A 115,343-nucleotide genomic window follows, 5' to 3' on the forward strand; every position below is an offset into this window, starting at 1 on the left:
GTTCAAACTGGATGGTGTTGAAATCAGTCTGGCGGATGGTATTGCCAACGGTACGATCAGTATCAGTAATTTGAGTGGCGATAACGATGATTTCATCAATGAAGCTGGTCACCTCCAATCCCGCGATGTAGACACTCGCGACTACACCACAATCGATATAGATATGCCGTTTACCACGCTTGAAGTCCTTTCTTCTGGTCATTCAGGTGGCATTAGCTACGAAATCTATGTTGATACCACGCCAGTCGTACCTGCTGATGGAAACGACACGATCTATGGCCAAGCTGGCGATGACATTATCGATGGCGGTTCAGGTAATGATGATCTGAACGGTGGTGCTGATAATGACACCATCGAGGGTGGCTATGGGAATGATGTTGTTCATGGCGATGAAGGTGATGATTTACTCTTTGGTAATGAGGGTAATGACAAACTCTATGGTGATGAAGGACAGGATGTGATCCACGGCGGCGCGGGAAGCGACGTGATTAACGCAGGTGAAGGTAACGATAGAGCGTTTGGTGGTGATGGTGATGATCGCATTATCGGTCGTTGGGGTGATGACACCCTGAAAGGCGATGGCGGGAATGATCTTATTCGTGGCGAATGGGGTCAAGACCGTCTCTTTGGCGGCACGGGTAACGATGAACTTTACGGTGGTGGCGATTATGATGTCATCAAAGGTGAAGAGGGTGATGACCTCATTGTTGGTGGTGAAGGCAATGACTATCTGTGGGGTGGCGAAGGGAGCGATGTTTTTTATTTTGATACCTCAGCAAATGGTGGTAGCGACAATATCTTTGATTTTGAAAAAGGTGTCGATGTTATTGAAATCCACGGCTCGTATTCAACGGGTATGAATGATGTGACGTATTGGGCGCATGATGCCAATACCACGGCGTTCCATTTCGGTAACTCAAACTCTTCAATTGTCCTTCACGATTTCTCAATCGATCAGGTCAGTGCGGACATCTTCGATTTCACATAAATAATGATCTTTTGTTAACATCCCTCTTTGGCACCAAGTGATTGGTGCCTTTTTTTGTGCTGCGCGAATACAGCTCAATGGCTTTTTCCAAGCTCAAGGTTTTGTGGGCAGCTAAATTGCCTTGGTTGATGCGTGATCGGATCGATAAACGCCACTGACTTTGCCAGTAGTTGCAAGGGGGCGTCGAAGTTATCCGCAGAGAGTGACTGTAACATCGGGTAGTATTTGTCGTTCAATATTGGCCAACCCAATGATTGCATGTGAACACGCAGCTGGTGGGTTTTCCCTGTCACAGGGTGCAACTCAAACAATGCTTTTGATTCAGATTGTTGGATGCATCGGATCACTGAATGGCTGTTTGCATCTCCTTCCGTCACCACCATTCGAAAGCGCGGTTCAGACTGAACGATACGATTTTTAACCTCCCATTCTTGGCCGACAATGTTTTCTCCCTTGTTCAGTTGAGCAACGGCTTGGTAGGTTTTGTGTATCTGCCGGGTTTCGAACAGGTGATGATAGTGCTGGCGGCTTTCGGGGTTTATGGAAAACATCACCAAGCCTGCGGTTACCCTGTCTAAACGGTGCAGTGCCTGCAAGTCTGACAAACCTGTCCGCTTTCGTAGTCGGTTCTGAAGACACTCATTCACAAACATGCCACCGGGGGTGACCGCGAGAAAATGCGGTTTATATGCCACAACAATGTGCTCGTCTTGGAACACGATGTCTTCTTTGAAGGGAATATGGGGTTCGCTTTCCACTTCGCGGTAATAGTAGATACGTTGCTGGGGCTTAAACGGTGACTGTTCGGTGACGAGCGTACCATTGTGATAATGCACTTTTCCGTCACTCACGCGCTGATGCCAAACCTGTGCGTCAATGAAAGGAAATTTGATGATGAGATATTCCAATACCGTCTCGACCCCTGGATTGGTTTGCGGCAAGCTCAATGTGGAAGGTTGCTCTGAAATGCTCATGATGGGTCGTCTACTGGGGATGGCCAGTGATTATAGTGGATGTAGGCACTCAGAGTAAGAGGAAGCATACCTTACGAATCAACCTTTGCTTATCTTCGCTTTTGAGGCAATAAGCCTTGATTAATCTGGTTGATTATTAACCTGATTTCTGTCGGAGGTGACGACATGACGAAACAAAGTTTGGGATTTAATCATGCATGCTAAAACAATAAAACTTGGGCTTTTCGCGGCGGCCGCGATGAACATTGGCGGTGTGCTGATTTTTTCTCGCGCGTTCACCAATACCGCCATCAACGATGCTGACCCCGTTGTGATGTCGAATTTTGGCTTGTTGATGATCGCGGTATGGGGACTTGCTTACCTTGGTACGGCATTCATTCATTCAAACATCAAATGGCTGGCGGGAGCCTTTGCGATAGAAAAGTTGGTGTATGTCGTTGCTTGGATCAATTGGGTGTCAGGCAACAGTTTAAGCACTGTGTATGATGCGGATTTGTTCGCGGGGGCTTTCTATACAATCTATGGGCTTAACGATTTTGTCTTTATGATTTTCTTTTCCTGGGTGTTTACGTCGCAACGCAATGCGCACCAATAGTTGTCACAAGAGCCTCAACACTGCGCCGATTTAACGCGGTGTTTTACAATGGGTTGATACCCAAAAATACAGATACTTCTGTCAGCATTTATTATGCTAATCGATATGTAAAACAATCCACTGAACCAATTCTTACACCCATAGAACCAAACTCCTTTCTTGGAAGAAAGGTGGCATTGCGTTTGGGCTTTTTGACTGCACACTGAACCTTATCCTCATACGGGGTTGCCCTCTCTTTTTACTACTGTTATGGGAAGGCAAACGAGTGTAATAACAATCACATGGAGTGATGATGACAGAATCAGTTCCTACGTTGGTGACATACGCGGTTTTAGGGTGGATGGCGCTTAACGTTATTTTTTACGTGTCGGAAAAATGGATGGTATTTTCCGACATCATTTGGATTCTACTCGCAGGCATTGCTTATGGGTGGGTGTCGACCAATCCAGAATCAGGTTTGCCAGAATTGGTGATGGATCCCGATGTTGTTTTGTATGTCTTTGTGCCGCTTTTGATCTTCGCATCGACCAAGAAAATGTGTTTGTTCCATTTCAGGCCCATCATCGTGCCTGCTGTCATTGCAGGAACGCTTGGCATTGTGGTGAGTATGTTGACCATAGGGTTGGCTATCCACTGGTTGTTGGATGTTGCGTTACTGCCCGCAATGCTGTTTGGCGTGATCATTTCAGCGACCGATCCGCTCGCGGTCAGTGCTCTGTTTAAAGGCAACGAAAGCATCACTGAAAACCAAAAACTGTTAATAGAAGGTGAGTCGATCCTCAATGACGGTTTCGTTGTCACCGTGGCAGGCATACTCGCATTGCTGATTTTCAGCATGACCAGTTTCAGTGTGGTTGATACCAGTGTGAGCTTTGTAACACACATTACGGGTGCGCTGATCAGTGGGGCAGTACTCGGTCGATTAGCCCGTTTTATTCTTCGATTAATGCACACGTCGCACTACATACTCACCACCAATATCACGCTCGCCCTTGCTTACGGCAGTTTCGTGGTGGCAGAAACCCTGCATTTTTCTGGCATTTTGGCGGTGTTCGCCGCAGCGCTCGCGTATGGGTATAAACCAGACAAAGACAGAGCCAACCGCCTCGCGGAAGAAAGAGTATGGGAATACCTCGATTATGCGGCAAACGCTTTGCTGTTCTTCTTGCTCGGTACCAGCTTCTTTGCGTTGACTGCAAATACAGACTTACCCGTTAGCCATACGTTGTTAGCGATAGGGTTGTTGTTCGCAGGGCGTTTTGTGGCGCTTTCTGTGTTGAAACCAGTGATGCGCGTGGAGGGCATGCGCCTTTCGATGAATGAGTTTTGGCTACTGAATTTCTCTGGGGCACGCGGTGCGGTGTCGGTAGCGCTTATTTTGCTGCTGCCTGCGGATTTTCAGTATCAATCGCTGTTCTTGTCGTTGGCGTTCGTCATGATTTTGTTCTCTCTGCTTGTGTATCCACTGGTCACGGTTCGGATTTTGTCAAAAATGACACGCTGATTCATCGATCGATAATCCCAAACAACGATAAAGGCAAACGCATTTCTGTGTTTGCCTTTTTTGTTTCTGGCGAATTCTCAAGCTATGTCCATTCAAAGCTATGTCTATTCAAACCTATAGTCATTCAAAGCGATGCCCATCCAAAAGATAATGTTTAGTGGCCTAAATGATGCGCGATTGTAAAATTCCTAGCCTTTTACCCTAAAGTTATAACTCACTGAAAAATCGTAATTTAAATTCATTTGTTCATATTTACAAACAGTTATGACACTAACTTGATTTTGACAAAGGGTGTCTTATTTGTAAGTCTGTTTTTAATTGAACGATCAATCAAAAAAAATTCGACTACATTTACTATCGATGGTTCGTCGATCTTAGAATGGAAATATGATCGCTTAAGGACGAAGACCAAGGAGGGTTTGAATGCCAAAAGTAGGAATGCCGGCAATACGTCGTCCCCAGTTAGTGGAAGCCACCATGGCTGTTATTGATGATGTGGGACTTGCAGGCGCAAGTGTCTCGCTGATCAGCAAAAAAGCCGGTGTGTCGGCGGGAATCATCAATCACTACTTTGGCGGTAAGCATGGCTTGATGGAAGAAACCATGCGCTCCGTACTTCGCCAACTCTCTAGTGGCGTGCAACAACGATTGAGGTTGGTTGACAGAAGCGATCCTAAAGGGCGGATCCTTGCGATTGTCGAAGGGAACTTCGATGGCAATCAAGTGAATAGCAAAGTCACCAAAACATGGCTCGCGTTCTGGGCCCATGCCATGCATGAACCTGCGTTATTTCGTCTTCAACGTGTCAATGCTCAACGTCTTCTCTCACACCTGACTCTCGAACTCAAAATGCTGATGCCAGCCGAACGCGCTGCGTTTGTCGCGCAAGGTATCGCCGCAATGATCGATGGCATCTGGCTTCGCGGCGCGCTAAATCCTGATGGAATTGCCCCTAAATCTGCCGTCGCTGCCATCGAAGATTATCTCGAACTTCAGTTACAACACGCGTCTAACGCGTCACCTTCTTATCCAGACCAACAAGGTAAAAATTAAATGGATACTCAACAACTTTATATCCACGGCGGTTACGTAGACGCGACCTCTGGTGAAACGTTCCAAACACTCAACCCTGCAACCAATGCGTCATTAGCAGATGTGCAACAAGCCAGCCAAGCGGATGTGGACAAAGCGGTTCAATCAGCATGGGAAGGCTTTCAAGTGTGGTCAGCAATGAGCGCGCCTGAACGTCGCACCATTTTGAATCGTGCCGTAGCCATCCTTCGCGAACGTAATGACGAACTGGCAGCCTTGGAAGTATTGGACACGGGTAAGCCGATTCAAGAAGCCTTGTATGTTGACGTGGTGACAGGCGCGGATGTGATTGAGTATTACGCCGGTCTGGCGGTATCTATACAAGGTGAACAGCAAAGCTTGGGCGAAAACCAATTCTTCTACACGCGAAAAGAACCGTTGGGCGTGTGTGCAGGTATCGGCGCGTGGAACTATCCAATTCAAATTGCGATGTGGAAAGCGGGTCCAGCACTTGCCGCGGGGAATGCCATGGTATTCAAACCGTCGGAAGAAACGCCTTTAACGGCGTTGAAATTGGCGGAAATCTTTACCGAAGCGGGCATGCCCGATGGCGTGTTTAATGTGGTGCAAGGTGACTACCGTGTGGGTCAAATGCTGTCACGTCACAAAGACATCGTGAAAGTCTCGTTCACGGGCGAATGCGGCACGGGTAAAAAAGTCATGGCCGATGCAGCAGGCACGCTCAAGCCTGTCACCATGGAGCTAGGCGGTAAATCACCCCTGATCGTGTTTAGTGATGCCGAACTGGATAACGCCGTCTCCGGTGCCATGTTGGCGAATTTTTATACCCAAGGGGAAGTGTGCACCAATGGTACACGCGTCTTTGTGCAGGACGACATTTACGATGCATTTGTAGAGCAGCTTAAAACGCGTACGGAAAAACTGATCGTCGGTGACCCTAGCCACCCGGATACACAAATCGGCGCATTGATTTCAAAAGACCATCTTCAAAAAGTGCTTGGCTTCATTGAGCAAGGCAAACAATCCAATGCCCGTCTGTTAACTGGCGGCTACCAAATCACGGAAGGGGATTTGGCGAACGGCAACTTTGTCGCGCCGACCATTTTTGCTGAGTGCGACGACGGCATGCCGCACGTTGAAAGTGAAATCTTTGGCCCCGTAATGTCTGTTTTACGATTCAGCGATGAACAGGACGTGATTGCGCGTGCCAATGACACCCACTATGGCCTCGCAGCAGGTGTGTTCACGACGAATTTCTCTCGCGCCCACCGAGTGATTGCCAAGCTTCAAGCCGGCATTTGCTGGATCAATAACTGGGGTGCGTCGCCAGCAGAAATGCCTGTTGGTGGCTATAAGCAGTCAGGGATTGGCCGTGAAAATGGCGTCCAAACACTGAGCAGTTATACCCAAACCAAGAGCGTGTATGTCGAGCTTGGGGATGTGGACAGCCCTTACGCGTAGACCCGAGTCAGTAAAGGAATTGAACGATTCATGAGTAACACTGAATTTGATTACATTGTTGTTGGCGCAGGCTCTGCGGGCTGCGTGCTGGCGGATCGGCTGACGGCGTCTGGCTACCACAAGGTTTTATTGTTGGAAGCGGGTGGCACGGATAGAAGCATTTTTATTCAAATGCCGACGGCACTGTCGTATCCCATGAACACGGAGAAGTACGCTTGGCAATTTGAGTCGCAGGCCGAAGAAGGGTTGGATGGGCGAAAGCTCCATTGTCCACGCGGTAAAGTACTGGGTGGCAGCTCTTCCATCAATGGCATGGTGTATGTGCGAGGCCACGCCCACGACTTTGATCAGTGGGAAGCAGATGGCGCAAAAGGGTGGAACTACTCATCTTGTCTGCCATATTTCAAGCGTGCGGAACATTGGTCGGGTGGCGCAAATGAATATCGTGGCGGGGACGGGCCTGTTGGAACCTGTAACGGTAATGACATGGCATTGAACCCGCTATACCGCGCTTTCATCGATGCAGGAGAACAGGCTGGTTACCCTGTCACGGATGATTACAACGGTTATCAGCAAGAAGGCTTTGGCCCGATGCACATGACGGTCGATAACGGTGTGCGTGCTTCAACGTCGAACGCCTATCTTCGCCCTGCTTTGAAGCGTTCTAACCTGACCCTGATTAAAGGCGTGACGGTCAACAAAATTATTCTGGCGGGAAAAACCGCCGTCGGTGTGAGCTACAGCAAAGGTGGCCAGACGGTTGAGGTGCATGCCAACAAAGAGATCATCAGTGCTGCGGGTTCGATCGGTTCGCCGCAATTGCTGCAATTGTCAGGCATCGGCCCAAAAGCGGTGCTTGAAAAAGCAGGGGTCGAGGTAAGCCTCGATTTACCCGGTGTCGGCGAAAACCTGCAAGACCACCTTGAAGTGTATTTCCAATATCACTGCAAGCAGCCGATCACGCTTAACGGCAAATTGGGGCTCATCAGCAAAGGTTTGATCGGCACACGTTGGATCTTGTTCAAAGACGGTTTAGGTGCAACCAATCATTTTGAATCGTGCGCATTTATCCGCAGCCGCGCGGGCATAAAATGGCCGAACATCCAATACCATTTCTTACCAGCAGCCATTCGATATGACGGTAAATCTGCCGTTGAAGGGCATGGCTTCCAAGTGCACGTTGGACCTAACAAACCTGAAAGCCGCGGGCATGTGCGTATTACGAGCGCCAATCCTGCTGACAAGCCAGAGATCGTTTTCAACTACATCAGCACAGAACAAGACAAACAAGATTGGCGCGATTGCATTCGTCTTACCCGTGAAATTCTCTCACAGCAAGCGTTCGATGCCTTCGGTGACGGCGAGATCCAGCCGGGAATGAATGTAAATACGAATGAAGAGATAGATACCTGGGTGAAAGCAAACGTGGAAAGTGCTTATCACCCATCCTGCACCTGCAAGATGGGCGCAGACAGCGATCCGTTTGCGGTGCTGGACGAGAAACTCCGCGTGCGCGGTATTGAAAACCTCCGTGTGGTGGACTCTTCCATCTTCCCTACTATCACGAATGGCAACCTTAATGGCCCAACCATTATGGTGGCGGAGCGTGCATCAGACATCATCTTAAATGATGACACTTTGTCGCCTGCTGATGTGTCGGTATGGCAAGACCCGAACTGGCAAACCAAGCAGCGCCTCTTTCCGCTGGATGAGCATGAAGAGAAATAACCCTGATCTGCTCAATCATTGGCTAATTGAATTTAACAAACCGCAATTAGGAAAATATAAGAATAAGAGAACACCTGTAAACGTCAGTAAAAAAGGAGTGGATGCCGCAATGATGTTGCATCCTCACACTCAAAAAAGGAAAAGGAACGTAATGATGGATAACAAACAGACCAAACGACTAACAGGGCTGAGCCTCGCACTTGCAGCAACCATGGCTGCTGCACCTGCAATGGCGAACCAATGCGATGTTGTGCGTTTTTCTGATGTAGGTTGGACTGACATTACTGCGACCACAGCGGCGACAACGCTTGTACTGCAAGGTATGGGATACAAGACCGACATTCAGTTGCTCTCAGTACCTGTTACCTATACCTCGCTGGCAAACGGTGACATCGATGTTTTCCTGGGCAATTGGATGCCAACCATGGAAGGCGATATCGCTAAATACCGCGATGCGGGCACGGTTGAAACCGTAAACATGAACCTTGAAGGCGCAAAATACACCCTTGCTGTTCCTAAGTATGCGTTCGAAGGTGGCGTGCAAAGCTTTGAAGATATCGCAAAACACGAAGACAAATTCAAAGGCCGTATTTATGGCATTGAGCCGGGTAACGACGGTAACCGTCTTATCCAAGACATGATCGATGCAGATGCGTTTGGTTTGGAAGGGTTCAATCTGGTCGAGTCGAGCGAAGCGGGCATGTTATCGCAAGTAAAACGTGCTGTACGTCGTGACCAATGGATTGTGTTCCTTGGTTGGGCGCCGCACCCAATGAACAGTAACTTTGAGTTGGAATATCTGGCCGGTGGTGATGACTACTTTGGCCCGAACTACGGCGGTGCCAATGTCTTTACCAATGTGCGTAAAAACTATCTCAGTGAGTGCCCGAACGTAGGCAAACTGCTCACCAACCAAAAGTTCTCGCTAGCGATGGAAAACGACATCATGAACGGCATTTTGAACGATGGGGATAAGCCTGAAATCGCGGCACAAGAGTGGTTACAAGCGAACCCAGACGTGTTGAATGCATGGTTAGATGGCGTTAAAACTGCTGACGGCAAAGATGCGTTGGCAGCGGTAAAAGCGCATTTAGATATCCAGTAATCATCGTTGTGTCTCCCGTCCGCAGTGATTGACGGGAACAAAGGGTAGGTGGCGCATGTGCATTTTCTCTGCGTCGCCGCCCACACCATGATGGATTTTGGAGTACACATGAACTGGATTACAGACAATAAAATTCCACTCGGCAGCTACATGGAAACCGGTGTGGATTGGCTAACGTACAATGCTTCTGGCTTTTTCGACGCGCTCTCCGTGTCGCTAGAATGGTTGATTCTCTCCCTTGTTGACGTCATGCAATGGTTTCCGCCTTATGTGCCCATTGCACTGACCGCCGCCATTGCGTGGTTGCTTCACCGCAGCGTGCCATTGGTCGCTTTCGTTGTGGTCGCACTCTTATTGATTTTGAATCTCGGTTATTGGCAAGAAATGATAGAAACCTTCGTGCTGGTACTCACCGCCACGTCACTTTCTGTCGCTGTGGGTGTGCCCCTTGGCATATTGGCTGCACACCGTCCTTGGCTGTATACCTTCATGCGGCCCGTGTTGGATTTGATGCAAACCATCCCAACGTTCGTTTATCTGATCCCGACCTTGGTGTTATTCGGTCTTGGCGTTGTACCGGGTTTGATTTCGACGATCATTTTTGCTATTGCCGCGCCGATTCGCCTGACATATCTAGGCATTCGCAGTGTGCCTGAAGAATTGATTGAAGCGGGGAAAGCGTTCGGCGCAACCCCGTCAAAATTGCTCTACAAAGTGGAACTTCCTGCTGCAATGCCAAGCATCATGGCGGGGATCACCCAGTGCATCATGTTGTCACTGTCTATGGTGGTTATCGCCGCACTTGTGGGTGCGGATGGTTTAGGTAAGCCCGTGATTCGCGCGCTTAACACGGTGAACATTTCACAAGGTTTTGAAGCGGGTCTGGCGATTGTATTGGTGGCGATTATCCTCGACCGTTTGTGCAAAGCACCTGCATCTCAAAACAAGGAAGGCTAAGCATGAATGCACTTACGATTAAAAACCTCGATGTGGTTTTTGGGCAGTCTTTGGACAAGAGCCTCGCCTTGTTGGATGAAGGAAAAACGCGTCAGGAGATTCAAGAAGCCACCGGTGATGTTGTGGGCGTACACAACGCCTCGCTCACCGTTGAGAAAGGCGAGATCTGTGTCTTGATGGGCTTGTCCGGTTCGGGAAAATCGAGTTTGCTGCGTGCTGTGAATGGCCTGAACCCTGTAACGCGTGGCTCGCTTGAAGTGAACTTGGGCGAAGAACAAGTAAACCTTGCTGGCATTGATGAGAAATCGCTGCGTGATCTGCGTTCACACCGGATCTCCATGGTGTTTCAAAAGTTCGCCTTAATGCCGTGGTTAAGCGTGGTAGATAACGTCGCTTTTGGTCTTGAAATGCAAGGCATGGGAAAAGCAGAACGACGTAAGCATGCAGAAGAAAAACTGGAACTGGTAGGCTTGAGTGAGTGGAAAGACAAATTCCCGCACGAGCTTTCTGGTGGCATGCAGCAGCGTGTTGGTTTAGCGCGTGCCTTTACCATGGACAGCGATATTTTGCTGATGGATGAACCGTTTTCGGCGCTGGATCCGCTGATTCGTAATCAGCTTCAAGATGAGCTGATTGAGCTTCAACGCAAGCTCAACAAAACCATTGTGTTCGTAAGCCACGATTTAGACGAAGCACTGAAAATCGGCACTAATATCGCCATCATGGAATCGGGCAAGATCATTCAACATGGCAAGCCAGAAGACATCGTGCTTCGTCCTGAGAATCAGTATGTAGAAGACTTTGTCGCGCACACCAATCCGCTTAACGTGCTGCGTGGTCGCTCCCTAATGACATCGCTTAGCGACCTTACACGTGTTGGCGACACCTTAGTGTTAAAACGCCATGAACAGACGGTGTTGAAAACCAATGAGCAAGGGCTGGTGGTTCGAGCTCAACGCCAAGAGCAAGATTTACCCTTGGTGAAGTGGAGCAAAGGCGACAGCATCGAGGCATTGGCTGTGGATTCTGTGGTGCTTGCATCGGCAGATATATCTATGCGTCATGCGCTCGAAATTCGCTATCAAACCGGTCAGCCAGTGTTGCTGAGTGAAAACGAGAAAGTGATTGGCGTGCTGTGTGATAACGACTTTTATCATGCACTGCTCGGCAAGCATTTCTCACAAGCGGCTTAGCCGCCAGCAGCCTGACTAATCTGCGAAATAGTCATGAAATGAGGTACAGACACATTGGATGTCTCTACCTCATTTTTTTGCTTTGCAGCCTGTTGAAAGTGGAACTGGCTCGCCTTATCTAGCATCTTTTGGTGTCACGAATCACCTTTGCATATGGGAAGTAACGCGTCCTTATATTAGGATTTGTTAACGTAAATCACCCCGTTAACGTTTATCTTTTGAGGTAGCCCGGATGACCGCCGTTTTCATTGTGTCACTCATGCTTAGCGTGTTCTTTATCTTCGCGAGTTCAATCAAAATTCTTGGTTGGCAGAAGACGATTTTTGATACGCAATTGGTGTTTTTTGAAAAATATGGATTGAGCCGTCAGATCATGTTTTTGGTAGGGTGCATTGAATTGTTTGGTGCGGTGACGATTTTATCGTCGGGAATGATAGGGGTTATTGGTGCGGCCAGTTTACTTGTCACTTCAGCGGGCGCAATTTGCTTCCACGTGCGTTTCGATACGTGGAAAGACGGTATTCCCGCCATCGTGACGTTGTTGTTATCAAGCTTTGTGCTGTATGCAAAATTGAATGTGCTGTGACTTGTGCGTAGTGTGGTCAGAGACGGATCTTTTCTCACACTCACCATTTAGGGATAACACGCAGCAATGGATATAAATGACCTGCCATTTGGCACTACGGATTGGAAAGCAATTACGCCCACTGAACATCAAGGTGAAACGGGCATGGCTTACTGGCGCACGCAGCACTTTGGTAATATGCGCGTTCGCATGGTGGAGTACTCTGCAGGTTACTTGGCTGACCATTGGTGTTCGAAAGGGCACATTCTATTTTGCTTAGAAGGCGAATTAGACACGGAGCTAGATGATGGACGTACTTACACCCTAACAAAAGGCATGAGCTATCAAGTGGCAGATAATGCCGAGGCGCATCGTTCTTCGACCAAGCTTGGCGCGACACTCTTCGTGGTTGATTGAATGTTCATGGCGTCACTGAGAGCGTGACTACCGATATCGCCTCTTTGAAGCAGAGAAACAAAGGGAAGCAGAGACAAAAAAGGCACCTTCTCGGTGCCTTTTTCAGCCGTTACTTACCGCAACATTTCTTGTATTTCTTTTCGCTTCCGCACGAACATGGGTCGTTACGGTTTGGCGTTTTATCAAACACTGTGGTTTGAGGTTTTGCCAATAGCGTTTCCAACTCAGTGATTTCTTCTGGCTGGTCTGCATCGACGGTGATGGACACGAATAGCTCGCTTTCAAGCGCGATGGCTTCAAGCTCTGCTTTGCGTTCTTCCGTTTGCACCGTTAGCGTTAATGGTAGGTCTTCTGAACCCGGTTTTGCAGCACGCTTAGTGTTATAACCAAAACTTTGATACTTTGGTTTTTTCTCGATTCTGCCTTTATAGAAAAACTTAGACATGGGATTTTTCCGGGTTAGTTAAATGCGGAGTGAGGTTATACAGCAAAATGCCCATCGAAGAAACGGAATCTAATACCTAGATGGGCAATACCTGTATTTAATTTGGTTTAATTGCCTGCTTAAGCGCTTGAAAACGGGCGCTATCGCGATTGTCTTCAGCACATACGCTCAGTAAATCATCAATAAAGAAGTCTAGTGCGCGTTGTTCGATTTGCTTGATTTGGCTCTGCTGTTTGTCATCTAGCATGTGGTACATACTCGCCGCGCCGAAGTCACCAAAGAGGATGTTGGCCTCTTCGTCAAACAAGGTGTTATGGGCGTACAAATCGCCGTGACACACTTGATTGGCGTGCAGGTGCTCAAACACATCACGCATCTGCGTCACGACGGCATCTATCTGCGCAATGGACAGGGTAAATCCTGCAGGAAAAGTGTCGCGTGTGCAGGTGTCAAAATTCGGTGGTAAACCAAGATTTTTATAATGCGACGGGATCAGGTTCATGATCAGGGCAAGGAAACCAGGTTCGTTGACCTGCGCCAGTGATTGAACCAGGTTCGGGTGATTGCCGACTTTCAAACAGGCGTTGAGTTCATCCTGCGGGTAACCATCACTGGTCACTTCGCCTTTGAAAACTTTCACGGCAATGTCGTCTTGGAAGTCTTGCTGGGCCTCGTTCCATACCGCTTTTGAAATAACCCCAGATGCACCTTGCCCCAATACGTTTTGTAGCGTAAAGCGAGAAGAAGCGACATGGGGTACTGAATCAACACTGATGTCAGAACGGCAGAATGGGTTGCCTGCAAATGCGAACCACGCCAGTTTTGGTAAATCCAACAATTGGTCTGGGCACTCGGTGAGTTGGTTTGCTGAGATGCGGAGAAGCTCAAGGTTCTCCAAATGGCGCATCGTCTGCGGCAATGAGGTTAAGCGGTTTCCTGCCAACGCGAGCTTTTGCATGCGCGGACGCAGGCCCAGTGAATCCGGTAAGGTTTCAATACGGTTATCCGTTAGGATCAGCCAACGCAGTTTTGGCGGTAAAGCATTCTCAGGAATATGCACAATCTGGTTGGTCTTAAAGCCAATCATTTCGAGTTCAGGGCAGCGGCCTAGAGCTTCGGGCATGGTGTCAAATTGGTTGTTTGAGGCAAAGAAGATTTTCAGTTTATGCAGCTGTGCAATGTCATCGGGAAGCGAGGACAACTGGTTATTGGACAGATCCAGTATTTCCAAACTGTCGGCAAGAGACAAGATCTCGAGGGGAAACTCGGTAAGGTTTTCTGACAGTGTAAGGCGCGTCACGCCTACGAGTTCGCCGGCACGTAGCTGAGAAAGAGAATGCAAAATGAAAATCCATAGTAGCGGTAAAACAATCGGCGCTTAGTCTACAAGAAAGTGATTCAAATCGTTAGAGGTTCTGTGTGGGCTCTCGCAAGGTTCGTATCCGCCCGTTTTTTGCTATGTGCTGAATCGCTCTTTCAAAAGCCTGTAGAAACCACAGAGAACCTGAGATATGGACGATACAATGAATCGCTCTCACAATTAAAGCGTGGCCTGTTTTCATCAGGCCACGCTTTAACCGAAACGCATTGATAGAAGGTTAAACCTCATAATGCTTTGTTCTGTATTGCAATGAGTAGGATTGATTAAGGCGTAATGTCCACTTCAATCGTGCCCAGATATGTTGCGGTCAGCTGTACTTTGTCGCCAGCTTGCAAGTAGCGGTTATCCGCAAAGCTCTCTGCGATATATTCCTCGAGAATATAGTCAATGGGCCCTGACTCTACGAAAGAGAAGGTGGCTAACCACTTCAATGATTTCACTATTCGATAGCCCCAGCCTGGAGTGTTGTAGATCACGCCAGCGGGTGTGCCCGTCACGATATTTTGATCGCTGGTGATCGCAGTGCCTTCAAACAACACCACGTCTTGATCCTCATAGCGCCATAGCGGTAATGCTCCAGAAGACAATATCATCGTGATGAGGTCTTTAGGTGAGCGAAGCATTTCTTTGGCTTCGGCTTGCTGTCGTTGTTGACCATTTACGTAGGTGGACAAAGAAATGTCGTTTAAAAATGTTTGCCAGTTTTTGGGAACCACAATGTAGGGACCTGTAGGAAAGCGTTTTTCACCACTTTTGGCATCACTAAACCCATGCCCTGATGTCACGTTATCAACGTCGATCTTGCGCAGCAGCTCGGCGCGATCTGTGAAATCACCACAGACAAATAAACCGACATAGCCTCCGACCTGTTCTGGTCTCTCAAGGTTGTCCACCCATCGCATACAAAGCTCAACTTCATAATCGAGTAACACATCCGATTGATAGCGGATTTGAGAGTAGCTAGGCGTTGCTTGCGCGAATTTAGGGAATAGGAAAACCTCGTCAATGTCTGCTTCTTCACCATGTTCGGCATAGTTAGTGCCCGCAGCAATGTGTGCGTTACCGTCGCCACCGGCTGCGAGCAACGTTTGATAGTCAATGACCGTAGAAGGGATAGCCTTAAAGCTGCTTTCTATTTCTTCGTAACCGTATTGTTTCAAGAAATTGAGAGGGTCGTCGGGAAAATAGTCAAAGTGCTCACTAATGTTCTTCGCTGTGACCTTATTTTGCATAACTTGTTGTACTAGATACGTGTTTTTCTCCCCCGAAGGTGCCATCACTTGCGCTAACGTCAGCGCAGTGTTGGGAGAGGCAATGTCGTTGGCACTGGCGATGTTTATACAAGCTAATGCGAACAAGCTGGTGATACAAAACGGTGTGAATGGGATTTTCATGGCGTTCTCCTTTGTGTGATGTTGTTAGGTTAAGCGCTTGAACGTCACAAGTGTGTCACTAGAGGTTGCAGTAATAACAACCACCCTAAGCCCATGTTTTGATTGTTTGATAGAGGATAATTATGCGAATTCTTGTTGCCGAAGATAACCATGCCGCGGCACAGAACTTAGCGGATTATTTGACCTTGGTGGGTCATGATGTTGATTTTGCTTACCATGGTGCGAGTGCATTGCAATTACTCAATGCTCACCGATTCGATTTGATTATTCTCGATATCATGATGCCTGTAATGGATGGGCTAAAAGCGTGTGATGAGATACGCGCTGGTGAACATGCAGAAACGCCCATTATCTTCGTCACTGCGCGTGACACGTTGGACGACAAATTGGCGGGATTTAAAGCCGGGGCTGACGATTATCTTGTGAAGCCCTATGCGGTTGAGGAGCTACACGCGCGGATACAAGCCTTAGAGGCAAGAAATCAGCGCAGGATGAGCCCAGCACTGAATTTCGGTGCTTTAACGTTTGATTTTGCGACTGATTTGGTCTGTGTAGAAGGCAAACCTTTGTTGCTTGACCCGACGCAAAAGCGCATCGTGCGTTTGCTGTTGAGCCGAGCGCCAGCCCTTGTGGCTAGCCAAGATATTGCCTACGACATATGGGGAGAAGAGGAGGTAGACAGCAGTGCACTGCGAACACAAATTTACCGTCTGAGAAAAGCCCTGCCGGAAGGGATGTTGATCACTGAGCGCGGTAAAGGATATCGACTCAATGCTGGTTAAAGCCCGTCATACCTTTAAACGCTGGTACACTAGCCATATTCGCCATCAAGTGTTTGTGATTATTAGCGTGTTAATGTTGTTGGTCGTGCTAGCGATAGGCATCATTTCTTGGGCTGCCACGGAAATTGCTGCGGATAGCTTTATCAACCAACGTGCCACGTTGATGCAAAGGCAGTGGATGCAATCCTCCATTCAGCTCGGGGCTGCCGCTAATATTACTTCGCCATACCTTGCGCTTTACTCGGGTGATGACAACACCATCCCAGACTTCCTCAAAGGTATCGACACCTTAGGTGTGAAAGAATTTGAACTCAGCAATGCGCATGTGGTGACGTTTCTTTCTCCCTTTAAAAGTGACTGGCTGCATTTTGTATATTTTCCTGATAAAGACCCTGAAATGGTGAATTACGGCCAAGGCGTTATGGCGTATGTCGCGTACATGATGTTATTGGTTTTCGCCTTGGGGCTGGTGGCAGCGCATCTGATTTCTCGTCACTTTAGTTTACCTATCCTGGGACTGGTTCAACAGGTTCATCAGTTGCCTGAGGATGGGGCAAGTATAAAGAGGCGGGCACGAAATGATGAAATTGGCGCCCTTCAAAATGCCTATCAGAATGCTTACTTGCGGATCCAATCTTTTCTTGAGCGAGAAAAACAATTCACGCGGTTTGCCAGCCATGAATTGCGCACGCCCGTTCACGTGACGAAAGGCGCTGTAGAGTTGCTCAAGATGATAGAAGGGGACGAAAAAAAGAGAAACATCCTCAGTCGTATTGAGTTGGCCAATCAGGACATGGAAAAGCTGATCAATACGTTTTTGCTTATCGGCCGAGAGGAGATGGGCCAGCAAAATAGGGTGTCACTTGGAAATATCATCAACGAAAGTCTTTCGCGACATCACTATTTGTTGTCGGATAGACATATCGATGTGATGCGAACCATCGAATCCGATGTGATCGTTGCTGAAGATTTTGCGAAGGTTGTGTTGGCGAACCTTGTTCGCAATGCGTTTAGTTATTCACTCAGCTCGGTGAGGGTTGCGTTAGAGGGACGGCGGTTAGTTATTCAAAATGATATTAGCGAGGCTGCTCAACATGGTTTTGGTCATGGCGAGGAAATCGTAAAGGTGGTTTGTCGAAGCGCAAATTGGCGTTACCATTTTCGGATTGCTTCCTCAAAGGCGACGGTGGTGATCTACTTTTGATGCCGCACTGACATCCCTTTCTCATTGGGTAATTTACGGTGATTTATTGGTGACATGGTTGTGACATAAGGAAGGATAGAGTGAACAGCATCATAAACAAACAAGGATGCTGCTATGAAAACTGTCCCAAGCTTTTCACCAACCACAACCAACAAACGTCCTCTGAAAGGCAATGCCTCATCTCCCGTGCTCACCACGTACGGTCAAACTGCAAAAATGTTCTCGATAATTTGCTTATTGACCAGCCCCTTCGTGACAGCAGAAGACTCTGTACCCCAAGGTTTTTATGGGTCTGTGAGCTTGTTTACGGGGTTCAGTGGAACCACATCGCCGCTGAGCACGGATTCAGATGCTGTTATCAGTGAGTATTCGACATCTGAAAACAACAGTGAAGTGGTGGTCATTCCCTTTTGGGATGTGAAATATCGTCTAAATAGTACCAGCGAGTTGTATATTGAAACCGACATCGTTGGTATGGCGAGCGATTTCTACCTCAACGCAGGATACCGCCATTACTTGAAAGATGATTCCTATCTCGCTTTGGGTATTGTGCCGGGCTTATTGGAAAAAGAGGTCTGGAAAAACCCCTATCTGCTTAATACTCAGCGTGAAACGACAAAAGCCGCTGTTCGTGGCGTGATAGCCAATTATAACAAGCTATTGGGCTCTGATTGGTCTGTTGAACTCGCACGGGGTGAGTTCAACGTTGATGAAGACACTACCGTTGCTGAACTCCAGCGTGATGCGACGCTCAGCTATGCAGAGCTGAGCTATGACATGCAGCTTAATCAACAGTGGGGCGTTGAATGGGTTGGCCATTATTTGGATATTCAGTCAGACGTTAGTGCCCCTGATAGTCAACGTTATGGCATGGATGTTGAGACACAATATCGTACAGGTCGACATGTGGTGATGGCGGGGGTAAGTAGCGGTCAGCAGAACTTTGATAAAGAATTAGCGTTGTTTGGCCGTACCCGTAAGGATGACAGATTCGGATTGTCCGCAACCTATGTTTACGCCTCTCCATTCAATATCGACAGTACATTAATGATTGTTCGAGGCGGTTGGGATCATGTTAATTCGAATATTGATGTTTACGACAGTGACAATTACTTGGTGACGATAGGCATGCAATATCAGTTTTGAATATGTTGGTAATAACTCAATATTTACGGTTTAACGAAAAAAGCCCGGTGACTTCGCCGGGCAGTCCCTAGCACTCTATCTTCATATTCCAATTTGCATCGTTACTTGCATTTCCTTTGTCTATTTTTATTGTCTTAATGCCTTGGAATTCATAGGTTGATTTTACAATCTTGCGAAGGCTCTCGCACCTTTACATCCTCCTGCTATTTCTTACTTTTTGAGATTAGATCTTATATCGATGGTCTTTTAAGCTTGTTTCGGTTTTTCGAAAAAATACCAAGTAGAAGAAGGAAAGCAATGTGTACTTAGAGAAGGATTTCTCGCTACAAAACGGTGAATTTACCGTCAGAAAAGATTCCTACTCGATTCGTAAAATCTCTGCGATTAAAGTCGAGAAAACCTCATGGGTGGGTAACGTGCTGCAGGTGGCATTCTGGGTGTTTATTTTCTCGTTCGCCGTTTGGCTTGCCTGGAGCCAATTTGATAACCCGGGGACGTTTTACCTTGCCATTGTTCTGTCGGTAATGGGTCTTATGCTTGGCGTAAAATACACCAACAAATATGCACTTAAAATTGAATTTCAACACGGTGATGGAACGGGTCGCCAGTGGCTTACCGTGGCGCGATGCCGGACGGGGAAAAGCCTTGCGGTGTTTGACCACCAAGTCACGAAATTGTCTAAGGTGATATGACATTTTGTTGTTCTTGGTATCAGGCAAACTTGAATGAGAAAGGCCGCCTGTTGAGTTGTTGATAATTGACTTAAATAAGCCCGCCTAGGCAGGCTATGTTGTGTGAGTTTTGTCGCTAGTGTTCGGGCTGCGCGATGTGCTCAACAATATCAATGCGCATGCCTGCTGGGTCTTCAACCATGAAGTGTATTTGGCCCCATTCTTCTTCTTTTATCGGCATCACAATGTTTAAGTTCATGGCGTTGGCTTCAGCAAAAGCGTTTGCCGCGTCTTGCACTTCCAATGAAACAACAATGCCTTCTGCTGCCATCTTGGTGTGGAGAACATCCGGCTGAGTAGGATGGTTGGGTATAAGAAAGCCGAGTTGGACGCCCGAGGAGGGAGACATTAAATGAAGGTAGAACGAAGGGTCATAAAACACCGCTTCAAACCCAAATGCGGAAACATAAAATTGCTTAATAGCCGCTAAATTTGGTGCGACTACTACGGGGAACATCGATTGGAACTCAATCATCTTCTTTGTCCTTTTTGATTAACAATCACTGAGTGTTGATCAAAAAGGCTTGTCGTTATTGTACAAAACGGACAAATCAAACAGCGCGTTCGGCTTTGCGCCTGACATTCGCTTAAATTCACGGATGAAATGCGATTGGTCGTAGTAATTGTCTGTCCAGAATGCTTTTCGCGGCTGTGTTTTGAGTCGGTCTAATGCATGTTGAAAGCGCATGACTCTTGTGAAATCTCTTGGGGAAAGACCAAAGTGAAGCTGAGTCAATCGGCGAAGCTGACGCGCAGAGAGGCCAAATTCTGAGCATGTTTTCTCTGATAGATCGATATTGGAAGAAACGTGTTGGTGTGAATAGCGCACAAAGCGCATAAGACGGCGATCAACGTTTGGTTGCCTCGACGCGTTTAGCAAAGCGGTTGAAATGTGTTGGCATCGTTGTTCAAAGGGCAGGTTAAGTCGCGTTAAGTCTTGAAGAGCATCGATTACGCGCGTTGGTATAACGTCGGCATTTCGCGTGTCGTTGGAAAGTAAATCCCATTCTTCAAGTGGTGTTGAAACAATGGCCTTGTGTCCTAGGAGCCTAAATCGAATGCCAAAGTAAGCCTCTGGGCCTGTCAGCTCAAAAACGACAGCTGATGAGTAGGGTGTCACGATGAATATGTCGTCCGCGTTCCTCAGATTAATAATCACATCAACGCAATTATCAGGCATGCTTCGATAACAATAGCGCCCAAGCGGCACGTTCAACTGCCAGTAATGTTGTACCCAACGGCTTAGTGGTGCAGATGGTGCAAAGGTAAAATACCCCTGATCTTGCAATACGTTGCCTTGAATTGGGTGATAGTTAATCTCTGGTAACATCGTGTGTTATTGCTGCCTCAATACGTTTACTCAGTTCACAGTATAGAAGGTTATGCTCAGCGAAAACGCAGGAGAGTGTCAGCGTTTAATCCCCTTTATCTTCCGACGAGATTCCGCGTCATTTTGTCTGCAATGCGCGTGAACGTGTCCCATTCTTCTGCAGAAACGTCTTCCGACAGTGCCTCAAACACCTTGATGTCTATGCCTGAAATCTGTTCAAGGATCTTTTCTCCGCCTTCTGTTAATCGCAAGCGTTGGCTGCGTTTGTCTTCGGGATTGGGTTCTTTTTGAATCAAATTTTGCTCGATCAGTGCATTCAATAAACGCGTGACTTGCGCTTTATCTCGGTTCAGCAGATGGGCGATATCGATGGCCGTGGTGTTTTTTTTCATACGAATGATTTTCAACACGCGCACATTCATTGGCGCAATGCCCAGTTCTAATTCTTCAATATTTTCAAGCATCTTACGTTTAAGTGCGTGCGCCAGTTGAAACAGACTGTCGAGCGATTTTTGATCTGACACGAGCATAGCCCTCAAATAAAAAAGGTTGATAATATCAACCAAGATCCAGTATGGTTGATATTATCAACTTAATCGAGCGCCACTTCAAGTCAGGAGCAAACCATGAACGCACAAGATGTGATGTCACCCCCAGTACAAACGCCAGATGAAAACAAAGCGAAGACGCCTTTGTATCAAAAAATCCTGGTTGTACTTTGTATGATGACCTTCATGGGCGGCACGCTGACGGGCGTGATGACCTACATGAATCTCGGCTATACAGGCACTTTTTTCACTGACTGGGGCAGCTCGTTTCTTTTGGCTGCAACCACAGTTATGCCGGTGGGTTTTTTATTGATGGCGTTACTGACAAAACTTTCTCATGCGTTGCTTCCCAATACACATGATGTAAAGCGTAACTTGCTGGAGGGTGTGAGCATGGCGCTGATCATGGAATCCGGCATGGCATTCACCACCGCGATCAACAACGTTGGCTTTGAACAACAGAGCGTATTTTATCAGGCTTGGCTAGACGCCGTTATGGCGGCATTGCCCGTCGCGATCACCTTGATGCTCATTATTTCGACGACGGTGAAACCCAAGATTGAACGTTTTCTAAAAAGTTAAATTTGCAAAGGACATAACCAAGCTGCTTAAAAATCCATGCCGGTTTAAGAATCAAAGAGAGATAGACGATGACTTCTACAAGAAAAAACAAACGCTACCGCATTACCATTGAAGCGCTGGATAGCGATAGAGAGGGTGGTCAAACAATGGAGTTTGAGCACACTGATAGAGAAGACATGTTCAACGTCGTTGAGAAACTAAAGGAAGGAAGTGGTTTGGACGCTTCGGTTGCGACCAAAATGGGCGTGGCACTGCGTTTGATAGGTCCAACCATGATGGAGCACCATAAGCATCCACTGTTCGCTGATTTCATGCCGCACTTCAAAGCCTTCATGCTGAACTTGAAAAGCACGGTCAAAGGCAATCAATAAGCCTTACGGATGTCATCTGAAAGAAGGGTTTTAAATCCTACTAATGCGCGATATTGGCGGAAGGAAAGGGACGATATGATGTTGCGGTTCGTTGAGTTCAAGCTGATGACTAAGGCTTAGACACGCGATCTTAGCGAACGAATGGAACTCCGTTCATAAGTAGATCCCTTATTCGACACGATTCGTGCAGATGATGTGAGGTTATTCTGATCTTAGTGTTAAAGCGCCAAGGAAACTTGGCGCTATTTTTTCGTTTCTAACGTTCGATGATTAGTGCTTTTTAGGGCCATTACGGACAAGGTCTTTGCCGTTATCGAACACGTCTTGCGTTACCCAACGCGCCAAAAGCAGTTGGTGGTCGTCACCTAAAACGGCAACAAAAGGGCGGCCATCTGAGTTATTGGTGGCTAGCGCGACGCCTGCGACGTCTTTTAGTCCCAAACCACCATTTTCGACAGCGATAAGGAAGGTCTCAAGATCTTGTAGGTTGTCGATGATATCGGTTTCATTGTACATGTGTTCAACACTCTTTCTGTGTTTCGAAGTTCTGTAATCTGATTATTTCACGGCATGCGAAGTGAGGCAATCCGGCGTTTCTCTTCAACACCGATTCTTTCATCACGCCTTCTTTTTTAGCTTATTCCTTACTCAGTCGCGCGGTTATAGCTGTATTTTTTCTAGGGTGACATCCTACTCATTACTCTATTTATACCGAATCTTGTACGTGCCTATAAGGATGAGAGGAATTCGTCCTTATGCGCAATATTCGCTCCCTGATCTGAACGATAGCATGAGAAATCGCTGCATAACTGATCCTCAAACATCGGTGGTGATAGCGATGAGCAGTGAATCTTAACAATAAATACAGGGAGTATTAGCACGATGAAGACTCATGCAAATTGTTTATTGCCGCTCGGTTTGGCGGTGATGTGTGCAAACGCGACGGCGGCAGTCACTTTGTACGAAGACGACACACACTCTGTCAGCACGGACTTGTTAGTGAATGTGTTTTATACCCACTCTAGTGTTGACCGTTTGGCGGATTTTAACGATGCAAACAGTGGCACAGTGAGCCGAGACCAATCGCGTGTTCGTGTTGGCTTTCTGCCTAATTACATTGGGTTTAATTACAACACCGAAACCGATGATGGCTTGAAAATCGGCGCGCGTTCATCGTTCTGGGTGACATTGAATGACACAGACACTCAACGTGGCGCAGAAGGTTTGGGCACACGCTCGGGTATCGACGTACGTCAGTTTTACGCGACGGTCGATGCAGACTGGGGGCAGGTCTTGCTCGGCAAAGATTTTGGTTTGTTTTCGCGCAGTAATATTCTGACGGACGAACTGTTATTGGGACACGGTCAGACGAGTGATTTCTATGGATTGATTGATGGCGGTAACGTGTCGTTCGGGAACATTGGGTCGGGTTACACCTATCCGTTCCCGAAAGCACAAATTACGTATCGTAGCCCAGACATGTCGGGTGTTCAGATCGCTATTGGTGTCATGGACCCGAACAAGAAAAGTGCAACCAGCTCAGAAGATAATCCGCGCTTTGAAAGTGAAATCACATACAACAATACGTTCGATGCCGTGGATTTTAAGGCCTATATCAATGGTGTGACACAAAGCTCTGAAGACAGTGCTGGCAAAACCGATTCAAACGGTGTCGGCGGTGGTATTCGCGTGGGTTATGCCGGCGCAGCGTTTAACGCTTCTGGCTTTAACACGGAAGGTTTAGGAGATGTTGCGGGTTTAGATACATTGATTTCAAATGAGCAAACCGAGTCGGAAGGGTACTTACTGCAAGGGTCTTACTCTTTTGATGCGGAACGTTTTGTACTGTCATACGGCAAGACAGAAGTTGAAACCCAAGGAAAGACCTCATTGGAGTACGAGAACTATGCCGTTGCTTGGTTTCATACAGTGAATGCGAATCTGAGCTTGGTGGGTGAATACAACCGTACCGAAGTAAACGAAGGTCGAACGGAAGAAAATAATACGTTTGCTATTGGTGCCGTGGTCACTTTTTAATTCATCGCCCTCAGCGGTGTATTGTTGCTACCGCCCAATGGCGATTGAGTCCTTTTTCCCTGCCCATCAATTTGAGACACAAATCGTGCAGATGATGTGAGGTTATTCCGTGTTATGTGTCGCAAGCGCTAGGCGAGGTTTAGCGCTTGTTTTTTATTCTTTGGGGGGAATAAGCGATGGCGTATGGGTCTCGTTGATACATTTACCCACCATATTCTTTTAACCCTACATGCTCTTTCAACCCAACATACTTCTTCAACACAACATACTCTTCCTACTCAAGATACCCCTTCGTACTATTTCTCACAAAGCTCTCTCTGATTTCGCACATCTTTCTATCGTCGGAATATTTTGGCGTGCCGTCGGTTCTGTTTCTATCTAACGCGTAGAAAACGAAAGGAAGCAAAGGATGATGAGAGTAGGTTGGAGTCCCTTGTCTGGGCTGACGCTGTTGGCGCTTTCAATGAACGTATCAGCGCAAGAAAAGTATCAGGATTTTGGGTTTGTTGGTGGTGGCGTGACCGTGGGTGAGTCGGTGTTTTCCAGTGATGGCACCAAGGCCGGTGTGGAGCCAAACCTGTTTTACAACGGTGAATACGGTTTTATTGACGGTAGCTTGGTGAACTACTCGGTGCTGCCGTGGCTGGGTATTTCCGGTCAGTGGCGATTTGCAGAAGTATCGAATGATTTCGATGATATCCCGAATGGGATTAATGATCGTGAGGGCAATGGGGAGCTAGGTATTACGCTGGGCACCGTTGGCGCGCGTTTGACCTATTTGCATGACGTGACGGGCGAGCATGATGGCTATGAAGTACAGCTTCACTTGGGGCGAGCATTTGATACGCCGTTTGAACAGTTCACACTGTCGCCGTACGTGGAAGTCGATTACCGCGATGAGAAGTTGTCGAATCATCTTTATGGTATTTCGGTAGGGGAAAGCAGCGCTTCTGGCCTTGATGCCTTTAATGCCGACAGCACGTGGGTATATAAGTCCGGGTTGATTGGTATTTATGATTTCTCTGATGCCTTTATTGGCTTAAGTAAACTTGAATTTGAACATCATGACAGTGATAGCGCCCTGATTCAGCGAGATGTGGGGTGGCAATTCAGCATTGGCGCTGCCTATAAGTTCTAGGCATCTTAGCGACTGCGAGGATGACGCTTACTTTCTACTTAAGACGAGAGGGTGAGTGCGCTTGCGTGTATTGCTGCGATCCTATGGCAATGAGCATCATGAGGTGTACGATGATGCTCATTCCATACTGATTGCAGTCATTCTGGAATGAAAATCTCAAGAAGTGATAGAAATAAAACATAAACAGTCCTAAATATACCTTTTGATATAATATTGTCATGACTGTGTAAAATATTCCCGCCAACGTTAGATCTTTATTCCATATTAATTAACTGTTTTTTATTAATGTGCGCTAATTTAATAATATATTTTCGTTGAATTAACATCTCATTGTCAGAATGTTTTTAAGCTAATTGTCACCCTTGGTTTTGATTGTTTATTGATGGCAACTAGTATTTCTTTGCCTGTCATTGGCGACTTACGTAATTAAGTTTTCACTTTAATATGTAATTAGGAAGTTCTAATGAAGAATAATAGATTATCAATAACATTTGCAACACTTGTAATATCATTATGCTCATTTACAGCACACGCAGTGGGCCTATCCCCGGGAACCGTACTTAACAAAACACACAAAGCTAAGACGCATAACATTGTTAAAAACTTCATCGAGACTCGAAAGGGTTATGGCTACGTCACCTTTAGTGGCGGAAAAGTGATCGGTAATACTGAAAACAAATTTTCAGTGACCGTTGGCCCTCACAATACACAGTTAGGGTCAGTGCTAGGCGCTGTGGATCTAAATTTTAACCCTGAAGAAATTCACTGTGTTAGAGGGCTCCACCTCTCTTTAAGTGTAGGTTCTGATGTTCCGTTTTCGTTAAGTCCTACATGTGGAGCGCTGCTACGTGCTGATGTGAAACGAACCCTCAGTCATACCGTTGCTGAAGCTGAAGTGCCTATTCCCGAAGTTCCCATCGACCCTGCCGGCGTTTTTCGACTCGGTGTTAAAGTTGGTGCTGCACTGAAGGTTGGGGCCGATTTTGCAGCGGGTTTAGAAGTGGGCGGTTATGACAAACCGAATACACCGATTTATGTTGCAGGCAAACGACAGCCTGATTTTATTTATGCCAGTGTTCGTCCTTTTATTTCCGGTGATGCGACCGCAAAAGGTTACGCCAGTATTAACCTTATATTTAAAACCATTGAGAAAGGCGTAAAAGGTTCACTTACTTTAATTAGTGCCGGCACTAAAGCCATTGCTGAAGCAGGCATTGCCTATAAGCCTGATAATGGTTGCGGAGAATGCGGTAGCGGTAAGGATTACCAGTATTACACTAAGTTGAAATGGAATGCGAATGCACAAGGTGGTAATGGTAGCATTGGATTGTATTGTGACGTGAAAGCGTTTGGTTTTGCGAGAATATTCTATGCGAAAACCGATCTTATTAGTTGGTCTCCGATTTATGAATTTGACCATACCGTTTATGAAAAATCAGTGTACTTCTAAATAATACCAGCCCAAACAACGCCAGGTTAATGAACATTGACATGCTTATGTTGTTTGGGCTTCGGCATCTATATGTCAACTTGGAGAGATGTGTAAATAATGAAAAAGACGATTGGACTTTTAATGCTGCCGTTGTCCGCGGTGTTGCTTTTAGAGTTTTATGTTTTTGATAGTCACGATGCCGTACGCGGGACACCTTTACCGAAAAAAGTGATTGTTGTGTCTGCTGACAATCAAGATGAAGAGAAAGGAGAGGTATTGTCTCCATCCAGTCAGAGAGATTTTTCTGTCACAGAGGAAGGTAAACAGACTCTTGCTTATCAGGCGGTGATCGTGTCCACGCTGACTAGCGATAGCAAAGCGCTTGCGCACTTTACGAACTCGTTGAAATTTGTTCTTCATCACGATAAAACCCGCGTTCAAAGGGAAGAAGCGCCGCGAAAAGGGGCTGTTTATGATGCGAGTTTTGAATCTGAAAACCCAGAAACAGCGATGCCTGCGGTGATGGGATTTACTTATAGATACCGAGACGGGGCGTTTCATGACGTGTCATTGCTCGGATTGCAACCAGAGCATCCACTCAACATTGTCCCAGTGCTATTGCAGCAACTTTCTTACTACCCAGAAACTCACACGATAGCTTTTCCGGACGGCGAACGTACGTATGACTATGCCACAAAAGGCAGCAAGGTCTCGCGTACGTTAATCAGTGATCAGTCAGCATCTGCAAGTTACGATACCTTGTCTCAAAGTGACAGTTGGTTACTCACTATTGATGAATCGGGTTTCCCCATGCAATTGGAGAACCGTGTGTCGAAAACGTTAATGATGGAAAATCAGCCACTCAAGCTTGATCAGAGCATTACGGTAACGCCTATTGCCGCTGAAAATGATGTTTTGTTGTTGGCGAACTTTAGCGTGAATGCAAACACAGGTTATGCCGTCTTTTTCAACCGTCAAGAGAGCGAGGTTGTTGTTCAAACGCCGGAAGCATTTATGTCAACGCTGGTGGTGTTTGATCGTAATCCAAACTTGGACACCGCTGAAATATTGGGCGTGTATGCCGCAGAGCAAGGGCTAGGCTTCGTACGTGAATTGATGTTTTCGGAAAACGTGACCGACAGTATGCGCTCAAACATCATTTTTTCGTTGGAACGATCTGGGTTAGCGGAAGGTGAGTTTATTCTATCCGCATTGATTGAAGACGAAAGCATCGAAGAAACAGACCGTATTCGCGCAATGATGTCGATGGTAAAGATGGGTGATGTGAATAGCACCGTCGCCCTGACAGCACTCGAGTCGATGCTAACGGATGATAACCAGGTATTGGCACAAACGGCGATGTTGAATATTGGTATTCTCGGTAAGCAGAATGAACGCTTAACTCCCCAAGTGACGGCTTTTTTGTCGGAGGCGTTAGTGTCGAAAAAAGACGGGTATCTCTCGTTGTTGGCCGCCAACAATCTAGGAAGCAATGCCTTAGATGCGGAAGTCGCTCCGTATCTCACCAGTTCTTTTTCAGACGAACGTCAACTGGCCGCTAAGCTCTTGAGCAAGAATCCTGATATGCGTTCGCAGCTGATGACCCAAATGCTTAATGACTCTCACCCAAGCGTGGTGCGTACGATTGCTACTGGGCTTGATAATCAAGAGGCGTCTGTTGCCTTAACGGAAAGCTATCAGGCGAAACTGCGTCATCGCATTGAAGATGCGGATGTCTTAGCACCGACGCGCGATCTCTTGTTCGAATTTCTTGTCGGCCATACCGACGAATCAGCCATGAATATGTCGCTAGCTCGTCGTGTCATAGAAATGGAAGGGGTCAGTGAATCGACGCTGGAATTGGCGAATCAATACCTTGCTGGAAAGCCTTAATTCATCAGGAGGTGCGCAATTCTGCACCTCGTTCATGCTCTCAATGTATTCGACGTATTGAATGATTAGAGTGTTTGCCCTTCAGTTGTTTGGTTGAGGGGCATTCGGATACTGCATTTCCCGTATCTTATCCGCGGCTGAATACATCCAAGAACCACTTAGAAAACTCCCGAGCTGGCGGTTTGAGTGGCACATCTTTTCGAGACACCAAGTAATAGCTCGAAGCGGAAGGCAGTGATTTGTCCGAAAGTGCCACCAAATCCCCACGTGCGATAGCGCGTTGGCTAAGCACACTTCGCGCTAAAATCACGCCCTGACCTCCCACGGCAGTATTCTCTGCAAATTGATATTCATTGAAGCGCAATTGCCGACAGCTATCGCTGACGTTACCTTCATACTCACCAAGCCATTGTTGCCAACCTGGTGTTACGTTCACCAATTGCGGACTGAGATCGACAATCATGGATGAGGCTTCGATCAAAGCGGCGAGATCCCTCGTGCCTACTTGCTCCATGAGTGCTGGGCTTGCACAAGGGAATACGGTTTCATCGGCTATCTTGTCGAATCTCAGGCCTTCTTGCGTTGGGTTGTAGGTGTAGCGAACAGCAAGATCAAGGGAATGTGTTCGGAAGTCCGCACGCGTGTTATCTGTTTCGATATTCACGTTGAAAGTGGGATAGGCAGCGTAAAAATCGGGTAAGTGTTCGATTAATCGCAAGTATGCAAACGAGGAAAGGGCGCTAATCGTAATGTCACTGCTGGCTGCACTCGAGCGCAATTGATGGGTGACAGAGAGCAATTGGTCGAAGGCACTTGTACTTGAATCCGCGAGCTGTCGTCCAACATCCGTTAAGGCGAGCTTTCCCTGATGGCGATAAAACAATGGCGCTCTAAACCAAGCTTCAAGCTGCTTAATGCGCTGGCTAACGGCGGATGGCGTGATGCTAAGCATTTGTGCTGCCGCGGCAACTGTGCCTGTTTTGATCACCGCATCGAAAGAAACGAGGGCGTTCATCGGTGGAATGTCTTGATACATGTTTGCTCGTTTATCCTTCCCTAGATACGTTCACTCTATCGTTAAACCACTGCTTTTACACGCCGTTAAGCCCAGCTTAATACTGCTTAGTTTTGATAAATATCGTAACAATCTAATGCTCGTTAGGGTGACTGCATGTACTTAACGGGTGAGGGAATACGTCATGATGAACAAATCAATGACTGAGACAGGGGTGATGAAAGGGGCGACGAACGGAGCGAGGAAAGGAACGAAGAAAGGGGCAAAGTGGGGAAAAGCTGAAATGGTGTTCGCCATGTTGTTATCTGGCACCCTCGGGGTTTTCGTCAGTGAATCGGGGCAATCCGCGTTGAATGTCGTGTTTTATCGATGTCTTTTTGGCGTGTTGTTTCTTGGCACTTATGCAGGGCTTCGTGGGTATTTGCGGTTTGAATCATTGAGCAGAAAAGATTGGTTTCTAACGCTCGCCGGAGGGATAGCGTTGGTCGCTAACTGGTGTCTGCTCTTTGCCTCTTTCAGTTACGCACCTATGGGCGTTTCCACCGTGGCTTACCATGTTCAGCCGATATTCGTCATGGTACTCGCCGTGGTCTTTTTGCGCGAAACGTTCGCCATCCAAAATTGGCTGTGGATTGCGTTGGCGTTTGCTGGTGTGGTCATGATAGTCGGGCTAGACGTGAGCCAAGCCAATGAGGGTTTTATGTTTGGTGTGCTGTTGTCGATTTCCGCAGCGTGCTTATATGCAATAACAACCTTAATTACTCGCCAACTTAAACATATTAAGCCGCACTTGATTGCGACTATACAACTGAGTATTGGCGCGTTGATCTTGTTTGTTATCGCGCCGCTCGATGATGTCCCCGTCGCGGGAGAACATTGGTACTGGTTACTCGCGCTAGGGCTTTTACATACCTGCATCATGTACATCTTTATGTATAGCGCCTTTCAAAAGCTCGAAACCTCCATGTTGGCGGTATTGGCGTATATCTACCCCGTTGTCGCTGTGTTGGTTGATTACTGGGTGTATGGCAATGCGATTACGGGCTGGATGGCGATGGGTATCTTAGCGATTTTATTTGCGGGTTTTGCTATGAACCATGGGCTCACATTGCAACAAATCGGTGGGGCTTTGGTTGGTAAGAAAAAACAAACTTGCTAACAAGGCGTGATGCAAGAAGAGTGAGTTTGCGATACCGCAAACTCACGTGTCGTCTTATTTAGCTGCAATCAAATACTTCAACGCACCACGAATGGCAGCGACTTGTGCGTCGTTACATTCTTCATCAGTGACTTTCGGGCTGTCTGGATACACTTCGGTGGTGGTGCCGAATTTGCACGCGGTGAAACCGTTACACAGGCCAAGCGACGCCAATGGATAGTTAATCACGCCATCTTGCTGAACTGGAGACCCAATGATGTTGCCGTCTGCATCAGCAGGGGCAATGTGCGTTACCGTGCGCACTTCATCGATAATGGCTTTCTGGAAATCGGAATTTGGGTTTTCCGTGTCGCCCACGGTGTAAAAGCCATCAGGCACGATATCTTCTTCGTAGTCTTTACCATCACGGGCTGCGAGAGCAGGGCGGAATTCAGATTCGTCCGTGTCAGTGGTTTCGTGAAGATCGATATGGGCGAAAACTTCAACACCTAAACCTTTCACGAAGGCCATCACATTGGCGGCTTCTTCTGATGGGCTGTTGTCTACAAATGAACGGTTAGGATCGACAGCAATCGGGTTCCATCGGTTGATGGTTTCGTAACCCCAAGGGCTGACACACGGCGCGACGATAAAGTTGAAGTGCTCAACAAATGCGTCGGCTTCACTGTCTAAAAACTTCAATGCGCCATGAACACCACTGGTCTCGTAACCATGCACGCCACCTGTGATCAATATGGTGGGTTTGCTTGCATCAAAGTTGCGGCTTTGAATGCCAAATTGCGGGTAACGCGCTGGGTCGATGGACAACGCACCGTATTGCGTTACATCAAAGCGGTCGCGAAGTGCGTCGATTTTGCTGAGAACATCGTCTTTATAGCTGCGTTTGATGCTGGTTGTTGCTAGCCACTGTGCTTTTTCTTCGTTGCCCCAAGGTTGACCTGGTGTGCCAATTGGGAAGCTGTTTGATGTGCTCATGAAATGTCCTTCATATGTTGCTGTTATGCCAGCGAGGTTACCACCCGTGTTGAGGGTAGCAACCAGAATTCAATGTGGGCTTGCTCAAGTGGTGAGACTTTACTCAGCTTCTTCTATCAAAAAGGCTTCAAGTCGGTCAGATAGCCAGGCTGTTAACGCGCCGCGACGGGCATCGCTGGCGGTGATTTCGCCATAAGGCTGCCACTGCATTGCACTGGCATGGCGAAGCACTTGAACGGTGCCGCTTCGCAGGTATTTGCGCAGTAGCATTGAGGGCACGTTTGACCAGCCAGAACCGTCCAATACCGCATCACGCAAATGCTCATAAAAGGGCAGTGCAATGTAATGGGGTGAAATGGGGTCAAGGGCTTTCAAACCTTCATCATCGACGTAGGCCAGCGTTACCTCGGTGTGTAATTCCAAATCGGCACGAGACACGCGTTTAAGGGCGGCGAGAGGGTGATCTTTATGCACTACCGACATCATTCGCACTTGGCCGAGCTTCTTGGAAGATATGCGACCAAAGGCGCGGGTTTCGGGCAACAAGCCGAACGCAACATCGACCATGTTCTCATCCACCATTTCATAAAGCTCAGGCGGCGGAGCGACATACAAGGACACGCTCGAATCCGGGAAGCGCTGACGAATTTCGCGCATCGTCGCGCGCCAGAATGCTTCAGGCAGGGCGTCGTCGCGGCCGATACGTAAGGCAGATTCGATGCCGTTTTCGAATTGTCGGCATTTGGCTTCAATGTCGAAGGACGCTTGCAGCAATCGCTCGCAGTCATCGTGGATCATCCTTCCCGCATCGGTCAGCATGACGCTGTTTCCTGAGCGAGAAAGTAACTCAACCCCAAGATTATCTTCCAGAGCGCCAATGGCAGCACTAACAGTGGTTCGACTTTTTTCGAGCGCTCTCGCAGCACCTGCAATGGACCCTGTTTCGACGGCACTCAAAAACATGGCTATCTGACTGCTTCTCATAAGAATTCCCCATTTTCACTCCCTGTGAGCGCTAAATGATTCTAGCTCTAAATGTTTTAGATGGAAGCATTAGCGACAAAAAAGTTGTCGCTCAGCAACTCTGTGAATTAAAAAGTTGGCGTTATGGTGTCATTCAAGCGCTCGAAGATAGCGCTACAGTCAAAAAATTTGTCACCTTGTGGGGATTTATGTCGAATGAATATGCGAAAGAACGTAACTTACTGAAATTTTCTACCTTTGCTTGTTTTTGCTTTGCAGCACTTGGAATCGGCCTCGGTATTTGGGCTGGATCTATGGTTATCGTCTTCGACGGTGCTTACTCGCTAGTCAGTTTATTACTTTCTTTGATGGCGTTAGCAGCAACCATTTACATCAGCAAACCAGCATCGAAAAACAAAACGTCAGGTAAAGCGGTCTCTGCGCAAAAAGCGGCGGTAATCGAATCACTGGTTGTATTAATTAAAGGCCTCGCTGTCGCGATTGTGTGTGTGGTGTCTTTCGCTTCTGCATTGGATGCTCTGTTTACTGGCGGGCGAGATGTGAATGCAGGGTTTGCACTCGTGTTTGGTGTGGTAAACGTTGCGGGTTGTTTGGCCACGTACCTTGCTATTAAGAAACACTCAAGCAAGGGGGCTTCAACCATTCTTAAAGCGGAATCTAGCCAATGGTTGATGGACACTGTTATCAGTGCCGCGGTTCTGGTTGGCTTCTTGGTGGCTTGGGGCTTGATGATGACAGGCTACGGTGAATACGCCGTGTATGCAGACCCAATGATGGTGATTTTGGCCTCGGTTTACTTTGCTACTGTGCCTGTGAAAATGATTAAAGATTCAGTGAAACGTTTGATGGCGTTAGCTCAGCAGCGCGAAAGCGCACACCGTCACGGTGTATTGGCTTGACTCACTGATATCCTTACTTCGCATTAAAAGCAAAAACGTGCGAAGTAAGCGATGCAAAACAACGAAAACGGCAGCGAAAGCGGCCGTTTTTTCGTTTGAGTAAGGTGACGAACAAACCCAAACGCGAGGTGGTCTTAAATCTCTTTTATTGATGGTGTTTCATCGCCAGCGATGATGATATGTTTCAAGACGACAACGTGACAGGATACGAGGAAAAACATGGACAGTTTGAAGCTTAAAATCCCCCCTTTGGTGTTGGTGGTGATCACCTTAGTGGTCATGAAAGCCATTTCGGTGGGGTTACCCACAAACGCAACACTCGCGAATCTGCCTTTGCTTTTTCCGATATTATTGGTGGGGTTTGGAGGTGCTGTGATGGTGGCTGGGGTGTATGAGTTTCGCCGCAAGCAAACAACGGTAAACCCAATGTTGAAAACAGCGTCTTCCGCGTTGGTCTCTGATGGTGTGTACCGCTTTACGCGCAACCCTATGTACCTCGGGATGCTTTGCATCTTAGTGGCCGCGGCACTGCTTTGGAACAGCGCGTATGCGCTTCTTGGTTGCGTCTCCTTTGTGCTTTACATGAACGCTTTTCAAATTTCACCAGAAGAAGATTACCTCACTGAGCTGTTCCCCGACAGTTACCCCGAATACAAAACGCGAGTTCGCCGCTGGTTGTAACACCTATTTGTGTTAGGCATCGTCAGTTTCACCTTGAAGGATTGTGGGTGTATGGACGATGTTGATGAGCGTTGCAAAAGTGTGTCGAAAACGAGCTAGTCATCTAGTCATTCATCGCGAATTTTGCCATTTTGGTGCCTAAAATATCGACTGAACTCACTTCGTTTACAAAGCAAACCTGACAGCGTTTCAAAGAAGTAGAATTGGAATCATAAGAAATGTCTATTTTCGCATGCAGTTCTGTATGCATTGTTAATAATTTGTGCCTATAATTAATACCGCTGGAGCGACGAGTAACACCTGTGAGGTAAGGAACGCGTCTTAGTCGGGTAGTAGAGACAAAGTCAACGCCTCCACCCACTGAATAAGAAGGGAAAGATGATGCGGGTACCTTTTTTTATTAAAATTTTAGTTCCAATTTTGCTGCTGATGGGCTTTATGGCAAGCCCTGTACTCTCTGCATTTTGACGATGAACATGTAACAAATTTAACGTAATGAAAAAGAAAACAGCCACTCTCAAGTGGCTGTTTTTTTTGTGTGTTTGTAATTCGCTTAATATCCGTATTACTGGTGTTAATTACGCTCTTCTCATTAGGCTTCTCGGGTTTCCAATGCATTGGGCTTACCCAGTGGCCAAAACGCGACAGCCAGTTTGAATGCCGCAGGCACAAAGTAGAATGAGAGCAAGGTGGTTAACAAGGTACCGCCTGCAATCGCAATCGCGAACGGTGGCCAAAATCCACCGCCAGCCAGAATCAATGGCAAGAAACCGCCAATGGTTGTGATCGTGGTTGATGTAATATGCCGTCCACAGCTACTGACCGCCTCAACAATGGCTTTGCGGTCACCTTGCAATGCCTCTGGGCTTGATTTTAACTCAGCCAGAATGACGATAGAGGCATTGATTGCCAGCCCCACCAAACCCAGCAAACCTATGATCACGGTAAACCCGAATGGATAGCCGAAGAGCCATACCGAGAGCAAACCTAAACCTGCTGCTTGCATCCCTACCATGAAGATAATGCCACTCAAGCGGAACGAGTTGAAAGAGACAACCACGACAGCGACGAGCAGGGTGATCACTATCGTTAAATTTGCCAAAAGCTGATTCACAGAATCATTTCGCTCGGCGGATTCGCCCCCGAACTCCATGCGATAGCCTGGAGGCAATTGAAGGTTGGCGGCTTCGAGTTTTTCGGTGAAATGGTTCAATGCAGTTTGTGGCAGCACGCCTGCGGTAATGTAACCTTCAATCACATTCACACGCTCACCGTTACGACGCGGAATGGCGCCACGGCTTGGCTTTACGTCTAAATCGGCAATGGCAGAAATGGGTAAATCAACTTGCCCATCATTGCCAGCAATTGGCAAGCGTAAACGGTTGAGCTGATCCAAGCTGGTTCGCGCTTCGTCGTTAACGCGCACACGCACTGGGATGGATTCTGTTTCTTCAATCAAGCTGCCTTGCACGCTACCAGACATAGAAGCGCTCAATAACGTAGCGATTTCACGGAGTGTCAGCCCGGTTAACTGGCTGGCTTCTTCGTTCACATTGACCGAGACTTTCGGCAGACCCGGTTGCAAGGTTTCTCGGGTGTTAATGACATCCGGTGTTTCTGCCATCAATAGGCGAATGTCTTCACCAATCGCGCGGAGCATGTCGAGATTCGGCCCGAACACACGTACTTCCAACGGGGCGTTGAACGGAGGGCCTTGTTCAAGTTTTCTCACCAATATTTGTGCATGAGGAAAGGCTTCAGACAGTTCCTTTTGCAGTTGGGGAATCCTTACATTGGCGGCTGCAACGTCTCTGGTTTTTACCATCGCTTGTGCAAAGTTTGGCGCACCTTGTTGACGAGCTTGCTGATTGTAATAAAAGGACGGAAAGTTACCGCCGACTACCCAACCTACACGTTCAATGTCGTCGTTCTGCAAGATGATGGCTTCGATCTCTCGTGTGGTGTTGAGTGACGCGTTAATGCTGGCTTGTGGAGCAAGAAACACCTGAATTTCAAACATGTCTCTGTCTGATGGTGGGAAGAATTGTTCTGTTAACTGACCTGCCGCCCAAAAGCCCGAAAAAGGCACGGCAAACACCAGTGGAATAGTGAGTAACGGATAGCGAATGGCACCATAAACCGTGGTTCGGAAGGCCTTGCTTAATGCGGGCAAACTGATACCAGCATGATACCAACGCGTGCTCGATTCTCCAGAGGGTAACCAGCGCGCGGCAAATCCCGAAACCAATAACATGGACACCATGTAAGAGCCGATCAAAGAAAAACTCACGGTAATAGCAATGGCGCCAACAAATTCCCCTGAAGGCCCTGGCATCAAAAAGATAGGGGCGAATGCAAGGATGGTTGTGAGTGTTGAACCGAGCAGTGGTAGCCACAAATGACGGATTGAACGCATGGCGGCATCGATGCGTTTCACCCCTTGTTGCCGGTAATGCTGAATGGTGTCGACCATCACAATGGCGTTATCCACCATGATACCGAGTGATACGATCAAACCCGTTACGGACATTTGGTGAATCGGTAGGCCGGTAAAACTCATCATGCCGAGGGTGAAGGCGGCGGCAATTGGCAATGATAAGGCAACAAGCACGGCAGAGCGCATACCTAGCGTGACGAACAACACGGCCAATACCAAGCCGAAGCCCATGGCAAGGCTATCCATCAGATCGGACAATCGTGTGTCTGTGTAGCGGTTTTGTGTGAAAATCGGTGTTAAGACGATGTTGTCGGGCAGTTCAGCACGAAAAGCGTCAAGCATCCTGTCTGCGGAGGCCGTCCAGCGATCAACACGAATATCGCTCTGCATACGCGCCGACACGAGCACAGACGGTTTACCATCGATTAAGGCTATCTGATCAGGTGGTGAAGCCGCCGTGCGAGTCACGGTCGCAATGTCTTCCAATCGTACCAAAAATCCGCTGTTATCAATGGCGACAGGCACTTGTTTGATACGATCAACGGAGTCGAGTGCGCCAGCCACTTCTAACTGAAAACGATTATCTTTGCTGTACAATTCGCCTGCTGAATTTTTCGCATCTGCGCCTGATATTGCGGTGGAGAGGGAAAGCGCGGATTTTCCTAAAGCACTGGATGCTGCCACGTCTAACGTCACCAGAATCTCTTCGTCTGGCACACCGTGTGTATCAACAAATTCTGTGCTGCCAAGATTTCGCCAGCGTTTCGCTAATTCTTTGGCATAGCGACCGAGAATGAGTGGATCGACTTGAGAGTCACCTTGCCATTGAAGGGCGGTGATATACGTAAATGCGTTGGAGTGGTCGTTATCAAACTTGGGGTCAAAGGCACCGTCTGGCAGCAGAGGTGCGGCATCACCAAGTTTATCTCTGACTTTTGACCACACGGTTTCTGTGTCGGTGAGTTCGTCGTTGAGCTCTATTGTGACGACAGAAATATTGGGTTTAGACGTGGACTCAATCTGTTTGATTTCATCCAATGTACGCAATGAAATCTCTATCTGTTCGCTGACAAGCGCTTCCACACGCTCAGCACTCGCACCGGGGTAGGCGGTGGTAATGGTTGCCCAGCGGTTGATCAACGCCGGATCCTCTGCGCGAGGAAGGGTAGAAAGCGCAGAGAAACCAGACACTAGCAGTAACACGATGAACAAAACCAACAGGCGCGTATTTGAGAGCAATTTTTCCATGTGCTGTTACTCCGCTGCCAGTTTCACGCGTTGCCCTGACACAATGCGATGAATACCGTCAGAGACGACTTTTTCACCGTCTTTCACGGCACCGGACACATACGCTTTATCACTGTCAGCGTGAAGAACTTGCACTGAACGGCGTGCGATTTGATAAACGCCGTTATCGTTTTCTACTGCTGCGTAAACATTCCATGTGCCACGAAGTCCATCTGTCAGCCCCGTTAACGGTACCCAAAACCCTTCGCCGGGGTTCTGGGTTTCAAATTGAAGATAAGCGAGCTGGCCACTTAATACGTCAGTGTCTTCAGGCAGCAGATAACGCAGCATGACAGTGCGTGAGCGCATGTCGATCGCAGCACCAGGGTTGAGCAGAGTGACATCGTAAAGCGATTCGCCAATGCGAACTTGCGGTTGTTCGCGTTGACTGAGTTCGAACAATTGCTTAACAGGCACACCGATGTGCGCTTCTTTTTGTGTGTCTGCAAGTAACGTGAGAGTCGGTGCGCCGACATTTACTACGTCGCCATGAGAGACAAAACGTTCGCTGATCAGGCCGCTATAAGGCGCGTAGATGGTCGATTTTTCTTTGCGAAGTTTGGTTGAGGAGAGTGACGCTTTAAGTTGACGCACGTTTGCGCGCAATGCATCGCGTTGGCTGATCAATGAGTCTATGTCGGAATCGGCACTGAATCCTTTTTTCTTGAGCTGCCGTTGGCGCTGAAGATTTGTTTGTGTGAGATCCAATTGCGCATCGAGTTGTTCTAATTGTGCTGTGAGCTGCTGTGCTTCCGTGTCGAGCAGTTGTGTATCTAGACTGAGTAATGCAGCGCCTTTTTTTACGCGATCACCGACATTAACGAGAAGTTCATTTACCTTGCCGCCCAGTTCAAAACCCAGATTAGCAGTTTGTCCGGCTTGAACCGTACCCACATATTCACGATCAACCGCGTAGGTCGGTGCCATACTCACCGTCATGACATTGACCGTTGGTGCGGCATCAGGCAAAGCTTCACTCTTGTTCTCTGCTTGTGAGTTACAGGCAGACAAGAACAAGGTCGACAGTAGCATGATGAACTGAGGGTGACGTCTTTCCATGGCGAAATTCTCATTGTCCGATTAATATTTGGACTAGACTGTCCAGTCCAATATGTATAAAAAGTAGTGTAATCAAACTAGACTGTCCAGTTTGATTCGTACTATATTTGTTACAAGGTTTTCGTGGAGATAGCGCATGAGCGTGCAGGGTACTGATCGAAAAGAGCAAAAGCGTCAGCAAATATTAAGAGCGGCTTCTGAACTTTTCTGCCAACAAGGGTATGGCATATCAATGGATGCAATTGCTCAACATGCAAATGTGTCTAAGCAGACTGTTTATGCGCATTTCAGCAATAAAGATCAACTCTTTGAAACCTGCATCATCGAGAAGTGTAAAAACTCGGGATTGGACTGGGACTTGGAACAAGATGATCGTCCACCGCACGTGGTGTTACGTGAATACGGTTGGCTGTTTCAATCCATGTTGCTGGGACGAGAAGCCCGAAGTACGTTTCAAAACACGGTACGACAATCAGATTCGCATCCTGAGCTTGCCAAGATTTTTCTCGAACAAGGCCCGAAGCGAAACGTGTCTCAACTTGGCCGTTACTTGCAAAAGTTGGTTACGCAAGGGGACATGCCGTTTTGCGACGATGTTGAATCCGCCGCAATGCAAATGTTGCTGATGCTGCATGGCCGTCCAGTGTACTGGGGTTTCTTTGGGTTTGATGCGAATGAAGATGAAGTAACACGTCGCACTTATATTGATCGCAGCATTGACGTGTTTCTGAGAGGTTATGGTTACACTGAAGCAAAATTTAACGGCGCTTGATTTCGCGCCGTTCCAATCCTTTTCTTGATAATACCTTGAAGACCATTAATGATTGAGCACCACTAATTGCTGACCACGAGAGATTTGTATTCATCGAACGCAAATTGGTCTGTCATGCCACTCACATAATCCTGCAGTAAACGACAGCGTAAATAGAATTCCCAAAGGGCTCTGTTTTCGATGCTGGTGTTTATCGCAATGCCGCTTTTGTTGTCCTTGTCGCTGTTACGTTCGTTTAATGCCACTTCATACGCGCTAACGTGTTTGCGCGACAGCTTGTTAAATAAGCGCTTCTCAACGGGGTAGCTTCTGCTTCCACCGCCATTAACGATATCGCTGAATGCGTCTTGAGAAAGCTCAAGCAAAGGACGGTATTCTGTGAGTAAGCCGCCAATGATCTTATACCCTTGAAGCTCTAATGTTTCGACTTCCGGATCGTTAAAAACATGCTTGAGGGCGACTTGTTTGAAGGTCTTGGCCAGTGCGTGAAATTGGCTGTTGTCTTCTATCAGCGCGCGGTTGAAATCACCGTGGTAAACCTGCTCTAGGTTGTCGATAAATTGCTTAGAGGCATGGGCAACCAAAGGGTGGACCATTTCGACACGCAGGCGAATAAAGAACTTGTGGGTTTTGCTTATCTCATCGTGAGATGCGTCTTGAAACACATCTTGAAGCAGCACATCGAACGTTTTGTCTTTTTTGATGGGACGGTTCGCAGGTTCGAGTTCCTCAAAGGTTTTTGATAAATACTTGGTGAGGGTTTCGAGTGAGAGAATGCGTTTCTCAACCGCGTCTTCAAGATCGGCCAGACAGTAAGATATGTCGTCGGCCGCTTCCATGATGTAGCTGAGCGGATGGCGACAATACGGTGCCATGTCCAACGCTGCCATCATGGCCTCAACATACGGTTTTTCTGTGACGTAATAACCGACTTTTTTGGTGAGGTAGTTTTTATCTTTCGGTACTTGCTCGGCCGATTCAGTTGCGGGGCGAGTGTATTTCAATACTGACGCGGCTTGGCTGTAGGTGAGGTTAAAACGGTGAAGCGATTGCACGAGGCGAATGGCTTGCGCATTGCCATCAAAATGACAGAGTTCATGGTGAATGGGGGCAAGTTCATCCTCGGTGCATATTTGAGCCAGCGCTTTCATGGGGGCAAGCGTCGTCAGGTTCTGGGTAAACCAGCGATTGATAGCATCTTCTCCGCTATGACCAAATGGCGGGTTGCCCATGTCATGCATCAAGCAAGATATTTCCACCAAGGATTCCACGGCGCGTTCAAGGCCATCTAAACCGTATGCGGATTTTTGCTGTTCAGTCAGGCGATCAAAGATGGTTTGAACAATGAAACGGCCCACTTGTTGTACTTCTAACGAATGCGTGAGGCGGCTTCGAACCGCGGAGTTTCGCTCAAGGGGGAACACCTGGGTTTTCTGCTGCAAGCGGCGAATTGGCGCAGAGTTGATGATTCGACCGCGATCGCTCTCCAACGCGCGCTGCAAATCTCGTCCATAGGGAAGAGGGCGCTCTAGGCTGATTTTCTTTTTGAAATCGATGATATGGGGATCTTGAGGGCGACGATCTGCCTGTGTCATGCATGCTTCCTTGAATGAAAACCGTGTTTTAACGTATACCCAAATAACCTGAAGATGCAGGATTCAGCGAGCTTTACTGACGTTATGATCAAGGCGTCAGTAAACTCGCCTGATGGCCTCTGAAATCAAGCATATTCAGGTTGTTTGAGTATATATTCATTACCTTAGCGCTGCGTTGAAAAATTGTACACTGGTTCGGCGTAGATATGCGGTTTTAGCGCGTTGTGGCGGCATGAATGAGAAAGGAAACGGGAACAAGCGAGGGGATAAAGTAAAGGCATGGAGTAACAGAAAAAAAAGAGCAAAGCGCAATGCGTTAGGCAATCATTGAATGATGCGCTTTGCTGTGGAGAAAACCCCACAATAAGGCGGTGATTAACGTTGAATGAAGGGGACGTCGACCCTTGATAGCGCTAGCCGATGATACCCATGGCGATAGCGACACTGCCTGCGGCACCGATGCCTGCACCAATCGTGAATATGGTGAGTCCTAATAGACTTTGTTGCTTTCGTTTTGAGTGAGTCATAGTGTCGTCCTCATTCTTGGCTGCGATGCCAATTCCTTGTCTCTATCAAATACAAAAAGCAAGTACAGTGCCAACTTGGTAAAACATTGAAAATATGTGAATTCAGTGTGCTGGTCGCTATCTCTTAACGAGATAGACCGTGTAACCTTGGTGAAAATTACCAAGAGTTGGTGAAAATATTATGCGCACTAGGGAGCAAAACATGTCTGTTGTATCGGGTGTTCACCATGTAGCGCTGATTGTGAGTAATTATGAGGCATCAAAACACTTCTATACCGAAGTGATGGGCTTTTCGGTGCTGGCGGAACATTACCGCGAAGAACGTGACTCATGGAAACTGGACGTCGCATTGCCGGATGGTAAGCAGCTAGAGGTATTTTCGTTCCCTAATAGCCCTGAACGACCGTCTTACCCAGAAGCGAGAGGCTTAAGGCACCTTGCTTTTGTGACCAAGGACATTGATGCATCCGTGCAATCACTAGAGAGGCATGGGGTGAGTGTTGAAGATATCCGAATTGATCCTTACACCGGCGCGCGGTTTACCTTTTTTAACGATCCTGATGGATTACCGCTTGAGCTTTATGAGCTTGCTCCCCTGTAAACACCTTAAAGGCGCTGGGCTTACACGCGTCTGAATACGGTGTTTGTTTTCAAACGACCGTTTAATTTCTGTCTGTCTCACTTTTGTTTCACTATGGTGTTATGCGTCTGAATTAATATAGTGATTCAAAGTTAAGATAGGTGTAAAAATGACTGACATTCGTCGTTGGAAACGTTTCATTTTAAATCCAAGAGTGAAAGGCCAGCTTTACTGGGCGCATAAGTACTTGCCGCGCGTAAGTATTGTGATCACTGATATTTCTGAGAAAGGGCTTGGTTTTATCTCTGAATGGAAACTGGAAGAGGGAACGTGTGAGCTTAAAATTACGTCACTCCCGACGCTGCAAGTGACGATAAAACACAAAGCGACCATCAAACGCGGTGGACGTACTTGGTATCGCTATGGCTTATCACTGCGCAGAAAACTGCATTCTATCCAAATGTGGCAACTGAAAGACGCGAAGAAAGCCGCCTAAACCAGGACAATGCTTCTTCGCTAACGCACGGCTTTTTTCGAAACCGCGAATTGTTAGAACCGCTGTGAGCAATAGAATGTCGGTTTCCGTTTTTGCTTTTCTTTCCGATATCCGGTCTATTCCCGAAATCAATTCTCCTACCGACAGTTCATCCCTGATGGCTCACCCTTGTTTACCGACAGAACCTACTGTTCACCGATAGAGCCTACCACCGACTCGAACACTCTCTGGCACCTTCGTAATTTCAGTGTTTCTCATGTAGATATCGCCGCCCACTTTTAAATCGGGAGGGAGTTGCGTCACCTTTGTATTGGTGAGAAACAAATTGCCTTTAACGTTGAGGCGTCTTGGCAATGCGCGGATGGGTGTATCCACCAAGCTAAGATCGCCTTTCACAGTTAAACCTGCGGGCAGTGCCGTGAGTTTTGACCCTGTGAGGTTGATGTATCCACCAACGTCGATCTTTGGCAGGGTGGTGAGTTTGGAGTGTGCGGCGTTCAAATGACCCGTGATGGTGAGCGTGTTGGGTAAACGAATGATCTCACTGCCCTCAATGTCTAGAAAACCCTTCACTATATAGTTTTCTGGTAACTCTGTGAGGGTCGTGTTTCCCAGTTTGAGATTGCCATAGGAATCAACATAACCGTGAAGCTTTAGGGTGTCGACAAAGGCGGGTTTGGTTTTGCTCATGGCGTTCGTCGACATGAAAATACTCAATAGAAGTAGAAAAAAGCCCCAAGTACGCAAATCAGAAACCACTTATATAATTAATTATTAGATTTATAATTTAGCAGAAAACGGCACGCTTTTTTATGTTAATTACCATTACAAACTCTGCGTGCTTTATCTGCACATTCTCATTGGGAGAATGTGCAGGTAAACGTTTGCGTGAAATTAACATCTATTAACAACTAAAAATATTCTATTCATCTATATGGGAATAATGTTCTTAAAATGTTGCCGTTTGGTGTGTGGTGAATGTTTGATGAAAGAAAGATTGCCGTTCATTGTTGCTGTTAATTTTCGTTATCCCTTTTACTTATAGGCTTCAAGGTGATGTTGGGAGTAATGTCGGGATGAGTTTCTAGCACGTTTTAACGGTGAGATTCGTGATTTTAATCTCAAATTGAGAGCCTTGAGATATGTAATTTCACATTACATTCACTGAATAAATGGGAGCGAAAGAAAATTTAAGCTGAAACAATACTGACTGTTGCTTTCATTATGCGAGGCACTACAATACCCCCGCTTGAGACTTAAGCACATATTAAATTTATTTTGTTCGCCTTTATATTTTTGCGGACTTTTTTGGCCAGGAAACTTCCTGGTACTTTAATAAGTGAACGTGATGAAACCGAAAATAAGCAAGCCATTGGCGTCGTTGCTCAATCCATACAAACTGGATGCAGTGACGCGATCATTACGTGCGATGCGTGATGGTATGCTTTGGCTCGTGCCGTGTTTAATTGTGTCGAGTATTCTTGGCTTTATCGCCAGCATGCTTGAATTTCTAGGCGCTGATATGCCTGGATTTATCAATGAACTGAACCTGTTACGACTTTCTTTAACTGCGCTGTACCCGTATTTGTTTTCAGCATCCATAAGCATGATGCTCGCGATCCAGTGGCGTCTTCCAAGACCGCCTGTCGCCGTACTTTGCATTTCTTATGTGGCGGTGGCTGAAAAAGTACTGGAGTGCGAACCCCAAACGTCATCCATATTGCTGACCTTTGTTGGCTTAACCTTGCCGCTTTATGCTGTTCCGCTCATTTCAAAACTTAAGAAAATGTCGTGGGCGCGATTGGTAGAAGATGAAGTGGCAGGGAAGTTGGTGAAGGATGCCATGAACCTCATCATTCCGGGTGTGATTGTCACTGGAGTGGTCGTTCTGGTCACCAAAGCTCTTGCGTTGGCGAATTTGCATTTGGACGTTGAACTGCTTATGCAGAACTTTGATCCGAGTGCTGAGCCTTACAGCGTTGGCGCAATCTTTGCGAGTTTGAATTCGCTGCTCTGGTTCTTAGGTATTCATGGATACTATGCACTGACGCCTTTAGTGCAACCGCTTATTGATACCTTAGACGTTAACCGTGCCTTGTATCTGTCTAATGGCATCCCTGAAAACATCATGAACTTGTCGACGTTGTCGTCTTTTGTGTTTATTGGTGGGTCAGGCGCAACCTTGGGCTTGGCGATTGCGATTTTGGCTTTCTCACGCGATAAAGTGTTTCGTGTCATTGCACTTGCCAGTATCCCGCTTGGCTTGTTTAACATTAACGAAATCCTGATGTTTGGTTTGCCGATCATATTTAACCTTCGTTTGTTGCTCCCGTTTGTTATAGCGCCAATGGCAAATATGCTCGTGGCACTCGCAGTGCTGAAGGTTGGTTTGGTTGCAGTTCCTGTGGTGATGGCGCCTATTACGAGTCCGCTCATTTTGAACGCCTTCATTTCGACGGGGGGTGACTACGGTGCTGTGATCTTGCAGGTCGCGCTGGTGGGCTTGAGCACATTGGTGTATTGGCCGTTTGTGCGAATGTTGGATTCTCACGCCAAAACCCGTGATCTTTACATTCCTTCACTGGATACGACGTTTACTCGTCGCGAAGAAGAAGCGTATGTGTTGGCTGTCGATCCTGTCACAGAATCCCTCAGTAAAGTGCGCGAATTTGAGGGTGTGCAGAAGCAGCTCGAAGATTTTGCCACACGTGAATTCTACTTGGAGTATCAACCTCAAGTGAGCAGCACTACAGGCCAAGTTGTGGGTGCGGAAGCGCTTATCCGTTTGCGTGATAGCATGGGGAATGTCACGTCGCCAGTGACCTTTTTGTCGGTGTTTGAGAAAGCGAACTTGATGACAGACATCGATCTCTGGGTACTGAAACAGGCACTTTGCCAAAGCAAGAAATGGCGCGAAGAAGGGTTTGAAATGCCTATCTGCGTGAACATTTCAAGCCACACTTTGACTAACCGTGCCGCGATGGATGAGATTGTTACCCTTATATCTGCAACGCCAAGATGTATTCATTTTGAAATCACAGAAGACACATTCATTGAAAAAGAGTGGATGGTGGAGAAGTCCATTGAACGCCTTCATTCGGCGGGTTCTATGGTCAACATTGATGACTTTGGAACTGGGTACAGCTCGCTCAGCTACCTAAACCGTTTCGATGTCGATGTGATTAAAATTGATCGCAGTTTTGTGTTGGCATTAGATACTGAACGCGGTAAGCAAGTGTTCTACAGCTTAACAGGCATTGCCAATCAATTAGGTTTGATGGTGGTGGTTGAAGGTGTTGAAACACAAGAACAATATGACATTGTGGCGAAAGAAGAAGGCACCATTATTCAAGGTTGGTACTTCAGTCGCTCTGTCTCTGCCAGCGAATTCAAAAACTATAGCCTTCAGCGGGTTGCCCTTGGGAATTGTGCTGGGAATATGCCAGTAACAGCGGCGTAAATTCCGTTCAACGTCAAGCTGCGTTACTCTGTGATCCGATAAAATACACATGTCCTCCTCGAGAAAGAGGGGGACTTTTTCTGCAAGCTTGTTCCTTCATGGTCCTGTATCAAAGGCCTTTTCAAGGGCTTCTAGCAATCGCTTTCCTTGCTTTCCCGTCATCTCTATATATTTCTCTCGCACAGGTTTTGCGCGTTGCTTGAACGCACGTTTTTGTTGGCTGTTCAGCGTTAACATCACCATGTCTGGCTTTTCTCGTTTAATGGTGTTGAGTTGCGAATGATTGAGTGCTTCTTGGCGTTCATGGATGATGTCTGTCATTTCGGTGATGGTGCTTCGTAACGCTTTTTTGTGGCCCGCGGGTAGGCGTAAATACCACGCTTGATTCGCGATGATCGACGTGATGAATTTCTGCTGACCTGACCAAATCATGTAATCCGTCACTTCGTAAAATCGCATTTCTTCAATGGCAAAGATGGGGTTGCTTTGCCCATCTACACGATAAGACTGAAGCGCGCTGTAGATCTCTGAATAGGGGAGTGACACAGGGTCGGCGCCATACAATTGAAAGGTATCGATGTTTAGAGGGGCACTCATGACACGCATTTTGAACGCCTTAAAATCGCGAGGATGCCGGATCAGTTCATTGGTCGTCCAGACCATGTCACCTTCACTGTATAACGTTAATAGTCGCAAATTTTGGTCTATCAGCGCATTCCCTAACACGCCATAAAGCGTCGAGTTTGAGCTGAGAACGCGTTTGTTTCGTTGACCGTCATGAGACAACAAATACGGCAAAGTGAGCACCTGCATTTCTGGAATTCGCTTCCCCAAAATACCGGTAGAGGCATGGGCGAGTTGTACCGTGCCTTGTGCGGTTAAGTTGGTCAGATCTTCTGATTCCCCCAATGTGCCATAAGAATAGATATCAACGTCAATCGCACCTTGAGTTTTCTCTTCGATACGTTTTTTAAACGCTTTGGCGTAGATGTGCTGAAGCGATCCTTCGATCTCCTCCAACCCAAAACGCCACGTAGTGGGCTCTTTTTCGGCATCATGCTTGGGAAGCGTTGATGCAAAAAGCACGGTTGTCGATGTGAAATATGAGGCGATCACCAATAAAAGCGTAGTCAGCGTGGACAAACTGAACCTTCCCCTGCGTGATCTCTGCTTTTTTTCCATCAAGTACTCACTCATCAGTCACGGAAAAATTCCTCGCTTTTAAATAGATAATCTATGAAGTGGGGTTTGATCAGTGCTGCGTTTGAGAATGGGAAAAGAAAAAGGTGATGTTGTCTCAGATTTCACAATGAGGCTTTCAAGTCGCTGAGCCCCATTTTGCGAGGCTCCAGTAATTGTCGATAAATATCATTGAGTTAAATTGGTACAAACGGTGGAACTTACTGATGATGAGTAAGGGATATTTCAAGATGTAAATAAAGTGGAAATCCCTCAACCCTACATTGATAAGGAAATTCATCATGCACAAACCGTTACTCTACTCCGCGGTCACGTTAGGTATTGCTGCTGCATTCCCTGCGTGGGCTGTGGATTGTAACTCCCTTACTTCATGGGAAAGCGGCGCAATCTATACCAGCGGCACAGAAGTCGCGCATCAAGGCGACGCGTACAAGGCAAACTGGTGGACGACAGGTAACAACCCCGCTGATCATTCAGGCCCTTGGCAAGAGTGGGAAGCGCTTGGCCAATGTGATTCAACGGGCGGAAATCAACCGCCTTCTGTGACTGTTAACTCCCCGTTGAACAATGCCCAATTTACCGAAGGTGACGTCATCACTGTGTCGGCCGCTGCGTCTGACAGCGACGGGTCTGTGTCTGATGTTGAGTTCCTTCTTAATGATGTCAGCTTAGGCGTGGTATCAAAAGCCCCTTACCAACTGACATGGACGGCAGAGCAAGGCAATTTCATTGTCACAGCTGTGGTGACGGATAACGAAGGCGCAAGCCGTTCGGATGAAGTCAGTGTGTCTGTGGCATCACAATCCGTGGGTGTGCCGCCGTCTGTTGATTTGACCGCCCCAACCTCGGGTTCTCAAATCAAAGCGGGTGATCAAGTCCTCGTTACTGCGGATGCAACCGATACCGATGGCTCCGTTGCACGTGTTGATTTCTATGTCGACAACGCCGTTATCAGCACAGATACCACAGCGCCGTATGAAGCACGATGGGATGCTGTTGAAGGCGCGCATACCTTCAAAGCCAAAGCAACGGATCAAGACAACATCTCTTCATGGTCTGGTGAGGTTACTGTCGCTGTTTCTGGCAATGCCGTGGGTGGTGGTTGTGCGGGCGTGCCAACCTACAAAGCCGGCACCGCGTATTCAGCGGGCGATATCGTTCAGAACGCGAATTTCAAATATCAGTGCGATGTGGCGGGTTGGTGCTCGTCGGATGCTGCATGGGCGTATGAGCCGAATGTGGGCGCGCACTGGCAAGATGCTTGGACCGAATTGGGCATTTGCGCCATCGTACCAACGGTGACGTTTACATCACCTGCGGACAACGCAACTGTGCTTGCTGGCGAAACGGTGAATGTCGCGGTTGATGCAACAGATGCTGATGGCAGTGTTGATGGTGTCGAATTCTTTGCCGCTGGCCAGAGCTTGGGTGTTGATACCGTCGCGCCATACAGCGTGGATTGGCTCGCGTCAGGCAAGGGCAATGTCAGCTTAACGGCGATTGCCACTGATAATGAAGGCAACATCGGCGAAGCGGGCGTGTTGGTGAGCGTGAGTGACCAACCTCTGGTCGCGAGCTTAACGTCGCCTTCTGCGGGCACAACGGTGGGCTTAGGCAAGGCCGTCACGCTTGCTGCAGAAGCCAGTTCGTTGAATGGTGCAGTATCAAAAGTCGACTTTATGGTGAACGGTTCGGTTGTCGCGACCGACACAACGTCGCCATATGATGCCGTTTGGACGCCAGGCGCAATTGGCAGCTATTCTGTGTCAGCGCTGGCGACAGACAGCAATGGTCTTACTGCCACCACGGACGGTGTGACCGTCAAAGTGTTTGAGCAATCAGCCGTGAAACACAAGCTGATCGGTTACTGGCATAACTTTGTTAATGGTGCGGGTTGTCCGATGAACCTTAGCGAAATGTCAGATGCGTGGGATATCGTTGATATTGCGTTTGCAGAAAATGACCGCAATAGCGATGGTACGGTGCACTTCAATCTCTATAGCGGTGACATGTACAGTGATTGTCCTGCGTTAGATCCACAGCGCTTTAAGCAAGACATGGCGGCGCTACAAGCGCGAGGTAAAGTGTTTGTGCTGTCGTTGGGAGGCGCTGAAGGCACGATTACGTTGAACAATGACGTGGATGAAGCGAACTTTGTATCGAGTCTTACTGACATCGTAAAAGAGTGGGGCTTTGACGGCTTAGACATTGATTTAGAGAGCGGATCTAACCTGCTTCACGGTTCGCAAATCCAAGCGCGTTTACCGGGTGCGTTAAAACAGATTGAAGCGAACATGGGCGGTGATATGTACCTGACCATGGCACCAGAACACCCGTATGTGCAAGGTGGTATGGTTGCGTACAGCGGTATCTGGGGGGCATACATTCCCCTGATCAATGAACTTCGTGACACGTTAGATCTGCTTCATGTTCAGCTTTACAACAATGGCGGTATGCCTAACCCGTATCTGCCTGGTGCAGCGTCGGAAGGGTCAGTGGACATGATGGTCGCGCAATCCAAAATGTTGATTGAAGGCTTTGAACTGGCGAACGGTCAAATGTTTGAACCATTACGTGACGATCAAGTTGCGATTGGTTTGCCCTCTGGCCCAAGCTCTGCAAACTCTGGTCAAGCACCCACGCAGAACATTCTGGATGCTTTAGATTGCTTAACCAAAGGCACATCGTGTGGCACGGTTGTTCCTGCGTTCAATTACCCGAACTATGGTGGTGTGATGACCTGGTCTATCAACTGGGATCAGCATGACGGCTATAACTTCTCCGGCCCTGTTGGCGACAAACTGGATGCGATGAATGCAGCACAGTAAGTCGAACCAAATCTCGCAATGATGCGTGAATGAACCGAAACGGGAGCTCTGCTCCCGTTTTCGTTTTTATGTCTCATTGTAGAGGGGATGTTCCATCGCTTAATCAATATGTTGACTATGATTTCAACAACAATTGATCAGGAGCAGCGTATGCATTCATGGAAAGAACAACATCTCACAAATTTTGATGTTGAAGTGATTTCTAAGCGTTCAATTGGGAATCCTGGTACAGATTACCAAGCGTCAGGGCATGGTGATGCGTGGCACTATTGCTTAACGGTTGAACTTGAAGGGTTTAATGATATCCGGAAGTTGCGTCTGGATGACATTTGGAAAGACATGATTGAACATAAGAAAACACAATTTTCTGGCGTGGTGTTGGCGCTTGAAACCCTTGTTAAATTTGGCGACGAAGTAACACTCGAAACACCCTATGATGTGGTTATCAACGTAGAGTATTAATGCGCGTTAGCCCTGCCGATTTTTCTAACGTACTCTCCCCATTCTTTCACGCACAAACGGTGCGTATTTGTAAAACATCATCCTGCAAACCCTTAATAGTCACAAATACCTGCCTAGAAAATTGTAAAAAAGTGCCCGAGAAAATCTATTTAACGCTACGCTCGTTTTTGCAACAGGTTTCGCATGTCATTTATGTTGTTATGTCTTGTTTAGCTTATTAGCAAGTTCGAACGTTCGGTGTCGCCATTGGTTGCGTTTGTCACTGGACGGTAGACGGAAAACATAAAAATAGGACGGCGATTCATGGAATTTCGTTGTCATTCCATCAGTAATTTAGGTTAGGGAAAACAACGTAATGCTCAAGTTGACTCTGCTTGGAACCGGAGCCGCTGGCGGCGTTCCGCTCTATGGCTGCGAGTGCTCTGCATGTGATCGTGCAAGGCGACAACCCGCGTTTGAAAGAAAACCCAGTAGTGCGATGATCGAATGGGGAAGGGGAAGCAGTAAAGAAAGGCTGCTTATTGATGCTGGGCTTATGGATTTGCACGCTCGATTTCCTGCGGGTACCTATAATGGTTTTTTGTTAACCCATTTTCACGTGGATCATGTTCAGGGTTTCTTCCACTTAAGGTGGGGGAATCCACCGCTTATTCCTGTGTGGTGCCCCGACGATCCTTCAGGTTGCGCAGACCTACTCAAACACCCAGGCTGTTTGCAGTACAAGCCTATCCTTCGTCACGGGGAATTGTTCACGGTGAATGGCCTACGCATCGTGCCTTTACGTATGCACCATTCTCGTATTACGTTCGGTTTTATTTTCGAGTTTGCGAACAAGCGATACGCATACCTAACGGATACTAACGGTTTGCCAGCGAGCAGCATGGACATTTTGCTGAGTCAGGAGCAACTTCACGCTGTGGTGTTGGATTGTAGCTATGTAACCGCTGAGGACGATGCAAATCACGGCGGGTTGGCAACTGCAAACGAGATCTACAAAAAACTTCAGCCCAAAGAAATGATTGCCACGCACATAGGGCATGAACTTGATGCGTGGTTTATGAAGCACGGTACACCAGACTGGCTTGAAGTGGGCAGGGAGGGCATGGAGATTTGTTAGTGTCCTCCATTTGAGCCTGCATGAGACACATTGAAAACCGCCCATGAGGCGGTTTTTTTCGCTGCTTAGCTTCGTTGTTTATATTTATACTTCGCTAATTTGCAACAGAACGATAGAAGTATTTCTCATAGCTTCCGCCATCCAGCAGCTTTGCTGCGCGAGAAATGATACCGACGAGTACCAGCGCAAACAGCAGCCTTCCCCAGAAAATGGTGTTGAAATCTGCGCCAATCACCAGCATCAGTAGGGTGTCTTCGATCAAGCTGTGGAGAAGACCAAGCAAGGTAATGGCAGTGAAAATATCGCGTGGTGCAATGTGGCCTTTTTGTGCCTCATTGATCAATAACCCTCCGCCATAGGATAAGCCTAACGTAATGCCAATCAAGGTTAGGTTTGTCGCTTCCTTGCTGATACCAAGTAAGCGAAGAAAGGGGCTGAGTGCCTTGCCAATCAGCTTCTCGACGCCAATCACTTTGAGAACATTGAGCGTGAAGATCAACACATTGATGATAACGAATACCAGCACCAAATTTTGAACTTGGCTGAGTGCCCAATTTAACAAAGAAGGATCTGCAGTCCCGCTCGGTTGCCAAACCATGTTTGCAGGTTGTTGAAGCGCGTCGGTCGCCATGTAGAGTTGGTTTAGAATCCAGCCTAAAAGATAGGCTCCGCCAACACGAACCAATAATGTCCACCAGATTGAGATCCCCGATTTTTTTGCTAGCCCAGTTTCAATTGGCATCGAATGCGCAAGCAAAATAAGGGAGCTTAAGATAGAGGCTTGAGCGACGGTCATAGGGACATCAAGATTGATCAATACCACCAAGCTCGAATAGATATTGATCAGCATCGCTGTCGCCCAGACGATGCCCATTTCACTCGGCAAACCTACCGCATCCATGAGCGGAGAAATAAGCGAAGAGAACCAAACCACGCCACCAAATTCTTGGAATATTTTCACGACAATAATGGTTGGGATCATGACTTTGTATAGTGTCATTGATACGTTAAAGCTGTCGACAACGGTACGTTTAAAAAACGCGACCACCTTGTTCATTCGGTACTCCCTGCGTGTGATTGTTTTTTCCTTTTTAGTGACGTTATCAGATTTTCGAATTGATAAGTCTCTTTGTTAGAGAATTATTTCCACATCACATTTTGAGAGATTTGAGTTTCTCAGATTAATGGCCATTTACAAATGGAGTGCCATTCGTAATCTCATGAAATTAAACAGTAAAATTTAAGTAATTAAACAATTAACCTTTATTTGTTTAAGGTTAATATTGAAATTCTCACCCCTGAGTCACTCCTTCTTATGGTCATCCTTATACAGTCTTTGTGATTATATCGATACATATCGTATCAATATTGCGCGTGCAAAAGAAAAGAAATAAACACGAAGATGAGGAGAAAGTAATGAGGAAGCTATTGGCTTGTGGTGTTGCGCTCTCGATGAGTTTCGCGACCACGAATGTTATGGCAACGACGGCACAAGAGTTAGGAAACATTGGTTCATACGTTCAGTCGGTATTTAACCCGAACATGACCGTTACGCCAAGCCCAGCAGGAACGATCTACAAAACGCACCAACCGCCTTCCGTAAATCAAGCGGGCGAAGCGCTGCATTACTTAGATTTTTCCGAACATGTTTATAAAGCGTTTGGTGCACCTAGCGGCTGGACGGCAACGGAAACCATCCACGATTCATCAATGGGTTACCATGCAGTTGTATATACCAAGGGCAGTGAGGCGATAATCGCTTTCAGAGGCAGTGAACTGGGTACGTCAGATTGGGTGAACAACGGCATTATGGTCGAAGGTGAAGTGCCTGATCAGTATCGTCGTGCTATTCAAGATGCGGGATGGCTGGTGGACAAATACAGTCAATACGACATCCACTTCACTGGCCACAGTCTCGGTGGCGGTCTTGCCACTGCAGCAGCGATTCTTACGGGCGAGCCTGCGACAGTGTTTGATGCTTCTGGCCTCGGTAATTCGGTGCTAGAAGAAGTGAAAACAGCACTTCGTGCGTCGGGACAAGATGACAGTGTGTGGCACAACAATGCGCTTAATATTGATAACTTCAACCTAGAAGGCGAGATGGTATCAGATCTTGATTATCAGCAAGATGCAGACACTTTGGGCGTGGATTCGAAACTCTATGGTGATGTGTACTACCTCTCGGCAAATCGTTTTACACCTCTGTTTTTCCTCAATACAGGACTTTCACGCCATTTCACTACGCCGCTAAAAGAAGAGCTCCAATTCTTGTCACAGCCGATTTTCCGCGTTAATACAGCCGATCTCGTGAGCGTCGATAACGACATTGATCCGTTTCGCTCTCTGTTTTACATCGATTGGACAGATGACACCTTAGATCTTCTCGCATGGCAGGTTGAGTATGCCATAAACTCGTTTCCAAGCTTTCTAGAAGATCTGTAGTTATACAGCAAAGTGGAGAAGCGTTGATTTGGCATTTCTCCACGCTGTTTGGATGTAAGTGTTCTCATGTTTCAATTGATTTTAGGGATGCTGTGAGCATCCCTCTTTTTTACCCATTCATCGGCTGTAGATTAACTGATTGAAAAAATGAGGTTTATTCTCATACGGTATCATGCAGGCGATTACGCATTTATGCTCGATAGAATGATCGAATCCCCGCTTTTCAGGGTATTAATGCCATATCTTCTGTTCTAATACCCAAAGAGAATTCATCATCATGCATTTCAATGAAAGCCGCTTAAGCTCGCTAGAACGCCGTTATAAAGCGCGACTTATCAATAGTCTATCAGGATTCAAAAGCGCAAACCTTGTTGGCACGGTGAGTGCTGAAGGGATAACGAACTTGGCTATGGTGAGCTCTGTGTTTCATCTGGGGGCGAATCCACCATTAGTGGGCATGATCATCCGGCCTCATTCCGTCACGCGCGACACGTTAGAGAACATAGAAAGCACAGGCGTATACACACTTAACCAGGTCTCAGCGTCTTTTTGGAAACAGGCCCATCAAACGTCAGCACGTTACGATGCGGAAACATCCGAGTTTTATGCAACCGGACTAGGCGAGCAGTTTCGAGAGGGCATCACCGCGCCATTTGTTGAAGAAAGTGCGTTATCGTATGCACTTAAGGTGGCGGAGATGAAGACCTTGGCGGTGAATGATACCGTCATGGTGATCGGTGAAATCACGGATATCTTTGTGGAAGACATCGCCGTGATGGAAGATGGATACATCGATATAGAGACATTAGATACCGTTGCAGTGTCAGGGTTAGACGCCTATCACGTCACTCAGCGTTTAGGGCGATTGGCCTATGCAAAACCTGAATTGCCACCACGATGTTTAGATGACGAGTAAGCTTCTTGCTCTAAGGCGATGAGCCAATTGTTTTTTCGATCTAAAAACGCAGCCAAATCGGCTGCGTTTTTGTTGTATTCACGGTGTCTTTTTTGCCTTGTCTCGCGTTGTCACAGCAATTATGAACGTTCTATGGTGCGCGTTTCCTCGATCTTTTGGCCGTTTTCATCAATGACATAAAAATCGATGCGCTGCGTTTGTTGTGGTGATAAAGAGAAATACACAAAGCCATTTTCGTCAGTGGCTTTAGTGCCTAATACATTTATAGATGTTGATACGTCATAGCCTGAAATCGGTTCGCCGTCTTGTGTTACTTGAACGAAAGCGCCGCCATGCACTGTCGTCACACTCAATTCCGTTGAGGGAACTTGTGCAAAAGCAGAAGAGGAAGCAAGCATCACTAACGCAGCGGTTATTGTCTTTTTCATTGTTATCTCCAACGTTTCATTATTATTGAGAACGAAATCACCATAACAACGGAGGTTGGTTGCGAAAAGCGATAGTTGAGCTGTGTTCAGGCGCTATTCAGCGAGTGACAACACATTGAGCTATAGCTGAATATCGGCTGAATCATGAACGTGAAATCTCGCCCCTTGAGCGAATGCATTCTTTCTTATTGGGCAAGAGTCGTTGGGTGAACTGTCAATTTTGTGTTCGGTATTTGACGACAAAAGAGAATTCTCACCGTGAAGACATAATGTGGCCACGGCAAAACATACAGTTATACCCAAACAACCTGAAGATGGCCTCCCTTCGGGCGAGTTTACTGACGCCATGCTCGGTGTTATCCCTTTTTGATAGAGATCACTACATCGGCAAAGGGACGCCTAGATCATAACGTCAGTAAACCTCGCTGAATCCTGCATCTTCAGGTTGTTTGGGTATAGAGGTAAAGTCACATTGGCAGGGAATTGAATGACAAACTGGCCAGAACCAAGAGACATCGTAAGAACGGGAAACTTTCCGTATGTGTTTAAGATAGAAGAAGACTTCGTTTACGAATCACATTGGAAAATTGACCAACACTTTGCATCCCAGTGGCTGGAGATAACTACAAACGGAACTATCACCATCAAAGCCAATGAAACGGGATATGCGTGGGATGGGTGTACACCAAAATGGAGTGTGCTTAATCTCGTGATCATTGGAACACCGGATGGACATATTGATTATCGCACCATGAAACCTTTTTGCTTTTATGCATCCTTGGTTCATGACGCGCTCTATCAATATTTGGATTCAGTGCCTGTGTCTAAAAAAGACATCGATCTGCTGTTTTTGGAGATGTTGGGAGATTTTAAACTTCGCAAATTCTACTACTTCTTTGTGAAACATTTTGGTGGGCGAGGTGTTGTTCAACGTGGCTTTTGAGGCTTCAAACGCTTTTGGTAGAAAATTTTATCGATGCCCCGTAATGGGTAATCGCTGTATCTGCCTGTTTGTCGAAAACCTAGGTTTTCGTAGAAAGTAGGGGCTTGAAACGAATAGGTGTCGATGAACAAATTCATAATGTCTCCTTTTTTCGCTTCAGCTTCCACGCGTTCGATGAGTTGGCGACCAAAACCTTGCCTTCTCATGTTCTCATCTAACCAAAGATAGCGAATGTGCATGGAGGTAAAAAATTGCTGGCCTGTCAGTCCGCCAACGATGTGATTTTCTTCATCATAAATAAACAGCCCGAAGCTGTTTTCATTCGGCGTAGGAAAGTGCTCCCGATTAAAACCCACTAATCCTTCATAGATGGTTGATACAGCATCCTTTGATGGTGCCAATGTGAAAGTGAAGTCCAATTTTTCCCCCTCGAGCGGTTTCGATCCTTATGTGTCAGCAATGCGTGGCGTTTTTCTTTTTATATGCGCCATATTTTCTAAGTGATTGGTGACTAAGTGTGAATCAGTGCATTTGCACTAAATTGAGTTTACGAATCGCGTACTAAATAGCTCACTAAATTCATAGGAACACACTCTGTGTATTGAAAAAGAATCATGTTCTTATTTATGGGATAAGGCGGGGTTTTAGGGTAAATGAGTAATAAACACATCCGACCACATAATTATTCAGTGAGCAAAATAGAACGGTCGTGCTATAACTTGATGCAGTCGTATGGGTAGTTGAAATAATGAACAAGAAAAAGCAAACGCGTGAACAGATTCTGATGGTCGGTTTTGAGATGGCAAGCCTTGAAGGGCTTGAAAGCTTAACGATCGGCGAACTTGCAAAGCGGGTTGGCATGTCGAAAAGTGGATTGTTTGCGCATTTTAACTCCCGAACAAATTTACAAGCGGCTGTGGTTTCTTATGCAGGTGAGCGTTTTACAGAGCGTGTGATTGCGCCTTGTCGAGACGCTTCGCATGTTAGCTATGAAGCTAAGCTACGTCAGATGCTGGACAATTGGCTCACCTGGAACAGCTCCTTTCAGGGAAGCTGCATGTTTTTGGATGCGTTGCGCGACAGCCATGCCGACGATGATCCGATGCAAATGATGTTAGAAGTGATCACTAAGCGTTGGTTAGGCTATCTCAATATTCAATTTGAAAAGGGTATTGAGTCCAAAGAGTTTCGCGCTGATCTCGATTGCTGGCAGACCGTTTACGAACTGTACGGTTTGTATTTGAGTAGCCATTTATTTCGAACCCTGTCTCTTGAAACACAGGGTGCACAAAAGTTTTGGAAGGGCATAGACGACCTTTTTGCTCGGATTCGATATACCGCAGATTGATCGTCGTGATGGACTGAAAAGTGCGCATTGATGCGTTTACGTCCAATAAGAATCGGCGTTTGCGTTTAATCGAAAATAGCACGGTCGTTCGATAAAAAAGGGAAAATCAATGAGTAGCAAAATCTACTTCGGACAGAAAAAGGGTTTTAGCTTCCGCCGCAGTGCGCTGAGCGTTGCAACGCGTTTTCATCACAGCGTTGCGCCTAAACATGCACTCAAAACGGCGCGTCGCTTGTTTCTTACCCCAGCAAAAATGAAAGACATCAATCCAAGACCTGAGGGCATGGTGGTTGAGGCCATTGAAACCCAAGAAGGTAAAATGATGTCTTATCAACTCGGTTCAGGCCCAACGTGGGTTCTGACCCATGGTTGGTCAGGGTCTGCTAACCAGTTTTTTCCTTTGATGGAACATATCGCCGCTGCGGGCTATACCGCACTCGCGTATGATCACCCGGCTCACGGCAAAAGCGAAGGTAAGGAAGGCAGCATTCCTGCGTTTCTCTTTGCACTGGATGGCATCTTAAACCTACAAACACAGATCGAAGGTGTGATTGCGCACTCGATGGGCGGAGCAACCTTGCTGGAAAGTGAGCATCCTTGTTTGCAGCATAAACCGATTATTTTGGTCGCACCCGTGCTGAAGTATTGGGAAAACTTGTTTGGTACGGTTGAAGCATCAGGTTATTCCATGAAGTTGTTTCGAGAAGTCATTGACGACGTTGGCCGTCAGTACAATTTCACTGTGGAAAAGATTGATCCGTTTGCCCGGCTGAAAAACCGTGGTGCACCTGTGGTGATTGTTCACGATAAAGGGGATCGCTTTGCACCGTTTGCTGTGTCCGAAGAAGCCAATGGTTTTGACCATGTCTCGCTCGTTGCTACTGAAGGGTTAGGACATGGTCGCGTGTTAAAAAGCGATCCGCTTAAAGAAGCCTTCAATGCGCTGATCAATCGCTAGCAATGCACAACGTCGCTCGCTGAAAACGTCAGTGAGTGAGAGTTATCAAGGAAGATAGACCTTACAAGGAAAGACAATGATTACACCTATCTACGCCGCGTTATTGGCACTGCTGTTTCTTTATCTCTCATTTCGTACCATTGGCGTGCGTCGCGCATTAAAGGTGGGGATTGGCGATGGGGGAGATAAGGCACTATCTCGCGCCATGCGTGTTCACGCCAACTTTGCAGAATATGTTCCGTTTATCCTGCTATTACTGCTGATGTTAGAGCTTCAACTGGCGGGCAGTGCATCATTGATGTTGCATGTGCTTGGTCTGGCGTTGGTTGTTGGGCGCTGCGCTCACGCGTATGGCGTGAGCCAACCAGAAGAAGTGCTTTACTTTCGAAAAGTGGGGATGGTGCTGACCTTCTTGGTGCTATTGATTACGTCGCTTTGGAACCTTGCTCTTGCCGTGTTTTAAGACTGAAAATAGTGAGTGTGTAGCGTTAGTTGCACAATATATGAATGTGATATGCTCCGCGCGTATTTATTGAAGTTAGGTAGGGGAATCCTTTGAAGAAAATCGCTGTTTTTGCCGATGTACAAAACGTGTATTACACCACTCGGCAGGCGTATGGTCGTCAATTCAACTACCGAGGTTTGTGGAAAAAGCTGGAAGGCATGGGTGAGGTCGTTTCGGCGACTGCGTATGCGATCCGTCGCGATGATGATCAACAAATCAAGTTCCAAGATGCACTGCGTCATATTGGGTTTGATGTGAAGCTTAAGCCTTATATTCAACGCAGCGACGGCAGCACAAAAGGTGATTGGGATGTTGGTATTGCGATCGATGTTCTCGATGCCGCACCTTATGTCGACATGGTTGTGCTTCTATCTGGTGACGGTGATTTCGACTTGTTGATGGAAAAAGTGAAGACAGGTTATGGCAAGGAATCTGTGGTGTTTGGTGTTCCAATGCTGACAGCCAATTCCTTAGTAAACAGCGTTGACCGCTTTATTCCTATCGAAGAAGACATGTTGCTCTAGCGTCACTACGTTGAGTGCCTGTGTGACATAAAAAAGAGCCCGAAGGCTCTTTTTTATTATGTGCTGAAGGCGGTCTATTTACCGGCAATGTTCAGTCGCGCAAAGCGAATCAATGGCGAGAAGAAATGGCCGTCATAGTTCGGGACTACCGTGTTTCCAACGGCATCGATTTCTTTAATCATGGTGTAGAAATTACCTGCAACGGTAATACCACGAACGGGTTTGAGGCGTTTACCATCACGACAAAGGAAACCGCTCGCGCCGAAAGAGAATTCACCGCTGATCGCGTCAGCACCTGAATGCACACCTTGAAGCTCTACAAGCTCGAGGTATTCACCCGCCGTGACTTCTGCTTCACTGCTTTTCCCTGCTCCAATCACATCATGACGCGAAGTGACACTTAGCGTGCCTTTTGCAGAACGCCCAGCATTCGCTGTAGGTGTTACGCCAAAGTGTGCTGCTGTGGCGGAGTTATGAAGCAAGCCGACGAGTTTGCCGTCTTCAATCAACGAGGTGTCACCCGTGGCAAAGCCTTCACCATCCCATGCTTTGATAGCATGACCACCAGGCATATACGCCACGTCTTTGAACGTAAGCAGAGGACTGGCGACTTGCTCACCCACTTTTTCACGCCAAGGGTTGATGCCACGCTTAGCGGACTCCCCAGAGAAGCAACTACCAAACGCGCCAAGCACTTCATTCAAGGCATCTTGTTCGAAGATCACCGAATACTGACCTGTAGCGATAGGTTCACCTTCAAGCAAGGCTTCAGCCATGTTGTAGGCATCTCTAATCACGCGATCGGCTTCTAGACCATCAAAGGTACGTGCGACGGACGCAGCCACGTGCATGGCTTGTTTGTCGTTGTGATCAATCAATGCTGCCGTGTAACAACTCAGGGTGCGCTCTTGGTGCGAGCAACGTGTGCCTAGCGTGTTGCCTAACAACAGAATAGAGCTGCTTTCGCTATAGCCATTGTAAGGCGCAGATTTCGCCAGTGGTTTTTCGCGGATTTGACGTTCAAGCGACAGGGCCAGTTCAATCTTTTGCTCTGGTGTGGCGTTGTCTTGTTGGTAGATTTCAGGCTGTTCGGTTCGCAGTGTTAAACCTTCGGCGCGAATTTTCTGAAACGCGTCTTTCTTGGTGTAGCTCGCGTTCGTTAGCGCTTGATTTACCATTTGAGCGAGGCTTTCTGGCTCTAAAGATTCAGAATAGCTAATGGCGACGTGCTCATCTTTAATCACACGTACACCAATCACTTGGCTCGCTGTTACCTTATATTCCGACAATTCACCTTGGTCAGATTTCAAGCTGAAACTTTCGCTGCTTGAGGCAATAACATCTGCCGTTGCACCTTGTTTGGTAGCAAGATCTAGGACTTGCTCAAGGGCATTTTCTAGGTTGTTCAATTCACTCATTAGCTGCCACCTCCCACAAGAATGTTATCGACCTTAAGCGCTGCTTGACCCACGGTTGTTGGGACAGAACCACTCACTGAGCCACACATACCCGCAGCCAATGCAAAGTCTTTGCCGACCATACTGATTTCTTTCAGTACTTTAGGACCTGTGCTGATCAGCGTTGCCGATTTCAGAGGCGTGGTAACTTTGCCATTTTCAATCAAATAAGCTTCTTGCACCGCGAAGTTGAATTCGCCAGTACCTGGCTGCACAGAACCACCGCCCATTTTCTTCGCGTAAATACCGCGTTCAATGCCAGCGATCATGTCATCAAATTCGGCATCGCCAGCTTCGATGTAGGTGTTACGCATGCGTGAGGTCGGTGCATATTTGTAGGATTCACGACGACCCGAGCCGGTACGTTCGTAGCCCGTTTTCAAACCGCCCATGTGGTCAACCATGAAACCCGTCAGCTTACCGTCTTTAATAAGCTGCGTATGCTGGGTTTCCATGCCTTCATCATCAATGTTAATGGAGCCCCACTCGTTGGTTAGGAGGCCGTTATCCACTGCATTAACAACAGGGTTGGCGATCATCTCACCCATCTTGTCGTGGAAGACGGAGGCTTTTTTCGCCACCGACGTGGTTTCTAGCAGATGACCACACGCTTCGTGGAAGATAACGCCACCGAAGCCATTACCGATAACAACCGGCATTTCGCCCGAAGGACAGGCGCTCGCACCCAACTTAATCAGTGCTTGTTTTGCGGCCATCTCACCGAGTGCTTCAGGATCGACGCTGGAATTAAACTCCCAACCCGACAACATGCCTGGTGCTTCATACCCTGTTGATTGCTCAGAGCCTAGGGTTGCAACCACAGACGAGGCAATACGCGTGTAGTGACGGGTATCCTGAATGTGTAAGCCGGTGGAGTTGAAAATTTCAATGTGCTGTTCGCGTTGTGCAATGCGGCCAATCACCTGAGAAATTTTGTCGCTTTCTGCTCGCGCTTTTGCATCGACACGTTTTAAAAAGGCAATCTTTTCTTCAACGCGGTTATCGACGGAAAACGGCATAGTCGCTGGGTGACGATCGGCATTCATGATCAGATTCAATGCACCTGCATTGGCGATTTGGTCGCGTTTATCTTTTGCGCAGAGCAGGGTAGTGACGCGTTTTAGTTTTTCTTCATCCTGACTGTTGGTGTAGCCATAAAGCACTTTATGACCAAAAAACAGGCGGATACCAATCCCAAAATCAATGCCAGAGTTCACTTTGTCGACGTCACCCGACAGCACTTCTACGCTGCCTGAATGGTGACGCTCTACAAAGAGCTCCGCAAAGTCGGCACCAAGAAACAGTGCATGATCAATCACCGCTTTGGCAGTGTTCGGATTTAACATTCCTTCCTCCTTTATATACCCAAGTATTTTTACAGGGCTTGGGTATCCAGAATTGGCTCTTTTTTTAGCCTTAACACTTTCAGAGTATCAGGTCGGTAAACGAGCACCAATAATCTTTACCTTTTAGTGATATAGGATTAAACAATCGATGCTTTTTTGGTGGTTTTATGACCAAAAATCACAGGTGTATTAGAGTGAGTGACAGCATTTACATGCATTAGATGATGGATAGGTATTGATGTAAGTACGTGTCAGTGGACGTCGTTCACCTTTGCTCATTTGTTCAGAGTTATTCATATAGAATCAGACCACAAAAATCGCTTTTATCCCCTCAACAGCCTGATACACTTCTGCCATCCCGCAATTTTGATAGCGCGCTCAGACGCGTACTCGGTACATGGATATAAACAATGGCTCAAAAACTGACGAAACAAGTCCCTACCAACATCATCACTGGCTTTCTGGGTGTTGGGAAAACCACGGCGATTTTAAACCTCCTCAAACAAAAACCTGCAGATGAAAACTGGGCTGTATTGGTGAATGAGTTTGGAGAAGTTGGCGTTGATGGCGCGTTTCTCAGTGAGCAAGGTGCGCTGGTTAAAGAAGTACCGGGCGGCTGCATGTGCTGTGTGGCTGGCCTACCCATGGCTATCGGCATTAATGCCCTGTTGGCGCAAAACCCTGACCGCCTATTGATTGAACCTACAGGGCTCGGTCATCCAAAAGACATCATCGGCAAATTACTTTCTGAGCATTACGAAAACTACATTGCGCTGAATGCGACGATTACCTTGGTGGATCCACGTAATTTTGCTGACGAGAAATACACGACAAACCAGAACTTCCAAGATCAGCTCGCCTTGGCCGATGTGGTTGTGGCGAACAAAATCGACATGTGCACCGAGCAAGATCGCGCGGCATTTGATGACTACGTACGTGCGTCTGAGATTCCAAAACTGGCATTAGGGTACGTGGAGCAAGGTCAACTTGATCCTGCTTGGTTGATGCTGCCGCGTGCTAACCGTGATGCGCAATTTGGTCACCATCACTCGCACGACGATGATGAAATGCCAGCCTTTGAACTTGAGCCGGGAGAGACATTCCGACGCAAAGAAAACAAAGGGCAGGGGTATGTCAGTTGTGGCTGGATTTTCGAACCAACGACCGTTTTCCCGTTTGATGCCTTGTACGGGCTGTTTGCAAATTTAAACGCTGAACGCGTTAAAGCGGTCATGAAAACGGACGATGGAATGTTTGCCTTCAATGTCGTTAACCAAATGGTCACGGTCAATCCAGTGAGTCTTGACGGTGTCGAATCACGTGTTGAAGTGATTGATAAAAACCCATTACCGTGGGATGAACTCGAAGATATTCTGCTTTCCTTCATCGTATAGACTTTCTTGCCCCAAATACCCATTTGGGGCATTCACGCTGACGTGGAGAACACTCGGATGTTGCCAGAAATTCAACGTAAGATAGCGACGTATCCAGATGACGTAAGAGCACATTTTTCTGCCGTGGAAGCGTTGATCTATGAGGTGGCTGAATCCCTAGACAAGTCAGTCGAAGAGAGTGTGAAGTGGGGGGAAGCAAGTTACCTCGTGAAAGGTGGGACAGCTATCCGTATCGATTGGAAAACGCGTTCTCCTGAATCACTGTGTTTGTTCTTTAATTGCAAAACATTACTTATCGACACCTTTAGAGAGGTGTTGCCTGATGCCTTTGAATATCAAGGTAACCGAGAGTTACGTTTCCCTGTCCATTCCCCCCTTCCTGTTGAACCGCTTCGCATTTGTATTGCTGCAGCGATGTGCTATCAAACACGTAAACATGACCCTTTACTCGGTTTATAAAATAGAGCCGCAATTATTACATTGAATGCCTAATAAAGTGTGCATTGCGGCATGTTTATGGGCATTTTTTTTGCGCCGTTCCGTCAGGTTCTGAATAATCCAAATCATAATAATTATGACGATCGGCTCGAAAAGGTTTTCAATGCTTACTCGCTTTAGCTATGCCTATGGAAGTACGCTTTACGTACAAATTTGGAATGACAGACTGCGTATTCTTGATGGAAAAACAGGAAATACGTTCGATGAATCGCCACTGGTTGCTTGGCACGCAGACAAGCCGTGGCGCAAACGCTTTGCTGGTTTCGGCGATGAGGTAAAGACGCTGGATGAAAACCACATTATCAAGAACCCGTTTGACCATCCCCGCAGCTTGATTGCCGATATTGAGACTGGTTCGGTGTTACTGCGCTGTGCCATGACAAGTTTGATTCAGCGAAATTTCTTCACCAGCCGAATTCAAGTGATTTTACACCCCATGACATGCGTAGAAGGGGGCTTAACATCGGTTGAGCAGAAAGCCTTTAAAACCATGGCGCATGACGCGGGTGTGAGTGATGTATTTCTCTATTGGGGAGAGCCGCTTGAAGCCCATCAACTCACCGTTGATGGACTGTCGACACCGCAATTGCAGCAAGGGTGATTACGCAGGGAGAATATTGTTTCTCACCAATCCACGGCGGACATTCGTACAGAGCTTGCCGAAACGTCGAATTTCATCGAAGTTAGGATCGACGCCGCGATTCATGGCGGATTCCCAGTAAGACAATTCGCTGTCTACGAGCTCCAGAAGCTTTTTGGGGCATCCGATACAAGAATTGTCTGGGCCGCAGACAAAGGTATCTGATTCGTACAAGGGTAATTCCTGCTTTACCTGCTCAATGATGAGTCTCATTGCATCCATGCGAGTCGGTTTTTTGGCCATGGTTCTACCTCGCTCACAAGAAGGCGCTGATTCTATGCCTGCCCCTCAAAAATGTCGATAGGGTCGCAAAATAGGGCACTGTTCCTGCTGTGGCGTTATGTGAACGCTTTGTCTCAAATGCCTTCTTACCGTGAACCGTGATGCTGGCCACTATCGGTCATCACATAAAATCTACTGTCGGGTGACGGTTTCAACTGCCCTGGTTGTTTTGTATGGTGGTGTACAGGATGAGGTTCTGTCTGTGCTACAGCTGAATGTGTTTGTTGAGTGAACAGCCTCAATGCAGGAAAAGGAGAGTTAACATGGCAGAGAAAGCATTCCCCTACAAAGGACAATGCCTGTGTGGGCAGATTACATATGAAGTGGCGGTGATTGAGCCTGCAATGGGACACTGCCACTGCAGTATGTGCCGTAAATTTCATGGCGCAGCGTTTGCGACCTTGGGAGAGGCAAAAGCCGAGAATTTTAGGTTCACGACGGGTAAAGATAAGTTAAAAACCTATCAAGCTGAAAATGGTACAAAACGTACCTTCTGCGAGGATTGCGGTTCGAGTTTATTGTTTGAAGCATCCAACAGCGACGGTAGCTTGGTTGAGTTTTCGCTAGGCACGCTGGATAGCGACATTGCGTTGAAACCTGACGCGCACATCTTCACCCAGTATCAAGCGCAATGGTATGACATTACGGATGATTTGCCCATTTTCCCAGAAGGGCGAAATAGCTAATTCTTTACGCCTATGACCACAAGACTTGAGGATAAGGCTTAAAACGAAAAAAGGCAGCGTGAGCTGCCTTTTTGGTTTTGTTGAATCGGTTTACGCGTAGCTTGCCGTGAGGGTCTGCCAGTTGCGTTTTTGCTGATGAAATTCAGATTTCAGAATTTGAAGTTGTTGAACCAAAATTGCGGCTTCATATTTCTTCAAAAGGTTCTTCTTTTTCATATCAATCAAACGCTTTTTCGCTTCGTAATAATCACTCATGCGAGCAACGAGCGCTTCATATTCTTGTTCGATGATTTGTACGCGGTATGAACCGTTCGGGCTAACACTCAAACGTGCTTGAATGTTCTTCAACAGCATGGTGGCGCGTGCTTTTTCAATGCGGTCCGGCGGTGTGACGCGAAGTTTCTTTGTAAGCCCCAGCCAGCTGCCTGATTTGATTAACCATTTTGTCGGGTCGAATTGCCACCAGTAGATGCCATTGCGGTAATCATTTTCAAAGATGTGGTGGAAGTTGTGGTAACCCTCACCAAAGGTCAAAAATGCTAGGAATCCGTTGTCACGCGCAGAGTTCTTCTCTGTGTATGGACGTGTTCCCCAGATGTGCGCCAACGAATTGATAAAAAAGGTGCAGTGGTGGTTGAGTACAAGGCGTGTAAAGCCAATCAATATGATGGCACCCCAGAGATCACCGTGGAGAAGACCAAAGACAATGGGCACACCGAAGTTCATGATGAACACCAGTGGTAGGTAATATTTATGCTGCCACATAACGATTTTATCTTTCTGTAAATCGCGACAGTTTGAGTAATCAGAATAGCGGTGCTGCTGATATTCACGCAACATCCAGCCGATGTGAGAATACCAGAAGCCACGACCCGCTGAATAAGGGTCTACATCGTTATCATCAACGTGACGGTGATGCACGCGGTGGTCTGAAGACCAATGAAGAATGCTGTTTTGAAGTGCGTATGCCCCGCCAAGGGCGAAGATAAACTTGAGGGCAGGGTGGGCTTCGTAGGTTTTGTGCGACCAGAGACGATGGTAACCCGCGGTAATGGACATTCCACTAAAGGTGAACCCGATGAGTAACATGGCAATTTGTGCCCAATCGAATCCGTGATACCAAGCCCATACTGGTGTGCCAATAGCGGCAACTGAGAACGTGACAACAAACACCGAAAGGTTCAACCAAATGATTGGCGGTTTTTCTTTTTGATTTGATTCCATTTTAAATATCAAAATTCCAGCGTACACATGTACGCTAGAATAGTGCCCGCTGAGAGGGGGGTCAAGATGGCTGTTAACAATTTGTCTCAATTTCGCAGAGAATTGTGACCACGCGATAAGCCACAAATAAAAGAGTGAAATGAATCACGCCCATTTCACTCCTTTTCGATTCATCCAAGTCAACTAACGTAAGGCTATTTGTCCATTTTCATACGTTAGTCCATTTTCTATGTCGTCTTTTATTAACGCGGCGCCATCCAAATCAACCAATACGGCATGGGCTGCAATAGGAAGGCCTGCGCGCATCGCGATAGAGCTGCCTAACATGCAACCGACCATGATCTGCATGCCGTTCTCTCGGGCTGTACGCTCTAATTCAAACGCCCCCGTTAATCCGCCTGTTTTATCGAGCTTGATGTTTACCATCTGATATTTGCCGATCAGATTGGTCACATCATCCGCGGTATGACAGCTTTCATCCGCACACAGGGGAATGGGGCTGTTGATGCCTTTGAGCGCTTCATCCTCTCCCGCAGGAAGAGGCTGCTCAATCATTGCAATGTTCAGTGGAGCAATGTGTTTGATGGTTTCAGGAATGTCTAACGATCCCCAAGCTTCATTGGCATCGACAATGAGAATGGCATCTGGTGCTTCGGTTCGCACCGCTTGTAGGCGTTCAAATACAAGATCAGCATTCAGCTTCACTTTGATCAGCGTGGCGCCTTGAGTAATGTATTGGCGCGTTTCTTCGGCCATTTCTTGTGGCGATGCGATCGAGACCGTCATTGCTGTGGTGATGGCCGCTGGCAAATCGAAGTTTGCTGGAAAAGTAGGTTCTTCGAGTTGCCATAATGCGCAATCTAACGCGTTACGCGCTGCTCCGGGGGGCAGAAGGTGCATTAATGTTGCGCGATCAAAATCAGTGCCTTGAAGCGATTCAATTTGTTCCATTACGCTGTCGAAGCTTTCACCGTATCGACCTGTCGGAGAGCATTCTCCGATACCGACGCTGCCGTTTTTCTCGACAGTGACTTGCAGTACCTCCGCTTCGGTGCGTGAGCCTCGAGAAATCGTAAAGGCGCGCTTTAACTGGTAGGTAACAACATTGGCAGTAATGTTCATGCATTCTCCTCAAAAACAGTGACGAGGTGATCGACAATGTTTTCCACACCGAATCTTACCGGATCGGTCGCCGGCAGCTTAAACGCATCACTCACTTCTTTAAGATAGTTGATGGCATCTTCTTCGTTCAGTGACGATGTGTTGATGGCGACGCCTACAAAGCGTGGGTTTGGATTGGTCAATGTGCCCAAACGCAGTGCCAGTGACATGATGTCTTCCATTTTCGGCATAGGTACATGTGGCATGTGGCGAATGTGGTCACGGTTTACTTCATGACAAAGTACAAGTGCATCTGGTTGCGCGCCATGCAGCAAGCCCATGGTGACACCTGAGAAAGCGGGATTAAGTAGCGAACCTTGTCCTTCGATCAATTGCCAATGATCAGGGGCACAATCTGGAGAAATAGACTCTACCGCACCTGCGATGAAGTCAGAGATGACAGCGTCAACCGCAATGCCGCTGCCTTCAATCAAAATACCGGTTTGGCCTGTTGCGCAGAACGAGGTAGACAGATCGCGCGCTTTCATGGCTTTTTCAAGCGCAAGGGTGGTAAACATCTTGCCGACAGAACAATCGGTACCGATGGTCAACAGGCGCTTTCCAGAGCGCTTAACACCAGACCCAACATCGAGTTTTTGCGTTGAGTGACGTAAATCGAACAGTTCAACACCGGCTTTTTCCGCGGCATCGACAATCGCAGGGACATCGGTTAAGCGCTGGTGTAAACCAGATGCCACATGCATGCCTTTCTCAATGGCCGATACAATTAAAGGGATCCAGCTCTCTGCCAACACACCGCCCGCATTGGCTGTGCCTAATACAAAGGTTTTCGCGCCATGCGCTATCGCCGCGTCGATGTCCATGTCAGGCAGCCCGAGTGACGGCACATCCTCATTGAGGCGCATTTGGCCGATACATTTCTCAGGACGCCAGTAGTGGATGCCGCGCGCTGTTTTTATTGCCAATGGATCTTTGTTATCGCCAAGCATAAGCATGTAAGGGGCTGGAATGTTCATGGGTCTCCTTTATACCTCTATCAATACTGTCGTCGATGTGGCGAAGAGCGGTAGCGCTTGTTGGGGCACGATCAACGAAGTGAATGTCTGTTTCTAGTGTGATGCTCTTACTATAGGTTTCTATGCGGCTCGCGATAAATGCCGTTTTCGAGAGGGTAATGCGTAAACGGTATGGAAAATGGACGATTACGTGATCAGTAGCAAATCATTGCCCTGATAAAATGCAACTCCATCGATATACTGATGATGATTGAAGCGCAATGAGGCCCTCAGAGCGTCCACTTCATCGTTAAATTCCTGTGAAATAGAATGACTATTCCTACAAGAATTTGCCTTGAATTGAACACTCTGATGGCCTCTGACATCGAGCATCTTCAAGTTGTTTGGGTATACACAAGGACAAGTGAGAATGAACCTAGAGAGCAAATGGCTAGAAGATTTTCTCGCGCTGGCGGAAACGCGAAATTTTTCTGCGGCCGCAGTGCGTCGAAATGTCACTCAGCCCGCGTTCAGCCGTCGTATTCGCATGTTGGAGAGGAGTGTGGGCGCTGAACTTGTTGATCGCGGCCAAACGCCCATTGCTTTGACCGAAAGTGGACGGGTGTTCCGTGTAACAGCGCGAACCTTGATGAATCAGATTGCGGAAAGTGTCGGCCAAATTTCTGCTCTGAATAATTCCGACGGACGGATTGTACGATTAGCGTCTGCCCATTCGCTCGCGCTGAACTTGACATTCGCAATTCAAACTGAGCTATCAACACAGGTAGAAATGCCCATGCTGAGCGTGGAAGCCATGAATGTTGATGAAGCGGTTGATGCGCTCAAAGAGGGCGAGTGCGACATCTTGTTTGCTTTCGATAATGAGCACATGAAGCTTCCACCTTTCGAACATATTCCTGTTGGTGTGGCGGAACTTCTTCCTGTTTGCAGTAAACATGAAGACGGTACGCCACGTTTTTCCCTCACTCGAAAAACGGTGTTGATGAATGACGACGAAGCACTTCCCACGCCTTGGCTTGCCTATAGCCCAACCTCTTACATGGGGCGACAAACAGAATCAGTACGCCATGAGGTGAACATTGAACCTGTGTTTCTTTCGTCCATGGTCGATATGCTTAAAGCGCAAGCATTGCTGGGTAATGGCGTGGCATGGCTGCCAGATTTTTCGGTGCAAAAAGAATTGGAAGAAGGTGCATTGGTGGTAATTGGTGAACCTTATTTGATTCGTGATGTTGCTTACTTCGCATACAGATATCAGGCAAGGTTGCATCCCTCGGGAGAAAAAGTGTGGAAGGCACTTAAAAGTTTATCGAATGCAGAAACGTGACATTTCTAATGTAACTCATGTGCTTAACGCTACGTTGAGAAGAAAGTCGGGGCTGATTGCAATATCTCGTGAAGGAAACTGCTATATTTTTTGAACGTGCTGCCGATACATACCGTGTCGATAGATAGCCATCCTTAATTGCTTTTCGACACCACGTTTTCCTACTCCGATTTGTTTGACGCTGGGGGTGTCATGCTAGTAAAAGAACCCATCCCGAATTTCGTCAAAGCCATGGGGCATCGCGTCGTCGCGTACATTTTGAACGTGACCGAATCTGAAGCGCGTCAGGTTCTGCAGAATCAATATCGATTGTCTGCAAAGCAACAAGATACGTTTATTTCTTATGTCCAATTGTGTCGCCAAATGCGCGCAGTGGCCTTATCACAGGGTGATATTGAGCAATCCTTTTTTCACCGAATTCCGCATGTGTTGCAGAACGGCCAACACATTTTTTCCGTTTGGCGAAACCAGAATGATGGGTTTCAGCCGAGCGTAAGTATCAGTGATCCACTCGCTAAGAGCTTGGCGGCCGTGGCCACTGAGCTATACCCGTTGTTTCTTGTTAAAGCGGGGACAAAGCCGCACCTTTTCTATCGCGCATCTGGCTATTTGAGCGCAGCGATTGCTCAGTTACCGGGTCACAAAGCGCTTTATCGCCACATTCTTGAAGATCCCTCTTTCGAACGTGTTTTTGAAACCATCAGCAATGAACCGAGCGAAACGCTGGGGCACTATGTTGATTCAAAGGGCAAGCGAGGTGTGATCACGCTGTCTTCATTGCCGTCTGCCATTTTGCTCAACAGTTATGATTTGATGCGTATCCGTGGACCGATGTCAGACAGTACATTCGTCGAAACTGTGCTCGAGTTGCTTGAGATCGCACGCAGTGTGGCCGACGGTGAAGTGGCGCAGATCCCGTTGTTCGTTGGGTTTAGAAACGCAGCGTTGGTGGATTTGGATGAGCTTGATACCAAATGGGGAACGATTCGTCGTTATACACCCTCAATTGCGGAATACACGTTGCATTTGCCAAGCCTGATGGCAAAGCGCAAAGACAGTGGCTTCATGCTCGAATCGGGCTATGCCTACGCCATTAACAGCGGCGATCTGCTTGAAGATGATGATTGGCCTGATGATGTGCTAGAAGCTGATAACGAAAAAGTGTCAACAGAACTCAACATCACTTTGTGTTTGGCCATGTGTTTTTTAAATGACTCGCCACCGTTTGTCGCGCCTGAGTGGGTGTGGCATGTTGATCCTTTCTCCTTGGAAGGGGCGAAGGAAAACGTTGATACCGTTAAAGAAGCAGACGAACCCGTTCAAATTACGACCAGAATTTTGGATGATGTTGAAAACTGGAGCTTGTTGCTTGAAGACACGGATTCAACAGGTATCCGATTAGCGTTTAGTCGTCTCTTTAGCGCAGCACGCCAACCATCACGTCTCGATGGATTGCTGGATGCGATGGTCGCACTGCGCAATATATTTGGTGCGGGCAGTAACGCAGATGACGTGCCAAAAGCGGTTGAAGCATTAGTATCAGGCGATGCTGATGAAGCTGCACAACTTGCCCTTGAATTGGCCGAGGATTGGAACCAGATATTGCAAGGTGATGCGTGGTGGGATGCGGAAGAAGTTCGCGAGAAAACCATGTTGTGTATTTCCCTGTGCCTTACGTGTTTGCACCATCTGTATTTGAAAATGCCAACACTGGTGAGCGACCCCGATCGATTGGCGAAAATTGTCAGCAAAACCAAGGACAATATCGCCTGCTAGATTCCATGATACTTCAATAGCCTTTGAGTTATGTATCACGTATTTTGACCACTTTTTTGACCGTTCACTTCTCCTCTTATGTTCTAATTGGCTTTACCAATCTAATGATGCTGCGGGTTTCTGTGGGTTCAGATAGCTTGGTATTGTTATTTAGGGACTAAAAACAGAACAATAAGAGGGGCAAGTGTGAGCGTTAAAATTAATCAAATTAATGTCTATCCCGTAAAATCTATTGGCGGCACGTCACTCAGCAATGCTTGGGTTGAAAAGATAGGGTTGAGTTTCGATCGACGTTTTATGGTGGCAGACAGTACGGGCAAGTTTATTACGGGTCGTACACATCCCATTCTGGCAAAAGTCACGGCATCCCTACAAGCCAACGGTATTACCCTCACACATCCCACCATGTCGCCGTTAGTTCTGAAATACGCGCAATTTTCTCTGACTGAAGTTAACACCAATGTTTTCAAAGATGAGTTTGCCGGTTACGCGACAACAGCCACTGCTAACGCCTGGTTCAGCCATTTGCTCAGCGGGCAAATGCAGCTGTTGTTCACGGGCGAAACATCGTCGCCACGTTTTGGCAAAAAGGCGAATGTGAACGTGAGCTTTGCTGATGGATTCCCATTGTTGCTCATTTCAGAAGCATCGTTGGCCGCGTTAAATGCGCGCTCGCCTGATCTTCACTCTATGGATCAGTTCCGTACCAACTTGGTGGCAACGGGCTGTGACGCTTTTGAGGAAGACCGTTGGGCGAAAATCCGTATTGGCACGGTGGAGTTCAGTGTGGATTGCCCGTGTAGCCGCTGCGTGTTCACGACGTTAGATCTTGAGAGTGGGCGATTCCGACCGAATGGTGAGCCGATCACCACCTTGTCGAAATTTCGCACTGACAAAGGCGGCAATGTGAATTTCGGCATGAACTTGATCGCCTTGAATGAAGGCATGATTCAAGCGGGTGACGACATCGAGGTGTTGGCATACCGTGATGTTGAAGAATACGAAGATCTTACTATTCCCAAGTTAGAGCTTGTGTGTACGGAAACCGAAGCGGTTTCCCGTGATTTCCAAACTTTCTGGTTCGAGCGCACAGAGGGGCCGCTGCCAACGTACAAAGCAGGACAACACCTTCCGATCGAGCTCGATATAGACGGCAAACGCATCCAGCGCCGCTACACCTTGTCATCGACACCAACCCGTCCTGAGCGTTTATCCCTTTCAGTGAAGCGCATCGACGGTGGTTTGGTATCGAACTGGCTGCATGACAATGTCACGCAGGGCAGCCGCATTGTCGCTCAACAGCCGGATGGACAATTCCACCTGAGTGACCAAGCCTACAAGCGTAACACCTTGTTGCTGCTTTCTGGCGGCAGCGGCGTGACCCCAATGATGTCCATGCTAAGAGCGTTAGCGGATGCGAATGAAATTAAAGACGTTGTGTTCTTGCATCAATGCAGTAGCGAAGTGGACATTCCGTTTGCAGACGAACTTAACGCCCTTGCCGAGCAGCATAAAGGCCTTACGGTGATGACCTTACTGAGTCAACCGTCAGAACAATGGTCTGGCATGGCGGGCAGATTGGACCAAACGCATTTGGCGCTTGTGCCAAAACTCGCTCAACGAGACGTGTTTGTTTGTGGTCCGCAAGGCTTTATGGAGTCAGCCATGAACGTGCTTGATACCTTGGGTGTGCCTGAGTCACAACGTCACCAAGAGTTCTTCAGCACACCCGGTACTTCAAGTGATGATGTTGCCGCTGAGGTGAACATTACCATCGAAGGTGAATTCATCCGTGGGGATAATCAGCGTCCTATTCTGGTTCAAGCGGAAGAGGCAGGAATTCCGCTGGAATACAGCTGTCGTGCCGGTGTGTGTGGCTGCTGCAAGATGCGTTTACTTGATGGCGAAGTGGATCAACCTGATATGCCAGCACTCTATCCAGGTGAAAAAGAAGAAGGCTTGGTGTTGACGTGTTGTTGTGTGCCCAAAGGCGATGTGACGCTGGCGAGCCTCTAAGGCCAACAAAACCTAAGCAAAGCACCGAAAAATAACGTATTTTTTCGATAAGCTAACATTTAAGGCTGCCGCATGAGGTATCATTGCGGCAGCTTTTTTATGGGATGAATATTAATGACGAGCGTCAAAACAAAGAACGCAGCACTACTTTTACTCGGTGCTGCCGCCGGTGGAATACTTGCCAGTGCTGTGTGGTTTGATCAGGTGGTTGAATTAGAAAAACAATATGTGGCACTAAACAGTGATCACACCACACTGGCAAAAGGCATCGAGGCGAAAGAGCTCGCGTTGTCAGTGAGCGCATCTCAGCACGAGAAAACCCAGAGCAATGTTGAAAAGCTGGTGGTTCAATTGCAGGAAAAAGACAAAGAATTGGCAGAGCTCGAACACAAAATTACGATGAAAAGCCGTCAGTCTCAATCTCAAAATAGCGAGCAAACCGAAAAGCTATTGCAAAGTGAAAAAGCACTTGAGGCCCTGCGCACCCGTCTTCAAAACACTGACCGTCTGTATGCTGAGCGATTTCGTTTGACGAAAGCCGTGAACGAATTGAATGAGAACATTTTAAAAGCGAGCCACAAGGCAGAAGCAAGCCAAAAAGCCTGTGATGAGTTTAAAAAAGGCAATTCGTGGAATCGCGTCTCTCAAGATGACTGTGATACGTACGCCAAGATGAAGAAAACAGCCGATGACATGATTGAAGAGTTCGATGTGATTAGCGGTCAGCTTGACAGCGTTAATCGCCAGTTATCGGCGTTTGGGAATTTGCCATTGGTGAGCAAAAACGCCACAAATGAAAAAGCCGATAAAGCGGGTGCTAAGCTCGTGATTTCAAACTGAGATTAGCGCTTTCATTTTTTCATATTCAAGTAAATGCACTTGGCTTGGCGATAAACTGCGTAACTCGCACTATGCTTATGAATAAATGCCGTATCAATAAGACAGATGCATGATAAATGCGTTATATTTCGCAGGCTTGTTTCTGAATTTTCATAAGATGCATACAGCATCGACAATAATCGGATAGTGGGAGTAAACACGTTGACGACCCGAATATTGATCACTGATGACTCTGCATTAGCGCGAAAGCAACTTGCGCGTTCTCTTCCTGAACACCTGAATGCCGATGTCACCTTTGCTGAAAATGGCAAAATTGCCATCGAAGCCCTGCAATCTCAACCCTTTGATTTAATGTTCCTTGACCTCACGATGCCAGAAATGGACGGATTCCAAACCTTGGAAGCCATGCGTGATCAGAACATCAAGGTTCCTGTTTTTGTGGTGTCAGGTGATATCCAGCCAAAAGCCCAACAACGTGTGTTAGCGCTAGGTGCGCAAGCCTTCGTTAAAAAGCCCGTTTCTCAAGCTGAATTGATTGAGATGCTTGAACCGTATAAAGACGTAGAAAGAGTGCAATCCGTTCCGCAGCCCGCCGCGCCAATGCAAGCTATATCCACACCTGCGAGTGTGAAAATCGGCCGACGTGAAATGTACATGGAAGTGGTGAATGTGGCGATGGGACGCGCAGCCGATTCGTTAGCGCGCTATTTTGATGTGTTCGTTCATATGCCGCTCCCTCAAGTGAATGTGTTTGAGGTGAGTGAGCTCGACATGACTATTCGCCACCTTGCTGCGAACGACAATATGTCGGGCATTTGCCAAGGTTTTAGTGGTGAAGGGTTAGCCGGCGAAGCCTTAATGTTGATTTCCGATTCCTCGATGAAGGATCTGCTCGGAATTTTGGACTATCCCGACGACGGCTCCATCGACAACGATCTTGAAGTGCTCGTGGATGTCAGCAATGTGCTTATCAGTGCGTTCTTAGCCGGCATTGGGGAACAAGCGGGGTTGGTGTTTGCTCAAAGCTATCCTGTGATTCTTGGCCAGCACATGGATGTTGGTAGCTTGGTTGATAATATGAGCGGCTCGTGGAAGCGTACAGTGACAATAGAAGTGAGCTACGCCATCGACGACACCAACATTAAGTGTGATCTTTTGTTGTTGCTGGTGGATGAATCCTTGCCATTGCTTGATGCGAAACTGGCTTACTTGATGGACGATGAGGATTAACCATGATTGACTCACCAGAATTTGAACAGTTCAACTGGATGGTCGATATGGTGCAAAATATCGACATGGGGTTGATCGTCGTAGACCGCGATTTCACTGTGCACATGTGGAATGGATTTATGGTTCACCACACGGGTAAACACCCAAATAAAGTGCAGGGGAAATCGTTGTTTGAGGTCTTTCCTGAAATCTCTGAAGCATGGTTCCGCGCAAAATGCAGACCCGTGTTCGAGCTTAAATGCCGCAGTTTCGTGTTGTGGAAGCAGCGTCCGTATCTGTTTCGCTGCCGCAATGTTCGTCCTATTACGGGACGAGCGAAATTTATGTACCAAAACGTGACGTTGAACCCAATGGTCAACTTACGGGGCGAAGTGCAGCACATGTTTATCTCAGTGGCGGATGTGACTGGGGAAGCGTTGGCGCATGATTAAGCACCGCTGATACCAAACCTTTTGTGTTCTTCGCGCTATATTGCCTGCAAAACGAAAAAGCCGATCTCAATAGGATCGGCTTTTTGTTTGCCTAGGGCTAGATGTTAGAAACTAGACATTCGGACGGCCACAGTTTGGAGCTTTTCTGTTCGTGGCGGGCAACGCATTGATGGCATCTTGAAGGTCATCAATACGGGTGTCATGTGAAGGGTGGGTGGAAAGAATCTCTGGCGGTGCGCCTTCAGAGGCTTTCGCCATGTTTTTCCATAATTGAACGCTTTGGTTCGGATCGAACCCCGCTTCGTTCATCAACTGCACACCGATCAAATCGGATTCAGATTCATGTGCTCGGCTAAACGGTAGCAGTACACCAACATTCACACCAAGGCCAAGCCCTTGCATGATCAAGTCTGAATTCGCCGTGCCGCTCGCTCCCAGCGCAATGCTGGTAATTTGCAGCGCACCGTTTGCTGCCATTGAGCTAGAGACACGTTCACTGCCGTGGCTTGCCATCACATGACCTATTTCGTGCCCAATGACAGACGCTAATTGATCTTGTGTCTGCGCGACTTTTAACAATCCTGTGTACACGCCGATCTTTCCGCCCGGTAAAGCGAATGCATTGACTTGCGGACTATCAAACACCACCACTTCCCATTTTTCAAAATCGGGCTGAGGTGGTGTGACCTTCAAAATGGCATCGGTCACACACTGCACATATTGGATCGTTTTCGTATCTTTGCTGATTTTCTCGTTTGATTTGAGCTCAGAAAACGAAGATGCGCCCAGTTGCGCCATTTCAGCACCCGACACGAGAATGAACTGGTTTCTGCCCGTCGGAGAGGTGGAGCAACCCACTAAAAATGCGAGCAATGCGGTGGCGACCGTTGTTTTTAACGCCTTGAATTTCATCTTTCCATTCCCTTGTTTCGCCTTGGGTACATTTTAATCACTCTGCTTGTAGGGGCAAGCGGCATTAGCCGCAGAAAGCAGGTTGGGTATGTTTCATTTTACGTTTTATCACGACTGAGTATTTTCTGTTTTTTGAGTCTCAAGCACCTACAAACCATAGCCGAATCATTGAGAACGGCGGATAATGCCAACGATAATGATGCAAACAAATCTATCAGGAGCTCGGTTTGTCTATTTGGAAAAAAGCCATTTCTCTCGACGGTCTCAATGCAACGTCTAAAAACACCTTGGTTGAGCACCTTGGTATTCAATACACCCATTTTGACGACAATAGCTTAACGGGCACCATGCCTGTCGACTCACGTACACATCAGCCGCTGGGCATGTTGCATGGTGGCGCTTCTGTCGTACTTGCAGAAACACTGGGCTCACTGGCAGCGAATATGTGCGTGGAAGAAAACAAGTACTGTGTCGGTCTAGATATCAATGCGAACCATATTCGTGCAATGCGTTCGGGGTTTGTCACCGGCGTAGCGACGCCGACGCATTTGGGTGCAACGACTCAGGTGTGGCAAATCGAAATCAGCGATGAGCGTGGCCGTCTCGTGTGTACAAGTCGCTTGACCATGGCTGTTCTGCAACATAAAGGGAAATAAGCGTGGTTATCTCAATTCCTGGCGGAAAAGTGGTGGCGACCATGCACGAGGTTATGGTGAAACTCCAAGAGAATCGAATTACGCTGCAAGCGCATACGGATGACATCAGTCTATTGGGTGCGCCTTGTATGCTGATTGCCAATGGTGGCACGGTGAATTGGAGTCTTTCTTTGGGTTCAAAAGAGAACGTGCAAGCAGTGAGCGATGCAACAGGCATTGCCATTAAAGGCTAGTTGTTACCTCTTTTCTTGAACCCATGTATTTGTAAACATGAACCTAAACATAGCGCTTAGGTCTTTTTTGTGGGTTCAAGGAGAAAAAATGACCATATTCAAAACATGCACAGCCGCTTTATTGCTTACCTGGTCGCCATTTTTGTTGGCAGGTAAGGCTGATGTTGTTGATGCAACGCTTTCACCATCGGGTGACAGCTACCGCGTTTCTGCAACGGTGAAGCATGCTGATGAAGGTTGGGATCATTATGCCGATGCATGGCGTGTCGTCACCGCCGACGGCACCGTACTTGGAACACGAGAATTGGCGCATCCTCATGTTAACGAGCAACCCTTTACGCGCAGCTTGTCAGGCGTTGTTATCCCTAGTGGGATTCAAGAGGTGTATATCGAAGCCAGAGACAGCGTGCATGGTTGGGGTGGTAAGCGAGTAACACTGCCCGTCAAATAGTGTCAGTGTGAAGATATTGATAAAGAGCGATGTAGACGCCATCAAACTCGATATTTTAGCGAGTGCTGAGAGACTGTCGGTATAGGCATAAAGACCTCAGCGCAATTGAAAAAGCCACCGATCTTGGTGGCTTTGTCTATTTTCATTCCGGGTCAGCGGCTGTTGCCATTTACTCAGTATTCGACATTCACTTCATAACTGGTGAATTTGCGAATATTGATGACGCCAGTATCGAAAATCAAGTATTGCCCTTTGATGCCTTCCAGTACGCCAGATACCACGGGCTCTTTATCAAAATTGTGGGAGACGATTTTGGTAGGGTGTTGAGTGACAGGGTAACTAATAGTGACGATGTCATGGAATATTGGATCAATCGCATCGAAGCCATACTGAATGCGAAGGCTATACAGTTTGGCATCAATCAAAGGCAGTAAGCGTCTCGCTTCCGCTTTCAAATCTAAAGGCTCGTTATCGCCTTTGAGTAGGGCGCGCCAATTGGTTTTGTCTGCCACAAACTCTGCAAGGGCAATTTCTACTAACCCTGATAGGTGACGATTCTTCACTTTAATGATCGGAAGCGCTTGCGTCGCCCCCTGATCTATCCAGCGCGTCGGAATCTGGCTCGCGCGGGTGATGCCCACTTTCAACCCTGATGTGTTAGACAGATAAACGATGTGGTCTGTCATACAGAATTGCTCACCCCATTCAGGCTCTCTGCAGGTGCCTTCTGCGAAGTGACACGTTTCAGGCTTCATAATGCACATGTCGCACCGCGCAAGTTTCCTCATGCAGGTGAAGCAATGTCCTTGGCTAAAACTTTTATTGGTTTTATTGCCACAAGCATCGCAATAGATGTTGCCAGTGTGCGTCAGGGTGAGTGACTTACCGATAAGGGGTGTTAGCTCAACCTGATTTTCGCCGACGAGAAGAGTGTAACGCACAGTGTCTTCAAGTGCGCTTTTCATTTTGCTCAAAGTACCAGTAATCATGGTTTTATTATTGTTGTCCTTTACGTGGGAGCAGTTTACCAGAAACGGTCAAAAATTTTAGGTGATCAAAACAGCAAACGACATCATTGAGACGTCAGCAAAAAGTAAGGGTGTAAACGAAGTGCGGGCGTTAGACGAGAAGAGAATGTCAGCGCGAAGATAAGAGGAAATAAAAACCGATGAAACGAGGGCTCATTTCACCGGCCTAGACATTCATGTGTTTGAACACGTGCCGTTAACGCAAAGTCTTAGCGTTTCACAATACCGCTGTTCAAATCGATATAAAGAGACAGCGACACAATCAACACATTCTTCTCAATGTCTTCATTGATATCGTCGATCACAAACAAATCAGCATCAGAGTCTGCAGTGTTGTTTTCGGCGAGTTGGATAATGTCTTGTTGGATATCACCATAAACCGTCAGTTCTTCGACTTTTTCATAGTGTCCGTAATCTAGTAACGCTGCAGGAGCAAGTTCGGGTTTCGCCATCGCAGAAGTAGAGGCGACAAGGGTGGCGGCAAGCAGGGGCAAAGTAAAAAAACGCATTTGGATGGTCCATCATTCTTAGTATTGGCAAAATTTTGCCATACCAAATTTTCTATATGTCAGTGGTGAGTCAGAATCGCTTTATTGTGCGGTAAAAAAAGTGACTTTTATGGAATAGCTGTGAATTGTTTGGGGTAACTCACATTTCTACAAGGATCGGACAATGATCCGTGAGTCTATAGGTCGCGACAGCATGGTATGAATACTGATACTGCTTCGTTTTAGGTGGGATTTCGACATCGATAGCACCTGGGCTAGCAATGATATGGTCGATCAGTTTTCTATAGACAACATGCTCCCAACGTTTGGTGCGATAGTTATACTTACGGGCTTTACACTTACTTTTCGTATTCTGTGTCAGATTTACGACGTTCTCTTCGCCCACCTCTTTGATGAGCGCCTTCCAAACCCACTCGTTTTTATCGTTTAAGTAATGGTTGAAATCCCCCGCAACCACAAACTCTTCATTCAGTTTTGTGCGTGTGTTTATCCAAACGGACAACGCTTCAATTTGTCGGTCGAGTTTCTTGCAACTGTTGTTACGACGGACAGGGGTTTCAAAGCAGCCAGATTTTAAGTGAATAGAAAGTAAATGAAGGGAAGGTTTGCCTTCTCGTTCTACTTCTATGTAGGCGCCATAGCGTAAATTACCATCAGAGAGGAAAGTAGGCAGACCAAGTGGTTTGTAGTCGGGATGATCAATCACTGAGATCCCTTTTCTTACTGCCCAACCTGTAAACTGACCACTGCCTCGGCTGTGCTTAAATCGCGCCTTTCTATCAGACAAATAGATGTCGTATTCGTTTATATCGAGCACTTTCGCGAGTACGTCTTCAGAATCGACTTCTTGGAAGGCAATTAGGTCAGGATTAATCACGGCAGACACGGTTTTCAACATCAAGTAATCGTCTTTGGTGCGCTTACTTTGAATCATGTCATTTTTGTCGGATAACCACTCCATATTCCACGTAGCAATGGAGAGAGAGGCGTGGGCGGAGTGCATGAAAAAGAGTGATAACAAAGCGAAAGGGAGTATGAGTATGTGACGCCATACAGGTGTGTTTGCAGCTTGCCGGGAGCTGGCAATAGAAAACGGGAAGACGCTGTTCTTTACGCAGCTTCTGTCTGTGACGCTAAAACGCATAAAAGTCGTGTTTCTCTCTTTATTATCTTTTCGTTTCGTTGAGAGCGAACCACAGCTTCTCAATTGCGTTGACTTTAAGCAACCCCAAGTAAATCGACGACTGACGCTGAATCCTGCGTATCGAGGTTGTCTGTTATATTGGGCGATAGTAGTGCATACAGTATACGATGTTTTTTCAAACTGACATTTTTGCGTTATACGTATCACTTTTTTACAGGCTTTTCTCAAATATTGAAGCTTATCCGCACTAATCGAATAGATAAAAAACGCATCCTATTTGGCCATGATCTAAATCAATGAATTTGTCCCTTCGTGATCGTCTAATGCACCACATATTGTAGCTGTCACTATCAACTTGCCCATATTTGGTATTTGTTGACGGGTTGGACACTAACGTGATACGCACCAAGTTCTCATGAAATTAGCAGAAAAAATGCTGTTAATTAGGGTGCTTTTGTGTGTATCGCCATGACACCACAGTGATCGAGTGATTTACGTATTTCAATGCTTTGCCTTTCTCAATTTAGGCGAGCATGGTTGTTTTTTCTTTATCAGTTACTGGGTGTATTAGGACTATTCGTTGAGGAGTTTTTTGTGAAACCTGTTGTCATCAAACGTGATGGATGCCGCGTACCATTTCAGCGTCAACGCATTGAAGATGCGGTAATCAGTGCTGCGTGTAATATTGAAAACATGGATCAAGCTTATGCTGCCGCGGTTGCGGACGGCGTTCTTGCGCAATTTATGCGTGCAGACGACGTTGATATCCATCAGATCCAAGACGCAGTCGAAAACCATTTGATGGCAGGACCACATAAAGCAGTCGCGCGTGCATACATTGAATACCGTCATGATCGTGACAGCATTCGCGAGCGCAAAAGCCGACTGAACCATGAGATTCGTGGCTTGGTTGAGCAGACCAACTCTGACATCCTTAACGAAAACGCAAACAAAGACAGCAAAGTGATCCCAACCCAGCGTGATTTGTTGGCGGGTATCGTGGCGAAACACTACGCCACCCAATACATGTTGCCAAAATCGGTTGTTCGCGCGCACGAGCAAGGCGATATTCACTATCACGATTTGGACTACGCCCCTTTCTTCCCAATGTTTAACTGCATGTTGATCGACCTTGAAGGCATGCTGACCAAAGGGTTCAAGATGGGTAATGCGGAAATTGATCAACCTAAATCAATTTCAACGGCAACGGCCGTTACCGCACAAATCATTGCACAAGTGGCGAGCCACATTTATGGCGGCACCACGATTAACCGTATTGATGAAACCCTCTCACCGTATGTTGAAATCAGCTACGAAAAACACCTCGCAGTTGCGCGTGAGTGGAACATTGCTGATGCCGAAGGCTATGCGGAATCCCGTACTGAGAAAGAGTGTTACGACGCGTTCCAATCGCTCGAATATGAAGTAAATACCCTGCATACCGCAAACGGACAAACGCCGTTTGTTACGTTCGGTTTTGGTTTGGGCGAATCATGGGCTGCGCGCATGATCCAATCTTCTATTCTGAAAAACCGCATCGCGGGATTGGGTAAAAATCGCAAGACTGCGGTATTCCCAAAATTGGTCTTTAGCGTAAAAGCGGGCTTGAACCTGAAAGACGGTGAGCCGAACTACGACATCAAGAAACTTGCATTGGAATGTGCGTCTAAGCGTATGTATCCAGACATCTTAAACTACGATCGCGTGGTGGAAGTGACTGGGTCATTCAAAACCCCGATGGGCTGCCGTAGCTTCTTATCAGCGTATGAAGAAAATGGCGAGCTGATCCACGAGGGTCGTAACAACCTTGGCGTGATCAGCCTGAACTTACCGCGCATTGCGATTCGTGCAAATGGCTGTGAGAAAACCTTCTACAAACTGCTGGATGAAGTGATGGCGGTTGCGCGTGAAGGTTTGGATTCACGCATTGCTCGCTTAGATGGCGTGAAGGCACGTGTTGCCCCGATCCTTTATATGGAAGGCGCGTGTGGCGTTCGCTTGAAGGCAGATGACAACATCAGCGAGATTTTCAAAAACGGCCGTTCTTCGATTTCAATGGGCTACATCGGCCTGCATGAAACCATGAACGCTTTGTATGGTACTGAGCAGCATGTGTACGACTCGCCAGAATTGCGCGAGAAAGCCATTGCCATTATTCAGCACATGAAAGCGGCAACTGATCGCTGGAAAGACGAAACCGGTTATGGTTTCAGCCTGTACAGCACGCCAAGTGAAAACTTGTGCAGCCGTTTCTGCAAAATTGACACAAAAGAATTTGGTTTGGTTGATGGTGTAACGGACAAAGGTTACTACACCAATAGCTTCCACCTTGATGTAGAGAAAAGCGTTAACCCGTACGACAAAATCGACTTTGAAATGCCTTACCCGCCAATCGCGAACGGTGGCTTCATTTGTTACGGCGAATACCCGAATATTCAACACAACGTTGAAGCACTCGAAAATGTGTGGGATTACAGCTACGAACGCGTGCCTTACTACGGCACAAACACGCCGATTGATGAATGTTACGAATGTGGCTTCATGGGTGAGTTTGAATGTTCGAGCAAAGGTTTTGTCTGCCCAAGTTGTGGCAACCATGATTCAACCAAAGTGTCTGTGACACGTCGTGTTTGTGGTTACCTGGGGAGCCCTGATGCACGTCCGTTTAACGACGGCAAGCAAGAAGAAGTAAAACGTCGCGTTAAACACATGTAAGGCAGAGTCATGAATTTCCATCAATATTATCCGGTTGACGTTGTCAACGGCGAAGGAACGCGTTGTACCTTGTTTGTTGCAGGGTGTGAGCACCAATGCCGTGGCTGCTATAACCAATCTACTTGGTCGCTGAATTCAGGGCAGGTATTTGATAAGCAGATGGAAGATCGCGTCATAACGGACTTAAATGACACTCGTATCAAACGCAGAGGATTGTCGTTAAGCGGCGGCGATCCGCTTCATCCTGCTAATGTGCCAGCAGTGCTTGCCTTGGTGAAGCGTGTGCGCGCTGAGTGTGAAGGCAAAGATGTCTGGTTATGGTCTGGGTATGAGCTTGCGAATTTGACGCAAGAACAGCAGGCTGTTATTGATCTCGTTGACGTACTGATAGACGGTAAATATGAAAAAGAACTGGCGAGTCCGTCGTTACCTTGGCGTGGCAGTGCTAACCAAGTGATTCATCGTTTGACACTGGTCTAACAATTCTTATTCATACATATCATAAGCTTAATGCCGCTAATTTAGCGGCATTTTTTATGCTAGCCGCAAAAGGTCGACAGACCTTGGTCATCGAGTTTGATATTGTATACTGGTTTTTGTTGGACCATTCTTCGATTCAGCATTGCCCCAGCACTAAGGACACCGAATGAAACGACATAGAATGAAGCTACATATAATGAAGCTACATAAAATGAAGCTGTGTAAAACAGCTGTGTGCAAGTTTGCCTTGTTCTCTTTACTTGCCTTGGTTTTCGCAGGCTCTTTTTCTGTTTCTCATGCAGCAACTGATTCCTCGTTGTACGAGCACGCATCCGATGGAAAATTGATGCTCGGCGAGAAAGAGTGGGTGAAAGTGGATACCATCGGCGTGGTTGCCGAAGCGCGGGTAGACACGGGCGCAACGACCTCATCGATCAGTGCTGTCGACATCAAGCCGTTCGAACGCGACGGTAAGAAATGGGTCAAATTCCGTTTAGCGCATGACAATAAAGAAAGTGATGTGTTGGAATCTCGTGTTGTGCGTACTGTACGCATCATTCAATCGAGTGCGGAAGGGTATGATCGTCGTTATGTTGTGTCGCTGCCCATCACCATTGGTGATGTCACAGAAAGTACCGAGTTCACTTTACGTGATCGACACCATCTCAATTTCCCCGTTCTTCTTGGGCGCACCTATTTAAAGGGCACGGCACTTGTCGATGTTAGCCGAAAATATGTTCAACCCAAACCCGACTCAGCACGTTAAAAAGCGACCACGTAGATAAAAATGTCAACGTCTCTGTAAAGATGTAAAGCGAGCGCAACGGTAATGATTACCTTTGCGCTTTTTTTGATTTGCGCTTCGCGCATGTTCTAGTAATGTAGGTGCATCACGTTTTAAATAGCCGTTAAATAAGGAAGTTACCCATGCTAGATCTGCTCACTCCGGCGCAACAAGATCCGATTTTGTCACTCTCTATTGCTTACCGACAAGATACGCGTACGGACAAAATGGATCTTGGGATTGGCGTATACAAGGATAGCCAAGGCAATACCCCTATCATGCAAGCCGTGAAAGTGGCTCAGCAGCAACTTGCCGATGAACAAACAACGAAAAGCTATGTTGGCCTTGCGGGCAATGAAGCCTTCAACCAGGCAATGACGGATTTGTTGCTCAAAGGCACTGACGGGTATCAGCGCTGTGCGACAGTTCAGACACCGGGTGCGAGTGGTGCGTTACGTATGTTGGCTGATTTGATGTTCCTCGCTAAACCTGTCACCACGGTTTGGATCAGCGACCCGAGTTACGTGAACCACAAACCTGTCATGGAAGCTGCAGGTTTGACGGTGAAGTTTTACCCTTACTTTAATGCAGCGACCAAACAAGTTGACGCCGATGCCATGCTTGATGCTTTGTCTAAAGCAGGTTCGGACGATGTAGTTCTTCTTCATGGTTGTTGCCACAACCCAACCGGTGCAGACATTCGCCCTGAGCATTGGCAGGCGATCAATGCGCTTGCGCAGAAGAACGGCTTTACACCTTTCGTAGACATTGCGTATCAAGGTTTTGGTGCGGGTTTAGAAGAAGATGCACAAGGTTTACGTTTGCTGGCAGATTCCGTCGAAGAAATGCTTATCGCCACCTCGTGCTCTAAGAATTTCGGCTTATACCGTGAACGCACCGGTGCGGCCATTGTGATTGGTAAAAATGCGAAGGAAGCCATGAACGCGAAAGGGCGTGTGCTTCAATTGGCGCGTGCAACATACACCATGCCACCTGATCATGGCGCAGCAATCGTAGAAACGATCCTCACCAGCGACGCGCTAACGCAGCAATGGCGTTCTGAACTAGACGCAATGCGTGGTCGAATTGTGTCGCTACGTGAAGCGTTGTGTACGTCTTTGGTTGAGCGTTGTGGTGATAATCGTTTTGATTTCATCAAGCAGCACCAAGGTATGTTCTCTATGCTGGGTCTGTCGCCAGAGCAAGTTGGCAAACTGCGTGATGAGTTTGGTATCTATGCGGTGGGTGATAGCCGTATTAATGTGGCGGGCTTAACGGAATCGCGCATTGATTACCTTGCAGATGCCTTAGTGAAGGTGTCTTCGTAACTGCATCTTCATCCCGTGTTTCAGTGACAATGCATGAGTAATCATGCATTGTCATGATGGGTAGTCATGATTCAGTAACGATGCGGTGCGTTTGAATGCGCGGCATACAATTTAAAAAGCCAGCCTAGTGCTGGCTTTTCTGTCTTTAAACGCGAGAAGCTATGGATGCCAAAAAGAGCGACTTCTCGCGGATAACGTTGACTCTATTTCGCGAATTCATTCTTAAATGATCACTTATACCTATCATTGCATAAGTAGGTGTATGTAGTTTTCATAAGCGTACTTTATGATTGATTCTATTCACTATTTATTGATGAAACATGTTTTAAACGTAATTTCTGGATGAATAATCAGAAAGAGGTTTTATTTCAAATTATTGATTTTATTATTAATTAAAATGATTAGGCTTTTTGTTTATTTTCGGCAAAAGATCCCAGTTCTCATTTTTGACCTACAACCCTGCTGACTCATTGTGACTATATTTCCATATATTATGTTCAGTTCTCCATATGGTTACTATGTTGGCTCGTACTCGCTGGTTATCTACCTCCTTCCTTTTTCGATGCATGCTTGTGGGCGTGTGTTACTTCTCTGTCCTGTTTAATATTTCTAATGCCCAGCTGACCGCGAATGCAGAGCTTCACGAGGCAAAACCACGTAACTCAATGGCAAGAAAAGAAAACGAAGAGACGGTTGTTCTTTCCACTGCCAATGAAGAAAAGGTGCTGATTTATTTAGAAAGTATCGGATTGATAACCCCTCAAATGAGTCACCAAGAGAAACAACATATTCTCCAAGACTATCTACGTCCATCTCATGAGTTTGACCTTAGAAAGCACAAACCTCCGACGGTGAATGTGACGTCTCAATGAAAAGTACTAAAGGAACCATGACTTCGTTTCGACATATTTCAGTGAGGTTGGGTGTTTGCTGCTGAAATAGCTAAATGCCTAAGTTGGCAATGTGAATCGGTGGCGGTTACCGCGACCTATTCATGGCAACCGGTTCAGAAAAGAGGACGCCTTGGCATATGAACATTGTAAAAAGCCTCGCACTTGTTGTCTTATCCTGTGCATGTACGTTATCGGTAAACGCGCACACGCCGTTTGACCGCTCTATCGTTAACGAAGAAAAAGTGATCGCCTATCTTAAACGAAGTGGTGCGCTGCCGGACAATGCGTCGCCAGAAGACATTCGAAAAGCACTCGATGCCTATTTGAGTGGTGATCAGCCTGTCGATGACGGTGTGTTCACCAAGAAAAACTTAGAAAACCGTCAACAAATACTAAAACGAAAAACGCAGCTAGATGCCCCAAAAGAGAAGACAAAGCGGTTTTCGTTTCTCCGTTCAGTGCCGAATACACGGACCGACCGCGTGTTGGCCATTCTGATTGATTTCCCCGATCTGCCTTACGACGATAACCGCTTAGAACCGCAGCACACCGACATGTTCTATGACACTTATCCAGCTGTTCATTATCAGGATCTCCTGTTTGGTGATGAATATGCAGGGCCGAACGGTGAAACCTTGATCACCATGCGTCAGTATTATGAACAAGAATCCGGTGGTAGCTACAGTGTTGCTGGGGCCGTTGCGGGTTGGTATCGCGCGAAGCATTCTTCTGCTTATTATGGCGCGCATACTGACTCAGGCGCTAAAGATGCCAACGCCAGAGACTTGGTAAAAGAAGCGCTCGATGCGCTCGTTCAAGATGGCTCGATAAACCTTGCCGATTACGATAACGAAGATCGGTATGACGTTGATGGTGATGGTGACTATTTTGAACCTGACGGTATTATCGACCACTTAATGATTTTCCATTCCTCCGTCGGTGAAGAAGCGGGTGGGGGCGCGCTTGGTCAGGATGCCATTTGGTCGCACCGTTGGAACCTGCCCGTCACTTATGAATTAGAGGGTACCGAAAGCGGGCTTTCTCATTGGAACGGGAAATACGCGGCTTACGATTACACCATGCAGCCAATTGATGCTGCTGCAGGTGTGGCGGCCCACGAATATGGTCATGACTTGGGGTTGCCTGATGAATATGACACGCAATATTCGGGCGAAGGAGAGCCTGTTTCGTCTTGGTCGATAATGTCTTCTGGATCGTGGGCGGGGAAAGTACCTGGGTCGGAACCTGTTGCGTTTAGTGCGTGGGCGAAAGAGTTTTTGTATGCCCAAATGGGAGGGAATTGGCTAAACGCTGTGACTTATTCATTGGACGATTTGGCGGGCACAACCAAAACAGTTCGATTGGCTGAAACCGTTGAGAATGACGACGGCACGAACCATGTGCGCATTAACTTACCAAAGAAAAGGATCGTTGAAATTTTGCCTTATGCGGGGGAATACCAGTATTACTCCGGCAAAGGGGATAATTTACACAACAGTATGTCAGCAGAACTTGTGCTGCCGACTGCTGAAAACATTTCACTTACGTTCGATGCGCACTATGACGTTGAGCCTGATTACGATTTTGCCCGTGTACTCGTCGATGGCGAACCCATTTCTGGCAATATCACCACGTATGATGACCCCCTTGGCTCGGGCTTAGTGCCTGCGGTTCATCGCTATTCAAAAGATCACCCAGACAACGTGAATGGATGGGTACCCGCAGTGTTTGATTTATCCCCGTACGCGGGGCAAACCGTGACGCTCACGTTTGAATACATCACTGATGGTGGCTGGGTTGAACAGGGATTCTACGCCGATAACATTTTGGTGGTCGCTGATGGAAACACTGTTCTGTCAGACGATGCCGAATCTGACAGCGATTTTGCCTTTAATGGTTACACCAAGAATGACGGTAATGGGTATTACGCTCATTACTACATGCTTCAATGGCGCAGTCATGCTGGCGTCGATGAAGGGTTAAAGAATCTTCAACGAAGCGGAGACCGCTGGCAGTATGAACCAGGGTTGGTGGTGTGGTATGCCGACGATTCTCATTCTGATAACTGGGTAGGGCAACACCCCGGCAAAGGTTGGTTAGGAGTTGTTGATGCCGATCAATTTGCATTGACGTGGACAGATCTTGGCGAATCAGCATCTACCAAATTTCAGATTCGTGATGCGGTATTTAGTTTACAAGACCAAGCACCCATTGATGTGAGTTTTGACGACATTGGTACATTGATTGACGACGCATTGAATGCAATCCCGACGTTTGATGATCGCAGTGACTATTCCAATCCTGATCAGCCTGATGCTGGGCGAATTGTTCCCCAATATGGCCTTAGTATCACTGTGATTGAACAAGCGGAAGATAACCATTATGGCGTTGTAGAAATGACGCTTGACGATGATGCACCTGTTGCGGCATTCAGTACAGACATTGATGGAAATGAAGTGATTTTCATCGATCAATCCAGTGACAGAGAAGGGGCAATAACGCAGTGGTCCTGGGATTTTGGTGATGGGTATCGTTCGAGTGAACAACACCCTGTTCATGTGTATTCTCAAGGCGGTATCTATTCGGTGTCGCTGACAGTGACAGATGCATTTGGCCAGACAAACACAGAGACACAGCGTGTGACCTTGAATGTCGCACCTGAAGCCGACTTTGATGTCATTCAAGCAGGAAAATGGGCGCTATTCATATCAGCATCGACAGACAGTGATGGCGACATTAACAAATACCACTGGAATTTTGGTGATGGAAGGCAAGCGACATCCACTGTCGGTATCGTATGGCATACCTATAGGAAACGCGGCAAATATGACGTTAGGCATACGGTGACCGATGATTTAGGTGGAACCGACTCTGAAACCAAGAAAATTAAGGTGAAGAAATGGAAGTGGTGGTGGTAGTTGAGGTGGATGAAATAATGAATCTCTCTATTTCGTTTTCCTAATAAAAAGCCAGCATGTTAATGCTGGCTTTTTTGATTCTTGTTTTTTTTGTGCGTATTTTTGTTTTTGGAATAAATATCACGCGCTGTTTGTTTTGACAGCGTGTTGTGATTATTTATTAAAAACTAATACGAAGCTGACAGGCACAGTATCTGACAGTGGAATGCCACCGACGGTTTCAGATAATTTATTCAAGTTCTCAACAGGAATGCCAAAATCCGATGCTTTGACAATCAGAGGCTTTACAGTGTAAGCAATGATTTGGTCATCATTTTTTAATACAGTCACAGGTACCGTGAGTTCTTTGCTGTTGCCATTTAGGGTAACGTTTACTGGAATGGACTTGTTTGCACCTTCGACGCCATCGAGTGATACGTTGCCAGAGATAGAAACATCAGGGTTGCTGCCCGATTGGAAGAAAATCTCATTGAGACGGGTATTGCGAATCGAAATACCCGTGTTAATGCTCGATAGTGCCGCCTTCACGGAAAAGCTACCGTCTTCATTTAGCATGCCACTCACATTGGTGAGCTCTGCTGGTTCAACGACATATTGCTTTTTAATCGTTGCAAAGTTGATGGTGGAATTTTCACTGTCTACTTTGTATTGATCGGCAGCACTGGCTTGAAAAGATAAAGTAAGAAGAGCAACAGAGATAAGAGAAGAGATTACTTTCATTTTATATACCTATAATCGACATTGTTTAAATATGATTCTTTATATTCCACTCGCTGTATAGTGATATTAATCGATGATTCAGTTTGGAATTTTCGATTGAATCATTTATTTATAGTTTGTTTTAAAAATGATTCAAGTGAAACTGGTTGCTCATTATCGGTGTGATTTTTCATGTTCCAAAGCAATATCAAGGTGCTTGCTCAGCGTGTAATTTGGACGTTTTAAATACGATGCTGATAGGAACGTGCGGTGTGTATACGTAGAGATTTAGCGTAGTGCATGGAAAGCGTGTGGAAGGCAACAAATCTCGTCTTTGAGGTGTTCTCATTGCCCGTAAAGCTCTGCTATGATCCCCCAACATTTACTTAGGTGTTAACTGCATGAAAATCCATCGAATTAACCCAACTGCTCGTTGGTCTGACGTTACTGTATTTAATGGCATCGCACATTTCGTCGAAGTGCCTGAAAGCGATCTTGATGCAGACGTTAAAGGACAGACAGCCCAAATCTTCGAACAAGCTGAAGAAATGTTGGCAAGTGTAGGTAGCGATAAATCACGCATTCTTTCCGTTACCATTTACGTCACAGATTTTGCAAACCTCGATGCGCTAAACGGTGTTTGGGATGCGTGGTTTGACGAAGGCACAGCACCAAGCCGCGCTTGTGTGAAAGTCGAACTGGCCAATCCAAAGTACTTGGTTGAAATGGCATTTGTTGCCGCTGCGGGTGAAGACTACCAATAAGTTCTTGTGAAAAACGCCTTGTACTAGCAAGGTGTTTTTATATCCTGTTTTAACGTTACACAACACATAAATGGGTCATGGATGACAACGCACAGTGTCTTGGTTCAATGGAATCATAGCGGCCAAGTTGATGTCGCAAACAACGCGGTATCGCTTGTACATCAATGGACATTTGATGGTGGTATCACGGTGGATGCTTCGCCATCACCTTTTGTTATGCCTCTACGATCCCAAGATGCGGCGATCGATCCTGAAGAAGCCTTTATTGCCGCGATTGCGAGCTGTCATATGATGACGTTTTTGACTGTGGCTGAGAAACAGCGATTTGTGGTGGAAAGCTACCAAGATGTGGCTATCGGTACTTTGGGTAAGAATGCACAAGGACGCACTGCTGTTACGGATGTTGTCCTAAAACCAAAAATCTGCTTTTTCGGAGATAACACACCATCGTCGGCCATGATCAATAAAATGCATAAACTAGCGCACAAGCACTGCTTCATTGCGAATTCGGTAAACACCCAGATTTCCATTGAGCCGAATGATTGACCTCTATGCCTAAATCACTTCAAGGTGCAGAAGGTAGATCCTCTCATTACGCTCAATTCTTGCGCTTTAAGGTATGGATATTTGGGTATTGGTATTGGATAAAGTTGGACATGCTCGCAAACCGCCATTAGGATGAGCTTCACTCGCTAACATTCAGTTGCATATAGGGAAATCATGCTCTGGTACAAAGTTGCAGAACAACTGACCCTCCACGATATCACTTTGATCGTGGGTCCCAATCGAACAGAGAAAACGAAGTTTCTATACGAACAATATGAAGGGCAGCCTTTTACATTGGACGTTTCTAAAGCAAAGATTGCCTATTGCGGCGGCGATACTAGGATCACCGATGAAGAATGGACGGACATCTCTGAAAGGGACTGCCCGTTTATCGGCGTCGACGATGCCCACCTTCTTACTCCCCCTGATCTTGTTAAGCTGATCGACATGGCGGTTGAAACCAAGAAACGTCTCTACATGACGTGCAACGAGACGTTTGTTGCTCAGCTGCCTGAGTTTCTATCACATGCGAAATTGCGTCGATGTTCACTCGTGAAGTTAGAACGTTTTTCTGACACTGATGTGTGCGCTTGGACACTTGCAGACGTTTCATAAACGTTGACATTGCATGTGACAGAGACAAAAAAGCCCAGCGATTGCTGGGCTTTATCATTATAGGGTTTTTCGCGAATTATCGTTTGTTGCGAAGGTAGCGTTTACGGCGCTCTTCTTTCGTTTTCGCTTTTTCTTCCGCTTTGCGAACAGCAGCTTCTTCAACGGCCACAAGCTCGCTATCAATCATGTCAGGGTGCTCAAGGGTGATTAAGCCCAATGCGCCGTTGCGAAGGTCGTTGATTAAAATCTCAGACGCTTTATGCAAATCAATACGACCGCCAGCACGCAAACAACCGCGTTTCTCGCCGATCGCTTCCATCAATTCCACATCGCTCTCTGGCAATTCTTCAATGTTGTAGCGACTTTTCAGCAAGTCAGGATAGGCTTTCGCCAAGTACTCAACGGTATAGAAAGCAACTTCATCGTATTCCATTGCTGTGTCTTTGATTGCACCAGTTGCCGCCAAACGGAAACCACTGTGTGGGTTTTCTACTTTTGGCCACAAAATCCCGGGGGTATCAGACAGTACAACACCGTTTTGCAGGTTAATACGTTGCTGTTGACGCGTAACCGCAGGTTGGTTACCGGTTTTTGCTACAACACGACCCGCTAGGGTATTGATAATGGTGGATTTACCCACATTCGGAATACCCATGATCATGGTGCGAATGTGTTTGCCCATTTCTTCGCGGTGCGGCGCAAGCTTACGGCAAAGATCCATGATTTTATTGACTTCACTGATTTGCTCAGTGGTGATTGCCATCGCTTTTACACCCTGTTCTTTTTCAAGGTGTTCAAGCCAAAGGGCAGTCATCTCAGGATCCGCAAGGTCACGTTTGTTGAGTACTTTGATCACCGGCTTATCTTTACGGATATGGCGAATAAGCGGGTTTTCACTACTAAACGGAATACGGGCATCTAGCACTTCAATGATGACATCGATCTTAGGAACGACTTCTTCAATTTCTTTGCGTGCTTTGTGCATGTGGCCCGGGAACCACTGAATCGAGTTGTTAATCATTGGAATGATTGCCTTTTGAATACTTGTCTATCGCCGTCGAAAGGGGACATGCCACCGTGTCGAACGCGAAAATGATGGCGGCGATTCTAGCATTTAATTGTATGCAACGGAAAACGTTAGCGTTGGAAGGGGGCGTTGTTGGACATAGAGTGGGCGATCTACGTGTAAAATAAGAGGGAGTACATCGCACTGCGTTTCGCGCATGCCTCCCTCTATGTGTTTCTCCAGTTTATGTGTGTATAACGCGGCGTTAGCTCATCATAAATAAAGGGATGGTCGAACGTTTCAGCAAGCTCTTCGTGAAATCACCGAACATTTGCTGATGGATACGTTGGTGCGAGTAAGCCCCACACACAATCACATCGCTATTTAGCGCGGCGGCCTGTTCAAGCAACGCTTGAGGTGCGCGAAGTCGACTTGCACCAAAAACCTTACTCTCACTCTGAATCCCGTGCATGGCGAGGTAGTCTTGAAGCTCACTTTGCGTGGGTTTGTTATTGACGGAACGTTCGCTGGTCGCAATGGTGACAGTGTCTACCTTACGCAAAAGTGGCATTGCTGCTGTGACGGCTTTGGCGGCCTGTGTGTCGCCATTCCAAGCAATGGTTGCGTGTTTAGGCGCAAAAACATCTTGGGTTCTTGGCATGATCAACACAGGTTTACCGCTATGCAGGATCGCCGCTTCGAAACTGACGCTAGACTTTCCCCGTTTCGCCTGCGGGATGATCGTCATGTCTGACAATTTTCCCTTCTCCGCCACCACTTCGCCACGAAACCCGTATACATCTTGCCACATTGCCGTGGTTTCAGGCTGAGATGTGGCATAGCGAGGAATACGTGTTTGGGTGGAGATGTGAAGACGCTGGCACGCGTCTTCAAACAGGGCTTTGAGCGGTTCTGCATCTTCACTGACATAATCTGCCACAATTTGGTCAATGCGTTTGTAAAACTCATCAGAGATCAGCTGTCTTTCTTCCGGCAGCAATTGCTTTGGATTTATCTGTGCGTGCAGCACATCTAAATGCGCATCAAAGAATTGCGCGACGCTGAGCGCGCCCGAAATGCGCTGCTTGGCATTTGCATGTGAAGCAAAGGGCATGATGATGGTTCGAATGGTCATGGTGCCTCCTAGTTATCCAATGGGCCACGGAAGTGCGATGGCTTCTTGTAATAGGCCGATGGGCAGATCAAGCACCATGGCTTGAGTGAGCGCCAATAGAAAACCAACCGCAATGGTGGTTAAGAAGGTCGCCCGCCACATACTGACACTGGCTTTCACCACCAAGAAGGCGATGAAAAATACCGTGATAGAAATGACATAGCCGACGAAATAACAACCGATGATCAAGCCTGACAACCAGTAGAGGTAATGCATCATGCTGGTGGCATCTTTATCAAAGGCGTATCCCTGTATGTATTCCAAATCAAAATACACAGGATCATTCGAAGGATTCCGAAGCAGTTGGTACAGCGCAATGGCAGACAGCACCCACATCAAACTGCTGATCACTATGGTGAAGACACCGCCAAGGAAACTTTGCTGGAAGCCATCATAGATGCCGTACAAAAACGCGATGTTCACACAAGCAGCAAAGATGATTTGCGGTCGGCGATTGTAGTTCGCACCCGCCGAGTTTGATGACGCTTCATCGTTTGCCGCTTCTTCTTCACGCTTTTTCGCGCTTTGGCGATACATAAACACCAGCGAGAAGATAGTGATGGCACCAATGATCATCACGCCTGGGCGCAACAAGAAGCCGATGCCGTCAAACTGCACGGCTTGATAGAGATACGTCTCCATACCGCTGGCGAGTACAAAGCCGATCAGGAACGCAGGGCGCGGCCAATCAAAGCGCTTCATGAGCACACCAAGGAAGCCGATGGCCAGCAGCGTGACCAAGTCACCCAAATCGCGGGTAGCTTGATACGCGGCAAAGCAAATCACCATTACCATAAACGGGGCGAGCAGGGCGTAACGAATGGTGGTTAAGCGGGCAACCCAAGGGGAAATCAGCATACACGCACCCGCACCAAACACGTTGGCAAGGGCTAAAGACCAAACGATGGTGTAGGTCACGCTTAATTCAGTACTGACCATTGCTGGCCCCGGTTCCAAGCCCACCAATACCATGCCGCCGAGAAATACCGCCATGCTGCCTGAGCCGGGAATACCGAACAGCAAGGTAGGCACCAGCCCACCGCCTTCTTTGGCGTTGTTTGATGATTCTGGTGCGATAACACCACGCACATCACCGTGGCCAAACTCTGGCTTATCTTTGGTGGTTTGAACGGCGTGTCCGTAAGCAATCCAATCCACCACGCTGCCGCCAAGACCGGGGAGGGCGCCGATGATACAGCCAATAACACTGCATCGAACCGCCAGCCACTTGTTCGCCAAGAAGTCTTTAATGCCTTCCATCCAACCGCTGCCTAATTTGCTGGCATTGGCGATAGGTTTGTTTTGACGGAGAAGGTCGATAATTTCAGGTAAAGCAAAGATGCCCAAACCCACGACGACGAGTGGCAGACCGTCCATCAAGTAGAAATTGTCGAACACCATGCGGTTTTCGCCCGTTGCTGGGGCGCTGCCCACACTGCCGAGGAGAACACCCAATCCACATGCAGATAAGCCTTTCACAAAGCTATTACCTGCCAGCGCACCAACCATGCTCAAACCTAAAATCGTGAGCATGAAGAGTTCGCCTGAGCCAAACGCCAAAATGACAGGACGTGCGATCAACACAAATCCGGTCAGTATGACTGCGCCGAACAAGCCACCAAAAAGTGAAGATGTAAAGGCGGCAGACAAGGCGCGCGCGGCCTGGCCTTTTTTCGCCATTGGAAAGCCATCAAGTACCGTGGCTTGGGAGCCACTGGAGCCGGGGATGCCCATAAGCACCGAGGTGAAGGTGTCAGACGTGGGGATGACAGCAACCAAGCCGATGAGCATGGCCAAGGCTGAAATCGGATCCATGCCATAGAGAAAAGGGAGAAGAAGGGATAAACCAGCAATGCCGCCGAGGCCGGGGAAAATGCCGATGGCTAGCCCGAGTGCTACACCGCCTAACATGTAGGAGATGTGCTGCAAACTCAAAATGGTCTGTAGAGATTCAAGTAATTCGTTGAACATGATGCAACGCCTTTGAGAAAAGAAAAAAGGCACAGTCATGACAAGGTATGACTGCGCCTTTTTTAGGGGAACTAGAACTTAGTGTTGTATTTTTCGGTGAGCCAATTACGAACCCATTGCAGATTGCTTTCATCCAATTGCAACGCCGCTTGAAGGGCTTTTTGCGCCGCTTCACCGGTTAGCTGAGGGTAGTCGCCCAGCACTTTGTTGGATTTCTCTTTGAAACCTGGAGCATTGACTAGATTGGTCGCAGATTCACGCCACGCGGTCACAATGTCTTCCGGTGTTGATTTAGGTAGGAAGACCATTTTCTGAGCCGCGAAACCGGCAACAAAGAACGAGCGCCAAACATCGAAGCCTTGCGTAGGTTCTTGGTTAGGATAAAACGTCTCATAGACTTCAGCGAAGTGCGGAATGTCAGGGAAGTTAGGGTCACGCTGTAACTTACCGTCTTTATCAAGCACACCAAAGCTGAACAATGGAATCGCTTTACCTTCTTCCACCAACGGCGTTACTTTCTTGAGGAACGATGAACTGGTTTGAGAGTCGATGTTGACCTCGCCACGCTCAAACGCAAGGCGGCCTGCGCCTCGTCCCTTCATACCAAACACGGCTTGAACATCCAGACCTAACAGCTCCATGCCGAGTAAAGGCACGAGATCGATGGACGTTGCACCTTGGCTTGCGTATTTGAACTTCACCTCGCCTTTTTTGGCGAGAAGCTCTTCAACGTTAGTGATGCCCGTTGATGGAGAAACGTACACCACACCGCCTGTTGGGGAGGCGAGAACGACATCCCATTGGGTGTAGTCGTAACGAACGCGACCATCTTTAAGCAGGTAAGGATATTGAGTAGATGCCGAGCTTGCGAAGATGTTCAGCCCGTTGTCTCGCGCTTTGCGCGCAAACTGGTTTGCCCCTTTTGTAGAGCCACCACCGGGAATGTTTTTCACAACAACAACAGGGTTGCCGGGCAACGCTTCACTGAGCAGTGGCGCATAGAAGCGACCCCATGTGTCTGTGCCGCCGCCTTCTTTATACGGGATCGTGAATTCCACACGTTTCCCTTTGAAAGAAACATCATCCGCAAGCGCTGTGCTTGGCAGTGCAATCAATGCACTCATGGATAGCAGTGCCGCTTTTAAAGACATGTTCTTGCGTGTCTTGGCTTGATTCATTTGTTTGTGAATAAACATCATTTCACCCTCGTTTCCATTCGATACCACGCAATTGCGAGGCTAACTATGTCGTATTTATTGTGTTCATTTTCGACATTAGATTTCGAACCTGTCACCAAGCTGACATCAAACATTCTGATAACAAAAATGTTACATAGATCTATTTCCCAACGAGAAACGAAGGCGATTAAAACGTGGTGTAACGGGTAGGAATCTAAAAATGAGGCAAAAAAAAGCCATTCACATTGAATGGCAAATTATTGAGCTTCATGTTGCTTTTGTTATGGGTATTCTCATTTAACCGTTGTTTCTGTTGGAACAAGGCTTCTTACTAGACTGCTCTTGTTGTTGGCAGTGTGATCCCGTGTTTACATCACGGTTTTTCTTTTGCTATTGGATTTTTATTATAGGTATTCAGTTGCTTGGGTACTGGTATGGCTGTTTGTAATGAATCAGTAGTACGCATCCCCTTTGAATAGAGGACGGGCAGTGCGTACGAGTGCGGCTTGCTTGATTTGAGGCTCACTTTCGCCCGCTTCAATGACCACACTCACTTGAATTTTTCCGCTTGGATGTTCAATGTCCACCGTGTTGCTTTGCACCTCTCTCACCGCATCTGCTGCGATCGTACCCGGCAAAAAACTGGCGATAGCAACGCAGATAGCACCAGTCACAGCATGGCTCGCGTGGCAGTTATGCGGAACAAAGTAACGAGAGGTAATGTTGCCGCCATTGGCAGGGGACGAAAGCAAGGAGACTTTTGGGATGACACTGTTACTGACATCGCCCATGCCCATCCGAACACCCGCTTCAAGGCGAATCGCTTCCAATGTTTTGAGAAACGCTGAATCGGCATCCAATGCTGTTTTGGTTTCGTGGCCTGTTTTCCCAAGGGAAGCGGCCGCGATATGCACCATAGGCACAGAGGCATCAATGCAGCTGACCTCAACGCCTTGAATCACGTCTTTGACATGACCTGTAGGGAACAATTTGCCGGTTTTTGCGCCACCAACATTCAAGAAATTCAAAAGAATCGGCGACCCTGTTTCAGGCACACCATCTATTTTAATGTCGCCATCAAGTTCAACGCGGCCATTTGGCGTCTGTGCGGTGACTTCGATGATGGTATTGGTGTTGATGTTTCGTACTCTAACCGTGGTTTCCGGTGAGGAAAGGGCGATCAGGTTTTTCTCGTGTGCAAACACCACCACACCAGAAAGAATGTTGCCGCAAGAAGGGTTGGTATCTACGGTTTTGTCTTCAACGCCAACCTGTGCAAAGAGGTAATCCAAGTCCACATTTTCCGCTGCGCTTGCAGAGACAATGGCGACTTTACTGGTGAGCGTTGTTCCACCGCCAATGCCGTTGATTTGTTGTGGGTCGCCTGAACCCATCACGTTAATCAGAAGGTCATTGCGCTGCTTTTCATCTTGGGGAAGATCGCTGGCGAGGAAATACGCCCCCTTGGATGTGCCACCGCGGATCAGCATGCAAGGAATGCTGGTTGATCGTTCCATGTTTCAACTCCTTTGCCGTGTTACCTATGGCCAAAGGTTAAAAAATGAAACTGTCAGCAAGCTGTCATCGGTGAGCGGGAGGGTCGATTATTCAAATTCCTTTAACGCGTTTTCCCATTCAGTAATGACAATCTCGCGTTTATTTTGGTCTGAATTGACCAGCAGAGTGACATCGAGGGGGATGGGTTTTAGCTGGTCAACCAAGACTTTACGCATAAAATTTGCCGATTTGGGACTGTTTATATCTAAACGGATAGGCGGCATGTTGGTTTGCTCCGACATTAAGCGTTGTCCGCGGTTGGAGACCAAATAGCTTAGGAACTGTTTCGCTGCCTTGGGATTTTGGGTTGTTTTGTTGATGAAGGCGGAGCGAATCACCACGGGCGTGTAGTCTTCTGCTGCCACTATGATGACATCTTGATACTTCTCTTCCCACGATTTGGCATACGAACCCATGATGTTATACGCCAGCAAAATCTCTTCATCATGCAGCGCCGTTAACATGGAAGCAGAGCTTGGAAAGGTGCGCGCATAGTAGCTTTTGAAAAGCTCCAAAATCTGACCGTAGTTTGTGGCTTGAATCCGCTCAAATGACCACAACAGATACCCAATGCCCACTTCTCGAATATCAAAGGTGCCGATCTTTCCGGTGAGTTCTGAGCTGTAACGACGAATAAAGCTCAGCAGTTCGACGCGATTTTTGGGGACGACTTTCCCTTCCATAAACGCTTTGTTCAGCACTATTACCGCTGGCTCATAGCTGAAGCCGTATAGCTCTTCTCGCCAAACCGCCCATGAAGGCAAATGGTTAATTTGGTTAGGCAGACGCCCAGTAGGCGGGGCGTATTGCAGTGCAAACCCATCGTTAACGAGCCGGAACTGCAAATCCATCACGGAGCTAATCGTGATGTCGGGCTGGGGCGACGCTTGGCTGCGTATGTAGCGATCTAAAGTGTTACTGCTGATGGCTTTGTATTCGAGCGTGATGCTCGGATATTGCTGCTGAAAATCATCAAGCAAAGGCTGCATTTCTGACAAATAGGCCGCTGCATAAATACGAAGCGTCGTTTGGTCACTGTCTTTCGCCAAAGACGGCAATCCCCACAACGAAAGCACCGTTACGCAAGATGCAAAGAAAGCCCGTTTGAACGTGATGGAATAATCCTTCATTGGTGGCTCCAATGTCCGTAAGGGAAAGCGACATTTACCGTCAGCCCTGAAGGGTCTGTGTCTTCTAAAGACAATGCGGCATTAAAATTGTTGGCGACCTCCAACGCGATGGCCATGCCAAGCCCTGTCCCTTGGCTGGTGTTATTCGGGCTTCGGTAGAACCGCTCAAACACATGGGGCTTGTCTTTTTCATCAATCCCTTGGCCGTGGTCTCGAATAGTCAGCACCGCATTCCCGACATCTTGATGGATGAGAATATCAATGGTGCTGTTTTCTGGGCTGTACTTGATGGCGTTTTCAATCAGGTTGAGCAGCATCTGCGTTAGTGCGTAGTCATCGCCATCAACGTAAATGTGCATGGATTCTTCATAACTGAGCTCAACCTTCTGGGACAAGGCATGAATCGCTAGGTCTCGGCACACTTGTTTAACGTGTTGGTTGAGGTCAATGCGCGCGGGCATCATGCTTCGGTGACGATGGGTGATCGTGGCTTGGTTAAGCAGCTGGGTGATGGTGCGGTCTAAATGGTTGCAAGCGTGGAGTACGTTTTCTAAATAGCGCTCTGTTTCAGGATCTTGGTTCGAATTGATGGCAAGTTCAGCTTGCGCTTTCAATCCTGATAAGGGCGTTTTCAATTGGTGTGCCGCTTCACCCGTGAAGTTCTTTAAATTACGCAGTGTGGTATCCAGCTGTGCCATAAATCGGTTGATGGTCGTGATGAGGTGATCGACTTCCAGCGGGCCTTGCAAACTAATGGGCGTGAGGTCGACAGTCGAACGTTTGGCTATTTTTCGGTTGATGCTCCGAATCGGACGAATGATTTTCCACGTGGAGAGCAAGACGAGAAACATCGCACTGAGGATCACCAATCCCACCAGATTTTGCGCTTGGAAGGTGATTTCCTTTTCCAAGGTTAAACGTGATTCAAGGGTTTGACCTACTAAGACCATCACGTCTTTCAACCCATTGGGGGTGTTGACAGAGTTACTGATGATGGTGAAGCGAAAGGCGTCGCCTGAGTAGTGCACGTCAAAGAAATCGGCTTTTGGTTCCAATGAGGGCTGGTGGTTTTCGACGCGTGTTCGAACAATGTCATGGGTTAACAGTTCGCGATACCCCGTGACCACGAACAGATCTTCCGTGACAACCAAGTACAACACCCGATCCCGTGGAGATTGTGCGAGAACCTTAAACGAAGAAATCGGTATATCAACGTTCCAATTGAGGTTCACGTAACGGACGTTATCAAGAATTTGCACGGCGGAGCCGCTGAGTGAGCGATCGTAAGACAGTTGTGCGGTGTGGTGCGCGTAGCGGTTGGCTGCCCAGAGCGTGATAACACTGATCGCAAACAAAAGGGCGAAGGCCGATGTCAGCAATTGAAAGCGAAGGCTTTTGCTGGACCAGTATTCACCACTAAAGGGAAGGCGGGGAAATCGAGACAAAAATGAAGACATGGCTATGCCGTTTTGTCGATGACGTAACCTAAGCCACGAAGGGTTTTTATTTCCACGTCGCTGCCTGCGAGTGCTTTACGCAGGCGACCGACATAGGTTTCTATCGCATTGAGGTTGGGCGTGTCATCGAAGCCGTAAAGGTGATCGATCAATTCTTCTTTGCTCATCACGCGGTTTGTGTGGCCGAGAAAAATCTCTAAAAGGCGCAGTTCTCGTTGTTTCAGAACCACTTCATGTCCTTTCACGAAGACCTTGCAACTCGCTGGGTCGAATTCGATGTCTCCAAACTGCAGGTTATTTTGGTCGGAGCCTTGTCGACGACGCACAATGGCGCGACACCTTGCTTCCAGCTCGCCTAAATCAAAGGGTTTAGTGATGTAGTCGTCCGCCCCTAAATCCAACAAAGAGATGCGATCTTGCACCTCGGTTCTCGCGGTCAAAATCAAAATAGGGCAGTCAGAGGCGCGACGGATTTTCTTGGTTATCTGCTCGCCGGATTTATGCGGAAGGTTGAGATCAAGAATAATAAGGTCGAATTCTGTTTGATTAACCATGGCATACGCCACATCGCCATCATACGCGCAATCCACAGCATGACCTTGCTTGGAAAACCGTTGTTCAAGCGCTTCACTGATCAATCTGTCATCTTCAACAATGAGTACTCGCACCGTATTACCGACTCGGATAGTAGAAAGTTGAATGTTAAGTATTGGTTTCTAAATGGTTAATTACAATGGTTTGTTGTGTGCGCTGCGCACGTTTCTCAAGTTTAAAATAGTGGAAACGTTCGCTTGGTAGCGACGTCTATACAGGGATGCTAGAGAAAGGAGACAGGCTAGCCGTCAAAAAAAGGAGAAAGGAAAACCTAGGACGTCGGCATTCAAATGAACATATACCCAAACAACCTGAAGATGCTCGATTTCAGAGGCCATCAGTGCGTTCAGTTCAAGGCAAATTCTTGTAGGAATAGTCATTCTATTTCACAGGAATTTAGCGATGAAGTGGACGCACTGAGGGCCTCCCTTCGGGCGAGTTTACTGACGCCATGCTCGGTGTTGTCCCTTTTTGATTGAGATCACTACATCGGCAAAGGGACGCCTAGATCATAACGTCAGTAAACCTCGCTGAATCCGCCATCTTCAGGTTGTTTGGGTATAATGCTTGAGGTGCTAAGACGTATTGGTCAATGCTTATTCAGAGCGCGCGGTGTGATGGGAGCGAAAAGACTCAGGCACTACTAGGACAACTAACGCCAACGGTATTCGCTGGGAAATACTCGTTAATGGATTTCGGCATACCTAGGTAGAATCCTTGAAAGTAATCAATTTCAAGTGCCAACATCGCATCGTATTCTTGCTTGTCTTCTACACCTTCTACCAACACTTGCGCGTTGACTTCTTTAGCGAGGGCAATTGCGCGGTGTATCTGGTCTTGATCGCCTTCAATGTAGCTTCTCAGTAGTGAGCGATCGATCTTCATGATGCTTGGGCTCATCTGGCGGACACGTTCTTCTTGCGATCCACCCACGCCATAGTCATCAATGGCAATTTTGAACCCATTTTCGACAGACTGGTGCGTGGCAAAAGAGAGGCGTTTGCTGTCATCGTGTAGATGTTCAACGACCTCAAGCACGACGTGAGCGCGAGGGATAGCGAGTTCAGCGAGACGTTCAACCATCAACTGTTGGCTGGAAAATTTTTCGATGGAGGCAACGGCCGATGAAGGTAGCATATTGAGGAAAATCCAATGCTGTCCTGCGTGTCTTGCGAAGTTTCTTAGATGAATAACGCGGGCGAGCTTATCGACGCTAATTTGGTCGGAAAATGCTTCATCGGTGGGTAAAAGGTAGCGAAAGAGTTCTGCGGGACAAAGGTTGTTGCCTTGTTCGTCTTGGACTCGAACAAGCGCTTCAAAACCGAGGATAGAATTGTCTCTACGAAAAATGGGCTGGTAAACGCTGCGAAGATGAAACCCATTGAAAATAGCAATGAGATCGCCGTTGTTTCCGGCTCTCAGACACTTTTCAAAATCACTTCTTGTCCTTAGGTGCTTTACCACGGATTTCCTACCTCTAAAATCGCTGCAAAGAATCTTACGTTAAAGAATCGATTTGCAAAAACAACATTCATTTCGATATCGAATTATTGTGATCTCCTGCCACGATTGTCTCAATAATGGACAACTTATCTTGAAAGCATGAAACGGTAAATTGACATGAGAAAATCGCAAGTTCCCCGATGTTTACTGATTCGTAAATAAAAACTTACACTGTTTCATACCGTATCCTCGCCGTTTTTCTGACGAATGTAACGTGGCTGTCTATCGTAGATTTAGGCACGGAAACTCTTGGGAGGCGTGAAATGAAAACACGTCAATACGCGTCAAAACCCCTCGATGCATTCGGGAAGATACATTGGAGTGTTGAAGAAAACGGCGTTTGGGAACACTTGGTTTCTCGTCAGCTTGGCTGTATCAAAGACAAAGCATGCAGCGCATATTTTGATGGTCTAAATCTGTTAGATCTTCCTCATCATCATGCGCCACAAATCGCTGACATCAATACGGTGTTGGGGGATACCACAGGTTGGCAGCTCGAGCCTGTACCGGCGTTGATTGATTTCGACCGTTTCTTTACTTTGCTGTCTGAAAAAAAATTTCCCGTCGCGACGTTTTTGCGCACGGAGAAAGACATGGATTACCTGCAAGAGCCAGACTTCTTCCACGAGGTGTTTGGGCACTGCGCGATGTTAACCAATCCCGCGTTTGCCGCATTTACGCAAACGTACGGGCGTTTAGGTGCGACGGCGAGTAAAGAAGAGCGGGTGTATTTAGCACGGCTTTATTGGTTCACGGTGGAGTTCGGTTTGATTCAACACAAAGGGCAACGCTCCATTTATGGAGGAGGGATTTTGTCGTCACCCGCAGAAACGGACTATGCCTTTTCCAGTGAGCAAGCAATCTACAAACCGCTCGACATCGTAGATGTGATGAGAACACCTTATCGTATCGATATTTTGCAACCCATCTATTTTTATCTCAGCGATCTCGAAACATTGTTTAGCTTTACGCATATGGATTTAATGGCCCGTGTGCATCAAGCCATGGCTTTGGGTCTACATTCACCATTACATCCCGTCAAAATGGCGCAATAGGGAAGGAAACCATGACAAATTTACATGAATTGCAATGTGAAGCTTGCCGAGCAGATGCTCCTCGTGTTGAGCAAGATGAAGCCTCGGCACTACAAGTCAGTATTCCTGATTGGGAATTGATCACGGTTGACGGTATCGACCAGCTACGCCGCGAATTCACATTTAAAAACTTCAAACTGGCGTGGGCGTTTTCGAACGAAGTAGCAACACTGGCTGAGGCGGAAGGGCATCATCCCGCCATATTGTTGGAGTGGGGGAAAGTGTCTGTAACCTGGTGGACGCATAAAATCAAAGGGCTGCACAAGAACGATTTTATTTGTGCCGCGAAAACAGATGCATTGCCGCGATAGTTCAGTGACCTTGAATGAAAGCAGTGAGCAACGTGGTAAGAATCGACACCAGAAAACGGGCGACGTCTATCGCCCGTTTTTCGTATTTGCTACCTAAAGCACCGGTTTTTACACGTAATCAGGCGTTTGCCGTTGCAATTATTCCTGCCTTGCCTATGTCTTAATGCACAGAAGAATTTATTTAGGAAACGCCATGCGCTTTCGCATTCCCTCTTTATTGATGGTTTTGCTACTGGTTGGTTGCTCGTCTCTTTCCATTTCACCACCGTTAACAACCGACCAGCATTGGATTTCTGAAACTTTACCCAATGGTTTTCGCTACCACCTGTATCCCATTGAAGGGCAAGACGTAGAGTTGCGCCTTATCGTCAATGTCGGAAGCCTTAACGAGCGTGAAAATGAACGTGGCTATGCGCATTTTATCGAGCACATGGCGTTTAATGGCACGACACATTTTCCGAACAATTCTGTATTCAAAGAATTTGCAGCCGTGGGTGTGCAATTCGGTCCAGACATCAATGCTGTGACGGATTACGGGCGGACAGTGTATCAACTGTCGTTGCCCGATGATGAGAAGCTTGATGAAGCGCTGCGTTGGTTCAGGGACATTGGTGACGGCATTTCGTTGAGTGAAAAAGGGGTGAAGGACGAAATTGCGGTGATCTTCGGCGAATGGCGGTTGGACAACAAAGCCCAATCGTCATGGCAGCTTCAAGTGTATGACGATGTGCTGAACGATACGCCTTATGTAGATAGAGACCCTATCGGCACTGAGCAAACGTTAACACAGGCAAATGCAACATCGCTCAGCCGTTTTTATAAAAAATGGTACAGCGCGAATCGGATGCAATTGGTGGTTGTGGGTGACATGAATGCATTGGCGTTGCAGCAGGTGATCCATCAAGATTTTGCGTCGTTGCCGACTGAAAGCAACATCCCCGAACGCCACGCTTTGCCCGATGCGCAAGAAGGGTTTCAGTTTCCTCTGACAGTATTTGGTCAGCAAGGGCAGTCACCTGCGATTGTTGTGAACATCAAAGAAGGACAGTACACGCCTGCCAGCACGCTGAAAGAACAGCGTTCGCGTTGGCTTGATTGGATGGTGACAGATGCGATTCAATTGCGACTCGAAGAACAACTAGACCGACGTGCTATCAATAATAATGGCGTTTATAGCAATGTATCGTTTGTGCCTGGTTGGAATGTGTATGAATTCACCGTCGATCATAACCAACAAACCCGAGACGATGTGGTGGATGCGGTTGCGCGAGATTTCGCCTCGCTGAGGGATATAGGCATTGGCGAGAGTGAGTTCCAGCTTTTGTTTGAACAATATCAGAACATCGATTTTTCAATGGACAGCTATTCGTCTATTGATAATGCTGAAAACGCCGTATCCAATCTATATATCAATCGCTTGCCACAAGATGCCTTTGAAGAACACGACAACTTTCAACGCTTTCTCAATGAGCTGTTGCGTGAAGACATTAATGCACGTTTACGCGAACTGTTATCCCCATCCACCATGTCGCTCACCATTGCTTATGGCAGAGGTGAGTCATTGGCGAGCGCCGATGCGCTCAAGCGTGATTTCTTTGACGCTGTTGCGCAAGCGGGCGAAGATGTGACGATCGAATATAAACAGGTTCAAATACCGCAACCAACCCCTGTAGTCAGTCCGGATTTGCCTCCTAAGGTAGTCTCACGCGATCTATATCAATGGATGCTACCCAATGGCGTGCCGACCACTTTCTATCAGATGGATGATGGAACGGGGTATAGCCACGTTGTGTTGCAGGCGAAGGGCGGTTTGTCATCGCTAACGCGCCGAGAACGCGCTGCGGTTAACATGTTGTACGAAACCTATCGTCGAGGCAGTGTTGATGACATTGATCTCAATGATTTCTATCACTATGTCGATGGCCTCAGTGCTTCCATCGTCCCTTCTGTGTATACCAACGTCCATAACATTGCGTTATCTACTAGCAGCGATACCTTGGCAGAGTCATTGAATGCGCTTCGATTCCTGATTGGACATATTGCGCCTGACGAACAGGCATTCTATCGAGAGAAATCGCGGTTGCTTGCCCGATTAAACAGTGTGAAATCTTCACCGTATGATGAGTTTGAACGCGCGTCTTTGCAGCTTATGTATCCCGATGATTCCTTCGAATCTCGGCTCAACCTTGAAGACTATGAGCAGTTAACCTTTAACGATGTGGTTGCTGTTTATCAGCGACTTTTCGCTGACCTCGGTAACATGAACGTCTATGTTGCATCGGATTTGCCGCCGAGCGTGATACAGCACCTAACGGGGACTTATCTGGGAAGCTTATCAACGCAAAGGCCTCCATCGAAAATCTCTCCTGCTGTATTGCATAAGAAAGGCGGTCGCGTGGTGTTGGCCACTTCACCGGAATACCGCACCTACATTGAGAAGATCTTTGTGTTGAAGGTTAAAAGGCGAGATGTGGAGCAATTTTTTGCAGAAGACATGCTCAATAGGGTCATTCAGGCGCGATATAACGCCATTATGCGAGAGCGTTTTGGGTTTGACTACGACCCGTATTTTTCTGCGTGGACTTGGGACGGAGAGAAAGTACTCGTCGCGATGTTTACCGCGTTAATTGATCCTGAGCGAGAAGAAGAGTTGCAAAAGCGATGGCCTGCTATACAAGCCGAATTGATGCGCCCAGTTTCACAGCAGGAGAGGAACAATGCCGGCGTTCAGTTAAGCCGTGAGATAAACAGCATGACCCGAGACAGTCACCAATTGATTGGTGCGCTTGCCCGTTATGATACTTGGGGGTATGGAGTGGAAGGTTTGCTGGCTCCGGAAGATGTGGTTAAGCGCATCGACGTGGAAAAATTGAACGCATTAGCAGCATCTATTTTTGCAGCGAATACGCAGTTTGAGAATATTCTGAGGCCTGCCCCAGACGCTATATCGACGAAGTAAGACGTGTTCTTGTATGTGCTGTCGCCGTTGTGATTCAGCCGCAACTATGGCGATCAACCAAAACAGAAAACGCGCCGAGGGCGCGTTTTATCAAAGCAGGTTAGCAAGGCACACTTAGTGCGTTTTCTTACCGCCGAAGTATTTTTCAAGAACTTCAGGCGTCAAGTCGCCTTTTTCTTCGAGCGCTTTCAATTCTGCAGCAATGCGTTTTTGTTCTTCCATCGAAGGCAAAGGAAGGTCAGGTTCGCGCTCAGGCGCATCTTTCATCATGTTTTCTAAATCGATCATAGCTATAAGACCCAATTTCAATGTGACGCCCATTTTAAGGAAAAAGTCTGACTGCTATCAAGCAAAGAGACACCGAGAAGGATGGTTAACACGTATTTAGTTGTCGAAACGCAAACAAATTCGGGCTCTTCAATGCGTTGAAAAGGGGCTAGAGCACACGTAGAGACGCGGTTTTCATTCAATTTCTTGTGTTTTTCATTTTTTTGTAACACTGTAACAAAAGACAGTTGGCGAGCTGAAAATAAGAAAAAACAAAGGAAGGTATTTATGACAGATGTAATTGAAGTCTACGTAGTCAACGCATTCGTCGCTGATAACCAGGGCGGAAACCCCGCAGGTGTTGTTCTAAATGCCCAGTCGTTAGACGCTGCTCAAATGCAGACGATTGCTGCAGAGCTCGGTCATTCAGAAACCGCGTTCGTTCTTTCATCGAAAAAGGCGGATTTTCGCGTTCGCTTCTTTACCCCAACTGAAGAGGTCGACTTTTGTGGACATGCCACCGTCGCCACTTTCTCTACGTTGTTTAAAACTGAAAAAATAGCGGCGGGTCATTATTTCCAAGAAACCAAAGCGGGTGTGCTGAGCATTGAGATTGAAGCCGATGGTCGTGTCACCATGGGACAAGCTCTGCCAACGTTTGGCGCTGAGTTTACACCCGAAGAGATAGCCCCTTTACTCGGTATTCATAGCGAAGACATTCTTGCGACAGGTTTGCCTGTTCAGGCGGTATCAACGGGTATGTCAGACATTATTGTGCCGCTGATTGATGAAGCATTACTGAATAAGATCAAGCCAGATTTGGATGCCATTGAGGCGTTTAACCTAGCGTCTAACACAATAGCAATTCATGTGTTTGCTATCACGCCGACCGAGTCTGATATTTCAGCGCGATGCCGAAATTTTGCACCTGCGGTAGGTATTGATGAAGAATCAGCAACAGGCAGCGCAGCAGGGGCGCTAGCGTCCTACTTACATCGCTATCAAGGTGGTAAATACCGTTATCTGTTCGAACAGGGCGAGATTTTAAATAAACGATCGCTTTTGTGGGCGCAAGTTGATGGTGATGAAGAAATCATTGAAAATGTCACTGTGGGTGGCTTTAGTGACAAACCTCAGCGGATTCCATTTCGAATAGAAGAACTTGCATAATTAAACCGTATAAATGTCGGTAACTGATTGAATCTTAAAAAAGGAAGCTAATTTGCTTCCTTTTTTTATGGGTAATTTCTTTACAGGTAGAATTTTAACTCTCTCCAGAAATGGCGCTATTTAACGGAAAAAGAAGGAAAAAAATCAACTTTGGTCTAACTTTAAAGGGTGTCTTACTAACGGGATAGAGAAAGCGTGGCTGAGATTTTTTTTTCATGTCAACCAATCTTTGACAACGAATTACAACATTGGGGAAGCGAGTTGCTTTTCCGAGAGGGGTTAGAAAACAAGTTTCCTTCCATTGATGAAGACACGGCCACATCGCGGATCCTCAGTGCGAATTTCCTTGCGAGTAATGCTAAGCAAAAACTAACACGCTACATCGTGAGCTTTGGGGAATCTTCGCTGCTTGATGAAATTCCGCTTTCTATGCCGAGCCAGCATTTGATCATTGCGATCACTGACGAGTGTTCACCAACCGCTGAACTCGTGAGTAAGTTGCGAGCCTATCGCACAGAAGGGTATCGCATTCTTATGGATGGCAAGGTCATCAATAATGAATGGCGAAACTACTTAGAACTCATCGACATTTTAAGCATCAGCATGGAGCGAGCCAACCCTGCTGATTGGGAATATACGATTTCTCAGTATCCGCAACAGGTATTCCTTGCCCGAAAGGTGGAAAAACAAGAAGAGCTTGAAGCTGCGCAATCATATGGTTTTGCATTATTCCAAGGCTACTTCTTCGAAAAACCTCAGATTGTCCGTTCAGAAGACGTGGCGCCATCCGTGATGTCTTTGCTCGATATTTGCATCATCATCAATAAAAACCCTGATGACATCGATACCTTAGCCAAAGTCATTTCGAAAGATGTGTCTCTGCTTTACAAGGTGATTGCCAGCGCAAACATTTTAGCGAAAACCAAGACAAGCAAAATCTCAAATCCTCGACAAGCTGTTGTTTATTTGGGGGTTCAGGCACTTAGGCGCTTGGTATCTTTGTTAATTATGTCTAACCTGAATCATCAGCATGCCGCACAACTTCAGAATGCGGCACTGTCACGGGCAACGTTTTACTCCATGCTGTCTATCGAAGACAAAGCCTTTAATGCCGATGAGGCGTTTATTGTAGGGGCGTTCTCTTTGCTCGATGTCATGTTAAGTAAACCTATGGCTGATATTGTGGCTCAGCTTGATCTCTCTAACGACGTTAAACGCGCTTTGGTAAACAAAGAAGGGATCTACGGACATCTATTGCAAATGAGCCACGACATAGACCAGGCAAACTGGAATGGATTAGTTCATTGGTGCAACCAGTTAAAACTCAGTGATAAAGCCGTGTTGAAGGACTTTGAAGCAGCCCGAATCAGCACAGCAGATATAACCGCCAGTATGCAGGTTTAATACGAATATGACGGTAACAATGCGAACCAAACTAGCAGTCGTGCTGATCGTCAGCGGAACGCTGATTCTCAGCCTGTTTGGAATGTTTAACTATTACAAAACACATGATCGTTTGTACGGTGAACTTGATAATGAACTGTCGTCCATTGCGATGCGTTTGTCTTATCGATTGCCGAACCAATTGTGGAATTTTGATTTTGAAACCGTCATCAAAGACATTGAAAGTGAGTCTGCTTCACGCTTTGTGTATCGCATTGAAGTTGTGGCCAAAGATGACAACTTTCGTCATATCACGTCACCAAAGGATGGCAGGGTAGACAACGAGTTTAAACTCCATGTGTACCCGCTAATCTACAGTGAGCTTGATAAACCGCGTCCCGTGGGCGAATTGATCATTTATGAAGACCCGCGACCGATTGAAAGTACCCTGACATCAGAAATTGTATCTGGCATCGCGCAGGTGTTTTTGCTCGATTTGATGATCATGTTCTTGATTTGGAAATACGCCCGCGCCATTAAAGAAATCGAATCCAGTAAGAATTATCTCAACACCATTATTCACAGCTACAACGATGGTTTAGTGGTGTTGGCGGATGATCACCGTGTATCCACATTGAATGAGGCGGCGCGACGGCTGTTTGAGGTGGATGACGTCAGCGATGAAGATGTCTCTCTGTCAGACATTATTTCCAAGGTGGTGCCAGACTCGCGTGCCTACTTTTCGCAAGCCTTGTATGGCTTCAACACTAAAAGCCTCAATTACGAATTGATGCGCGCGAATGACAAAGTGATCATTCAGGTGCGTTCAACCAAAATCACTGTCAATGATGAGCAGCTTCAAGTCGCGATCATTCGCGATATTACTGAGCAATATCTCGACAAGATTAAAGTGTCGAAAGGGGCGGAGCTTTTCTCTGCTGTTAAAACGCTTCAAGACAAATTCCTCGCCAGTGAAGATTTCCATCATAGCTTCAAAGAAGTGCTCAAGATCCTGCTTAAAATCGGTGAAAGTAACCACGGTCTGATTGTTGAACTTGATCGCGATGCACCCGATAACTATCGAATCCTGTCGCAGACCCGTTTGATCGCCAATGGCTATGTATCAGAAGGCTTTGTGAAGAATGTGGTGACTGATGTTATTGAAACCAAAAAGGGTAGCCGCAGTCTTCAAGTTGCTGGCCTTGCTACTAATAACAATAAACTGATCATCAATGCCTTGAGCATGCCGTTGTTCCTTTCCAATCAGCTGGTCGGCGTGGTGTGTTTATTCGATGAATCAACCAACTACGACGATGATTTGCAATCATGGATAGAGCCCGTACTGTCGAGCTTGAGTGCCATGGTTAACTTTGTGCGTCAGAAAAAGCTCAATGATTTGATCTCGAGTGAGATGGTTAAAGCCAAAGAAGATGCTGAACGTGCGAATGAAGCCAAAACCAATTTCCTCGCCATGATGAGCCACGAAATTCGCACGCCAATGAATGGCATTGTGGGTATGTCGAATTTGTTGCGTGAAACCTCGCTGAACCAACAACAATCTTACTTTGTGGATACCTTGGTGCATTCTTCCAATGCGCTTCTTAACATCATTAATGATGTTCTCGATTTAACAAAAATCGAGGCCGGAAAAATGCAACTCATTGAAACGGAGAGTGAGTTGCCTGATCTTGTGCATGAAGCGCTGGTGGTGTTTCACGCAAAAACCGTTGAGAAGAATTTACGCCTGCATTGCTTCATTGAACCTAACCTACCGCGTTGGATGATGCTTGATCAGGTGCGGTATAAGCAGGTGATTTTAAACCTGGTCGGTAACGCGGTGAAGTTTACCAAGCAAGGATCGATCATGGTGCATGTCAGCCAAATTGATGTGGACAAGACACCTTGGCTTCGGTTGGAAGTGATCGACACGGGTATTGGTATTCCTGCTGACAAGCTCGATACGATTTTCGAGAATTTCACACAGGTTGATAGTTCTTATAGTCGCTCATATCAAGGCACCGGATTAGGTTTGCCAGTGTGTCGTAAATTGGTTGATTTGATGGGCGGTGACATTCGCG

General features: G+C 47.1%; 107 protein-coding genes (1 of these 107 running past the window's edge). 67 read left to right on the top strand and 40 right to left on the bottom strand.

Annotated elements, in window-relative coordinates; translation table 11 throughout:
• On the top strand, positions 1-988 hold a 988-nt coding region (locus BCT27_RS24745), incomplete at its 5' end, for a calcium-binding protein (protein WP_133153400.1).
• A 74-nt stretch (positions 989-1,062) separates the two neighbouring features.
• On the opposite strand, the gene BCT27_RS24750 is transcribed toward BCT27_RS24745, so the two are convergent.
• Positions 1,063-1,962 (bottom strand): pseudouridine synthase, encoded by a 900-nt coding sequence (locus BCT27_RS24750; RefSeq protein ID WP_102397094.1) that lies wholly within the window; start codon positions 1,960-1,962, stop codon positions 1,063-1,065.
• A 193-nt stretch (positions 1,963-2,155) separates the two neighbouring features.
• Between BCT27_RS24750 and BCT27_RS24755 the strand changes: the two genes are divergently transcribed.
• From BCT27_RS24755 to BCT27_RS24800, 10 genes are all read left to right on the top strand, one after another.
• Complete coding sequence (locus tag BCT27_RS24755) at positions 2,156-2,557, top strand: hypothetical protein (protein ID WP_102397095.1); 402 nt, start codon at positions 2,156-2,158, stop codon at positions 2,555-2,557.
• Positions 2,558-2,849: 292 nt separating this feature from the next.
• A complete protein-coding gene (locus BCT27_RS24760; RefSeq protein WP_102397096.1) occupies positions 2,850-4,061 on the top strand; it encodes a cation:proton antiporter in 1,212 nt (403 codons plus the stop codon).
• 423 nt (positions 4,062-4,484) lie between these two features.
• The gene (gene betI, locus BCT27_RS24765) at positions 4,485-5,114 is read left to right on the top strand and encodes a transcriptional regulator BetI (protein WP_017010674.1); all 630 of its coding nucleotides are present in this window, start codon (positions 4,485-4,487) and stop codon (positions 5,112-5,114) included.
• On the top strand, positions 5,115-6,575 hold the full coding sequence (gene betB / locus BCT27_RS24770) for a betaine-aldehyde dehydrogenase (protein ID WP_102397097.1): 1,461 nt from the start codon (positions 5,115-5,117) through the stop codon (positions 6,573-6,575).
• Between the two features lie 30 nt (positions 6,576-6,605).
• The gene (gene betA / locus BCT27_RS24775) at positions 6,606-8,303 is read left to right on the top strand and encodes a choline dehydrogenase (RefSeq protein WP_102319372.1); all 1,698 of its coding nucleotides are present in this window, start codon (positions 6,606-6,608) and stop codon (positions 8,301-8,303) included.
• A 211-nt stretch (positions 8,304-8,514) separates the two neighbouring features.
• Positions 8,515-9,408, top strand: coding sequence for a choline ABC transporter substrate-binding protein (locus BCT27_RS24780; protein ID WP_371976611.1), 894 nt, complete (start codon positions 8,515-8,517; stop codon positions 9,406-9,408).
• Between the two features lie 108 nt (positions 9,409-9,516).
• Positions 9,517-10,365 carry a choline ABC transporter permease subunit gene (gene choW / locus BCT27_RS24785; protein WP_017010678.1) on the top strand — a complete coding sequence of 283 codons (849 nt, stop codon included), beginning with the start codon at positions 9,517-9,519 and terminating at the stop codon, positions 10,363-10,365.
• Between the two features lie 2 nt (positions 10,366-10,367).
• Positions 10,368-11,558, top strand: a complete 1,191-nt coding sequence (choV, locus tag BCT27_RS24790) for a choline ABC transporter ATP-binding protein (RefSeq protein ID WP_102319374.1) — start codon at positions 10,368-10,370, stop codon at positions 11,556-11,558.
• 232 nt (positions 11,559-11,790) lie between these two features.
• On the top strand, positions 11,791-12,144 hold the full coding sequence (locus tag BCT27_RS24795; protein ID WP_102397098.1) for a DoxX family protein: 354 nt from the start codon (positions 11,791-11,793) through the stop codon (positions 12,142-12,144).
• A gap of 66 nt (positions 12,145-12,210) precedes the next feature.
• Entirely contained in the window at positions 12,211-12,540 is a 330-nt protein-coding gene (locus tag BCT27_RS24800) for a DHCW motif cupin fold protein (protein ID WP_102397099.1), read from the top strand.
• A gap of 109 nt (positions 12,541-12,649) precedes the next feature.
• On the opposite strand, the gene BCT27_RS24805 is transcribed toward BCT27_RS24800, so the two are convergent.
• The 3 genes from BCT27_RS24805 to BCT27_RS24815 all read right to left on the bottom strand — a co-directional run bounded on the left by BCT27_RS24805 (position 12,650) and on the right by BCT27_RS24815 (position 15,760).
• A complete protein-coding gene (locus BCT27_RS24805) occupies positions 12,650-12,985 on the bottom strand; it encodes a PBPRA1643 family SWIM/SEC-C metal-binding motif protein (RefSeq protein ID WP_102319377.1) in 336 nt (111 codons plus the stop codon).
• A gap of 97 nt (positions 12,986-13,082) precedes the next feature.
• Complete coding sequence (locus tag BCT27_RS24810) at positions 13,083-14,327, bottom strand: leucine-rich repeat-containing protein kinase family protein (RefSeq protein WP_102397100.1); 1,245 nt, start codon at positions 14,325-14,327, stop codon at positions 13,083-13,085.
• Positions 14,328-14,629: 302 nt separating this feature from the next.
• On the bottom strand, positions 14,630-15,760 hold the full coding sequence (locus tag BCT27_RS24815) for a fumarylacetoacetate hydrolase family protein (protein ID WP_102397101.1): 1,131 nt from the start codon (positions 15,758-15,760) through the stop codon (positions 14,630-14,632).
• A gap of 122 nt (positions 15,761-15,882) precedes the next feature.
• On the opposite strand from BCT27_RS24815, the gene BCT27_RS24820 reads away from it, so the two are divergent.
• The 4 genes from BCT27_RS24820 to BCT27_RS24835 all read left to right on the top strand — a co-directional run bounded on the left by BCT27_RS24820 (position 15,883) and on the right by BCT27_RS24835 (position 19,584).
• The gene (locus tag BCT27_RS24820; RefSeq protein WP_102397102.1) at positions 15,883-16,542 is read left to right on the top strand and encodes a response regulator transcription factor; all 660 of its coding nucleotides are present in this window, start codon (positions 15,883-15,885) and stop codon (positions 16,540-16,542) included.
• Complete coding sequence (locus BCT27_RS24825; protein WP_102397103.1) at positions 16,532-17,746, top strand: sensor histidine kinase; 1,215 nt, start codon at positions 16,532-16,534, stop codon at positions 17,744-17,746. The genes BCT27_RS24820 and BCT27_RS24825 overlap by 11 nt, the downstream gene beginning before the upstream one ends.
• 114 nt (positions 17,747-17,860) lie before the next feature.
• A complete protein-coding gene (locus BCT27_RS24830) occupies positions 17,861-18,892 on the top strand; it encodes a DUF2860 family protein (protein ID WP_102397104.1) in 1,032 nt (343 codons plus the stop codon).
• Positions 18,893-19,191: 299 nt separating this feature from the next.
• On the top strand, positions 19,192-19,584 hold the full coding sequence (locus BCT27_RS24835; RefSeq protein ID WP_102397105.1) for a hypothetical protein: 393 nt from the start codon (positions 19,192-19,194) through the stop codon (positions 19,582-19,584).
• A 115-nt stretch (positions 19,585-19,699) separates the two neighbouring features.
• Here BCT27_RS24835 and BCT27_RS24840 read toward each other — a convergent pair whose 3' ends face one another.
• From BCT27_RS24840 to BCT27_RS24850, 3 genes are all read right to left on the bottom strand, one after another.
• Positions 19,700-20,098, bottom strand: a complete 399-nt coding sequence (locus BCT27_RS24840) for a VOC family protein (RefSeq protein ID WP_102397106.1) — start codon at positions 20,096-20,098, stop codon at positions 19,700-19,702.
• A gap of 39 nt (positions 20,099-20,137) precedes the next feature.
• The gene (locus tag BCT27_RS24845) at positions 20,138-20,953 is read right to left on the bottom strand and encodes a helix-turn-helix domain-containing protein (RefSeq protein WP_102397107.1); all 816 of its coding nucleotides are present in this window, start codon (positions 20,951-20,953) and stop codon (positions 20,138-20,140) included.
• Positions 20,954-21,048: 95 nt separating this feature from the next.
• Positions 21,049-21,477 (bottom strand): MarR family winged helix-turn-helix transcriptional regulator, encoded by a 429-nt coding sequence (locus BCT27_RS24850; RefSeq protein WP_102319462.1) that lies wholly within the window; start codon positions 21,475-21,477, stop codon positions 21,049-21,051.
• A 102-nt stretch (positions 21,478-21,579) separates the two neighbouring features.
• Here BCT27_RS24850 and BCT27_RS24855 point away from each other — a divergent pair, with 102 nt between their 5' ends.
• Positions 21,580-22,083: a DUF2798 domain-containing protein gene (locus tag BCT27_RS24855; protein ID WP_102397108.1), complete on the top strand. Its 504-nt coding sequence runs from the start codon at positions 21,580-21,582 to the stop codon at positions 22,081-22,083.
• A 68-nt stretch (positions 22,084-22,151) separates the two neighbouring features.
• Complete coding sequence (locus BCT27_RS24860; RefSeq protein ID WP_102319387.1) at positions 22,152-22,454, top strand: DUF3861 domain-containing protein; 303 nt, start codon at positions 22,152-22,154, stop codon at positions 22,452-22,454.
• 270 nt (positions 22,455-22,724) lie between these two features.
• Here BCT27_RS24860 and BCT27_RS24865 read toward each other — a convergent pair whose 3' ends face one another.
• A complete protein-coding gene (locus BCT27_RS24865) occupies positions 22,725-22,970 on the bottom strand; it encodes a hypothetical protein (protein WP_102319388.1) in 246 nt (81 codons plus the stop codon).
• A 366-nt stretch (positions 22,971-23,336) separates the two neighbouring features.
• On the opposite strand from BCT27_RS24865, the gene BCT27_RS24870 reads away from it, so the two are divergent.
• The 4 genes from BCT27_RS24870 (at position 23,337) to BCT27_RS24885 (ending at position 28,954) form a co-directional block, all read left to right on the top strand.
• Positions 23,337-24,491: a porin family protein gene (locus tag BCT27_RS24870; protein ID WP_102319389.1), complete on the top strand. Its 1,155-nt coding sequence runs from the start codon at positions 23,337-23,339 to the stop codon at positions 24,489-24,491.
• A 409-nt stretch (positions 24,492-24,900) separates the two neighbouring features.
• Positions 24,901-25,629 (top strand): MipA/OmpV family protein, encoded by a 729-nt coding sequence (locus BCT27_RS24875; protein WP_102319390.1) that lies wholly within the window; start codon positions 24,901-24,903, stop codon positions 25,627-25,629.
• Between the two features lie 463 nt (positions 25,630-26,092).
• Positions 26,093-27,079, top strand: coding sequence for a hypothetical protein (locus BCT27_RS24880; RefSeq protein ID WP_102319391.1), 987 nt, complete (start codon positions 26,093-26,095; stop codon positions 27,077-27,079).
• A 99-nt stretch (positions 27,080-27,178) separates the two neighbouring features.
• Positions 27,179-28,954, top strand: coding sequence for a hypothetical protein (locus BCT27_RS24885; RefSeq protein WP_102397109.1), 1,776 nt, complete (start codon positions 27,179-27,181; stop codon positions 28,952-28,954).
• 127 nt (positions 28,955-29,081) lie between these two features.
• Here the strand turns inward: BCT27_RS24885 and BCT27_RS24890 are convergent, their stop codons facing one another.
• Positions 29,082-29,990 (bottom strand): LysR substrate-binding domain-containing protein, encoded by a 909-nt coding sequence (locus BCT27_RS24890; protein ID WP_102397110.1) that lies wholly within the window; start codon positions 29,988-29,990, stop codon positions 29,082-29,084.
• A gap of 163 nt (positions 29,991-30,153) precedes the next feature.
• Between BCT27_RS24890 and BCT27_RS24895 the strand changes: the two genes are divergently transcribed.
• Positions 30,154-31,128 (top strand): DMT family transporter, encoded by a 975-nt coding sequence (locus tag BCT27_RS24895; RefSeq protein WP_241908650.1) that lies wholly within the window; start codon positions 30,154-30,156, stop codon positions 31,126-31,128.
• 54 nt (positions 31,129-31,182) lie between these two features.
• Here the strand turns inward: BCT27_RS24895 and BCT27_RS24900 are convergent, their stop codons facing one another.
• Both BCT27_RS24900 and BCT27_RS24905 read right to left on the bottom strand, forming a co-directional pair.
• Positions 31,183-32,103, bottom strand: coding sequence for a M14 family metallopeptidase (locus BCT27_RS24900; protein WP_102397111.1), 921 nt, complete (start codon positions 32,101-32,103; stop codon positions 31,183-31,185).
• 99 nt (positions 32,104-32,202) lie between these two features.
• Positions 32,203-33,087 (bottom strand): LysR family transcriptional regulator, encoded by an 885-nt coding sequence (locus BCT27_RS24905; protein ID WP_102397112.1) that lies wholly within the window; start codon positions 33,085-33,087, stop codon positions 32,203-32,205.
• Between the two features lie 188 nt (positions 33,088-33,275).
• On the opposite strand from BCT27_RS24905, the gene BCT27_RS24910 reads away from it, so the two are divergent.
• Positions 33,276-33,986 (top strand): cation efflux transmembrane domain-containing protein, encoded by a 711-nt coding sequence (locus BCT27_RS24910; protein ID WP_102309458.1) that lies wholly within the window; start codon positions 33,276-33,278, stop codon positions 33,984-33,986.
• Positions 33,987-34,205: 219 nt separating this feature from the next.
• Positions 34,206-34,667 (top strand): methyltransferase family protein, encoded by a 462-nt coding sequence (locus BCT27_RS24915; protein WP_074925623.1) that lies wholly within the window; start codon positions 34,206-34,208, stop codon positions 34,665-34,667.
• A 592-nt stretch (positions 34,668-35,259) separates the two neighbouring features.
• On the opposite strand, the gene BCT27_RS24920 is transcribed toward BCT27_RS24915, so the two are convergent.
• Together BCT27_RS24920 and BCT27_RS24925 are read right to left on the bottom strand one after the other, a co-directional pair.
• Positions 35,260-38,352, bottom strand: coding sequence for an efflux RND transporter permease subunit (locus BCT27_RS24920; protein WP_102397113.1), 3,093 nt, complete (start codon positions 38,350-38,352; stop codon positions 35,260-35,262).
• Positions 38,353-38,358: 6 nt separating this feature from the next.
• Complete coding sequence (locus BCT27_RS24925) at positions 38,359-39,450, bottom strand: efflux RND transporter periplasmic adaptor subunit (RefSeq protein WP_102397114.1); 1,092 nt, start codon at positions 39,448-39,450, stop codon at positions 38,359-38,361.
• A gap of 136 nt (positions 39,451-39,586) precedes the next feature.
• Between BCT27_RS24925 and BCT27_RS24930 the strand changes: the two genes are divergently transcribed.
• A complete protein-coding gene (locus BCT27_RS24930; RefSeq protein WP_102319399.1) occupies positions 39,587-40,222 on the top strand; it encodes a TetR/AcrR family transcriptional regulator in 636 nt (211 codons plus the stop codon).
• 62 nt (positions 40,223-40,284) lie between these two features.
• Here BCT27_RS24930 and dgt read toward each other — a convergent pair whose 3' ends face one another.
• Positions 40,285-41,817, bottom strand: a complete 1,533-nt coding sequence (gene dgt, locus BCT27_RS24935) for a dGTPase (RefSeq protein WP_102397115.1) — start codon at positions 41,815-41,817, stop codon at positions 40,285-40,287.
• A 729-nt stretch (positions 41,818-42,546) separates the two neighbouring features.
• On the opposite strand from dgt, the gene gloA2 reads away from it, so the two are divergent.
• Both gloA2 and BCT27_RS24945 read left to right on the top strand, forming a co-directional pair.
• The gene (gene gloA2, locus BCT27_RS24940) at positions 42,547-42,945 is read left to right on the top strand and encodes an SMU1112c/YaeR family gloxylase I-like metalloprotein (RefSeq protein WP_102397116.1); all 399 of its coding nucleotides are present in this window, start codon (positions 42,547-42,549) and stop codon (positions 42,943-42,945) included.
• A 148-nt stretch (positions 42,946-43,093) separates the two neighbouring features.
• Positions 43,094-43,420, top strand: coding sequence for a hypothetical protein (locus BCT27_RS24945; RefSeq protein ID WP_102397117.1), 327 nt, complete (start codon positions 43,094-43,096; stop codon positions 43,418-43,420).
• Positions 43,421-43,612: 192 nt separating this feature from the next.
• Here the strand turns inward: BCT27_RS24945 and BCT27_RS24950 are convergent, their stop codons facing one another.
• Positions 43,613-44,125: a hypothetical protein gene (locus BCT27_RS24950; protein WP_102397118.1), complete on the bottom strand. Its 513-nt coding sequence runs from the start codon at positions 44,123-44,125 to the stop codon at positions 43,613-43,615.
• 643 nt (positions 44,126-44,768) lie between these two features.
• Here BCT27_RS24950 and BCT27_RS24955 point away from each other — a divergent pair.
• Positions 44,769-46,880: an EAL domain-containing protein gene (locus BCT27_RS24955; RefSeq protein WP_102397119.1), complete on the top strand. Its 2,112-nt coding sequence runs from the start codon at positions 44,769-44,771 to the stop codon at positions 46,878-46,880.
• 96 nt (positions 46,881-46,976) lie between these two features.
• Here the strand turns inward: BCT27_RS24955 and dctP are convergent, their stop codons facing one another.
• Positions 46,977-48,023 carry a TRAP transporter substrate-binding protein DctP gene (gene dctP, locus BCT27_RS24960; RefSeq protein WP_102397120.1) on the bottom strand — a complete coding sequence of 349 codons (1,047 nt, stop codon included), beginning with the start codon at positions 48,021-48,023 and terminating at the stop codon, positions 46,977-46,979.
• Between the two features lie 338 nt (positions 48,024-48,361).
• On the opposite strand from dctP, the gene BCT27_RS24965 reads away from it, so the two are divergent.
• The 3 genes from BCT27_RS24965 to phnP all read left to right on the top strand — a co-directional run bounded on the left by BCT27_RS24965 (position 48,362) and on the right by phnP (position 52,487).
• Positions 48,362-50,908 carry an Ig-like domain-containing protein gene (locus BCT27_RS24965; RefSeq protein WP_102397121.1) on the top strand — a complete coding sequence of 849 codons (2,547 nt, stop codon included), beginning with the start codon at positions 48,362-48,364 and terminating at the stop codon, positions 50,906-50,908.
• 150 nt (positions 50,909-51,058) lie between these two features.
• Complete coding sequence (locus BCT27_RS24970) at positions 51,059-51,370, top strand: hypothetical protein (protein WP_102397122.1); 312 nt, start codon at positions 51,059-51,061, stop codon at positions 51,368-51,370.
• 355 nt (positions 51,371-51,725) lie between these two features.
• Positions 51,726-52,487: a phosphonate metabolism protein PhnP gene (phnP, locus tag BCT27_RS24975; protein WP_102397123.1), complete on the top strand. Its 762-nt coding sequence runs from the start codon at positions 51,726-51,728 to the stop codon at positions 52,485-52,487.
• Positions 52,488-52,581: 94 nt separating this feature from the next.
• On the opposite strand, the gene BCT27_RS24980 is transcribed toward phnP, so the two are convergent.
• Positions 52,582-53,544, bottom strand: a complete 963-nt coding sequence (locus BCT27_RS24980; RefSeq protein WP_102319407.1) for a hypothetical protein — start codon at positions 53,542-53,544, stop codon at positions 52,582-52,584.
• Between the two features lie 359 nt (positions 53,545-53,903).
• On the opposite strand from BCT27_RS24980, the gene BCT27_RS24985 reads away from it, so the two are divergent.
• Positions 53,904-54,929, top strand: a complete 1,026-nt coding sequence (locus BCT27_RS24985) for a Tle-like phospholipase domain-containing protein (RefSeq protein ID WP_198597629.1) — start codon at positions 53,904-53,906, stop codon at positions 54,927-54,929.
• 277 nt (positions 54,930-55,206) lie between these two features.
• Complete coding sequence (locus BCT27_RS24990) at positions 55,207-55,845, top strand: flavin reductase family protein (RefSeq protein WP_102397124.1); 639 nt, start codon at positions 55,207-55,209, stop codon at positions 55,843-55,845.
• Between the two features lie 119 nt (positions 55,846-55,964).
• On the opposite strand, the gene BCT27_RS25945 is transcribed toward BCT27_RS24990, so the two are convergent.
• The gene (locus BCT27_RS25945) at positions 55,965-56,273 is read right to left on the bottom strand and encodes a hypothetical protein (RefSeq protein WP_241908651.1); all 309 of its coding nucleotides are present in this window, start codon (positions 56,271-56,273) and stop codon (positions 55,965-55,967) included.
• Positions 56,274-56,760: 487 nt separating this feature from the next.
• Here BCT27_RS25945 and BCT27_RS25000 point away from each other — a divergent pair, with 487 nt between their 5' ends.
• On the top strand, positions 56,761-57,216 hold the full coding sequence (locus tag BCT27_RS25000) for a hypothetical protein (protein WP_102319409.1): 456 nt from the start codon (positions 56,761-56,763) through the stop codon (positions 57,214-57,216).
• Here BCT27_RS25000 and BCT27_RS25005 read toward each other — a convergent pair.
• A complete protein-coding gene (locus tag BCT27_RS25005) occupies positions 57,201-57,635 on the bottom strand; it encodes a GNAT family N-acetyltransferase (RefSeq protein ID WP_102319410.1) in 435 nt (144 codons plus the stop codon). The genes BCT27_RS25000 and BCT27_RS25005 overlap by 16 nt on opposite strands.
• A gap of 329 nt (positions 57,636-57,964) precedes the next feature.
• Here BCT27_RS25005 and BCT27_RS25010 point away from each other — a divergent pair, with 329 nt between their 5' ends.
• The 4 genes from BCT27_RS25010 (at position 57,965) to BCT27_RS25025 (ending at position 60,551) form a co-directional block, all read left to right on the top strand.
• The gene (locus tag BCT27_RS25010; RefSeq protein ID WP_102319411.1) at positions 57,965-58,564 is read left to right on the top strand and encodes a TetR/AcrR family transcriptional regulator; all 600 of its coding nucleotides are present in this window, start codon (positions 57,965-57,967) and stop codon (positions 58,562-58,564) included.
• A 109-nt stretch (positions 58,565-58,673) separates the two neighbouring features.
• Positions 58,674-59,522: an alpha/beta hydrolase gene (locus BCT27_RS25015; protein ID WP_102397125.1), complete on the top strand. Its 849-nt coding sequence runs from the start codon at positions 58,674-58,676 to the stop codon at positions 59,520-59,522.
• 76 nt (positions 59,523-59,598) lie between these two features.
• On the top strand, positions 59,599-59,985 hold the full coding sequence (locus tag BCT27_RS25020) for an MAPEG family protein (RefSeq protein ID WP_102319413.1): 387 nt from the start codon (positions 59,599-59,601) through the stop codon (positions 59,983-59,985).
• Between the two features lie 92 nt (positions 59,986-60,077).
• Positions 60,078-60,551 carry an NYN domain-containing protein gene (locus BCT27_RS25025; RefSeq protein ID WP_017010730.1) on the top strand — a complete coding sequence of 158 codons (474 nt, stop codon included), beginning with the start codon at positions 60,078-60,080 and terminating at the stop codon, positions 60,549-60,551.
• Between the two features lie 74 nt (positions 60,552-60,625).
• On the opposite strand, the gene BCT27_RS25030 is transcribed toward BCT27_RS25025, so the two are convergent.
• Together BCT27_RS25030 and BCT27_RS25035 are read right to left on the bottom strand one after the other, a co-directional pair.
• Complete coding sequence (locus BCT27_RS25030) at positions 60,626-61,969, bottom strand: TldD/PmbA family protein (RefSeq protein ID WP_102390425.1); 1,344 nt, start codon at positions 61,967-61,969, stop codon at positions 60,626-60,628.
• Entirely contained in the window at positions 61,969-63,354 is a 1,386-nt protein-coding gene (locus BCT27_RS25035) for a TldD/PmbA family protein (RefSeq protein ID WP_102397126.1), read from the bottom strand. Before BCT27_RS25035 ends, BCT27_RS25030 begins: the two co-directional genes overlap by 1 nt.
• A gap of 410 nt (positions 63,355-63,764) precedes the next feature.
• On the opposite strand from BCT27_RS25035, the gene BCT27_RS25040 reads away from it, so the two are divergent.
• The 3 genes from BCT27_RS25040 (at position 63,765) to BCT27_RS25050 (ending at position 65,847) form a co-directional block, all read left to right on the top strand.
• A complete protein-coding gene (locus tag BCT27_RS25040; protein WP_102397127.1) occupies positions 63,765-64,748 on the top strand; it encodes a CobW family GTP-binding protein in 984 nt (327 codons plus the stop codon).
• 57 nt (positions 64,749-64,805) lie between these two features.
• Entirely contained in the window at positions 64,806-65,207 is a 402-nt protein-coding gene (locus tag BCT27_RS25045; RefSeq protein ID WP_102319418.1) for a DUF1801 domain-containing protein, read from the top strand.
• A gap of 142 nt (positions 65,208-65,349) precedes the next feature.
• Positions 65,350-65,847: a hypothetical protein gene (locus BCT27_RS25050; protein ID WP_102397128.1), complete on the top strand. Its 498-nt coding sequence runs from the start codon at positions 65,350-65,352 to the stop codon at positions 65,845-65,847.
• Here BCT27_RS25050 and BCT27_RS25055 read toward each other — a convergent pair whose 3' ends face one another.
• Positions 65,848-66,129 carry a hypothetical protein gene (locus BCT27_RS25055; protein WP_102319420.1) on the bottom strand — a complete coding sequence of 94 codons (282 nt, stop codon included), beginning with the start codon at positions 66,127-66,129 and terminating at the stop codon, positions 65,848-65,850.
• A 302-nt stretch (positions 66,130-66,431) separates the two neighbouring features.
• Between BCT27_RS25055 and BCT27_RS25060 the strand changes: the two genes are divergently transcribed.
• Complete coding sequence (locus BCT27_RS25060) at positions 66,432-66,854, top strand: GFA family protein (RefSeq protein ID WP_102397129.1); 423 nt, start codon at positions 66,432-66,434, stop codon at positions 66,852-66,854.
• Between the two features lie 90 nt (positions 66,855-66,944).
• Here BCT27_RS25060 and BCT27_RS25065 read toward each other — a convergent pair whose 3' ends face one another.
• The 3 genes from BCT27_RS25065 to dgcN all read right to left on the bottom strand — a co-directional run bounded on the left by BCT27_RS25065 (position 66,945) and on the right by dgcN (position 70,216).
• Entirely contained in the window at positions 66,945-68,078 is a 1,134-nt protein-coding gene (locus BCT27_RS25065) for an acyl-CoA desaturase (RefSeq protein WP_017015660.1), read from the bottom strand.
• A 183-nt stretch (positions 68,079-68,261) separates the two neighbouring features.
• Complete coding sequence (locus tag BCT27_RS25070) at positions 68,262-69,200, bottom strand: enolase C-terminal domain-like protein (protein ID WP_102397130.1); 939 nt, start codon at positions 69,198-69,200, stop codon at positions 68,262-68,264.
• A complete protein-coding gene (gene dgcN, locus BCT27_RS25075; RefSeq protein ID WP_102397131.1) occupies positions 69,197-70,216 on the bottom strand; it encodes an N-acetyltransferase DgcN in 1,020 nt (339 codons plus the stop codon). The genes BCT27_RS25070 and dgcN overlap by 4 nt, the downstream gene beginning before the upstream one ends.
• Positions 70,217-70,625: 409 nt before the next feature.
• On the opposite strand from dgcN, the gene BCT27_RS25080 reads away from it, so the two are divergent.
• The 6 genes from BCT27_RS25080 to BCT27_RS25105 all read left to right on the top strand — a co-directional run bounded on the left by BCT27_RS25080 (position 70,626) and on the right by BCT27_RS25105 (position 77,836).
• Complete coding sequence (locus tag BCT27_RS25080; protein ID WP_102397132.1) at positions 70,626-71,543, top strand: LysR substrate-binding domain-containing protein; 918 nt, start codon at positions 70,626-70,628, stop codon at positions 71,541-71,543.
• Positions 71,544-71,735: 192 nt separating this feature from the next.
• Complete coding sequence (locus BCT27_RS25085) at positions 71,736-73,319, top strand: hypothetical protein (RefSeq protein WP_102319465.1); 1,584 nt, start codon at positions 71,736-71,738, stop codon at positions 73,317-73,319.
• Positions 73,320-73,505: 186 nt separating this feature from the next.
• Positions 73,506-75,335: a hybrid-cluster NAD(P)-dependent oxidoreductase gene (locus tag BCT27_RS25090; RefSeq protein WP_102397133.1), complete on the top strand. Its 1,830-nt coding sequence runs from the start codon at positions 73,506-73,508 to the stop codon at positions 75,333-75,335.
• A gap of 114 nt (positions 75,336-75,449) precedes the next feature.
• Entirely contained in the window at positions 75,450-76,175 is a 726-nt protein-coding gene (locus BCT27_RS25095; RefSeq protein WP_102397134.1) for a hypothetical protein, read from the top strand.
• A 201-nt stretch (positions 76,176-76,376) separates the two neighbouring features.
• Complete coding sequence (locus BCT27_RS25100; RefSeq protein WP_198597630.1) at positions 76,377-77,405, top strand: response regulator; 1,029 nt, start codon at positions 76,377-76,379, stop codon at positions 77,403-77,405.
• Positions 77,406-77,407: 2 nt separating this feature from the next.
• On the top strand, positions 77,408-77,836 hold the full coding sequence (locus tag BCT27_RS25105; protein WP_017010751.1) for a PAS domain-containing protein: 429 nt from the start codon (positions 77,408-77,410) through the stop codon (positions 77,834-77,836).
• Positions 77,837-77,947: 111 nt separating this feature from the next.
• Here the strand turns inward: BCT27_RS25105 and BCT27_RS25110 are convergent, their stop codons facing one another.
• Entirely contained in the window at positions 77,948-78,748 is an 801-nt protein-coding gene (locus BCT27_RS25110) for a M48 family metallopeptidase (RefSeq protein ID WP_017010752.1), read from the bottom strand.
• Between the two features lie 227 nt (positions 78,749-78,975).
• Between BCT27_RS25110 and BCT27_RS25115 the strand changes: the two genes are divergently transcribed.
• The 3 genes from BCT27_RS25115 (at position 78,976) to BCT27_RS25125 (ending at position 80,088) form a co-directional block, all read left to right on the top strand.
• On the top strand, positions 78,976-79,404 hold the full coding sequence (locus tag BCT27_RS25115; RefSeq protein ID WP_102397136.1) for a hotdog fold thioesterase: 429 nt from the start codon (positions 78,976-78,978) through the stop codon (positions 79,402-79,404).
• A 2-nt stretch (positions 79,405-79,406) separates the two neighbouring features.
• A complete protein-coding gene (locus BCT27_RS25120) occupies positions 79,407-79,637 on the top strand; it encodes a DUF3389 family protein (protein ID WP_102397137.1) in 231 nt (76 codons plus the stop codon).
• A gap of 88 nt (positions 79,638-79,725) precedes the next feature.
• Positions 79,726-80,088 carry a hypothetical protein gene (locus BCT27_RS25125; RefSeq protein ID WP_102397138.1) on the top strand — a complete coding sequence of 121 codons (363 nt, stop codon included), beginning with the start codon at positions 79,726-79,728 and terminating at the stop codon, positions 80,086-80,088.
• A 173-nt stretch (positions 80,089-80,261) separates the two neighbouring features.
• On the opposite strand, the gene BCT27_RS25130 is transcribed toward BCT27_RS25125, so the two are convergent.
• The 3 genes from BCT27_RS25130 to BCT27_RS25140 all read right to left on the bottom strand — a co-directional run bounded on the left by BCT27_RS25130 (position 80,262) and on the right by BCT27_RS25140 (position 82,586).
• Positions 80,262-81,077, bottom strand: coding sequence for a DUF2797 domain-containing protein (locus BCT27_RS25130; RefSeq protein ID WP_017010756.1), 816 nt, complete (start codon positions 81,075-81,077; stop codon positions 80,262-80,264).
• A 248-nt stretch (positions 81,078-81,325) separates the two neighbouring features.
• The gene (locus tag BCT27_RS25135; RefSeq protein WP_102319432.1) at positions 81,326-81,625 is read right to left on the bottom strand and encodes a hypothetical protein; all 300 of its coding nucleotides are present in this window, start codon (positions 81,623-81,625) and stop codon (positions 81,326-81,328) included.
• A gap of 139 nt (positions 81,626-81,764) precedes the next feature.
• On the bottom strand, positions 81,765-82,586 hold the full coding sequence (locus BCT27_RS25140) for an endonuclease/exonuclease/phosphatase family protein (RefSeq protein WP_102319433.1): 822 nt from the start codon (positions 82,584-82,586) through the stop codon (positions 81,765-81,767).
• A gap of 777 nt (positions 82,587-83,363) precedes the next feature.
• Here BCT27_RS25140 and nrdD point away from each other — a divergent pair.
• The 6 genes from nrdD to BCT27_RS25175 all read left to right on the top strand — a co-directional run bounded on the left by nrdD (position 83,364) and on the right by BCT27_RS25175 (position 91,887).
• Entirely contained in the window at positions 83,364-85,484 is a 2,121-nt protein-coding gene (gene nrdD / locus BCT27_RS25150) for an anaerobic ribonucleoside-triphosphate reductase (RefSeq protein WP_102319434.1), read from the top strand.
• Positions 85,485-85,493: 9 nt separating this feature from the next.
• Entirely contained in the window at positions 85,494-85,964 is a 471-nt protein-coding gene (nrdG, locus tag BCT27_RS25155) for an anaerobic ribonucleoside-triphosphate reductase-activating protein (RefSeq protein WP_102397139.1), read from the top strand.
• Between the two features lie 196 nt (positions 85,965-86,160).
• On the top strand, positions 86,161-86,730 hold the full coding sequence (locus tag BCT27_RS25160) for an ATP-dependent zinc protease family protein (protein WP_198597631.1): 570 nt from the start codon (positions 86,161-86,163) through the stop codon (positions 86,728-86,730).
• A 161-nt stretch (positions 86,731-86,891) separates the two neighbouring features.
• Entirely contained in the window at positions 86,892-88,076 is a 1,185-nt protein-coding gene (locus BCT27_RS25165) for an amino acid aminotransferase (RefSeq protein ID WP_102397140.1), read from the top strand.
• Positions 88,077-88,594: 518 nt separating this feature from the next.
• Complete coding sequence (locus BCT27_RS25170; protein WP_241908652.1) at positions 88,595-88,948, top strand: hypothetical protein; 354 nt, start codon at positions 88,595-88,597, stop codon at positions 88,946-88,948.
• Positions 88,949-89,106: 158 nt separating this feature from the next.
• Positions 89,107-91,887, top strand: a complete 2,781-nt coding sequence (locus BCT27_RS25175; RefSeq protein ID WP_102397141.1) for an immune inhibitor A domain-containing protein — start codon at positions 89,107-89,109, stop codon at positions 91,885-91,887.
• Between the two features lie 153 nt (positions 91,888-92,040).
• Here the strand turns inward: BCT27_RS25175 and BCT27_RS25180 are convergent, their stop codons facing one another.
• A complete protein-coding gene (locus tag BCT27_RS25180) occupies positions 92,041-92,607 on the bottom strand; it encodes a YceI family protein (RefSeq protein WP_102319439.1) in 567 nt (188 codons plus the stop codon).
• 380 nt (positions 92,608-92,987) lie between these two features.
• On the opposite strand from BCT27_RS25180, the gene BCT27_RS25185 reads away from it, so the two are divergent.
• From BCT27_RS25185 to BCT27_RS25195, 3 genes are all read left to right on the top strand, one after another.
• On the top strand, positions 92,988-93,350 hold the full coding sequence (locus BCT27_RS25185) for a RidA family protein (protein ID WP_017017332.1): 363 nt from the start codon (positions 92,988-92,990) through the stop codon (positions 93,348-93,350).
• 81 nt (positions 93,351-93,431) lie between these two features.
• Positions 93,432-93,896, top strand: coding sequence for an OsmC family protein (locus BCT27_RS25190; RefSeq protein ID WP_102390401.1), 465 nt, complete (start codon positions 93,432-93,434; stop codon positions 93,894-93,896).
• 174 nt (positions 93,897-94,070) lie between these two features.
• On the top strand, positions 94,071-94,511 hold the full coding sequence (locus BCT27_RS25195) for a hypothetical protein (protein WP_102259792.1): 441 nt from the start codon (positions 94,071-94,073) through the stop codon (positions 94,509-94,511).
• A gap of 76 nt (positions 94,512-94,587) precedes the next feature.
• Here BCT27_RS25195 and ylqF read toward each other — a convergent pair whose 3' ends face one another.
• From ylqF to BCT27_RS25240, 9 genes are all read right to left on the bottom strand, one after another.
• Entirely contained in the window at positions 94,588-95,532 is a 945-nt protein-coding gene (ylqF, locus tag BCT27_RS25200; protein ID WP_017012416.1) for a ribosome biogenesis GTPase YlqF, read from the bottom strand.
• Between the two features lie 250 nt (positions 95,533-95,782).
• A complete protein-coding gene (locus tag BCT27_RS25205; RefSeq protein ID WP_102319442.1) occupies positions 95,783-96,652 on the bottom strand; it encodes a universal stress protein in 870 nt (289 codons plus the stop codon).
• Positions 96,653-96,664: 12 nt separating this feature from the next.
• Positions 96,665-98,662, bottom strand: a complete 1,998-nt coding sequence (locus BCT27_RS25210; RefSeq protein WP_102390399.1) for a tripartite tricarboxylate transporter permease — start codon at positions 98,660-98,662, stop codon at positions 96,665-96,667.
• A 71-nt stretch (positions 98,663-98,733) separates the two neighbouring features.
• Positions 98,734-99,861 (bottom strand): Bug family tripartite tricarboxylate transporter substrate binding protein, encoded by a 1,128-nt coding sequence (locus BCT27_RS25215; protein ID WP_102390398.1) that lies wholly within the window; start codon positions 99,859-99,861, stop codon positions 98,734-98,736.
• Between the two features lie 431 nt (positions 99,862-100,292).
• Positions 100,293-101,357: a 4-oxalomesaconate tautomerase gene (locus BCT27_RS25220; protein ID WP_102397142.1), complete on the bottom strand. Its 1,065-nt coding sequence runs from the start codon at positions 101,355-101,357 to the stop codon at positions 100,293-100,295.
• 87 nt (positions 101,358-101,444) lie between these two features.
• The gene (locus BCT27_RS25225) at positions 101,445-102,527 is read right to left on the bottom strand and encodes an ABC transporter substrate-binding protein (protein WP_102397143.1); all 1,083 of its coding nucleotides are present in this window, start codon (positions 102,525-102,527) and stop codon (positions 101,445-101,447) included.
• Complete coding sequence (locus BCT27_RS25230; RefSeq protein WP_102397144.1) at positions 102,524-103,984, bottom strand: sensor histidine kinase; 1,461 nt, start codon at positions 103,982-103,984, stop codon at positions 102,524-102,526. The genes BCT27_RS25225 and BCT27_RS25230 overlap by 4 nt, the downstream gene beginning before the upstream one ends.
• Before the next feature lie 2 nt (positions 103,985-103,986).
• Complete coding sequence (locus tag BCT27_RS25235) at positions 103,987-104,652, bottom strand: response regulator transcription factor (protein ID WP_102390394.1); 666 nt, start codon at positions 104,650-104,652, stop codon at positions 103,987-103,989.
• 559 nt (positions 104,653-105,211) lie between these two features.
• Entirely contained in the window at positions 105,212-106,042 is an 831-nt protein-coding gene (locus BCT27_RS25240) for an EAL domain-containing protein (RefSeq protein ID WP_102397145.1), read from the bottom strand.
• Between the two features lie 302 nt (positions 106,043-106,344).
• On the opposite strand from BCT27_RS25240, the gene phhA reads away from it, so the two are divergent.
• The 4 genes from phhA to BCT27_RS25255 are packed head-to-tail and all read left to right on the top strand — an operon-like array spanning position 106,345 to position 110,445.
• A complete protein-coding gene (phhA, locus tag BCT27_RS25245) occupies positions 106,345-107,136 on the top strand; it encodes a phenylalanine 4-monooxygenase (RefSeq protein WP_102397146.1) in 792 nt (263 codons plus the stop codon).
• 11 nt (positions 107,137-107,147) lie between these two features.
• A complete protein-coding gene (locus BCT27_RS25250) occupies positions 107,148-107,486 on the top strand; it encodes a 4a-hydroxytetrahydrobiopterin dehydratase (protein ID WP_102397147.1) in 339 nt (112 codons plus the stop codon).
• Between the two features lie 14 nt (positions 107,487-107,500).
• Positions 107,501-107,650: a hypothetical protein gene (locus BCT27_RS25540; protein WP_157939255.1), complete on the top strand. Its 150-nt coding sequence runs from the start codon at positions 107,501-107,503 to the stop codon at positions 107,648-107,650.
• Between the two features lie 29 nt (positions 107,651-107,679).
• On the top strand, positions 107,680-110,445 hold the full coding sequence (locus tag BCT27_RS25255) for a M16 family metallopeptidase (protein ID WP_102397148.1): 2,766 nt from the start codon (positions 107,680-107,682) through the stop codon (positions 110,443-110,445).
• Positions 110,446-110,559: 114 nt separating this feature from the next.
• Here BCT27_RS25255 and BCT27_RS25260 read toward each other — a convergent pair whose 3' ends face one another.
• The gene (locus BCT27_RS25260) at positions 110,560-110,733 is read right to left on the bottom strand and encodes a restriction endonuclease subunit S domain-containing protein (protein WP_198597632.1); all 174 of its coding nucleotides are present in this window, start codon (positions 110,731-110,733) and stop codon (positions 110,560-110,562) included.
• A 267-nt stretch (positions 110,734-111,000) separates the two neighbouring features.
• On the opposite strand from BCT27_RS25260, the gene BCT27_RS25265 reads away from it, so the two are divergent.
• From BCT27_RS25265 to BCT27_RS25275, 3 genes are all read left to right on the top strand, one after another.
• On the top strand, positions 111,001-111,882 hold the full coding sequence (locus BCT27_RS25265; RefSeq protein WP_102319449.1) for a PhzF family phenazine biosynthesis protein: 882 nt from the start codon (positions 111,001-111,003) through the stop codon (positions 111,880-111,882).
• A gap of 195 nt (positions 111,883-112,077) precedes the next feature.
• The gene (locus tag BCT27_RS25270) at positions 112,078-113,286 is read left to right on the top strand and encodes an EAL and HDOD domain-containing protein (protein ID WP_102390083.1); all 1,209 of its coding nucleotides are present in this window, start codon (positions 112,078-112,080) and stop codon (positions 113,284-113,286) included.
• Positions 113,287-113,305: 19 nt separating this feature from the next.
• On the top strand, positions 113,306-115,343 hold the 5' portion of the coding sequence (locus BCT27_RS25275) for an ATP-binding protein (protein WP_102397150.1). The gene runs 1,292 nt beyond the window's last position; only the first 2,038 of its 3,330 coding nucleotides appear in the window; the start codon lies at positions 113,306-113,308; the stop codon falls past the right edge of the window.

It is taken from the genome of Enterovibrio norvegicus, from assembly GCF_002876705.1.
Classification (GTDB): Bacteria; Pseudomonadota; Gammaproteobacteria; order Enterobacterales; family Vibrionaceae; genus Enterovibrio; species Enterovibrio norvegicus_B.

Excerpts from the sequence above, each read along its gene's own strand:
- BCT27_RS24750 (WP_102397094.1), bottom strand. The coding sequence starts at position 1,962 with ATGAGCATTTCAGAGCAACCTTCCACATTGAGCTTGCCGCAAACCAAT.
- BCT27_RS24755 (WP_102397095.1), top strand. The coding sequence starts at position 2,156 with ATGCATGCTAAAACAATAAAACTTGGGCTTTTCGCGGCGGCCGCGATG.
- BCT27_RS24760 (WP_102397096.1), top strand. The coding sequence starts at position 2,850 with ATGACAGAATCAGTTCCTACGTTGGTGACATACGCGGTTTTAGGGTGG.
- betI (WP_017010674.1), top strand. The coding sequence starts at position 4,485 with ATGCCAAAAGTAGGAATGCCGGCAATACGTCGTCCCCAGTTAGTGGAA.
- betB (WP_102397097.1), top strand. The coding sequence starts at position 5,115 with ATGGATACTCAACAACTTTATATCCACGGCGGTTACGTAGACGCGACC.
- betA (WP_102319372.1), top strand. The coding sequence starts at position 6,606 with ATGAGTAACACTGAATTTGATTACATTGTTGTTGGCGCAGGCTCTGCG.
- BCT27_RS24780 (WP_371976611.1), top strand. The coding sequence starts at position 8,515 with ATGGCTGCTGCACCTGCAATGGCGAACCAATGCGATGTTGTGCGTTTT.
- choW (WP_017010678.1), top strand. The coding sequence starts at position 9,517 with ATGAACTGGATTACAGACAATAAAATTCCACTCGGCAGCTACATGGAA.
- choV (WP_102319374.1), top strand. The coding sequence starts at position 10,368 with ATGAATGCACTTACGATTAAAAACCTCGATGTGGTTTTTGGGCAGTCT.
- BCT27_RS24795 (WP_102397098.1), top strand. The coding sequence starts at position 11,791 with ATGACCGCCGTTTTCATTGTGTCACTCATGCTTAGCGTGTTCTTTATC.
- BCT27_RS24800 (WP_102397099.1), top strand. The coding sequence starts at position 12,211 with ATGGATATAAATGACCTGCCATTTGGCACTACGGATTGGAAAGCAATT.
- BCT27_RS24805 (WP_102319377.1), bottom strand. The coding sequence starts at position 12,985 with ATGTCTAAGTTTTTCTATAAAGGCAGAATCGAGAAAAAACCAAAGTAT.
- BCT27_RS24815 (WP_102397101.1), bottom strand. The coding sequence starts at position 15,760 with ATGAAAATCCCATTCACACCGTTTTGTATCACCAGCTTGTTCGCATTA.
- BCT27_RS24820 (WP_102397102.1), top strand. The coding sequence starts at position 15,883 with ATGCGAATTCTTGTTGCCGAAGATAACCATGCCGCGGCACAGAACTTA.
- BCT27_RS24825 (WP_102397103.1), top strand. The coding sequence starts at position 16,532 with ATGCTGGTTAAAGCCCGTCATACCTTTAAACGCTGGTACACTAGCCAT.
- BCT27_RS24830 (WP_102397104.1), top strand. The coding sequence starts at position 17,861 with ATGAAAACTGTCCCAAGCTTTTCACCAACCACAACCAACAAACGTCCT.
- BCT27_RS24840 (WP_102397106.1), bottom strand. The coding sequence starts at position 20,098 with ATGATTGAGTTCCAATCGATGTTCCCCGTAGTAGTCGCACCAAATTTA.
- BCT27_RS24845 (WP_102397107.1), bottom strand. The coding sequence starts at position 20,953 with ATGTTACCAGAGATTAACTATCACCCAATTCAAGGCAACGTATTGCAA.
- BCT27_RS24855 (WP_102397108.1), top strand. The coding sequence starts at position 21,580 with ATGAACGCACAAGATGTGATGTCACCCCCAGTACAAACGCCAGATGAA.
- BCT27_RS24860 (WP_102319387.1), top strand. The coding sequence starts at position 22,152 with ATGACTTCTACAAGAAAAAACAAACGCTACCGCATTACCATTGAAGCG.
- BCT27_RS24865 (WP_102319388.1), bottom strand. The coding sequence starts at position 22,970 with ATGTACAATGAAACCGATATCATCGACAACCTACAAGATCTTGAGACC.
- BCT27_RS24870 (WP_102319389.1), top strand. The coding sequence starts at position 23,337 with ATGAAGACTCATGCAAATTGTTTATTGCCGCTCGGTTTGGCGGTGATG.
- BCT27_RS24875 (WP_102319390.1), top strand. The coding sequence starts at position 24,901 with ATGATGAGAGTAGGTTGGAGTCCCTTGTCTGGGCTGACGCTGTTGGCG.
- BCT27_RS24880 (WP_102319391.1), top strand. The coding sequence starts at position 26,093 with ATGAAGAATAATAGATTATCAATAACATTTGCAACACTTGTAATATCA.
- BCT27_RS24885 (WP_102397109.1), top strand. The coding sequence starts at position 27,179 with ATGAAAAAGACGATTGGACTTTTAATGCTGCCGTTGTCCGCGGTGTTG.
- BCT27_RS24890 (WP_102397110.1), bottom strand. The coding sequence starts at position 29,990 with ATGTATCAAGACATTCCACCGATGAACGCCCTCGTTTCTTTCGATGCG.
- BCT27_RS24895 (WP_241908650.1), top strand. The coding sequence starts at position 30,154 with ATGATGAACAAATCAATGACTGAGACAGGGGTGATGAAAGGGGCGACG.
- BCT27_RS24900 (WP_102397111.1), bottom strand. The coding sequence starts at position 32,103 with ATGAGCACATCAAACAGCTTCCCAATTGGCACACCAGGTCAACCTTGG.
- BCT27_RS24905 (WP_102397112.1), bottom strand. The coding sequence starts at position 33,087 with ATGAGAAGCAGTCAGATAGCCATGTTTTTGAGTGCCGTCGAAACAGGG.
- BCT27_RS24910 (WP_102309458.1), top strand. The coding sequence starts at position 33,276 with ATGTCGAATGAATATGCGAAAGAACGTAACTTACTGAAATTTTCTACC.
- BCT27_RS24915 (WP_074925623.1), top strand. The coding sequence starts at position 34,206 with ATGGACAGTTTGAAGCTTAAAATCCCCCCTTTGGTGTTGGTGGTGATC.
- BCT27_RS24920 (WP_102397113.1), bottom strand. The coding sequence starts at position 38,352 with ATGGAAAAATTGCTCTCAAATACGCGCCTGTTGGTTTTGTTCATCGTG.
- BCT27_RS24925 (WP_102397114.1), bottom strand. The coding sequence starts at position 39,450 with ATGGAAAGACGTCACCCTCAGTTCATCATGCTACTGTCGACCTTGTTC.
- BCT27_RS24930 (WP_102319399.1), top strand. The coding sequence starts at position 39,587 with ATGAGCGTGCAGGGTACTGATCGAAAAGAGCAAAAGCGTCAGCAAATA.
- dgt (WP_102397115.1), bottom strand. The coding sequence starts at position 41,817 with ATGACACAGGCAGATCGTCGCCCTCAAGATCCCCATATCATCGATTTC.
- gloA2 (WP_102397116.1), top strand. The coding sequence starts at position 42,547 with ATGTCTGTTGTATCGGGTGTTCACCATGTAGCGCTGATTGTGAGTAAT.
- BCT27_RS24945 (WP_102397117.1), top strand. The coding sequence starts at position 43,094 with ATGACTGACATTCGTCGTTGGAAACGTTTCATTTTAAATCCAAGAGTG.
- BCT27_RS24950 (WP_102397118.1), bottom strand. The coding sequence starts at position 44,125 with ATGTCGACGAACGCCATGAGCAAAACCAAACCCGCCTTTGTCGACACC.
- BCT27_RS24955 (WP_102397119.1), top strand. The coding sequence starts at position 44,769 with ATGAAACCGAAAATAAGCAAGCCATTGGCGTCGTTGCTCAATCCATAC.
- BCT27_RS24965 (WP_102397121.1), top strand. The coding sequence starts at position 48,362 with ATGCACAAACCGTTACTCTACTCCGCGGTCACGTTAGGTATTGCTGCT.
- BCT27_RS24970 (WP_102397122.1), top strand. The coding sequence starts at position 51,059 with ATGCATTCATGGAAAGAACAACATCTCACAAATTTTGATGTTGAAGTG.
- phnP (WP_102397123.1), top strand. The coding sequence starts at position 51,726 with ATGCTCAAGTTGACTCTGCTTGGAACCGGAGCCGCTGGCGGCGTTCCG.
- BCT27_RS24980 (WP_102319407.1), bottom strand. The coding sequence starts at position 53,544 with ATGAACAAGGTGGTCGCGTTTTTTAAACGTACCGTTGTCGACAGCTTT.
- BCT27_RS24985 (WP_198597629.1), top strand. The coding sequence starts at position 53,904 with ATGAGGAAGCTATTGGCTTGTGGTGTTGCGCTCTCGATGAGTTTCGCG.
- BCT27_RS24990 (WP_102397124.1), top strand. The coding sequence starts at position 55,207 with ATGCATTTCAATGAAAGCCGCTTAAGCTCGCTAGAACGCCGTTATAAA.
- BCT27_RS25945 (WP_241908651.1), bottom strand. The coding sequence starts at position 56,273 with ATGAAAAAGACAATAACCGCTGCGTTAGTGATGCTTGCTTCCTCTTCT.
- BCT27_RS25000 (WP_102319409.1), top strand. The coding sequence starts at position 56,761 with ATGACAAACTGGCCAGAACCAAGAGACATCGTAAGAACGGGAAACTTT.
- BCT27_RS25010 (WP_102319411.1), top strand. The coding sequence starts at position 57,965 with ATGAACAAGAAAAAGCAAACGCGTGAACAGATTCTGATGGTCGGTTTT.
- BCT27_RS25015 (WP_102397125.1), top strand. The coding sequence starts at position 58,674 with ATGAGTAGCAAAATCTACTTCGGACAGAAAAAGGGTTTTAGCTTCCGC.
- BCT27_RS25020 (WP_102319413.1), top strand. The coding sequence starts at position 59,599 with ATGATTACACCTATCTACGCCGCGTTATTGGCACTGCTGTTTCTTTAT.
- BCT27_RS25030 (WP_102390425.1), bottom strand. The coding sequence starts at position 61,969 with ATGAGTGAATTGAACAACCTAGAAAATGCCCTTGAGCAAGTCCTAGAT.
- BCT27_RS25035 (WP_102397126.1), bottom strand. The coding sequence starts at position 63,354 with ATGTTAAATCCGAACACTGCCAAAGCGGTGATTGATCATGCACTGTTT.
- BCT27_RS25040 (WP_102397127.1), top strand. The coding sequence starts at position 63,765 with ATGGCTCAAAAACTGACGAAACAAGTCCCTACCAACATCATCACTGGC.
- BCT27_RS25045 (WP_102319418.1), top strand. The coding sequence starts at position 64,806 with ATGTTGCCAGAAATTCAACGTAAGATAGCGACGTATCCAGATGACGTA.
- BCT27_RS25050 (WP_102397128.1), top strand. The coding sequence starts at position 65,350 with ATGCTTACTCGCTTTAGCTATGCCTATGGAAGTACGCTTTACGTACAA.
- BCT27_RS25055 (WP_102319420.1), bottom strand. The coding sequence starts at position 66,129 with ATGGCCAAAAAACCGACTCGCATGGATGCAATGAGACTCATCATTGAG.
- BCT27_RS25060 (WP_102397129.1), top strand. The coding sequence starts at position 66,432 with ATGGCAGAGAAAGCATTCCCCTACAAAGGACAATGCCTGTGTGGGCAG.
- BCT27_RS25065 (WP_017015660.1), bottom strand. The coding sequence starts at position 68,078 with ATGGAATCAAATCAAAAAGAAAAACCGCCAATCATTTGGTTGAACCTT.
- BCT27_RS25070 (WP_102397130.1), bottom strand. The coding sequence starts at position 69,200 with ATGAACATTACTGCCAATGTTGTTACCTACCAGTTAAAGCGCGCCTTT.
- dgcN (WP_102397131.1), bottom strand. The coding sequence starts at position 70,216 with ATGAACATTCCAGCCCCTTACATGCTTATGCTTGGCGATAACAAAGAT.
- BCT27_RS25080 (WP_102397132.1), top strand. The coding sequence starts at position 70,626 with ATGAACCTAGAGAGCAAATGGCTAGAAGATTTTCTCGCGCTGGCGGAA.
- BCT27_RS25085 (WP_102319465.1), top strand. The coding sequence starts at position 71,736 with ATGCTAGTAAAAGAACCCATCCCGAATTTCGTCAAAGCCATGGGGCAT.
- BCT27_RS25095 (WP_102397134.1), top strand. The coding sequence starts at position 75,450 with ATGACGAGCGTCAAAACAAAGAACGCAGCACTACTTTTACTCGGTGCT.
- BCT27_RS25105 (WP_017010751.1), top strand. The coding sequence starts at position 77,408 with ATGATTGACTCACCAGAATTTGAACAGTTCAACTGGATGGTCGATATG.
- BCT27_RS25110 (WP_017010752.1), bottom strand. The coding sequence starts at position 78,748 with ATGAAATTCAAGGCGTTAAAAACAACGGTCGCCACCGCATTGCTCGCA.
- BCT27_RS25125 (WP_102397138.1), top strand. The coding sequence starts at position 79,726 with ATGACCATATTCAAAACATGCACAGCCGCTTTATTGCTTACCTGGTCG.
- BCT27_RS25130 (WP_017010756.1), bottom strand. The coding sequence starts at position 81,077 with ATGATTACTGGTACTTTGAGCAAAATGAAAAGCGCACTTGAAGACACT.
- BCT27_RS25135 (WP_102319432.1), bottom strand. The coding sequence starts at position 81,625 with ATGCGTTTTTTTACTTTGCCCCTGCTTGCCGCCACCCTTGTCGCCTCT.
- BCT27_RS25140 (WP_102319433.1), bottom strand. The coding sequence starts at position 82,586 with ATGGAGTGGTTATCCGACAAAAATGACATGATTCAAAGTAAGCGCACC.
- nrdG (WP_102397139.1), top strand. The coding sequence starts at position 85,494 with ATGAATTTCCATCAATATTATCCGGTTGACGTTGTCAACGGCGAAGGA.
- BCT27_RS25160 (WP_198597631.1), top strand. The coding sequence starts at position 86,161 with ATGAAGCTACATAAAATGAAGCTGTGTAAAACAGCTGTGTGCAAGTTT.
- BCT27_RS25165 (WP_102397140.1), top strand. The coding sequence starts at position 86,892 with ATGCTAGATCTGCTCACTCCGGCGCAACAAGATCCGATTTTGTCACTC.
- BCT27_RS25170 (WP_241908652.1), top strand. The coding sequence starts at position 88,595 with ATGTTGGCTCGTACTCGCTGGTTATCTACCTCCTTCCTTTTTCGATGC.
- BCT27_RS25175 (WP_102397141.1), top strand. The coding sequence starts at position 89,107 with ATGAACATTGTAAAAAGCCTCGCACTTGTTGTCTTATCCTGTGCATGT.
- BCT27_RS25180 (WP_102319439.1), bottom strand. The coding sequence starts at position 92,607 with ATGAAAGTAATCTCTTCTCTTATCTCTGTTGCTCTTCTTACTTTATCT.
- BCT27_RS25185 (WP_017017332.1), top strand. The coding sequence starts at position 92,988 with ATGAAAATCCATCGAATTAACCCAACTGCTCGTTGGTCTGACGTTACT.
- BCT27_RS25190 (WP_102390401.1), top strand. The coding sequence starts at position 93,432 with ATGACAACGCACAGTGTCTTGGTTCAATGGAATCATAGCGGCCAAGTT.
- BCT27_RS25195 (WP_102259792.1), top strand. The coding sequence starts at position 94,071 with ATGCTCTGGTACAAAGTTGCAGAACAACTGACCCTCCACGATATCACT.
- ylqF (WP_017012416.1), bottom strand. The coding sequence starts at position 95,532 with ATGATTAACAACTCGATTCAGTGGTTCCCGGGCCACATGCACAAAGCA.
- BCT27_RS25205 (WP_102319442.1), bottom strand. The coding sequence starts at position 96,652 with ATGACCATTCGAACCATCATCATGCCCTTTGCTTCACATGCAAATGCC.
- BCT27_RS25210 (WP_102390399.1), bottom strand. The coding sequence starts at position 98,662 with ATGTTCAACGAATTACTTGAATCTCTACAGACCATTTTGAGTTTGCAG.
- BCT27_RS25215 (WP_102390398.1), bottom strand. The coding sequence starts at position 99,861 with ATGATGTTTATTCACAAACAAATGAATCAAGCCAAGACACGCAAGAAC.
- BCT27_RS25220 (WP_102397142.1), bottom strand. The coding sequence starts at position 101,357 with ATGGAACGATCAACCAGCATTCCTTGCATGCTGATCCGCGGTGGCACA.
- BCT27_RS25225 (WP_102397143.1), bottom strand. The coding sequence starts at position 102,527 with ATGAAGGATTATTCCATCACGTTCAAACGGGCTTTCTTTGCATCTTGC.
- BCT27_RS25230 (WP_102397144.1), bottom strand. The coding sequence starts at position 103,984 with ATGTCTTCATTTTTGTCTCGATTTCCCCGCCTTCCCTTTAGTGGTGAA.
- phhA (WP_102397146.1), top strand. The coding sequence starts at position 106,345 with ATGAAAACACGTCAATACGCGTCAAAACCCCTCGATGCATTCGGGAAG.
- BCT27_RS25250 (WP_102397147.1), top strand. The coding sequence starts at position 107,148 with ATGACAAATTTACATGAATTGCAATGTGAAGCTTGCCGAGCAGATGCT.
- BCT27_RS25540 (WP_157939255.1), top strand. The coding sequence starts at position 107,501 with ATGAAAGCAGTGAGCAACGTGGTAAGAATCGACACCAGAAAACGGGCG.
- BCT27_RS25255 (WP_102397148.1), top strand. The coding sequence starts at position 107,680 with ATGCGCTTTCGCATTCCCTCTTTATTGATGGTTTTGCTACTGGTTGGT.
- BCT27_RS25260 (WP_198597632.1), bottom strand. The coding sequence starts at position 110,733 with ATGATCGATTTAGAAAACATGATGAAAGATGCGCCTGAGCGCGAACCT.
- BCT27_RS25265 (WP_102319449.1), top strand. The coding sequence starts at position 111,001 with ATGACAGATGTAATTGAAGTCTACGTAGTCAACGCATTCGTCGCTGAT.